The 115,343-nt window shown below is 61.4% G+C and carries 98 protein-coding genes, 3 tRNA genes and 2 pseudogenes; 61 read left to right on the plus strand and 42 right to left on the minus strand.

The window, feature by feature from the left end; all coding sequences use genetic code 11:
* Positions 1-3,715 (minus strand): autotransporter-associated beta strand repeat-containing protein (locus tag FEV16_RS00005; protein ID WP_171015109.1); only part of this gene is annotated, 3,715 nt, incomplete at its 3' end.
* A gap of 327 nt (positions 3,716-4,042) precedes the next feature.
* Between FEV16_RS00005 and FEV16_RS00010 the strand changes: the two genes are divergently transcribed.
* From FEV16_RS00010 to FEV16_RS00110, 21 genes are all read left to right on the plus strand, one after another.
* Positions 4,043-5,107 carry an RluA family pseudouridine synthase gene (locus FEV16_RS00010; protein ID WP_138165569.1) on the plus strand — a complete coding sequence of 355 codons (1,065 nt, stop codon included), beginning with the start codon at positions 4,043-4,045 and terminating at the stop codon, positions 5,105-5,107.
* Positions 5,108-5,190: 83 nt separating this feature from the next.
* On the plus strand, positions 5,191-6,003 hold the full coding sequence (locus FEV16_RS00015) for an ATP12 family protein (RefSeq protein ID WP_138165570.1): 813 nt from the start codon (positions 5,191-5,193) through the stop codon (positions 6,001-6,003).
* Positions 6,004-6,188: 185 nt separating this feature from the next.
* Positions 6,189-6,551, plus strand: coding sequence for an NADH-quinone oxidoreductase subunit A (locus FEV16_RS00020; protein ID WP_138165571.1), 363 nt, complete (start codon positions 6,189-6,191; stop codon positions 6,549-6,551).
* Entirely contained in the window at positions 6,542-7,132 is a 591-nt protein-coding gene (locus FEV16_RS00025) for an NADH-quinone oxidoreductase subunit B (protein ID WP_138165572.1), read from the plus strand. Before FEV16_RS00020 ends, FEV16_RS00025 begins: the two co-directional genes overlap by 10 nt.
* 161 nt (positions 7,133-7,293) lie before the next feature.
* On the plus strand, positions 7,294-7,896 hold the full coding sequence (locus tag FEV16_RS00030) for an NADH-quinone oxidoreductase subunit C (RefSeq protein ID WP_138165573.1): 603 nt from the start codon (positions 7,294-7,296) through the stop codon (positions 7,894-7,896).
* Positions 7,897-7,907: 11 nt separating this feature from the next.
* Positions 7,908-9,128, plus strand: a complete 1,221-nt coding sequence (locus tag FEV16_RS00035) for an NADH-quinone oxidoreductase subunit D (protein WP_138165574.1) — start codon at positions 7,908-7,910, stop codon at positions 9,126-9,128.
* Positions 9,128-9,742 carry an NADH-quinone oxidoreductase subunit NuoE gene (gene nuoE / locus FEV16_RS00040; protein WP_138165575.1) on the plus strand — a complete coding sequence of 205 codons (615 nt, stop codon included), beginning with the start codon at positions 9,128-9,130 and terminating at the stop codon, positions 9,740-9,742. Before FEV16_RS00035 ends, nuoE begins: the two co-directional genes overlap by 1 nt.
* Positions 9,743-9,761: 19 nt before the next feature.
* Complete coding sequence (nuoF, locus tag FEV16_RS00045) at positions 9,762-11,066, plus strand: NADH-quinone oxidoreductase subunit NuoF (RefSeq protein ID WP_138165576.1); 1,305 nt, start codon at positions 9,762-9,764, stop codon at positions 11,064-11,066.
* 34 nt (positions 11,067-11,100) lie between these two features.
* Positions 11,101-13,161, plus strand: coding sequence for an NADH-quinone oxidoreductase subunit NuoG (gene nuoG, locus FEV16_RS00050; protein ID WP_138165577.1), 2,061 nt, complete (start codon positions 11,101-11,103; stop codon positions 13,159-13,161).
* Between the two features lie 35 nt (positions 13,162-13,196).
* Complete coding sequence (gene nuoH / locus FEV16_RS00055) at positions 13,197-14,222, plus strand: NADH-quinone oxidoreductase subunit NuoH (RefSeq protein WP_138166418.1); 1,026 nt, start codon at positions 13,197-13,199, stop codon at positions 14,220-14,222.
* Positions 14,223-14,229: 7 nt separating this feature from the next.
* Positions 14,230-14,718 (plus strand): NADH-quinone oxidoreductase subunit NuoI, encoded by a 489-nt coding sequence (nuoI, locus tag FEV16_RS00060; protein ID WP_138165578.1) that lies wholly within the window; start codon positions 14,230-14,232, stop codon positions 14,716-14,718.
* Between the two features lie 55 nt (positions 14,719-14,773).
* Complete coding sequence (locus FEV16_RS00065) at positions 14,774-15,376, plus strand: NADH-quinone oxidoreductase subunit J (RefSeq protein WP_138165579.1); 603 nt, start codon at positions 14,774-14,776, stop codon at positions 15,374-15,376.
* A gap of 13 nt (positions 15,377-15,389) precedes the next feature.
* Positions 15,390-15,698, plus strand: coding sequence for an NADH-quinone oxidoreductase subunit NuoK (gene nuoK / locus FEV16_RS00070; RefSeq protein WP_171015128.1), 309 nt, complete (start codon positions 15,390-15,392; stop codon positions 15,696-15,698).
* 7 nt (positions 15,699-15,705) lie between these two features.
* On the plus strand, positions 15,706-17,724 hold the full coding sequence (gene nuoL / locus FEV16_RS00075; RefSeq protein ID WP_138165581.1) for an NADH-quinone oxidoreductase subunit L: 2,019 nt from the start codon (positions 15,706-15,708) through the stop codon (positions 17,722-17,724).
* A complete protein-coding gene (locus FEV16_RS00080) occupies positions 17,724-19,232 on the plus strand; it encodes an NADH-quinone oxidoreductase subunit M (protein WP_138165582.1) in 1,509 nt (502 codons plus the stop codon). Before nuoL ends, FEV16_RS00080 begins: the two co-directional genes overlap by 1 nt.
* Before the next feature lie 13 nt (positions 19,233-19,245).
* Positions 19,246-20,679, plus strand: a complete 1,434-nt coding sequence (gene nuoN, locus FEV16_RS00085; protein WP_138165583.1) for an NADH-quinone oxidoreductase subunit NuoN — start codon at positions 19,246-19,248, stop codon at positions 20,677-20,679.
* Between the two features lie 15 nt (positions 20,680-20,694).
* On the plus strand, positions 20,695-21,498 hold the full coding sequence (locus tag FEV16_RS00090; RefSeq protein WP_171015110.1) for a biotin--[acetyl-CoA-carboxylase] ligase: 804 nt from the start codon (positions 20,695-20,697) through the stop codon (positions 21,496-21,498).
* Entirely contained in the window at positions 21,495-23,165 is a 1,671-nt protein-coding gene (locus FEV16_RS00095) for a ribonuclease J (RefSeq protein ID WP_138165585.1), read from the plus strand. The genes FEV16_RS00090 and FEV16_RS00095 overlap by 4 nt, the downstream gene beginning before the upstream one ends.
* A gap of 220 nt (positions 23,166-23,385) precedes the next feature.
* Complete coding sequence (locus FEV16_RS00100) at positions 23,386-24,612, plus strand: DNA cytosine methyltransferase (protein WP_138165586.1); 1,227 nt, start codon at positions 23,386-23,388, stop codon at positions 24,610-24,612.
* Positions 24,609-25,466, plus strand: a complete 858-nt coding sequence (locus FEV16_RS00105) for a hypothetical protein (protein WP_138165587.1) — start codon at positions 24,609-24,611, stop codon at positions 25,464-25,466. Before FEV16_RS00100 ends, FEV16_RS00105 begins: the two co-directional genes overlap by 4 nt.
* 6 nt (positions 25,467-25,472) lie before the next feature.
* The gene (locus FEV16_RS00110) at positions 25,473-25,874 is read left to right on the plus strand and encodes a very short patch repair endonuclease (protein WP_138165588.1); all 402 of its coding nucleotides are present in this window, start codon (positions 25,473-25,475) and stop codon (positions 25,872-25,874) included.
* Positions 25,875-25,990: 116 nt separating this feature from the next.
* On the opposite strand, the gene efp is transcribed toward FEV16_RS00110, so the two are convergent.
* Positions 25,991-26,560 carry an elongation factor P gene (gene efp, locus FEV16_RS00115; RefSeq protein WP_138165589.1) on the minus strand — a complete coding sequence of 190 codons (570 nt, stop codon included), beginning with the start codon at positions 26,558-26,560 and terminating at the stop codon, positions 25,991-25,993.
* A gap of 97 nt (positions 26,561-26,657) precedes the next feature.
* Between efp and epmA the strand changes: the two genes are divergently transcribed.
* The 3 genes from epmA (at position 26,658) to FEV16_RS00130 (ending at position 31,087) form a co-directional block, all read left to right on the plus strand.
* A complete protein-coding gene (epmA, locus tag FEV16_RS00120; protein WP_138165590.1) occupies positions 26,658-27,701 on the plus strand; it encodes an EF-P lysine aminoacylase EpmA in 1,044 nt (347 codons plus the stop codon).
* Positions 27,702-28,093: 392 nt separating this feature from the next.
* Positions 28,094-29,914 carry a translational GTPase TypA gene (gene typA, locus FEV16_RS00125; RefSeq protein ID WP_138165591.1) on the plus strand — a complete coding sequence of 607 codons (1,821 nt, stop codon included), beginning with the start codon at positions 28,094-28,096 and terminating at the stop codon, positions 29,912-29,914.
* A 57-nt stretch (positions 29,915-29,971) separates the two neighbouring features.
* A complete protein-coding gene (locus FEV16_RS00130) occupies positions 29,972-31,087 on the plus strand; it encodes a serine hydrolase domain-containing protein (protein ID WP_138165592.1) in 1,116 nt (371 codons plus the stop codon).
* A gap of 26 nt (positions 31,088-31,113) precedes the next feature.
* Here FEV16_RS00130 and FEV16_RS00135 read toward each other — a convergent pair whose 3' ends face one another.
* Both FEV16_RS00135 and FEV16_RS00140 read right to left on the minus strand, forming a co-directional pair.
* The gene (locus FEV16_RS00135; RefSeq protein ID WP_138165593.1) at positions 31,114-32,133 is read right to left on the minus strand and encodes a ribonuclease T; all 1,020 of its coding nucleotides are present in this window, start codon (positions 32,131-32,133) and stop codon (positions 31,114-31,116) included.
* Positions 32,134-32,434: 301 nt separating this feature from the next.
* On the minus strand, positions 32,435-33,460 hold the full coding sequence (locus FEV16_RS00140; RefSeq protein WP_138165594.1) for an RluA family pseudouridine synthase: 1,026 nt from the start codon (positions 33,458-33,460) through the stop codon (positions 32,435-32,437).
* A 102-nt stretch (positions 33,461-33,562) separates the two neighbouring features.
* Here FEV16_RS00140 and FEV16_RS00145 point away from each other — a divergent pair, with 102 nt between their 5' ends.
* Together FEV16_RS00145 and FEV16_RS00150 are read left to right on the plus strand one after the other, a co-directional pair.
* On the plus strand, positions 33,563-34,906 hold the full coding sequence (locus FEV16_RS00145; protein WP_138165595.1) for a TIGR03862 family flavoprotein: 1,344 nt from the start codon (positions 33,563-33,565) through the stop codon (positions 34,904-34,906).
* A gap of 34 nt (positions 34,907-34,940) precedes the next feature.
* A complete protein-coding gene (locus tag FEV16_RS00150; protein WP_138165596.1) occupies positions 34,941-35,756 on the plus strand; it encodes a creatininase family protein in 816 nt (271 codons plus the stop codon).
* A 3-nt stretch (positions 35,757-35,759) separates the two neighbouring features.
* Here the strand turns inward: FEV16_RS00150 and FEV16_RS00155 are convergent, their stop codons facing one another.
* The gene (locus tag FEV16_RS00155; RefSeq protein WP_138165597.1) at positions 35,760-37,328 is read right to left on the minus strand and encodes a glucan biosynthesis protein; all 1,569 of its coding nucleotides are present in this window, start codon (positions 37,326-37,328) and stop codon (positions 35,760-35,762) included.
* A gap of 661 nt (positions 37,329-37,989) precedes the next feature.
* Between FEV16_RS00155 and FEV16_RS00160 the strand changes: the two genes are divergently transcribed.
* Positions 37,990-39,135: a type III PLP-dependent enzyme gene (locus tag FEV16_RS00160; RefSeq protein WP_138165598.1), complete on the plus strand. Its 1,146-nt coding sequence runs from the start codon at positions 37,990-37,992 to the stop codon at positions 39,133-39,135.
* 125 nt (positions 39,136-39,260) lie between these two features.
* On the plus strand, positions 39,261-39,851 hold the full coding sequence (locus FEV16_RS00165; RefSeq protein ID WP_138165599.1) for an N-acetyltransferase: 591 nt from the start codon (positions 39,261-39,263) through the stop codon (positions 39,849-39,851).
* Between the two features lie 116 nt (positions 39,852-39,967).
* Here FEV16_RS00165 and FEV16_RS00175 read toward each other — a convergent pair whose 3' ends face one another.
* The 4 genes from FEV16_RS00175 to FEV16_RS00190 form a co-directional block, all read right to left on the minus strand.
* A complete protein-coding gene (locus FEV16_RS00175) occupies positions 39,968-40,579 on the minus strand; it encodes a phosphatase PAP2 family protein (protein ID WP_138165600.1) in 612 nt (203 codons plus the stop codon).
* Positions 40,580-40,687: 108 nt separating this feature from the next.
* Positions 40,688-41,191, minus strand: a complete 504-nt coding sequence (locus FEV16_RS00180) for a hypothetical protein (protein ID WP_246657095.1) — start codon at positions 41,189-41,191, stop codon at positions 40,688-40,690.
* A 6-nt stretch (positions 41,192-41,197) separates the two neighbouring features.
* Entirely contained in the window at positions 41,198-43,012 is a 1,815-nt protein-coding gene (locus FEV16_RS00185; RefSeq protein ID WP_138165602.1) for an aminopeptidase P family protein, read from the minus strand.
* 53 nt (positions 43,013-43,065) lie between these two features.
* On the minus strand, positions 43,066-43,965 hold the full coding sequence (locus FEV16_RS00190; protein ID WP_138165603.1) for a 50S ribosomal protein L11 methyltransferase: 900 nt from the start codon (positions 43,963-43,965) through the stop codon (positions 43,066-43,068).
* 100 nt (positions 43,966-44,065) lie between these two features.
* Here FEV16_RS00190 and FEV16_RS00195 point away from each other — a divergent pair, with 100 nt between their 5' ends.
* Positions 44,066-45,046, plus strand: coding sequence for a hypothetical protein (locus FEV16_RS00195; RefSeq protein ID WP_138165604.1), 981 nt, complete (start codon positions 44,066-44,068; stop codon positions 45,044-45,046).
* 75 nt (positions 45,047-45,121) lie between these two features.
* A complete protein-coding gene (locus FEV16_RS00200; protein ID WP_138165605.1) occupies positions 45,122-45,943 on the plus strand; it encodes a hypothetical protein in 822 nt (273 codons plus the stop codon).
* 1 nt (position 45,944) lies between these two features.
* On the opposite strand, the gene FEV16_RS00205 is transcribed toward FEV16_RS00200, so the two are convergent.
* Positions 45,945-48,152: a hypothetical protein gene (locus FEV16_RS00205; RefSeq protein ID WP_138165606.1), complete on the minus strand. Its 2,208-nt coding sequence runs from the start codon at positions 48,150-48,152 to the stop codon at positions 45,945-45,947.
* A gap of 313 nt (positions 48,153-48,465) precedes the next feature.
* Between FEV16_RS00205 and FEV16_RS00210 the strand changes: the two genes are divergently transcribed.
* Positions 48,466-49,092 (plus strand): hypothetical protein, encoded by a 627-nt coding sequence (locus FEV16_RS00210; RefSeq protein WP_138165607.1) that lies wholly within the window; start codon positions 48,466-48,468, stop codon positions 49,090-49,092.
* Between the two features lie 189 nt (positions 49,093-49,281).
* Complete coding sequence (gene hpnH, locus FEV16_RS00215) at positions 49,282-50,433, plus strand: adenosyl-hopene transferase HpnH (protein ID WP_138165608.1); 1,152 nt, start codon at positions 49,282-49,284, stop codon at positions 50,431-50,433.
* Here the strand turns inward: hpnH and FEV16_RS00220 are convergent.
* From FEV16_RS00220 to FEV16_RS00230, 3 genes are read right to left on the minus strand one after another with little or no spacing between them, the layout of a single operon-like run.
* Positions 50,374-51,105, minus strand: coding sequence for a phosphorylase (locus FEV16_RS00220; protein WP_138165609.1), 732 nt, complete (start codon positions 51,103-51,105; stop codon positions 50,374-50,376). The two genes, hpnH and FEV16_RS00220, sit on opposite strands and share 60 nt — an antisense overlap.
* Position 51,106: 1 nt before the next feature.
* Positions 51,107-53,080, minus strand: coding sequence for a squalene--hopene cyclase (gene shc, locus FEV16_RS00225; RefSeq protein ID WP_138165610.1), 1,974 nt, complete (start codon positions 53,078-53,080; stop codon positions 51,107-51,109).
* A gap of 25 nt (positions 53,081-53,105) precedes the next feature.
* Positions 53,106-53,399, minus strand: coding sequence for a helix-turn-helix transcriptional regulator (locus FEV16_RS00230; RefSeq protein ID WP_138165611.1), 294 nt, complete (start codon positions 53,397-53,399; stop codon positions 53,106-53,108).
* Between the two features lie 252 nt (positions 53,400-53,651).
* Between FEV16_RS00230 and FEV16_RS00235 the strand changes: the two genes are divergently transcribed.
* On the plus strand, positions 53,652-54,359 hold the full coding sequence (locus FEV16_RS00235; RefSeq protein WP_138165612.1) for a hypothetical protein: 708 nt from the start codon (positions 53,652-53,654) through the stop codon (positions 54,357-54,359).
* A 47-nt stretch (positions 54,360-54,406) separates the two neighbouring features.
* Here the strand turns inward: FEV16_RS00235 and hpnE are convergent, their stop codons facing one another.
* From hpnE to FEV16_RS00265, 6 genes are all read right to left on the minus strand, one after another.
* Positions 54,407-55,651, minus strand: coding sequence for a hydroxysqualene dehydroxylase HpnE (gene hpnE, locus FEV16_RS00240; protein WP_138165613.1), 1,245 nt, complete (start codon positions 55,649-55,651; stop codon positions 54,407-54,409).
* Positions 55,648-56,523 carry a presqualene diphosphate synthase HpnD gene (gene hpnD / locus FEV16_RS00245; protein ID WP_138165614.1) on the minus strand — a complete coding sequence of 292 codons (876 nt, stop codon included), beginning with the start codon at positions 56,521-56,523 and terminating at the stop codon, positions 55,648-55,650. Before hpnD ends, hpnE begins: the two co-directional genes overlap by 4 nt.
* Complete coding sequence (gene hpnC / locus FEV16_RS00250; RefSeq protein ID WP_138165615.1) at positions 56,520-57,410, minus strand: squalene synthase HpnC; 891 nt, start codon at positions 57,408-57,410, stop codon at positions 56,520-56,522. Before hpnC ends, hpnD begins: the two co-directional genes overlap by 4 nt.
* A gap of 40 nt (positions 57,411-57,450) precedes the next feature.
* Positions 57,451-58,671, minus strand: coding sequence for a glycosyltransferase (locus tag FEV16_RS00255; RefSeq protein WP_138165616.1), 1,221 nt, complete (start codon positions 58,669-58,671; stop codon positions 57,451-57,453).
* 88 nt (positions 58,672-58,759) lie between these two features.
* Positions 58,760-58,966, minus strand: a complete 207-nt coding sequence (locus tag FEV16_RS00260) for a ChaB family protein (protein ID WP_138165617.1) — start codon at positions 58,964-58,966, stop codon at positions 58,760-58,762.
* Between the two features lie 14 nt (positions 58,967-58,980).
* Complete coding sequence (locus FEV16_RS00265; RefSeq protein ID WP_348639960.1) at positions 58,981-59,148, minus strand: orotidine 5'-phosphate decarboxylase / HUMPS family protein; 168 nt, start codon at positions 59,146-59,148, stop codon at positions 58,981-58,983.
* Between the two features lie 138 nt (positions 59,149-59,286).
* Between FEV16_RS00265 and FEV16_RS00270 the strand changes: the two genes are divergently transcribed.
* Both FEV16_RS00270 and FEV16_RS00280 read left to right on the plus strand, forming a co-directional pair.
* Entirely contained in the window at positions 59,287-59,808 is a 522-nt protein-coding gene (locus FEV16_RS00270; protein ID WP_138165618.1) for a hypothetical protein, read from the plus strand.
* 518 nt (positions 59,809-60,326) lie between these two features.
* Positions 60,327-61,280 carry an IS1595 family transposase gene (locus FEV16_RS00280; RefSeq protein ID WP_138165620.1) on the plus strand — a complete coding sequence of 318 codons (954 nt, stop codon included), beginning with the start codon at positions 60,327-60,329 and terminating at the stop codon, positions 61,278-61,280.
* Here FEV16_RS00280 and pyrF (FEV16_RS00285) read toward each other — a convergent pair.
* The 6 genes and pseudogenes from pyrF (FEV16_RS00285) to dnaK form a co-directional block, all read right to left on the minus strand.
* Complete coding sequence (gene pyrF, locus FEV16_RS00285) at positions 61,234-62,046, minus strand: orotidine-5'-phosphate decarboxylase (protein ID WP_138165621.1); 813 nt, start codon at positions 62,044-62,046, stop codon at positions 61,234-61,236. The genes FEV16_RS00280 and pyrF (FEV16_RS00285) overlap by 47 nt on opposite strands.
* 686 nt (positions 62,047-62,732) lie before the next feature.
* Positions 62,733-63,299, minus strand: a pseudogene (pyrF, locus tag FEV16_RS00295) (orotidine-5'-phosphate decarboxylase); the annotation flags it as partial.
* On the minus strand, positions 63,296-63,931 hold the full coding sequence (locus FEV16_RS00300; protein WP_246657096.1) for a phospholipid methyltransferase: 636 nt from the start codon (positions 63,929-63,931) through the stop codon (positions 63,296-63,298). The gene FEV16_RS00300 and the pseudogene pyrF (FEV16_RS00295), both read right to left, overlap by 4 nt.
* Before the next feature lie 175 nt (positions 63,932-64,106).
* Positions 64,107-64,763: a pyridoxamine 5'-phosphate oxidase family protein gene (locus FEV16_RS00305; RefSeq protein WP_138165623.1), complete on the minus strand. Its 657-nt coding sequence runs from the start codon at positions 64,761-64,763 to the stop codon at positions 64,107-64,109.
* A gap of 85 nt (positions 64,764-64,848) precedes the next feature.
* A complete protein-coding gene (dnaJ, locus tag FEV16_RS00310) occupies positions 64,849-65,970 on the minus strand; it encodes a molecular chaperone DnaJ (RefSeq protein ID WP_138165624.1) in 1,122 nt (373 codons plus the stop codon).
* A gap of 125 nt (positions 65,971-66,095) precedes the next feature.
* Complete coding sequence (gene dnaK / locus FEV16_RS00315) at positions 66,096-67,991, minus strand: molecular chaperone DnaK (protein WP_138165625.1); 1,896 nt, start codon at positions 67,989-67,991, stop codon at positions 66,096-66,098.
* 312 nt (positions 67,992-68,303) lie between these two features.
* Here dnaK and FEV16_RS00320 point away from each other — a divergent pair, with 312 nt between their 5' ends.
* From FEV16_RS00320 to FEV16_RS00350, 7 genes are all read left to right on the plus strand, one after another.
* Positions 68,304-69,398 carry an efflux RND transporter periplasmic adaptor subunit gene (locus FEV16_RS00320; RefSeq protein WP_138165626.1) on the plus strand — a complete coding sequence of 365 codons (1,095 nt, stop codon included), beginning with the start codon at positions 68,304-68,306 and terminating at the stop codon, positions 69,396-69,398.
* Between the two features lie 10 nt (positions 69,399-69,408).
* Positions 69,409-72,537, plus strand: a complete 3,129-nt coding sequence (locus FEV16_RS00325) for an efflux RND transporter permease subunit (protein WP_138165627.1) — start codon at positions 69,409-69,411, stop codon at positions 72,535-72,537.
* Positions 72,534-73,172, plus strand: coding sequence for a TetR family transcriptional regulator (locus tag FEV16_RS00330; protein ID WP_138165628.1), 639 nt, complete (start codon positions 72,534-72,536; stop codon positions 73,170-73,172). Before FEV16_RS00325 ends, FEV16_RS00330 begins: the two co-directional genes overlap by 4 nt.
* 104 nt (positions 73,173-73,276) lie before the next feature.
* Positions 73,277-74,101 (plus strand): carbon-nitrogen hydrolase family protein, encoded by an 825-nt coding sequence (locus tag FEV16_RS00335; protein ID WP_138165629.1) that lies wholly within the window; start codon positions 73,277-73,279, stop codon positions 74,099-74,101.
* A 199-nt stretch (positions 74,102-74,300) separates the two neighbouring features.
* Positions 74,301-74,633, plus strand: coding sequence for an integration host factor subunit alpha (locus FEV16_RS00340; RefSeq protein WP_138165630.1), 333 nt, complete (start codon positions 74,301-74,303; stop codon positions 74,631-74,633).
* A gap of 82 nt (positions 74,634-74,715) precedes the next feature.
* Positions 74,716-76,815: an ABC transporter ATP-binding protein/permease gene (locus tag FEV16_RS00345; RefSeq protein WP_138165631.1), complete on the plus strand. Its 2,100-nt coding sequence runs from the start codon at positions 74,716-74,718 to the stop codon at positions 76,813-76,815.
* Positions 76,812-77,510 (plus strand): RlmE family RNA methyltransferase, encoded by a 699-nt coding sequence (locus tag FEV16_RS00350; protein ID WP_138165632.1) that lies wholly within the window; start codon positions 76,812-76,814, stop codon positions 77,508-77,510. Before FEV16_RS00345 ends, FEV16_RS00350 begins: the two co-directional genes overlap by 4 nt.
* Before the next feature lie 24 nt (positions 77,511-77,534).
* Here FEV16_RS00350 and FEV16_RS00355 read toward each other — a convergent pair whose 3' ends face one another.
* The 3 genes from FEV16_RS00355 to map are packed head-to-tail and all read right to left on the minus strand — an operon-like array spanning position 77,535 to position 80,514.
* Positions 77,535-78,965, minus strand: a complete 1,431-nt coding sequence (locus tag FEV16_RS00355; protein ID WP_138165633.1) for a DHA2 family efflux MFS transporter permease subunit — start codon at positions 78,963-78,965, stop codon at positions 77,535-77,537.
* Entirely contained in the window at positions 78,962-79,681 is a 720-nt protein-coding gene (gene radC, locus FEV16_RS00360; RefSeq protein ID WP_138165634.1) for a DNA repair protein RadC, read from the minus strand. The genes FEV16_RS00355 and radC overlap by 4 nt, the downstream gene beginning before the upstream one ends.
* Positions 79,678-80,514 carry a type I methionyl aminopeptidase gene (gene map / locus FEV16_RS00365; protein WP_138165635.1) on the minus strand — a complete coding sequence of 279 codons (837 nt, stop codon included), beginning with the start codon at positions 80,512-80,514 and terminating at the stop codon, positions 79,678-79,680. The genes radC and map overlap by 4 nt, the downstream gene beginning before the upstream one ends.
* Positions 80,515-80,698: 184 nt before the next feature.
* On the opposite strand from map, the gene FEV16_RS00370 reads away from it, so the two are divergent.
* The 5 genes from FEV16_RS00370 (at position 80,699) to FEV16_RS00390 (ending at position 83,692) form a co-directional block, all read left to right on the plus strand.
* Entirely contained in the window at positions 80,699-81,457 is a 759-nt protein-coding gene (locus FEV16_RS00370; protein ID WP_138165636.1) for a molybdopterin-binding protein, read from the plus strand.
* A gap of 27 nt (positions 81,458-81,484) precedes the next feature.
* A complete protein-coding gene (gpt, locus tag FEV16_RS00375; protein ID WP_138165637.1) occupies positions 81,485-81,994 on the plus strand; it encodes a xanthine phosphoribosyltransferase in 510 nt (169 codons plus the stop codon).
* A gap of 45 nt (positions 81,995-82,039) precedes the next feature.
* A tRNA-Leu gene (locus tag FEV16_RS00380) sits at positions 82,040-82,128 on the plus strand.
* 174 nt (positions 82,129-82,302) lie between these two features.
* Entirely contained in the window at positions 82,303-83,250 is a 948-nt protein-coding gene (locus FEV16_RS00385; protein ID WP_138165638.1) for a hypothetical protein, read from the plus strand.
* A 73-nt stretch (positions 83,251-83,323) separates the two neighbouring features.
* Entirely contained in the window at positions 83,324-83,692 is a 369-nt protein-coding gene (locus FEV16_RS00390; RefSeq protein ID WP_138165639.1) for a Rieske 2Fe-2S domain-containing protein, read from the plus strand.
* Here the strand turns inward: FEV16_RS00390 and FEV16_RS00395 are convergent.
* Positions 83,686-85,998: a TonB-dependent receptor gene (locus FEV16_RS00395; protein WP_246657174.1), complete on the minus strand. Its 2,313-nt coding sequence runs from the start codon at positions 85,996-85,998 to the stop codon at positions 83,686-83,688. The two genes, FEV16_RS00390 and FEV16_RS00395, sit on opposite strands and share 7 nt — an antisense overlap.
* Before the next feature lie 867 nt (positions 85,999-86,865).
* Between FEV16_RS00395 and FEV16_RS00400 the strand changes: the two genes are divergently transcribed.
* Positions 86,866-87,534: a hypothetical protein gene (locus FEV16_RS00400; protein WP_138165641.1), complete on the plus strand. Its 669-nt coding sequence runs from the start codon at positions 86,866-86,868 to the stop codon at positions 87,532-87,534.
* Between the two features lie 120 nt (positions 87,535-87,654).
* Here FEV16_RS00400 and FEV16_RS00405 read toward each other — a convergent pair whose 3' ends face one another.
* From FEV16_RS00405 to FEV16_RS00415, 3 genes are all read right to left on the minus strand, one after another.
* Positions 87,655-89,091: an amino acid permease gene (locus tag FEV16_RS00405; protein WP_138165642.1), complete on the minus strand. Its 1,437-nt coding sequence runs from the start codon at positions 89,089-89,091 to the stop codon at positions 87,655-87,657.
* A 144-nt stretch (positions 89,092-89,235) separates the two neighbouring features.
* Entirely contained in the window at positions 89,236-89,574 is a 339-nt protein-coding gene (gene smbP, locus FEV16_RS00410) for a small metal-binding protein SmbP (protein WP_138165643.1), read from the minus strand.
* 123 nt (positions 89,575-89,697) lie between these two features.
* Complete coding sequence (locus FEV16_RS00415; RefSeq protein WP_138165644.1) at positions 89,698-90,099, minus strand: DUF3775 domain-containing protein; 402 nt, start codon at positions 90,097-90,099, stop codon at positions 89,698-89,700.
* Between the two features lie 128 nt (positions 90,100-90,227).
* On the opposite strand from FEV16_RS00415, the gene ald reads away from it, so the two are divergent.
* Together ald and phaC are read left to right on the plus strand one after the other, a co-directional pair.
* The gene (ald, locus tag FEV16_RS00420) at positions 90,228-91,358 is read left to right on the plus strand and encodes an alanine dehydrogenase (RefSeq protein WP_138165645.1); all 1,131 of its coding nucleotides are present in this window, start codon (positions 90,228-90,230) and stop codon (positions 91,356-91,358) included.
* Between the two features lie 232 nt (positions 91,359-91,590).
* Complete coding sequence (gene phaC / locus FEV16_RS00425; RefSeq protein ID WP_138165646.1) at positions 91,591-93,576, plus strand: class I poly(R)-hydroxyalkanoic acid synthase; 1,986 nt, start codon at positions 91,591-91,593, stop codon at positions 93,574-93,576.
* A gap of 25 nt (positions 93,577-93,601) precedes the next feature.
* Here phaC and FEV16_RS00430 read toward each other — a convergent pair whose 3' ends face one another.
* The 5 genes from FEV16_RS00430 to rdgB all read right to left on the minus strand — a co-directional run bounded on the left by FEV16_RS00430 (position 93,602) and on the right by rdgB (position 97,960).
* The gene (locus FEV16_RS00430) at positions 93,602-94,696 is read right to left on the minus strand and encodes a HupE/UreJ family protein (RefSeq protein ID WP_138165647.1); all 1,095 of its coding nucleotides are present in this window, start codon (positions 94,694-94,696) and stop codon (positions 93,602-93,604) included.
* 213 nt (positions 94,697-94,909) lie between these two features.
* Positions 94,910-94,994, minus strand: a tRNA-Tyr gene (locus tag FEV16_RS00435).
* Between the two features lie 167 nt (positions 94,995-95,161).
* Positions 95,162-95,569, minus strand: a complete 408-nt coding sequence (locus FEV16_RS00440; RefSeq protein ID WP_138165648.1) for a DUF779 domain-containing protein — start codon at positions 95,567-95,569, stop codon at positions 95,162-95,164.
* Between the two features lie 113 nt (positions 95,570-95,682).
* Complete coding sequence (adh, locus tag FEV16_RS00445; RefSeq protein WP_138165649.1) at positions 95,683-97,200, minus strand: aldehyde dehydrogenase; 1,518 nt, start codon at positions 97,198-97,200, stop codon at positions 95,683-95,685.
* A 130-nt stretch (positions 97,201-97,330) separates the two neighbouring features.
* Positions 97,331-97,960: an RdgB/HAM1 family non-canonical purine NTP pyrophosphatase gene (rdgB, locus tag FEV16_RS00450; RefSeq protein WP_138165650.1), complete on the minus strand. Its 630-nt coding sequence runs from the start codon at positions 97,958-97,960 to the stop codon at positions 97,331-97,333.
* Positions 97,961-98,239: 279 nt separating this feature from the next.
* Between rdgB and FEV16_RS00455 the strand changes: the two genes are divergently transcribed.
* The 3 genes from FEV16_RS00455 (at position 98,240) to FEV16_RS00465 (ending at position 100,648) form a co-directional block, all read left to right on the plus strand.
* The gene (locus FEV16_RS00455; RefSeq protein WP_138165651.1) at positions 98,240-99,742 is read left to right on the plus strand and encodes a sigma-54 dependent transcriptional regulator; all 1,503 of its coding nucleotides are present in this window, start codon (positions 98,240-98,242) and stop codon (positions 99,740-99,742) included.
* 151 nt (positions 99,743-99,893) lie between these two features.
* Entirely contained in the window at positions 99,894-100,370 is a 477-nt protein-coding gene (locus FEV16_RS00460) for a glutathione peroxidase (protein WP_138165652.1), read from the plus strand.
* Positions 100,367-100,648, plus strand: a complete 282-nt coding sequence (locus FEV16_RS00465) for a hypothetical protein (protein WP_138165653.1) — start codon at positions 100,367-100,369, stop codon at positions 100,646-100,648. The genes FEV16_RS00460 and FEV16_RS00465 overlap by 4 nt, the downstream gene beginning before the upstream one ends.
* A 134-nt stretch (positions 100,649-100,782) precedes the next feature.
* Here the strand turns inward: FEV16_RS00465 and FEV16_RS00470 are convergent, their stop codons facing one another.
* Both FEV16_RS00470 and FEV16_RS00475 read right to left on the minus strand, forming a co-directional pair.
* Complete coding sequence (locus FEV16_RS00470; RefSeq protein WP_138165654.1) at positions 100,783-102,927, minus strand: carbohydrate porin; 2,145 nt, start codon at positions 102,925-102,927, stop codon at positions 100,783-100,785.
* 33 nt (positions 102,928-102,960) lie between these two features.
* Positions 102,961-105,114, minus strand: a complete 2,154-nt coding sequence (locus FEV16_RS00475) for a carbohydrate porin (RefSeq protein ID WP_246657097.1) — start codon at positions 105,112-105,114, stop codon at positions 102,961-102,963.
* A gap of 289 nt (positions 105,115-105,403) precedes the next feature.
* Here FEV16_RS00475 and FEV16_RS00480 point away from each other — a divergent pair, with 289 nt between their 5' ends.
* From FEV16_RS00480 to FEV16_RS00490, 3 genes are all read left to right on the plus strand, one after another.
* Complete coding sequence (locus FEV16_RS00480; RefSeq protein WP_138165656.1) at positions 105,404-106,864, plus strand: circularly permuted type 2 ATP-grasp protein; 1,461 nt, start codon at positions 105,404-105,406, stop codon at positions 106,862-106,864.
* 64 nt (positions 106,865-106,928) lie between these two features.
* Positions 106,929-107,876, plus strand: a complete 948-nt coding sequence (locus FEV16_RS00485) for an alpha-E domain-containing protein (protein WP_138165657.1) — start codon at positions 106,929-106,931, stop codon at positions 107,874-107,876.
* A gap of 10 nt (positions 107,877-107,886) precedes the next feature.
* Complete coding sequence (locus FEV16_RS00490; RefSeq protein WP_138165658.1) at positions 107,887-108,723, plus strand: transglutaminase family protein; 837 nt, start codon at positions 107,887-107,889, stop codon at positions 108,721-108,723.
* Between the two features lie 172 nt (positions 108,724-108,895).
* Here the strand turns inward: FEV16_RS00490 and FEV16_RS17100 are convergent.
* Positions 108,896-109,120, minus strand: a pseudogene (locus FEV16_RS17100) (transposase); the annotation flags it as partial.
* 251 nt (positions 109,121-109,371) lie between these two features.
* Here FEV16_RS17100 and FEV16_RS00500 point away from each other — a divergent pair.
* Positions 109,372-109,446, plus strand: a tRNA-Thr gene (locus tag FEV16_RS00500).
* Positions 109,447-110,111: 665 nt separating this feature from the next.
* Complete coding sequence (locus FEV16_RS00505; RefSeq protein WP_138165660.1) at positions 110,112-110,396, plus strand: PsiF family protein; 285 nt, start codon at positions 110,112-110,114, stop codon at positions 110,394-110,396.
* A gap of 153 nt (positions 110,397-110,549) precedes the next feature.
* Here the strand turns inward: FEV16_RS00505 and FEV16_RS00510 are convergent, their stop codons facing one another.
* Together FEV16_RS00510 and FEV16_RS00515 are read right to left on the minus strand one after the other, a co-directional pair.
* Entirely contained in the window at positions 110,550-110,771 is a 222-nt protein-coding gene (locus tag FEV16_RS00510; protein WP_138165661.1) for a hypothetical protein, read from the minus strand.
* Between the two features lie 437 nt (positions 110,772-111,208).
* Positions 111,209-111,499, minus strand: coding sequence for a hypothetical protein (locus FEV16_RS00515; RefSeq protein WP_138165662.1), 291 nt, complete (start codon positions 111,497-111,499; stop codon positions 111,209-111,211).
* Between the two features lie 333 nt (positions 111,500-111,832).
* Here FEV16_RS00515 and FEV16_RS00520 point away from each other — a divergent pair, with 333 nt between their 5' ends.
* The 3 genes from FEV16_RS00520 to FEV16_RS00530 are packed head-to-tail and all read left to right on the plus strand — an operon-like array spanning position 111,833 to position 114,807.
* Positions 111,833-112,765 carry a polyprenyl synthetase family protein gene (locus FEV16_RS00520; RefSeq protein WP_138165663.1) on the plus strand — a complete coding sequence of 311 codons (933 nt, stop codon included), beginning with the start codon at positions 111,833-111,835 and terminating at the stop codon, positions 112,763-112,765.
* 12 nt (positions 112,766-112,777) lie between these two features.
* The gene (locus FEV16_RS00525; protein ID WP_138165664.1) at positions 112,778-113,494 is read left to right on the plus strand and encodes a DUF1345 domain-containing protein; all 717 of its coding nucleotides are present in this window, start codon (positions 112,778-112,780) and stop codon (positions 113,492-113,494) included.
* A 5-nt stretch (positions 113,495-113,499) separates the two neighbouring features.
* Entirely contained in the window at positions 113,500-114,807 is a 1,308-nt protein-coding gene (locus FEV16_RS00530; protein WP_138165665.1) for an MFS transporter, read from the plus strand.
* The last annotated feature ends 536 nt before the right edge of the window (positions 114,808-115,343 follow it).

Below are 115,343 nucleotides of genomic sequence, written 5' to 3' on the forward strand. Positions count from 1 at the left end.
CGTAACCGCCGAAGGGGCTGGCCCAGATCGACCAGCGAGGTTCGTAAAGTGCGGAAGCATTTGGTTGGGGCGAACGCGATAGGTCCACGTGAGAAAGCGAGATTTTCTTCGACGCGGCTGACTGATCTGTCGTGTAACTCGCAATGAAGCCGCTTGCGTCGCCTATTTGGCCTTGGCCGCGATTTGGTTCCTGGAGATCAAGCATTTGATACAGGAAGTGGTCCAGTGAGCGATATCCGATCTGTTGCGCGCCTGTCGCTGGTTCGCCCGCCGAACTCGCCAAAGCGTTTGTCAGACCAGTTCCAGTAAGGCTGTAGAGGTTGATAAAACTTGGCGCCAAGGGAAGGCCCGCGTTGAACCAAGCGTTGATCACATTTGCAACGCCGCGTTGATTCCGCGGAAGGGCGTTGATCCCGCCTGGACCGTCGCCGCCGAGATTAGCAGTGAGGCTCAAGAAGACGTCGTTTGACGTATAATTGAGACTAGTAATGAAATTCGCGGGAGCGTTGGCAGTGACGAGTCCGGAGAATTTGGACCCGGCGAATCCTCCGTCGGCATGTAGGATAGTATAGTTCTTAACTATGTAAGTGCCTCTTGCAAAAGTCGCGAGCACCGTCCCCGCGAGCGACGCCGCGCCCGTCACATTGGCGCGGTCGGCGGCGACTGGCGAGACCTCTACGAGGTACTGGCTGCCGGCGCCCAGCGTAAGGTCGCCAACCACCGTGATCAAGCCGATCGAATTGCCTGGCGACAATTCACCGTTGATCGTCGCCGAAGGTAGAATTCCGTTGCCGCCGATCACGGCTCCTTGCCCCACCGTCAATCCGCTAGAGGACGCGATCGAACCATTTACGACCAACTTACCGTCGGTCACCGATGTCGCGCCGGTATAAGTGTTGATGTTTGAGAGAACAGTCGTTCCGGCGCCGGTTTTTTCGATGGCGCCGGTCCCTGAAATAACGCCGCTGACAGTGGACGTGCCAGAGTTGTCCAACGCAAATGTGCCGTTGTTGACGATGGTGCTTACGATACTGCCGGTGACGTTCAGCCGACCGGCGTTGATCGTCGTCAGTCCCGTATAGGTATTGTTGCCCGCCAGCGTGAACGTGCCGGCGCCCTCCTTGGTGAGGCCGCCGGTCCCGGAGATCGAGCCGGAGAACGTCGTGCTCGTACCGTCGCCGCCGGTCGTAAGCGTGGCCGAACCGAGCGTGACATTGCCTGCGCCGGCGAGCGAGCCGATCGTCTGATTGAGATTGTTGAGGTCGAAGGTGGCGGCGGACGCCACCGAAAACGTGCTCAATGGTGAAAATGCGTCAATTTGCCCGGCCCGCAGCGTGCCGCCGGTCACCGCGATCGGGCCCGTATTATTCGCGACCAATGTGAGCATGCCCGCGCCGCTCTTGGTTAGGCCGCCCACCCCGGAAATGCTCGTGGCAAAGACGACATTGTTGCCATTGGTATCGAATGTCGCGCCGCCGATGCCCATGGCCGCTAGGCGGGAAGAAATATCAGTTGTGTTTCCGGTCGCCCATTGCAGGCCGCCGCCGTTGAGCGTGATCGTTCCAGATGGGCCGAAATTGTTCGCCGAAGCGAAATTGATCAACCCGCCGGTGACCGTCGTGCCGCCGGTGTAAGCGTTGCTCCCAGTGAGCGTGAACGTGCCGGTTCCCGTCTTGGAAATCTGTCCGTTGCCCGAGGCAACCCCTGAAAAGGTGGTGCTGCTGTTATCGCCGCCCGTTGTGAGGGTCGCTGATCCGAGAAGGACATTGCCTGCGCCGGCCAGCGAACCGATCGTCTGATTGAGACTGTTGAGGTCGAAGGTGGCGGCGGACGCCACCGAAAACGCGCTCAATGGTGAAAATGCGTTAGTTGCTCCGGCCCTCAGCGTGCCTTGGTTGACAGCCGTCGCGCCGCTATAGGAGCTGCTCCCGTTGAGCGTCAGCGTTCCAGCTCCGGTTTTGGTCAAAGCGCCTTGTCCGTTTAGCTGGCCGGAGAGGCTGGCGTCGAAGCCATTAGAGTCGAGGATGCCGCTGCCAGCTAACGCGATATTGCGAGCCGAATTGAACGCGGCGCCGAACTGGAGCGTGCCTCCATCAAAGGTCAATCCACCTGCTGCATCGCCGAGATTGTTATCGGCATTGACCTTCAGCACGCCGCGATTGATGAAAGTTCCGCCCAAATACGTATTGGCGCCGGACAATGTCAAAGCGCCGACGCCGGTCTTGGTCAAGCCGCCGGCGCCACTCAACTGTCCGGAGACGGTCGTATTGAAGCCGTTGGTGTCGATCGTGCCGCCGCCAGCTAGCGTGATATTGCGAGCCGTGTTGAACGCGGCGCCGAACAGGAGCGTGCCGCCGCTGAAGGTCAATCCGCCTGTTGCATCGCCGAGATTGTTATCGGCATTGACCTTGAGAATGCCGTCATTGAGAAAAGTTCCGCCCAAATACGTATTGGCGCCGGATAATGTCAAAGTGCCCGCGCCGGCTTTTGCGAGGCCGCCGCTGCCGGAGAAGACGCCGCTCCACGTGGCGCCGAAGCCGTTAGTGTCAATCGTCGAAACGCCGCTCGTCAGTGTGGCGTTCACATTTGTCGTTAGCGCCGACTCGATAACCTTGATGGAGCCGCCGCCAAGATTGAATTGATAATGCGGGTTGGGATTGCTGTAGGCGGCCTGCAGGCTGCTGCCGCCGATCTCGAGCGTGCCGCCACTGAGATTGTATATACTCGTGCTGGTGCTTTCTCCGGTAAGATAGAGTTTTGAATCGTTGTGGATGCGTAGGGTTCCCCCCGTCTGCTCGATTTTGCCGTTCGATTGAGCGCTGTAACCGATAATGAGTTGGCCATTGAGTATGCCACCGTTGCCGTCGCTTCTCGTGGATATGTCAACGACGCCACCGCTGATGGCGAGCGTGCCGGTGCTGCTCTGGCTGCCACTAGTCTTACGGCCTATATTGACGATGGAGGCGATCAGTTCGCCGCCGCTGATCGCGTAAGTGCCGGTACCCCCCTGGTTGCCGATGTTCAACGCAGCGCAATGCGCTGTCGTCCCGCAAAGAGGGATGACTTTTACCGTGCCGCCGGTCTGATTGACCGTGCCATTACCTTCGAAACTACCCACCTGAAGGGTGGTCCCGATAGTAAGCGTGCCGCCGGAGACATTGAGCGCGCCGACGTTGGGAACCCCGCCGGTTTTGTTCTCGCCCACCGAAAGATAGGCGAATGATGTGTTCCCGCTGGTCTGCGCCATCGCCCCTTGGGCGATGTAAGACTCCCCCAGGGAGAACGTGGCGTTATCGATCGTGAGCGTTCCAGTTCCCGTCTTGAAAAAGCGCCCGTAAGTTGACTCATAACCCTGATGGGTCATTCCAATCGTGCCGGAGAATGACGTGCTGCTGTTATTGCCTCCGACGATGAGACTCGATGTTCCGAGCGTGAGCGCGCCGCCGCCACTCAGAGAGCCGATCATCTGCAGGGCGCTCGAGAGGTCCAGGCTCGCTCCAGGGGCGACGATAAGGTCCGTGGTCGAAGCTATCGTCTGACCTACCGATACAACCAGAGCGCCGGATGTAACGTTGATCGGGTTGGCGCTGGCGGCGATCGCCGCATTGAGTTGGCTTTGCGTGCTAACGTCCGCGCCAAACGCGCCCGAGGCGTTCAGTGACAACACTGCGGCTGTGAGCGCAGTCGTAGGGACGAGCCGCGACCGAAACCGCATTACGCGGGTGCGTTCGGGTGACAAAAACGCTTCTGAGGACTGGAATGTCTGTTGCTGCATCTTGTGGCGGGGTTACAAGCATAATACTTTGAAAGTAAGAAACTCGCCGTTCTTGCTCTAAAGAAATTTATTGTGTTGCATAATTTCAACACATGTGAGCGTCATACGTCGTGAATGCCGCTCAACCATCGATGAATATTGCTTTTTTCGAATATTACATTTTAAGCTGCAATAAACTGCGTCAAACCGCAGTCGTCTCCCGAAATTTACTGAAAGTCTATTGCTTTAGGGGTCGACAGGCTGCTTGCGTTGCGTGATAAGGCGGCCATGCAAGCTTCAAAATCGCCCGTAACCCTGTCGGGCGTTTCCATCGCCGTCGTCACCGAAGACGAGGCGGGGATGCGAGTCGATCGCTGGTTCAAGCGTCGCTATCCGACGCTCGCACTGTCGCACCTAGCAAAAATCTGCCGCAAGGGCGAGGTGCGCGTCGACGGCAAGCGCGTCGAAACGTCGACGCGGCTCGAAGAGGGGCAAAAGATTCGGGTGCCGCCATTGAAGATCGAGGCGCCCGCGGCGCCGTCGGTCCGACGTGTGCGACCGGAAGAGGCGCAGGCGCTGAAGGCGATGGTCCTCTTCGAGGACAAAGACATTCTCGCGCTCAATAAGCCCTATGGCCTTGCGACGCAGGGCGGCTCAGGCCAGACGCGGCATATTGACGGCATGCTGGAATCCCTCGCGCAAGGCGATACGCGGCCAGTCCTCGTGCATCGCCTCGATCGCGACACCTCTGGCGTGCTGCTCGTCGCCAAGAACCGGCGGATGGCCGCTGAACTTGGCGAAATTTTCCGTTCTCGGCAGGCGAAGAAAATCTATTGGGCGCTCGTCGAGGGCGTGCCGAAGCCGGCGCAGGGACGGATTTCGCTCTATCTGGCGAAAGGCGCCGGCATGGAAAAATCCAGAGGCGGCGCCAGGGAACTCGAGAAAATGCGCATCGCCAAGCATGGCGAGTCCGACGCGCAGCATTCGCTGACTTATTACGCCATCGTCGACAAGGTCGCGCCGCGCTGCGCCTGGCTGTCAATGAAGCCGCTCACCGGGCGCACCCATCAGCTGCGCGCTCACGCGGAGGCGATCGGCCATCCGATTTTCGGCGATCCCAAATATGGCCATCGCCCCGAGGATGAGGTACGCCGTCGCGATCCGCTGCGGGCGATGCCCGAGGGGCTCGACCGCAAGCTCCACCTTCTCTCCCGCCGTCTTGTATTGCCGCATCCTAAGGGGGGAACTCTGGATGTGACCGCGCCGCTGCCCGACCATATGAAAAAGAGCTGGGAGCTTTTCGGCTTCGACGTGAAGCGTCACGATCCGATCGAAGACGCTCCGGACGTTTAAGGGCGCCTTTCAGAGCGCGTCATGCCCGCGCTTGTGGCGGCATCGACGCTCACAGATCGGGGTCTCGCGCCAGGGTTTGATTAATGTCAAAAGAGCCGACCGGCCTGGACGCTGATTTTTTCGTCTCTCCCGCGGAGCGCGATCCGATAAAAGCGACGCGCGAACCGGCGCGCGCCCTGCCGAAACGCTTCTACAAAGAGGCGGTCGCGGGGCCGGCCGAAGGCGGCTACGGCGTCTTTCTCGATGGCCGGCCGGTCAACACGCCAGCGCGGCGTCCCCTGGTTGCGCCCGCGCAGCCGCTGGCGGAGGCGATCGCCGCCGAATGGGCGCGCCAAGGCGAAACAATCGATCCCGCAACAATGCCGCTCACGAAGCTGATGAATACAGCGCTTGACGGGATCGCCGCGCAAATGGCTGAGGTCGAAGCCGAGGTCGCCAAATATGTCGCCTCCGACCTTATCTGCTACCGCGCCGGAGAGCCTGAGGGCCTGGCGGCCGCCCAAGCCGCTGCTTGGGATCCGCTCATCGCCTTCGCCCGGGACAAGCTCGGCGCGAAGCTCGCGCTCGCGGAGGGCGTCATGTTCATCGAACAGCCGCAGGAGGCGCTCGACGCTATCGCGCGGGCTTTGCGCGAATATGTGGGGGAGGGCGCCGGCGCGCCGCTCAGGCTCGCGGCGCTAAACGTCATGACCACGCTCACAGGGTCAGCGATCATTGCGCTTGCAACCGCGCTTCACCGGATAGATGCGCGCTCGGCCTGGGATGCCGCCAACGTCGACGAAGACTGGCAGATGCGCGCTTGGGGCGCAGATGATGAAGCCATGGCCCGACGGTTGGCGCGTTTTCGGGAGTTTGAGGCGGCGGCGACTCTGTCGCGCCATTCCACGCCCGACTGACCAACGCGCAATTTAAAGGCGCCGTCGCTCAAGACTGCGGCCAATTTGCCGCTGGCCCGCTTCCTCTCTTGCTTTGCACAATGGCCTTTGTTACGGAACGCGCGGCCTGGAGTCGTTCTAAGGAATACCGCCAAGGAAACGCTCCCGCGACCGGCCCTCGCCCCGCCGAAGTCGGACAAGACTCGATGCCCCTGCTCGAACAATATCTGCCGCTGGTGATCTTCATCGCGCTATCGGCCGTGATCGCTGGCGCACTGCTCGTTGCTCCCTTCTTGCTCGCTTTTAAGGCGCCGGACCCGGAAAAGATGTCCGCCTATGAATGCGGCTTCAATCCGTTCAATGACGCGCGCATGAAATTCGACGTGCGCTTTTATCTCGTCTCTCTTCTGTTCATCGTCTTCGATCTCGAAGTGGCCTTTCTCTTTCCCTGGGCGGTGGCCTTTAAGGAAGCGGGCGCCTTCGGCTTCTGGTCGATGATGGTCTTCCTTGGCGTGCTCACCGTCGGCTTCGTCTACGAGTGGCGCAAGGGAGCTTTGGAATGGGATTGATCGAAAAGGAAAGCGCGCGCCAGACTCTGATCGCGCCGCAGCCTAGGGGACTGATCGACCCCCGCACCGGCAAACCGGTCGGCTCGGACGATCCGTTCTTTCTTCATCTCAACGACGAACTTGCCGACAAGGGTTTTTTCGTCACCGCGACGGACGACGTCATCAACTGGGCGCGCACCGGCTCGCTCATGTGGATGACTTTCGGCCTCGCCTGCTGCGCCGTCGAGATGATTCAGGCGGCGATGCCGCGCTATGATCTGGAGCGCTTCGGTTTCGCGCCGCGCGCGAGCCCGCGCCAGTCCGACTGCATCATCATCGCGGGCACGTTGACGAACAAGATGGCGCCGGCGCTGCGCAAGGTCTACGACCAGATGCCGGAGCCCCGTTACGTGATCTCGATGGGCTCCTGCGCCAATGGCGGCGGCTACTACCACTATTCCTATTCGGTAGTGCGCGGCTGCGATCGCATCATTCCGGTCGACATCTATGTGCCGGGATGCCCGCCTTCGGCGGAGGCGCTCGTTTACGGCATGCTGCTGTTGCAGAAGAAAATCCGGCGCACGGGCACGATCGAGCGCTAGCGACGTAACTGAGGGATTGTCCGCCTTCGTCGTTCGAGACGCCCGCTTGCGCGGGCTCCTCAGGATGAGGGCGGGTTCGGGTCAAGCAATTCCATCATGAGGCGGCGGCGCAGCCGCCGTCTCAAAGGACGAGGGAATTGCGGCACGCCAAGGAATTTAGAATGTCGGCTGAGTTGGAAGCTCTCGGCGCCAAAATCAGTGGCGCGCTTTCGGGCGCGGTGAACAATGTGAAGGTCGCCTATGGCGAGCTTACGCTGACCGTGCACCGAACACGTTGGCTCGAGGTCGCCGAATATCTGCGCGACAATCCCGACTGCCTCTTCGCTTGCTTCATCGACATCACCGCGGCGGATTACCCGGAGCGCGCCGAGCGTTTCGAGGTCGTCGCCCATCTGTTGTCGCCAAAGCATAACCGCCGCATACGCATCAAGACGCCGGCGTCGGAAGAAACGCCTGTCGCGTCGCTCACCCCGCTCTATCCCGGCGCGGACTGGTTTGAGCGCGAGACCTACGATCTCTTCGGCGTGATTTTTTCGGGCCATCCCGATCTGCGCCGCATCATGACCGACTATGGCTTCGACGGCCATCCGCTGCGCAAGGATTTCCCGATGACGGGCTTCGTCGAGGTGCGTTACGACGACGAGCAGAAGCGCGTCGTCTATGAGCCGGTTCGGCTGAGCCAGGAATACCGCAACTTCGATTTCCTCTCGCCCTGGGAAGGCGTGCATTACGATCTTCCCGGCGACGAAAAGGCGAGCATGTGAGCGCGTCGCAGATGAACGATCAAACCACCGCGCCAGCGAAACCCGAATCGCAGGGCCTGCGCAACTTCAACATCAACTTCGGACCGCAGCATCCGGCCGCGCATGGCGTGCTGCGCCTCATCCTGGAGTTGGACGGCGAGGTCGTCGAGCGCGTCGATCCGCATGTGGGCTTCCTGCATCGCGGCACCGAAAAGCTCATGGAGGCGCGGACCTATCTGCAGAACGTGCCCTATTTCGATCGGCTCGATTATTGCGCGCCGATGAATCAGGAGCATGCGTTCTGTCTCGCCATCGAGCGTCTGCTGGGCGTCGAAGTTCCGCGTCGCGGTCAACTCATTCGCGTGCTTTACGCGGAAATAGGTCGTCTCCTTTCGCATCTGCTCAACGTCACCTCGCAGGCGATGGACGTCGGCGCGCTCACCCCGCCGTTATGGGGCTATGAAGAGCGCGAGAAGCTGATGGTGTTCTATGAGCGCGCCTCAGGCGCGCGCATGCACGCCAATTATTTCCGGCCCGGCGGCGTCGCGCGCGACCTGCCGGACCAACTCGTCGAAGACATCGGCGCCTTTTGCGATCCGTTCCTCAAGGTCGTCGACGATCTCGACGAACTCTTCATCGGCAATCGCATCTTCAAGCAACGCAACGTCGACATCGGCGTCATCTCTCTCGAAGACGCCTGGAAATGGGGCTTCTCAGGCGTGATGGTGCGCGGCTCGGGAGCGGCGTGGGATCTGCGCAAGGCGCAGCCTTACGAATGCTATGAGGAGATGGAGTTCGACATTCCGGTCGGCAAGCATGGCGATTGTTACGACCGCGCCGTGATCCGCATGGAGGAGATGCGGCAATCGACCTCGATCATGAAGCAGTGCATCGAGAAGCTGATGCGCGCCGAAAATCGCGGCCCTGTGATGACGCAAAATCACAAGATCACGCCGCCGTCGCGCCGCGAGATGAAGCGCTCGATGGAAGCCTTGATCCATCACTTCAAACTCTTCACCGAAGGTTTTCACGTGCCGGAAGGCGAGGTCTACGCCGCGGTTGAGGCGCCCAAAGGCGAATTCGGCGTCTATCTCGTCTCGGACGGCGGCGACAAGCCCTATCGCTGCAAGATTCGCGCGCCGGGATTCGCGCATTTGTCCGCCATGGATTTTCTCTGCAAGAACCACATGCTCGCCGACGTCTCTGCGATCCTTGGTTCGCTCGACATCGTGTTCGGGGAGGTCGATCGCTAATGTCCACCCGTCGTCTCGCCGAAGATCAACCCGCGAGCTTCGAGTTCACGCCCGAAAACAGGGCGTGGCTCGAAACGCAGATCGCCAAATATCCCGATGGCCGCCAGGCGTCCATGGTCGTGCCGGCGCTGTGGCAGGCGCAAAAGCAGAATGATAATTGGCTGCCGCAGGCGGCGATCGAGAAAGTCGCGGATGCGCTCGGCATGGCGAAGATTCGCGTGCTTGAGATCGCGACCTTCTATTCGATGTTCAATCTGGAGCCGGTCGGCAAATATTTCGTCCAGCTTTGCGGCACGACGCCGTGTCTACTCGCCGGCTCGGATGAGATCATTGAAGTGCTGCAACGCCGTGTCGGTCCTCAGCGGCGCGTGACCGATGACGGTCTGTTCTCCTGGATCGAAGTCGAGTGTCTCGGGGCCTGCTGCAACGCGCCGATGGTGCAGATCAACGATGACTATTACGAGGATCTGACGGCCGAGAACTTCGAGAAGCTCCTCGACAATCTCGCCGCTGGTCGCCCTGTGAAGACCGGCTCGCAGATCGGGCGCATCTCTTCGGAGCCGGTCGGTAAGCTCACGAGCCTGACGTCGTTTTACGGCGACGGCGCGAAGTAGCGAAGGGAAGAGAAGAACCATGCTTTCCGACGCGGATCGAATTTTCACCAACCTTTATGGCCTGGGCGACAGATCGCTTGCCGGCGCGAGAAAGCGCGGGCAGTGGGACAACACCAAGGCGCTCTTGGACAAGGGTCGCGACGCGATCATCAACGAGATCAAGGCCTCGGGCCTGCGCGGGCGCGGCGGCGCGGGATTTTCGACGGGCCTGAAATGGTCCTTCATGCCGAAGGAAGTCGACCCCAAGCGGCCGCATTATCTCGTCATCAATGCCGACGAGTCGGAGCCCGGCACCTGCAAAGATCGCGAGATCATGCGCAACGATCCGCATACGCTGGTCGAGGGCGCGCTTGTCGCGAGCTACGCCATGGGCGCGCATGCCTGTTACATTTATATTCGCGGCGAATTCATCGCCGAGCGCATCGCGCTTCAAAAAGCCGTCGACGAGGCCTATGAGGCTCGGCTGATCGGCAAGGACAATATCCACGGCTATCCTTTCGATCTCTATGTCCACCACGGCGCTGGCGCTTATATCTGCGGCGAGGAGACCGCGCTGCTCGAAAGCCTTGAGGGCAAAAAGGGCATGCCGCGCTTAAAGCCGCCGTTCCCTGCCAATGTCGGACTTTATGGCTGCCCGACGACGGTCAACAATGTCGAGTCGATCGCGGTCGCGCCGACCATTCTGCGCCGCGGCGCCGCCTGGTTCGCAGGCATCGGCAGGCCCAACAACACGGGCACGAAGCTCTTTTCCATTTCCGGCCACGTCAACCGGCCGTGCAATGTCGAAGAGGCGATGTCGATCTCCTTCCGGGAATTGATCGAGACGCATTGCGGCGGCGTGCGCGGCGGCTGGGACAATCTGCTCGCGGTCATTCCGGGCGGCTCATCGGTGCGCTGCGTGCCCTCGCATGAGATCGTCGATTGCCCGATGGATTTCGACAGTCTCGTCGCGCTGAAGTCCGGCCTCGGCACGGCGGCGGTGATCGTTATGGACAAGTCGACAGACATCATCCGGGCCATCGCGCGCCTCGCTTACTTTTACAAGCACGAGAGCTGCGGCCAGTGCACGCCGTGCCGCGAGGGCACCGGCTGGATGTGGCGTGTCGTGCAGCGCATGGTCGAAGGCCGCGCGCACAAAAAAGAAATCGATATGCTGTTCGATGTCTCGAAACAGATCGAAGGCCACACGATCTGCGCGCTCGGCGATGCGGCGGCCTGGCCGATCCAGGGGCTGATCACCCATTTCCGCGACGTGATCGAGAAGCGCATCGATCAATATGCGGCCAATCCGCATCCCGATCCGATCCGCGTGGCGGCTGAATGATGATCGAATTCGTCGAGACTTCGGAGAGAGCGAAGTGACCAAGATTCTCGTCGATGGCGTCGAAGTGGACGTGCCGGGCGATTTCACGCTGTTGCAGGCCTGTGAGCAGGCTGGCGTGGAGGTCCCGCGCTTTTGCTATCACGAGCGCCTGTCGATCGCCGGCAATTGCCGCATGTGCCTTGTCGAGGTGAAGGGCGGGCCGCCGAAGCCACAGGCGTCTTGCGCCATGTCGGTGAAGGATTTGCGGCCCGGTCCGAACGGCGCGCCGCCGGAAGTTCTCACCAAGTCGCCGATGGTGAAAAAGGCGCGCGAAGGGGTGATGGAGTTTCTGCTCATCAACCATCCGCTGGACTGCCCGATCTGCGATCAGGGCGGCGAATGCGATCTGCAGGATCAGGCGTTGGTCTTCGGCGTCGACAGTTCGCGCTATCGCGAAAACAAGCGCGCGGTCGAGGACAAATATATCGGCGTGCTGGTCAAGACCGAAATGACGCGCTGCATCCATTGCACGCGCTGCGTTCGCTTCACCGCGGAAGTCGCCGGCACTGGGGATATGGGCGCCATCGGTCGCGGCGAGGATATGGAGATCACCACCTATCTCGAAAGCGCCATGAGCTCAGAGTTGCAGGGGAATGTCGCGGATCTTTGTCCCGTCGGCGCCCTGCTTCCTAAACCGCAGAATTTCCGCGCCCGCCCGTGGGAATATCAAAAGACCGAGACGATCGACGTCATGGACGCGCTTGGCTCCGCGATCCGCGTCGACTCGCGCGGTCGCGAAGTCATGCGCATTCTGCCGCGCGTCAATGATCTTGTGAATGAGGAGTGGATCTCCGACAAGACTCGCCAGATCGTCGACGGCCTGAAGACGCAGCGTCTTGATCGCCCCTATATTCGCGAGAACGGACGGCTGCGTCCCGCTTCATGGCAGGAGGCGCTCGCCGCCGTCGCCGCAAAAACGAAGGCGACGTCCGCGTCGCGCATCGGCGCGCTCGTCGGGGATCTTGCCGCGGTCGAAGAGACCTTCGCGCTGAAGCTTCTCGCCGAGCAGCTTGGAACGCCGAACGTCGATTGCCGTCAGGACGACGCCAAACTCGACCCGAAGTTCGGGCGCGCGTCTTATCTCTTCAATGCGACTGTCGCAGGGATTGAGCAGGCCGGCGCGGCGCTCATCATCGGCGCCAATCCGCGTAAGGAAGCGCCCGTTCTCAACGCGCGTATCCGCAAGCGGTGGCTCAGAGGCGATTTCAAAATTTCGCTTGTCGGCGAGCGGCCCGATCTCACCTACGGTTACGATTATCTCGGCGCAGGTCCCGAGTCGCTTTTGCAGTTCATCCGGTCCGCGAAGCCAGTGGAGAAGCTGCTCGTCATCGTCGGACAGGGCGCCTTGGCGCGTGACGACGGAGAGGCGGCTCTCACCCTTGCCGCTCAGGCCGCGCAAAGCCTCGGCGGACTCAGCGAGGGCTGGAATGGATTTTCGGTCCTGCATACGGCGGCCGCCCGCGTCGGCGCGCTCGATCTCGGCTTCACGCCAGGCGCCGGCGGGTTGGACGCCCGCGCCATGGCGAAGACAGGCGCGCTTGACCTCATCTTCAATCTTGGCGCCGACGAACTTGCGATCGAGCCCGGCGCCTTTGTGGTTTACATCGGCGCGCATGGCGACCGCGGCGCGCATCGCGCCGACGTGATCCTGCCCGGCGCGGCCTATACGGAAAAGTCCGGCCTTTACGTCAACACCGAAGGCCGCGTGCAGCGCGCCTTCCGCGTTGTGTTCCCGCCCGGAGAAGCGCGCGAGGATTGGGCGGTGTTACGCGCGCTCTCGGGCGCGCTCGGCAATCCGCTGCCCTTCGACTCGCTCGCGGCGTTGCGCCGGCGACTCGTCGAAGCGCATCCGCATTTTGCGCAAGTGGATGAGATTGCGAAAGGCGAGCCCGCGCAGGTCGTTGCTCTCGCCAATCATCCTGCCGTGGCGATGAAGGACCCCTTCGTTCCGGCGATCCAGAATTTTTACTTCACAAATCCGATCGCCCGCGCCTCGGCGGTCATGGCGGAATGTTCGGCTGTGGCGCAAGGCCGGCTGGCTCAAGCGGCGGAATAGGAGCTTTGGACGTGAGCGACGGTTGGACGAGCGCCATTTCGGATTTCTTTATCGCCTATCCGCTTCTTCTCGCGGCCGTGAAGAGCGTTCTGCTCGCGGTCGCGCTGCTCATCTATGTGGCTTACGTCATTCTTGCGGACCGCAAGATTTGGGCGGCAGTGCAATTGCGTCGCGGACCGAATGTCGTCGGACCTTGGGGTCTTCTGCAGAGCTTCGCGGACTTCATCAAATTCGCGCTCAAGGAGCCCGTTATTCCGGATGTCGCCAACAAGGGCATTTTCCTGTTTGCGCCCTTCATCATGGCGACGCTCTCGATCGCCGCTTGGGCCGTCATCCCGGTCGCTGACGGTTGGGCGGTCGGCGACATCAATGTCGGCATACTTTACATTTTCGCGCTGTCTTCGCTCGGCGTTTACGGCGTCATCATGGGCGGTTGGGCGTCGAACTCGAAATATCCTTTCCTTTCGGCGCTGCGCTCCGCGGCGCAGATGGTCTCCTACGAAGTCTCGATCGGCTTCGTCATCATCACCGTGCTGCTCTGCGCCGGTTCTCTCAATCTGACCGACATCGTCAATGCGCAGGATACTTCCTACGGCATGGCAGGCTGGTATTGGCTGCGCCTATTTCCGATGTTCATCATCTTCTTCGTCTCGGCGCTTGCTGAAACCAATCGTCCGCCGTTCGATCTCGTCGAGGCGGAGTCGGAGCTCGTCGCCGGATTCATGATCGAATATTCGGCGACGCCGTATGTGCTCTTCATGCTCGCTGAATATGTGGCGATCGTCACCATGTGCGCGCTGCTGACGATCCTGTTCTTCGGCGGCTGGCTGCCGCCGATCAAAATTGCGCCCTTCACCTATGTGCCGGGCGTGATCTGGTTCATCCTGAAGGTGAGCTTCTTCTTCTTCTTCTTCGCCATGGTGAAGGCATTCGTGCCGCGCTATCGCTACGATCAGCTGATGCGCCTCGGCTGGAAAGTCTTCCTGCCGATCTCCCTCGCCATGGTCATCATCGTCGCCGCCGTGCTGCAATTCTGGCCGGCGGGACCGGCAGGCGTTTGAGGCCGTCATGAAACTCGATCAAGCCGCCAAGTCGCTCTTCCTTTCGGAGTTCGTCGGCGCATTCCTGCTGTCGATGCGCTACTTCTTTAAGCCGAAGGCGACGATCAACTATCCGCATGAGAAGAATCCGCAATCGCCGCGCTACCGTGGCGAGCATGCGCTGCGACGTTATCCCAATGGCGAGGAGCGCTGCATCGCCTGCAAGCTTTGCGAGGCGATCTGCCCCGCGCAGGCGATCACCATCGAAGCCGGTCCGCGCCGCAACGACGACACCCGCCGCACGACGCGCTACGACATCGACATGGTGAAGTGCATCTATTGCGGCTACTGCCAGGAAGCCTGTCCGGTCGACGCCATCGTCGAGGGGCCGAATTCCGAATTCTCGGTCGAAACCCGAGAGGAGCTGTACTACACCAAGGAGCGTCTGCTTGAGAACGGCGATCGCTGGGAGCGCGAGATCGCGCGCAACATCGCGCTCGATTCGCCCTATCGCTGACGTGAGCCAATTGAGCTTGCGATGCGTCGCGCGCTCATGAGAAGAGGATAAGGACGTGGCGGCCGTATTTTTCTACCTATTCGCGACGATTATGATCGCCTCGGCCGGCGTCGTGATCTTCGCGCGCAACCCGGTGCACTCCGTGCTCTTTCTCATCCTCGCCTTCTGCAACGGCGCCGGACTGTTTTTGCTTGCCGGCGCCGAGTTCTTGGCGATGATCCTCATCGTCGTCTATGTCGGCGCGGTCGCCGTGTTGTTCCTGTTCGTCGTCATGATGCTCGACGTCGACTTCGCCGAATTGAAGCAGGGCTTCATCAAATATCTTCCGGTTGGCGTCGGGGTTGGCGTCGTCGTGCTCGCTGAATTGGGCATGGTGGCGATCGGGTGGCGTTCGGCGCCCTCGGCCGCCGACGCCGTTGCAAACCCGCTCATACCGCAAATGAGCAACACTGCGGCGCTCGGCCAGATCCTTTACACGAAATATGTGATCTTCTTTCAGGCCTCGGCGCTCGTGCTGCTTACCGCCATGATCGGCGCCATCGTGCTCACGCTCCATCACAAGCCCAACATCAAGCGGCAGAAGATCGAGGAGCAGAATGCGCGCACGCGCGAGAATGTGATCGAGATCAAAAAAGTTCCGTTCCGGACCGGCGTCTAACGAGGACCCCATGCTGACCATCGGCCTTACGCATTACCTCGTCGTCGCGGCGATCCTGTTCACGCTCGGCGTCGCCGGCATCATCCTGAACCGCAAGAACATCATCGTCATCCTGATGTCGGTTGAGCTGATTCTGCTTTCGGTCAATCTAAACTTCGTCGCCTTCTCGCAGTCGCTTGGCGATCTCACCGGTCAGGTGTTCGCGCTCTTCGTGCTCACCGTGGCGGCGGCGGAGGCGGCGATCGGCCTCGCCATCCTCGTCGCCTTCTATCGCAACCGCGGCACGATCGCGGTTGAAGACATCAATTCCTTGAAGGGCTGACCCCAGGATGATTTACGCCATCGTCTTTCTTCCGCTTGTCGGCTTTCTGATTGCAGGGGCGCTTGGACCCTGGATCGGCGCGCGCGCGTCGGAACTCGTCACGACGGGCCTCTTGATGGTCTGCGCCGTCCTGTCGTGGATCGTCTTCTTCGACGTCGCGCTTGGTCACGATCATGGCTATGCGCCGATCGTCGGCAATTGGATGACCGTTGGCGCGCTCAAGATCGATTGGGCGCTTCGGGTCGACACGCTGACGGCAGTGATGCTCGTCGTCGTCAATACGGTGTCGAGCCTCGTGCATCTTTACTCGATTGGTTACATGCACGAGGATCCGGATCGTCCGCGTTTCTTCGCCTATCTGTCGCTCTTTACCTTCGCCATGTTGATGCTGGTGACGGCCGATAATCTGGTGCAGATGTTCTTCGGCTGGGAGGGCGTCGGCCTCGCCTCTTATCTGCTGATCGGCTTCTGGTATCAAAAGCCCTCGGCGAACGCCGCGGCGATCAAGGCGTTTGTCGTCAACCGCGTCGGCGACTTCGGCTTTGCGCTCGGGATTTTCCTCGTCTTCCAGCTCACCAAGTCGCTTGGTTTTGAGGAGGTCTTCGCCGCCGTCCCCGGCCTCGCCGGCAAGACCATCCATGTCTTCGGCATGGATGTCGACGCGCTGACGATGGCGGCCCTGCTTCTCTTCGTCGGCGCCATGGGCAAGTCGGCGCAGTTCTTCCTGCACACATGGTTGCCGGACGCGATGGAGGGCCCGACGCCGGTCTCCGCGCTCATCCATGCGGCGACGATGGTGACCGCCGGCGTGTTCATGGTCGCGCGGCTTTCGCCGATCTTCGAATATGCGCCTACTGCGCTCGAATTCGTCACCATCATCGGCGCGGTGACCGCCTTTTTCGCCGCGACGGTCGGTCTTGTCCAAAATGACATCAAGCGCGTCATCGCCTATTCGACCTGTTCGCAGCTCGGATACATGTTCGTCGCGGAAGGCGTCGGCGCTTACTCGCTCGGCATCTTCCATCTCTTCACCCATGCCTTCTTTAAGGCGCTGCTGTTTCTTGGCGCGGGCTCGGTCATCCATGCGATGCATCACGAGCAGGACATGCGTAACATGGGCGGTCTGCGCAAAGACATCCCCTTCACCTTCGCGATGATGACCATCGGCACGCTAGCGCTGACCGGTTTCCCGTTCACGGCGGGCTATTTCTCCAAGGACGGCATCATCGAAGCGGCCTTTGCCGCTGGCGAGCATCGCACGACGGCGATGATCGGCTTTGTCGCGACCGTCGTCGCCGCCGGACTGACCTCATACTATTCCTGGCGTCTGGTCTTCATGACCTTCTTCGGCCATCGCCCGGCCCATTCCGTCGCGGTCAATCATTCGCACGACGAACCGTCGACCGATGACCATGCTCACGGGCATGACGATCACGGACACGACGATCACGGCCATCATGCGCCGCATGAATCGCCGCTTGTGATGCTCATTCCGCTGGCGGTGCTCGCCATCGGCGCGTTAGGCGCGGGCTATGTCTTTGAGCCTGATTTCGCCGGTCACGCCTATGACGAATTCTGGAAGGGCGCGCTCTTTACCGGCGAACACAATGAGATCCTGCATGAGATGCACGCCATCCCCGCTTGGGCGGGCTTCGCGCCGACCGCGATGATGGTTTTGGGCTTCCTCGTGTCGCTCTACGTCTATGTGCTGAAGCCCGGCACCGCGCAGGCGCTGGCGAGGATCTTCCCGCGCCTTTACCAGTTCCTGCTCAACAAATGGTATTTTGACGAGCTCTACGACTTCCTGTTCGTTCGTCCGGCTTTCGCCATTGGCCGGCTGTTCTGGAAGGGCGGCGACGGCGCGATCATTGACGGCCTGGGGCCTGATGGAGTCGCCGCGCGAGTGGCCGATGGCGCGCGACTCGCGGTGCGTTTGCAGACCGGCTACGTCTATCACTACGCCTTCGCCATGCTCATCGGCGTCGCCGCCGTCGTCACTTATTTCGTCGCCGGAGGGCTGCGCTGATGTTCGGTTTCGGCATTCTCTCCGGGGTCACTTTTCTGCCGCTCGTCGGCGTCGCCTTCCTGCTCACGCAGAAGGGCGACGATGAAACGAGTCTGAAAAATATCCGCTGGGCGACGCTTGCGACCACGATCGCGACCTTCGTGTTGTCGCTTGTCGTCTGGTCGAGGTTCGATACGGCAAGCGCGGCGTTCCAGTTCGTCGAGGAGAAAAACTGGCTGGGTTCCGGCCTCGTCTACAAGATGGGCGTCGACGGCTTTTCGATGCCCTTCGTTCTGCTGACGACCTTCCTGATGCCCTTCGCCATTCTCGCTTCATGGGAATCGGTCGAGAAGCGCGTCAAGGAATATATGATCGCCTTCCTCGTGCTTGAGACGCTGATGGTCGGCGTCTTCTGCGCGCTCGACCTCGTGCTGTTCTATCTCTTCTTCGAGGGCGGCCTTATTCCGATGTTCCTCATCATCGGCATCTGGGGCGGCAAGCGGCGCGTCTATGCGAGCTTCAAGTTCTTTCTCTATACGCTCGTCGGCTCGCTTCTCATGCTGGTCGCCATCCTCGCCATGTATGGCAAGGCGGGCACGACCGACATCGCCGTGCTGCTGAAGACGGACTTCCCCAAGGAGATGCAGACTTGGCTCTGGCTCGCCTTCTTCGCGTCCTTCGCTGTGAAGATGCCGATGTGGCCGGTGCACACCTGGCTCCCTGACGCGCATGTTGAAGCGCCGACTGCCGGTTCCGTGATCCTTGCGGCGATTCTCCTGAAGATGGGCGGCTATGGCTTTATTCGCTTCTCGCTGCCGATGTTTCCGGACGCTTCGACCTATTTCGCGCCGTTCGTTTACGCGCTTTCGGTGATCGCGATCGTCTATACTTCGCTCGTTGCGCTGGTTCAGGAAGACATCAAGAAGCTCATCGCCTATTCGTCTGTGGCGCATATGGGCTACGTCACGATGGGGCTCTTCACGCTCAATGCCCAGGGCATGCAGGGCGCGATCTTCCAGATGATCTCGCACGGCTTTGTCTCCGGCGCGCTGTTCCTTTGCGTCGGCGTCATCTACGATCGCATGCATACGCGCGAGATCGCGGCCTATGGCGGCCTCGTGAACCGCATGCCGATCTACGCCTTCGTCTTCATGTTGTTCACCATGGCCAATGTCGGCTTGCCTGGAACGACGGGCTTCATCGGCGAATTCCTGTCGCTGACTGGAGCGTTCCAGGCGAATAGCTGGGTCGCGCTGATCGCGACGAGCGGCGTCGTCTTGTCTGCGGCTTACGCGCTTTATCTCTATCGCCGCGTGATCTTCGGCGCCTTGGAGAAGGCGAGCCTTAAGAGCATCACCGATCTGACGCCGCGCGAGATTGCGATCTTCGCGCCGCTCGTGCTGATCACGATCTACTACGGCGTGCAGCCGCAGCCGATTCTGAGCGCGACGCAGGCTTCGGTCGATAATCTCATCCAGACCCATACGGCGCTCATCGACGCGATTAAGCTCGCGGCCGCCGGACATTGATGGATCGCTGACGATGCCCTTCTTCGTTCAACTCGCGCATCATTTTCTACCCGAGACCATTCTCGCGGTCGGCGTGATGGTTCTCATCCTGATCGGCGCTTGGCGCGGCGAACGCGGGTTCGGCCTCGTCGACGAAATGGCGGTCGGCATTTTGGCTCTCGCTCTGGTCGCGATTGCGTTGTCGAGCACGCCCGACACGAGCGTTTTCGATGGCGCCTACATCGACGACGGTTTTTCGCGTTTCATGAAGGCGCTGACCCTCATTGGCGCGATCGCGTCTATTTTGATGTCGGTCGACTGGCTGCAGCGCAGCGGACTCGAGAAATTCGAATATCCGGTGCTGATTATCCTTTCGACTCTCGGCATGCTGCTGCTGATTTCGGCGGATAATCTTATCGCGCTCTATCTCGGCCTCGAGCTGATGTCGCTCGCGCTCTACGTGATGGCCGCCTTTGCGCGCGACGATGGACAATCGTCGGAAGCGGGCCTGAAGTATTTCGTCCTCGGCGCGCTTTCTTCTGGCATGATGCTTTATGGCGCGTCGCTGCTCTATGGCTTCGCGGGTACAGTATCCTTCGCCGGAATCGCCGCAGTCGTTTCGACCTCGGCGCCGATCGGCGTGATCTTTGGGCTTGTCTTTGTTCTGGCGGCGCTCGCCTTCAAAATGTCGGCGGCGCCTTTCCATATGTGGACGCCCGACGTTTATCAGGGCGCGCCGACTCCGGTCACCGCCTTCTTCGCTTCGGCCGCGAAAATGGCGGCGGTGGCGATCACCGCACGCATCGTCGTCACCGCTTTCCCTGGCGTGAAGGATCAATGGCGTCAGATCGTTGTCTTCATTTCCATCGCGTCGATGCTGCTTGGCTCCTTCGCCGCGATCGGGCAGGAGAACATCAAGCGGCTGATGGCCTATTCCTCCATCGGCCACATGGGCTTTGCGCTGATTGGTCTCGCCGCTGGCGATGAGGCCGGCGTGCGCGGCGTCGCGATCTATCTGACGATCTATCTCATCATGACGCTTGGGACGTTCGCCGCCATTCTCGCCATGCGCGTCCAGGGCCGGTATGTCGAGAATGTTTCCGATCTCGCCGGCCTGTCGCGCACCAACGGTTGGATGGCTTTCTTCCTGGCGATGCTGATGTTCTCGCTTGCCGGCATTCCGCCGCTCGCGGGCTTTTTCGCCAAATATTACGTGCTTCTCGCCGCAGTCGACGCCGGGCTCTTCGGCCTTGCGGTGATCGGCGTTTTGGCGAGCGCGGTTGCAGCCTACTACTATTTGCGGGTCGTCAAGGTCATGTATTTTGACGAGCCGGCGCCGGCTTTTGATCGCGCGCCGATGGCGGTGCGCGCCGTGCTCGCCGTCTCGACTCTGGCGCTGCTTGGATTTTGGGTCTATCCCACGCCGGTCATGGATGCGGCGGCAGCGGCGGCCAAATCGCTTTTCTAGGAAGGAAATCTGCGCGTGGAGTTGGGATTATTGGCGCGCGCCCGCGGCGTGCGCCTCCTCGCGCTGGAGAGCGTCGATTCAACGAATGACGAAGCCCGCCGCCTGATCGAGGCGGGCGAACGTGGGCCTCTTTGGGTCGTCGCCGCGCGGCAGACCCGCGGCCACGGCCGACTTGGGCGTGAATGGATTTCGCCCGCTGACAATCTTCATGCAAGCTTTGTTCTGAGCGATTTCGGCGAGACCGCCATCGCGCCGCAGCTTGGCTTCGTCGCGGGCGTCGCGGCGCTGCGCGCTTTGCGCGCAGCGATGGGCGAGGCCGCCCGCTTTGCGCTGAAATGGCCCAATGATCTCCTGCTCGACGGCGCCAAGCTCGGCGGAATATTGCTCGAGAATGTCGGCGCGCCGACTGGCGATGCGCGTGCGCCACGCGCCTCGGTTGCGATCATCGGCATCGGCGTCAATTGCGTTGAAGCGCCGCGCGATCTGCCCTTTGAGGCGCGCGCGCTGACGTCAATCGGGCCAAACGCGCCCAACGCGGCGAAACTTTTCACGCATCTTTCCGACGCGCTTGTCGAAACGCTCGATCTCTGGGCCGGGGGCGAGGGCTTCGCGCGCATTCGCGACGCATGGCTCAAGGATGCCGCCTATCTCGGCGCCAACATCCGCGTCGAGCTTCCGCGCGAGACCGTCGAGGGACGCTTCGAGACGCTCGATGCGACGGGCCGGCTCGTGCTGGCGACGCGTGAGGGCGAGCGGGTCATCGAGGCTGGCGACGTGTCGCTCGGGCCGCGGCAGACCGCGGCGGGAGGCGTCGCATGACGACGCCGGAAACCGACCTCGTGTTCCTGCCGCTCGGCGGCTTGGGCGAAATCGGCATGAATATGGCGCTTTACGGCTGCGGGCCGCCGCAGAAGCGCAAATGGCTGATGGTGGATTGCGGTCTCGGATTTCCTGGGCCGGAGCTTCCCGGCGTCGACCTTGTCTTTCCCGATATTGCCTTCGTCGAAAAGATCGCGCGCGATCTCGTCGGCATCTGCATCACTCACGCGCATGAGGATCATATCGGCGGTCTCGCGACATTGTGGCCCCGGCTCAACTGCAAGGTCTTCGCCACGCCTTTCGCTGCGGGGCTGCTCGAAGTGCGGCGGCTCAACGAACCCGGCGCGCCGAAGATCGACATCGCCTTGACGCACGCCGGCGCGAAGCTCGATCTCGATCCATTTCAAGTTGAATATGTCGCCGTCGCGCATTCGATTCCCGAAGCCAATGCCCTCGCGATCCGTACGCCGCTTGGCCTGCTGATCCACACCGGCGACTGGAAGATCGATCCGGAGCCTGGAGTTGGAACGCGCATTGACGAAGCGCGGCTCCGGGCGCTCGGCGATGAAGGCGTCGCGGCTCTCATTTGCGATTCGACCAACATTCTGCGCGAGGGCGACAGTTTCTCGGAAGCCGATGTCGCGCGCACGCTGCGCACGCTGATCGCCGAAGCGCCGGGCCGCGTGCTGGTGACGACCTTCGCTTCCAATGTCGCGCGGCTGCGCGCCATCGCTGAGGCGGCGCATGCCTGCGGTCGCACCGTCGTCGTTGCGGGGAGGGCGATGGATCGCGCCATTCAGGTTGCGCGGGATTGCGGCTATCTCGATGGGCTCCCCGGATTTCACGCGCCGGAATTGCTGCCGACGCTGCCGCGCGACAAGACAGTGGTCATCGCGACCGGCAGCCAGGGCGAAACGCGCGCCGCGATGGCCCGCGCCGCAGCGAATGATCACCCAGCCCTTAAGCTCGTCGCCGGCGATCGGGTGATCTTTTCTTCGCGCGTCATCCCGGGAAATGCGCGCGACGTTTTTCGCGTCATCAACAATCTTTGCGATATCGGCGTCGAGGTCATCACCGACCACGACCACCTCGTGCATTGCTCAGGCCATCCGCGCCGCGGCGAGGTCGCGCAAATGTACGAATGGGTCCGGCCACAGATCGCGGTGCCGGCGCATGGCGAGGCGCATCATCTGACAGAGCATGTGGCCTTCGCCAAGACGCATGGCGTGTCGCAGGTCGTCTCGGCGCGCAATGGAAACATCGTGCGGCTGGCGCCGGGCGCACCGAGCGTGATCGGCGAGGCGCCGCATGGGCGCCTTTACAAGGATGGCGATGTCGTCATCACCGAAGATGATGGCGCCGTGCGCGACCGCGCGCGCCTTTCTTTCGCCGGCGTTATTTCCATCGCGCTGGCCGTTGACCGCAAGGGCGAACTTGTCGGCGATCCGGATGTCGTTTTCTCCGGGGTGCCAAAGCGCGGCAAATTCGGCGAAGACATGGGCGAAGTCATCGATGAGGCGCTCTTCGCCGCATTCGACGGGTTGTCGCGCCCGCGACGCCGCGACGCGGATGCGGTGTCAACCGCGATCGAACGCGCCGTTCGCGGGGCCGTCTCGTCGGTCTGGGGCAAGAAGCCCACGGTGCATGTGATGGTCGTCGCGACGTAGCGCGTCATACCTCCCCCTTGCGGGGAGGTCGCGCCGCTAGCGGCGCGGGTGGGGGGATGCGCCAGCATCTCACAGTATTCACCCCACCCCGAACTGCTTCGCAGTTCGACCCTCCCCGTCAAGGGGAGGGAGAGCGCCTTTCCAACTTACGTTCGGCTTACCCAGCTTTCGCCGCCGATCGCTTCCGCGTTATGCTCGCCTAACGAGACGAATCGCGGACATGGCCGATAAGCCCAGCTACTATGAATTCTTCGCCGGCGGCGGCATGGCCCGCGCCGGGCTTGGCGGCGGCTGGCGCTGTCTTTTCGCCAATGATTTCGATCGCAAGAAAGCTGAGAGCTACCGCGCCAATTGGGGCGGCGAAGAGCTGCACGTCGGCGACGTGCGCGAGATATCCACAGCACAATTGCCGGGCCAGGCCGATCTTGTCTGGGCGTCCTTCCCCTGTCAGGACCTGTCGCTCGCTGGCGCCGGCGCGGGCCTAAAAGGCGAAAGATCGGGGACGTTCTGGCCGTTCTGGGATTTGATGAAGGCGCTGCGCAAAGAGGGACGCGCGCCGTCGCTCATCGTTCTCGAAAATGTCTGCGGCGCGCTCACCTCTCACGGCGGCAAGGATTTTGTGAAAATCTGCGAGGCGTTGGCGCTCGAGGGCTACAGATTCGGCGCGCTGGTCATCGATGCGTCGCTGTTCGTTCCGCAATCGCGTCCGCGGTTATTCATTATCGCGACGGGGGAGGATGTGATTCTTCCCGAGTCTCTCCTCCGTCATTGCGAGCGAAGCGAAGCAATCCAGAGCCATGAAGGTGGACCTGGATTGCTTCGTCGCTTCGCTCCTCGCAATGACGGCGATGAACTCTTTCACACACGCGCGCTTGTTTCTGCCCACAAGACTTTACCGATAGCGTTACGCAATAGCTGGCTCTGGTGGAATCTGCCGTCGCCGTCGCCGCGCAACACATCGTTGATCGACATAATCGAAGACGCTCCGACTGATGTCGACTGGCACAGCGGCGCCGAGACGAAGGCGCTCATCGCCATGATGAGCGAGGTCAATCTCGCAAAAATCGCCGAAGCGAAACGCGCCGGCCGCAAAATGGTTGGAACGCTCTATCGCCGCACGCGCTATCAAAATGGCAAAAAAATCCAGCGCGCCGAGGCGCGCTTCGACAATATCGCCGGCTGTTTGCGGACGCCGGCCGGCGGCTCCAGTCGGCAATATGTGCTGGTAGTCAATAAGGGCAGGGTGCGCTCGCGATTGATGTCGGCGCGCGAGACGGCGCGGCTGATGGGACTGCCGGATGATTACATTTTGCCGGAGAACTACAACGAGGCCTACCATTTAACGGGTGACGGCGTCGTTGTTTCGGTAGTGCAGTACATATCAGAGCATATCCTTAAGCCTTTATTCCTCGTTCCAAATGTCAAGAAAAGCAGAGATGCAGCATGACAATTACGCCATGCAAGAAGAACCCAGAGCTGAAGCGGCGCATTGAGGAATTTGCAGAAATCCTGAAGACAAAAGCTCATCTTCTCGCCAACTACGGCTTGTCGGAAAACGATTTTTATAACTCTGGTTTGTTTCGAGGCTCCATTGAACGAATCCGTGGACAGTTCTCTGCAACGATGCGCGAGAAACGAGAATTCGTGCGGCGTGTTTTGAGCTATATGGAAGATAACAAATTCATAAAATCCTTTGAGTCATCGGGCGGTCGAAATCGATATGACTACACAGTTGAACTCCCAAGCGGCAAAACTGCTGTCATCGAACTAAAGGGAGGATTGGATGGAAACAATACGAATATATTTGAGCGCCCCGCTCACGCGAATGAATTGATCGTTTGGAGCGTCAGCACCAATCAAGGAGGCGATCCTCGCAGAAACGTTTGGTCTGGTTTGCATACCCGTCTAAGCGCGGAGATGATTTCAAATAACAAACGGGTAGATGGACTCATTGTATGGGACTGGGTTTGTGGAACGCTTGGTCGCAAATGCCCGAAGCTTGAGTGCGATCCTTTGAGAAAAACGGTGATCGCGCAGTTTGAGTTGCCGCCTCCTTGTATCTATCTGTTGCCAGCGACAATTCCCGAGGTTCGGAACAATCCGACACCAACAGCACAGACGTTAAGTAGTGTCGAGATTCTGGAGGCATTTCATCGCTGTTTTAAGGGTGCCTCAGATGAGGTGAATTATGTAGATTTTGAGGTCGCTTATCGTGGGGCAGATACCGTTCGCAGAACGACGGTACGACGAGGCGGAAATATCGTGCAACAATCAGAATTCACGCCGATTCAACGAAGGTAGCGCGCGGTGAAAGAAACGCGCGCCCAGCGCTCCGCCATCATGCGCGCGGTGAAGGGGCGCGACACGTCTCCCGAAATCGCCGTGCGGACGATGTTAAGAAAGTTCGCGCCGGGCTATCGGCTGCATCGCAAGGACGTTCCGGGCAATCCCGACATCGCCTTCATCGGCCGCAAGCAGGCGATCTTCGTTCATGGCTGCTTCTGGCACGGGCACGACTGTCCGCGCGGCGCGCGCATGCCCAAGGCCAACGCCGACTACTGGCGCACGAAGATCGCCAAAAATGTCGCGCGCGACGCCGCGCATCAGACGGCGCTCGCGGCCCAAGGCTGGCGCGCGCTCACGATCTGGGAATGCGAATTGAAGGACCGCGCCGCGGTGGAAAAAAAGCTGCGCGCGTTCTTAGGATAGGTCGCGGTCTTGATTTTTCCGTCATGGCCGGGCCTGGCCCGGCTATCCACGAAAGCAGTTTGTCGTCCCAACGTGGATGCTCGGCTCAAGGCCGGGCATGACGATTCAGGTTGCTTTCAATCCTTGGCGCGCTCGACATAGGCGCCGTCCTCGGTCTGGATGACGACGCGGGTGCCGGGCTGAATATGCGGCGGCACCATGACGCGCGCGCCATTCGCCAGCTTCGCCGGCTTGTAGGAAGAAGAAGCGGTCTGGCCTTTCATCGCCGGCTCGGTCTCGACGATCTCCAGCGTGACGCGCGGCGGCAACTGAATTCCAACAGGCGCGCCGTTGAACATTGAGAGGATGCAGACCATGCCCTCCTGCAGCCATTGCGCCTGATCGCCGATCGTGTCGCCGGACACGGCGACCTGCTCATAGCTCGCCTGATTCATGAAGTGATAGCCGTCATCGTCATTGTAGAGATAGCTGAAATCCTGATCCTCGACGAAGGCGCGCTCCACCTGCTCGGTAGTCTTGTAGCGGTCAGAAACTTTCACGCCGTCGGAGAGGCGGCGCATGTCGATCTGCGTCGTCGGCGTGCCCTTGCCGGGGAAAAAACTTTCGGCCGTCAGGACGACATAAAGCTGCCCGTCATCTCTCTCGATGATATTGCCTTTGCGAATTGAACTGGCGATGACTTTCACGTCGGTATCCCTTATTGCCGGCCTGGTTTATGAACGGCGGTAAGACCATATTTCGGGCGCGCCGGCAATCCGGGGCCCAGCCCCGTGGGGAGGCCTTATGGCGCGCGCGTCACACTGGTGGGCTCGGGATGTCTATGCCGACCGCAAGCCCTTTCTTAAGGCGCGCACGGTGATCACGGCCGCGGCTCGGCGCTTCTTTTTGGCGGAGGGCTTTGCCGAGGTCGAGACGGCGGCGCTTCAGCTGTCGGGTGGCAACGAAACCCATCTTTCGGCCTTCCCCACGGTATTGATTGGCTCGGGCGACGAGCGCAGCCGCCTCTATCTCCATACTTCCCCGGAGTTTTCCTGCAAAAAGCTGCTCGCGGCCGGCGAAGAGCGGATTTTCACGCTCGCGCGGGTCTTTCGAAATCGCGAGCGCTCGGCCCTGCACCACCCGGAATTCACCATGCTGGAGTGGTATCGCGCCGACGCGCCAACCCTGCGGCTTATGGAGGACTGCGCTGGACTGCTGACGAGCGCGGCCAAGGCGGCGGGGGCGACCGATTTCGCTTGGCGGGATCGGGTCTGCGATCCTTTCGCCGAACCAGAGATCATCAGCGTCTGCGAGGCCTTTGCGACCCACGCCAGCATCGATCTCGAAGCGCTGCTCGACGATCGCGACGGGCTGGCGCGCGCCGCCGACCGCGACGGCATACGCGTCGCTCATGATGACAGCTGGTCGGATCTCTTCAGCAAGATCATGTCCGAAAAGATCGAGCATCTGCTCGGACGCGAGCGGCCGACAATCCTGACCGACTATCCGCTAAGCGAGGCGGCGCTGGCCCGCGCCAACGTCGACGACCCGCGCTTCGCCGACCGTTTCGAACTTTATGTCTGCGGCGTCGAGCTCGCCAATGGATTCGCCGAACTGACCGACGCTGCTGAGCAACGCCGGCGATTTGAAACGCGGATGCAGGAAAAGCTTCGCATCTACGGCGAGACCTATCCGATCGACGAGGATTTCTTGGCGGCGCTCGCGGAAATGCCGCCAGCCTGCGGCGTCGCGCTTGGCTTCGACCGACTGGTGATGCTGGCGACTGGGGCCGACCGCATCGAACAGGTGCTGTGGACGCCCGTGGCCGAGCGCGGAACGGCGCTGTAGATCCCCCCGAAGCGCTCCAGGAGAATCGGGTGAAGAATCGTTTTTCCTCACCCTCATCCTGAGGAGCCGCCCGCAAGTCGGGTCTACCAGACTTGCGAATTTAATGTCGATCTCGGGCAAGCCCGAGATCGATGGCGGCGTCTCGAAGGACGAGGTGAGGAAAAATACGCGAAACTGGGTTTCCTCGTCCTTCGAGACGGCCTCTTCGAAGCCTCCTCAGGATGAGGAAACCCTTCACCCGATCGCTCCCCGGAGGGAGCCAGTTTAGCTTCCAAAATCGACCGCTTTGGGGTAGAAGACGCTGCATCGCAACAACAGCCAGCGTCTTTTAGTTCCGGCCGCCCATCGGCGGCCGCAGAGGCGGTTGTTTTACCTGGGCCGGCCCTTTCACCATGCAGCTGCGCAATATCGCCATCATCGCCCACGTCGACCATGGCAAGACCACGCTCGTTGACCGGCTGCTCCAGCAGTCGGGCGCCTTCCGTGAGAACCAGCGCGTCGCCGAGCGCGTCATGGATTCGAACGATCTCGAAAAGGAGCGCGGCATCACCATCATGGCCAAGGCGACGTCGATCGCCTGGAAGGATGTGCGCATCAATATCGTCGATACGCCCGGCCACGCCGATTTCGGCGGCGAGGTGGAGCGCATTCTCTCCATGGTCGATGGCGCGATCGTTCTGGTCGACGCGGCCGAAGGCCCGATGCCGCAGACGAAATTCGTCGTCGGCAAGGCCTTGAAGATCGGCCTGAAGCCGATAGTCTGCGTTAACAAGGTGGATAAGCCCGACGCGCGCGTGACCGAAGTCGTCAACGAGGTCTTCGACCTTTTCGCGGCGCTCGACGCCACCGACGAGCAACTCGACTTTCCGATCATCTACGGCTCCGCCAAGCAGGGCTGGATGGCCGAGGAGCCGACCGGCCCGCAGGACGGCATGGCGCCGCTGTTTGATCTCGTGCTGAAGCATGTGCCGGAGCCCAAAGTCGAAGAGGGCGGCTTCCGTATGCTCGGCACGCTCTTGGAGGCGAACCCCTATCTCGGCCGCATCATCACCGGCCGCGTGTTCTCCGGCTCGGTGAAGCCGAACCAGCCGGTGAAGGTGCTGGACCGCACCGGCAAGATCGTCGAACAGGGCCGCGTGTCGAAAATTCTCGCCTTCCGAGGCATTGAGCGCCAGCCGATCGACGAAGCGGAAGCCGGCGACATCGTCGCCATCGCCGGCCTCGAAAAATTCAACGTCGCTGATACGCTGTGCGCGCTCGACGTGAACGAGCCGCTGCAGGCGCAGCCGATCGATCCGCCGACGCTCTCCATGACCTTCCTCGTCAACGACAGCCCGCTTGCCGGGACGGAGGGCGACAAGGTCACGAGCCGCATGATCCGCGCGCGTCTCTTCAAGGAGGCCGAGGGCAATGTCGCGCTGCGCGTCGAGGATGCGCCGATGGGCGACGCCTATATCGTCTCGGGCCGCGGCGAGTTGCAGCTCGGCATCCTCATCGAGACGATGCGCCGCGAAGGTTTTGAGCTTGGCGTGTCGCGTCCGAAGGTCGTCTACAAGAAGGACGAGAACGGCGACATCCTCGAGCCGATCGAAGAAGTCGTCATCGACGTCGACGAAGAGCATAGCGGCGTCGTCGTGCAGAAGATGAATGAGCGCAAGGCCGAGATGATCGAGATGAAGCCTTCTGGCGGCAATCGCCTGCGGCTCGTCTTCTACGCGCCGACGCGCGGCCTCATCGGCTATCAGGGCGAGCTTTTGACCGATACGCGCGGCACGGCGATCATGAACCGGCTGTTCCATGAATATGCGCCCTATCGGGGCGACATTCAGGGACGCCGCAACGGCGTGCTGATCTCGAACGATCAGGGCGAGGCCGTCGCCTACGCGATGTGGAAGCTGGAAGATCGCGGGCCGATGATGATCGAGCCGGGCTGCAAGGTCTATCGCGGCATGATCGTCGGCGAGCACACGCGCGACAATGATCTCGAGATCAATGTGCTGAAGGGCAAGCAGCTCACCAATATCCGCACGCAGTCGAAGGACGAGGCGGTGCGCTTGACGCCGCCGATCCAGATGACGTTAGAGAAGGCGCTTGCCTATATCGAGGACGACGAGCGCGTCGAAGTGACGCCGAAGTCGATCCGCCTGCGCAAGGTATTTCTCGACCCCAACGACCGCAAGAAGGCGAAGGGCAAGGCCGCACTGGTGGAGTGAGGCGTGCGGACGGCGCGCACCCGACCGATCGCTTTGATTTGGAAGGCGGTCGTCGTAATGCTGATCTTACGCGCCGGCGATGCGCTCGCTCGCGACCTTTCACCGGCGAAGATCGAAAGCGCATTGGAGATTTCGCCGCCGGGCGCAAGCCCGCGCCGACTCAATCTCAAGGAAGCGATGCGCGCCCTGCATGTGCCCGCGCTTAGTGTGGCGCTAATCGACGGCAATCGGATTGCCTGGACGAAGACTTGGGGCGATGCGACGTCCCAGACTATGTTTCAGGCGGCATCGCTGTCAAAGCTCGTGACCGCGGTGGGGGCGCTGCGGCTCGTCGAGCGAGGCGCACTCGCGCTCGACCGCGACGTTAACGATGATCTTACCATCTGGAACGCGCAGCAAAGCGCGCTGACCAAAAATCATCCGGTCACGCTGCGGTGGCTCCTGAGCATGCGTGCGGGCGTGAACGTGCCAGGCTATCCGGGGTATCCGCCTGGGGCGCCGACGCCCGACCTTGCGCAAATCCTCAGCGGCGCACCGCCTGCGACGTCGCCAGCCGTTAGAGTCGTCGATGTGCCGGGCCGCGCCTACGCCTATTCCGGCGGCGGTTATGAAATCGTTCAGGCGCTCGTCGAGGCGAAGAGCGGCAAGTCGTTTGAAGCCGCGATGCGCGAACTTGTTTTCGGTCCGGCGAAGATGACTGAAAGCAGCTTCGCGCAGCCGCCGTCGCCATCGATTGTTTCGCGAGCCGCTCGCGGGCATTTCGCCGACGGCGCCGAACTGCCCGGTGGGTGGCGCGTCGTTCCAGCGCTCGCGGCCGGAGGACTATGGTCGACGCCAAACGATCTTGCAAAGCTGCTTGTCGAACTCTCTCGCGCCCATCGCGGAGAAGGCAATCCTTTGCTCAGTCGAAAGACCGCGTTGGAAATGATGACGCCGCAAAACGGAGGGCCTTACGGGCTCGGCGGCGCCGTCGCAGGTTCGGGGAAACGCTTTGTGTTGATGAAACGCGGACAGAATGTCGGCTATCAATCTTACATGCTGGTCTTCCCCGAAACTGGCCAGGGAATCGTCGTTATGACGAATTCAGACAATGGCACGACCTTGGCGACCGCGGTCATCTACAGGGCGGCCGCTGCCTACCGCTGGCCGGCGCTTGACAAGCTCGAAGATTGAGCGTCGGTCTCGCTCAAAGAAAGGATCTACTGCAAGCCCACCTGATCCACGACGCCGCGCGGGCAGCCGGGATCGGTTGTCGGCGCTGCGGCGATGAGTTCGGCGAGCTTGCTGTCCGGTTTGATGTCGCCGTTCAATCCGATGGTCATTTCGACAATCAGATTTCGGCCGGCGTCTCTCTTGCAGGCGACGCGCACCCGATCGGCGGCGCCGTCGCCGAATGTTTCGTTGAAGGCGGCCTTGAGCTGGTCGCGCGTAATTTCCTCGCCGATATGCGATGAAAAAAGCTCCTGGACCTTGGAGGCGTTGAGCTGCGACATCAGCGCCAGCGCGCGCGCGAAATAGGCGTCCGCCTCGCCTCCCGGAAAACACGTGCCGTGCTTGATCCACTCGTGCCGTTCGAGGAGCGACATCACGCCGGGCATGACTTCCGACAGCGCGTTCCTTGTCGCGTCGGTAAGTTCAGGCTCGGGCAAACCGTTCCACCTGTCGTCCTTATCGGCCGCGATAATGTGGCGATCGACCTTGCAGTATTGTTTTTTCGGCCAGAGTCCGTGCAGCGTGAAATGCGTCGCGTCGAAACGGTCGGGCCGTTGCGTCTCGCATTCCACCTTGTCGGGCTTTGCTTCGCAAAAGGCCGGCTGCCAGCTGACGGCAAGGATGTAGTCGGGCTTTTGCGCCGCCTGCCCGCCCTCTTGCTCTTGCTCGCCGCCGCGTCCTTGCCCGCCGTCAGCCCCTGGCTGGCCGCCGCCTTCAGCCAGCGTCGCCTCGCCGCATCCGACCGCAACCCACCGGCGCGCAGGATGAGCGTCGGGCACGTCGATGAGATAATGCGTCGCGTCCGGCTTGTTCTTGGCGAAAATAGAGTAACGCCCGCTCGGCTCAACGCTGACATTGCCCGGATTGGCGCCGGTTCTGATGGACTGAACCGCTGGACAAGATTGATGAGCGACGAAGGTTCCGGACGCAGGCGTCTCGGCTATTGCGCCTGAGGCGATGAGCAATAGGGACGAACAAAGCAAGGATTGAAGTGCCAATCTGCGCAAGGCGACAACTCCAAAAATAGGAACACGCGGGATGGTAGTCGCGGCGGCTTGTGTGAGCAAGCACAAGCCCTCTCGCAATTGACGGTCCGGGGAAGTTCGGAGGCGCTTTCCAAAGCAACCTCGTCCTGAGGAGCCCTCGAAGAGGGCGTCTCGAAGGACGAGCTTGCATCGCCCTCGTGCTTCGAGACGGCTGCCTCCGATCTCGGGCTTGCCCGAGATCGACATTTGATGCGCAAGTCGGGTAGACCGCGACTTGCGAGAGCCTCCTCAGCATGAGGGCTTAGATTGTCGGCATGAGGGCTTACGCTTCCGCGCCCAACGCCTCCCGCAGCGCCGCCAAGTCCTCGGGCAGCTCGCTCTCAAACAGCATCTCTTCGCCAGTGATCGGATGTTCGAATCCGAGCGTCGCGGCGTGCAGCGCCTGCCGGCCCAGATTTTCGACAATCTCTCGCGCGGGCGGCGCAAGTTTCGCGACCTTGGTCTTAAAACCCGCGCCATAAGTTTTATCGCCGATCAGCGGATGGCCGACATGGGCCATATGCACGCGGATCTGATGCGTGCGGCCGGTCTCGAGTTGGCAGCGCAGCAGCGAAGCGACGCCGTAATCCTCAACCTTCTCCCAATGCGTCACCGCCTCGCGGCCGCGCGACTGCGGAACCACCGCCATTTTTTCGCGCTGCGTGGAATGGCGGCCGAGCGGCGCTTCGACCGTTCCATGCGCGCGGTCGGGAACGCCCCAGACGAAGGCGAGATATTCGCGCGTTAAATGCAACGTGCGGCCGTGATCGGCGAAGAGCCGCGAGAGGCCGTGATGCGCGGCGTCAGTCTTGGCGACGACGAGTAGCCCGCTCGTATCCTTGTCGAGCCGATGCACGATGCCGGGCTTCTTCACCCCGCCGACGCCGGAAAGAGTGTCGCCGCAATGGGCGATCAGCGCATTAACGAGCGTTCCGCTCTCATGCGCGCTCGCCGGATGCACGACGAGTCCGGCCGGCTTGTCGATGACGAGAAGATGCGCGTCCTCATAGACGATGTTGAGCGCGATATCCTCGCCCTGCGGCTCGGCCGGCGCCGGCGGCGGCACGTCGAGCGCGACTTTGTCTCCGGCGCCGAGCTTCTTCGCCGCATCGCGCGTCGTGACGCCGTCGATCGCGGCGCGCCCGTCCTCGATCAGCGCCTTAATGCGGTTGCGGGAGAGGTGCGCGGCGGCGATCTCCGGCTGTTCGGCGAGAAAGCGGTCGAGTCGCGCGCCGGCGTGCTGCGGCGCCACAAGAAACTCGAAGCGTTCGGCGGATGCGTCAATTTGAGGCGGAGCCTTGACCGTCATTCAGCTTTTTTTCCGCGCGTCCACGCGCGCATGATATGGGAGCCACGGAAACGCAGGCGTGGCGCGAGCGGAGGCCCGAACCTCCGCCATTCAGCGCAATGAATAACGCCGCCCAAGGGAGGCTCTTCCATTAGCGACGCCGAGGCTCCGTTCTGCGCTGTCATCGGCGCGGGCCCCGCCGGACTTTTCGCCGCCGACGCTCTCGCGCGCGCCGGCGCGCACGTTGTCATCTATGAGCATAAAGCGAGCCCCGCGCGCAAATTTCTGATGGCCGGGCGGGGCGGCCTCAATATCACCCACAGCGAAGGCCTGGAGCGCTTCATCTCACGCTACGGCGCGGCGGCCGCGCGACTCGCGCCTTTCATCCGCGCCTGGCCGCCGCAGGCGCTGCGCGACTTCTGCGCCGAGCTCGGCGAAGCGACCTTCGTCGGGTCCAGTGGCCGCGTCTTTCCTGCAAGCTTTAAGGCCTCCCCGCTGCTGCGCGCCTGGCTGGCGCGCCTGTCGCGTCTCGGCGTCGCGATCGCGACGCGGCACGCCTTCGCAGGCTTCGCCGAATCGGGAGCGCTTCGCCTGATGGGGCCGGATGGCGAATTTACCCGCAAGGTCGACGCGCTAGTGCTGGCGCTCGGCGGCGCTTCCTGGCCGCGGCTCGGCTCCGACGGCGCCTGGGCGGCGCGGCTCGGCGCCGAAGGCGTGCGCGTCACGCCGCTCGCCGCCGCCAATAGCGGCGCGTTGATCCAGTGGAGCGCGATCTTTCGCAGCGATTTCGAAGGTCAGCCGATCAAGACGGCGCTGCTGCGCCACGGCGCGTCTTCGGCTCGCGGCGACGTCGTCATCACGCGCAGGGGACTCGAAGGCGGGCCGGTTTACGCGCTTTCATCGAAGCTGCGGGAAGCCACGGAGAAGCGCGGCGAGACGACGCTGTCTATTGATCTGCGCCCCGACACGACTCTTGAATGTCTGACGCGAAAGCTGTCGCGGCGCGCGCAGAAGCAGTCGCACGCCAATTTTCTGCGCAAGGCGGGATTCTCGAAAGTCGAGATCGGTCTCTTGCGAGAGGCGCGGCGGGACGGATTGCCGCGCGACGCCGAAACACTCGCCGCTCTGATTAAGAATGCGCCGCTTACCGTCACAGGAGTCGCAGGACTCGAGCGCGCGATCTCGACTGCCGGAGGCGTCTCCTTCGACGAACTCGACGACAATCTGATGCTCAAGAAATTGCCGGGCGTTTTCGTCGCGGGCGAGATGCTCGATTATGATGCGCCGACCGGCGGCTATCTGTTGCAGGCGGCCTTCGCCACCGGACTGGCGGCAGGGCGTGGCGCGGCCCGCTATCTCGGACTTTCGCCCGATCAACCGGTTGGGCCCGAGTATCACGCCGACTTGTCGCCGCGCCAGGAGCCGAATGGGCGCCCGCCGGAAGCATCGAATAAATACAGCGTATAGATTTCAGATTTCCCCCTTCAGGCCAAGGCGCATTATGCTGCCCACCATGCTGCCGTCGCCCTTCTGGTCGGAACTCTCGCTACGCGACATGCGCGCGCATGACATGTCGCGCGTCATCGCCGTGGTGCCGGTCGCGGCGGTGGAGCAGCACGGGCCGCATCTGCCGCTCGGCGTCGACGCCATGATCATGGAAGGATGCATCGATCAAGTCGCAGCGCGATTGCCCGAAGACCTCGAAACCGTGTTTCTGCCGGTCCAGAACGTTGGCGTGTCGACCGAGCACCGCGACTTCCCCGGAACGCTGACGCTGACGAATGAGACGGCGTCGCGTGTCCTCAGCGAGGTCGCCGAGAGCGTCCTGCGCACGGGCGTCAGGAAGCTGGTGCTCCTTAATTCGCATGGCGGCAATTCGGCGCTCGTCTCGCAGACGGCATTCGACCTTCGCGCCCGTTTCGGCGCGCTGGCGGTCATCGCCTCCTGGGCGCGCTTCGGCTATCCCGACGGACTGTTTTCAGAAACGGAACTTCGCCACGGCGTTCATGGCGGCGAGATTGAGACGTCGCTGATGCTCGCCTTCAGGCCCGAACTCGTAGATATGGCGCGCGCCAAAAACTTTCCCCCGGCGACAATCGATTTCGAGCGCGATTTCGCCTGGCTGCGCGCTGACCGGCCCGCCGGCTTCGGCTGGATGGCGCAGGACCTTTCTCCCGCTGGCGCGATGGGCGACGCTTCAAAAGCCAGCGCCGAAAAGGGCGAGGCGGTGGCCGACTATTGGGCGACCGCCTTCATCGAACTGCTGCGCGACGTCGAGGCGTTCGACCTTACGCGTCTGAAAAGCATGGACGATTGAGGATCACGCCGCCGGCGCGGTCCAGGGATAGGTCCATGTCTCTGTGAGCGTGCGTCCATGCGCGCGTAAAAACAGCCGGAGATCGGCGGTATGGCCCGGTTTCACTGACACGTCGAAGAGCGCCCGCAGCCCGCCGATATGCTGGTTGGCGGCGACGCTCGCGCGCAGCACCCGACCGGCGCTCGTCGTCGCCACCGCTTCGACCTGACTGGGATCGGCGACGTAATATTCGAGATCGCTGCCAGCGAAATCTACGATGAACCGATGGGACTCGGGGTCAAGGGGTTCAGCCGAGCCAAGCGCTCTCGCCGGCGCCTCGAAGGTGTTGACGACGATGCCGTTGGGCGCGAGGCGCGGCATGTCGAGCCCGGCGGTGATTCGATAGGCATAGACGAAGGGCGCGCCCGGCTCAGGCGGCTTCGCCGGAGTCCAGCTCGCAACAATATTGTCGTTGGTTTCGTCGTGCGTGGGCAGTTCGATCAGCTCCACGCGGCCTTCACCCCAGTCGCCTATCGGTTCGACGAAATAGCTCGGGCGGTTTTCATAGGCGAGGTCCAAATCCTGGTAAGATTCAAAGGTCCTGTCGCGTTGCAGTAGGCCGAAGCCGCGATTGTTGTTGTCAAGAAAGGATGAGATCCGCGCGTGCGGAGGATTGCTGAGCGGGCGCCAAAGCCATTCGCCGGCGCCATTGTGAATCAGCAGCCCGTCAGAGTCGTGCAGCTCCGTGCGAAAGCCGTCGCGCACGCGCCGGTCATTTTCGCCCGTCAAATACATCGACGTCAGCGGCGCAAGACCGAGCTTCGCCCCCGCCCGGCGTGGAAAGAGCGTCGCCTGGATTTCAAGCGTGCTTTCCTGTCCGGCGAAAAGATCGAACTTGAACGCTCCCGTCGCGGCGTCGCCATCGAGCAGCGCATAGAGCGTCGCGTGATTGCCGCCTTTCTCCGGCGTTTCGACCCAATATTCCCGGAAGAAGGGAAAACTCTCGCGGTCAGCGCCCGCGTCGACGCAAAGGGCCCGCGCCGACAGGCCATATTTCTGGTCGCGGCCGAGAAAGCGAAAATAGCTCGCGCCGAGAAAGGAGATCACCTCGTCGTGAATGTGCGGCTCATTGACCGGAAAATGCAGGCGGAAGCCAGCGAAGCCGGTATTCACGGGGAGCGCCTTCTCGACCTTGAGGCGGCCGTAGTCGAAGAGCGCCGGCGAATAGGGAATGGGCGTCGCGATGCCGTCGCGAATGGTGTTCACCGTCACCGGGCGACGATAGAGAAAGCCGAGATGGAACGTCTCCAGCCGGAAGCCGCCATCGGCGCTCGCAAAGACATCATGGTCGCGCCTGAAGCGAATCTCTCGCCAGGTATCGAAGTCCATAGCGTCGAACGGATCAGGCAGGCGCGAAGGAACGCTGTTGTCGAATGGCGCGAGCGCAAGGTCGCGCGCCCGCTGCGCCACGTTGTCGAAGCCGAACCGCGGCGTGGGAACAACGTTGGCCGCCTGCGCCGGGCTCTTGAGCACAAATTGGGCGCCGATTGCAGAGAGGGCCCCGGCGAATTGGCGCCGTGTTAGTCGTGTCATTCCCGCATCCGAGCCAGGGTCTTCCGTTCTCTAAAGGGACCGCCTGCTTGCTGCTCTAGCTCTATCGTTTCGGTTGCGCAAGAAGCGGGCAGCCTCGAGGCGGACGGCGGCGTCACATGCATCACACGTCGAAAAAATAATCGTTTGACGCAAAAACCGCTTGTCACCGCGGCAAAAGCGCGTATCTAAGGTCTTGCCCAAATCGCACGTGCCTGTGGTCGTGTGTCGGTGGGCGGGGATCCGGACAAGAGGCCGGTTAACCGCCAGCATAGAACCGGCAGCCGGAGGCGAACCGGCGAACTCCGTCTCTGCGGAGGATCGCGACTTAAAGCAACGACGGACCGGGCTTTTTCGTCTCTGTCGACCCTCCAAAGGTCGGCGTACCGAAGAGGCTTGTCTTTCTTGCCGGGCGTGCGGATCGGGATTTTCCCCTTCCAATCGATGGCTGTCCTAGCGGAAGCGAGCGCGCTTAGGCGCGCATAATTGCGCATCGGTCAGTCAACGGCGCATCAACCGGCCGTTTGAGCGCTTCGCGCTTGGGCGGCCTTGGACCGCTGAAACCGACGTTCGTCGCGTCTCCATCGCGCGCGGGCGAACGGAGTGGCGTGTCCGTTGACGCTCAAACGATCTTGGCGCGGTTCGCCGTGCAAGGGGGCCACAAATGACCGACCGCATCCTGGAATTTCTCGCCGATCGCCGCCGCACCGGCCGCGACAACGGGCCTTGCCTCGTCGTCGATCTCGACGTTGTGCGCGACAACTATCTCGGATTCGCCAAGGCGCTGCCCGACACGCGCGTCTTTTATGCGGTGAAGGCCAATCCGGCGCCGGAAGTGCTCTCGCTGCTCGCTTCGCTCGGATCGTGCTTCGACACGGCGTCCGTCGTCGAGATCGAGCAGGTGCTCGCCGCCGGCGCGACGCCTGATCGAATCAGCTTCGGCAACACGATCAAGAAGGAGCGCGACGTTGCGCGCGCCTATGCGCTTGGCGTGCGACTCTTCGCGGTCGACTGCGAGGCGGAAGTCGAGAAGATCGCGCGCGCCGCGCCCGGCTCCAAAGTGTTCTGCCGCATTCTCTGCGACGGCTCCGGCGCTGAGTGGCCATTGTCGCGCAAATTCGGCTGCGTCCCCGAGATGGCGACGGGCGTGCTGGAACATGCGCACCGACTGGGCCTTAACGCTTATGGCGTTTCGTTTCATGTCGGCTCGCAGCAGACGAATCCGCGCATGTGGGACGGCGCGCTGAAATCGGCGGCGGATATCTTCCGCGAGCTCGCGGAGCGCGGAATCAATCTGCAGATGGTCAATCTCGGCGGCGGCTTCCCGACGAAATATCTGAAGAACGTTCCGGCGGTGAAGCAATATGGGAGCGCGATCTTCCGCGCGCTGTCAAAGCATTTCGGCAACCGCATTCCGGAGACGATCATTGAGCCAGGCCGCGGCATGGTCGGCAACGCTGGGCTGATCGAGGCGGAAGTCGTGCTGATCTCAAAGAAGTCCGAGGACGAGAGCGAGATCCGCTGGGTCTATCTCGACATCGGAAAGTTCAATGGCCTCGCCGAGACGACCGACGAGATGATCCGCTATCCGATCCGGACGCCAGCGGACGGCGCACCGACGAGTCCATGCGTCATCGCCGGCCCGAGCTGCGACAGCGTCGACGTGCTCTACGAGAAGCAGCCTTATCAGCTGCCAATCTCGCTCGAGATCGGCGCGAAAGTGCTGATCGAGGGAACCGGGGCCTATACGACGACCTATTCGGCGGTAGGCTTCAACGGTTTCCCGCCGCTCGAGACGCATGTGATCTAGGCTTTGGTCGCACCTTCTCCCGCAAGCGGGAGAAGGACTCGCCTCACATTACTGTCAGTCCCGTTCGGCGGGCGCGTCATGCGCCAGGCGCGAGGGTCGCTTGTCCTTCTGGAAGGGAGGAAAAGATGGCCTTTGAACTTGCATGCCAAAATCCCTCCGCCTCGCGCGTCGCGCCGGGAGCGGTCGCCCTTGCGCCCTTTATGATTCGCGGCGAGGCGGCAAGCGACGCAGCGGCGCGCGAAGACTTGCTGGATGACGCCTTCGGCCCAGCGCGGTTTCTGAAGACATGCCAGCGGCTGCGCGATGGATCGGCGGCCGCGGCCGGTCTCGCGCTTGTCGCGACCGACGGCGCCGGCGCGCTTATTGGGACGTTGAGGCTTTGGCCGATTCTTGCGGGCGGGCGCGAGGCCTTGCTGCTTGGCCCCCTCGCTGTCGCGGCAGAGAAACGCTCGCTGGGCGTCGGCGGCGCGCTCATCCGAGAGTCGCTCGCGCGTGCAGCCGACTGCGGCCATCGCGCCCTGCTTCTCGTCGGCGACGCGCCCTATTACGAGCGCTTCGGTTTCGAGCGGCGTTTCACTGAGCGCCTAACGATGCCGGGACCGGTCGAGCGCGCCCGCTTTCTGGGCTTGGAGCTTGTCGAAGGCGCGCTATCCGGCGCGCGCGGGCGAGTCATTCGCGCCGCTGCGCCCGCGATCGATCTGCCGCGGGCCGCTTAGAGCGCTTCCCGATCGCATGGAATCACGCGATCGATAAGGAATCGCTCAAAATTAAAAGATTGGAGCAGGTTCTCGTCGAAAAAGTCTGTCAACTTTTTCGGAACCTGCTCTAGCGCTCACCAATAAGCGAGAATGCCGCTCGCGAGCGGATAGGACAGGCCGGCGCCAAGCGCGACTCCGGCGGCGACATCGCTCGGATAATGATGCGCCGTCGCGATGCGCGACCAAGCCATCGACAGAATGAGCATTCCCGCCGCGATCGTCATCGCCGGCCAAGCGATGACGATGGGCGCGAGCACGCCGGTCAGAGTCATCGCGTGGCCGCTGGGGAAGGAGTGATCGTCGAGCGTCTTCAAGAGCGACGGCAGCCGCGGATCCGCATGGAATGGCCGCTGGCGACCGAAGCGCCGCTTGATGATCGGATAGAGGATATGTAGCAGCGCGGCGTTCAATAGAGCGAGCGCCGCCACATGCACTCCCTGCCAGCCGAGACCGATCAGGACGGTCGGCGCGATGATCAGATAGATCCAGCCATTGCCGAGCTTGCTGATGGCGATTGCAAGAAATCTGCCGATCGATGGACGCGCGGTTCTCGAGAAAAGATGAACCGCCGCGAGGTCAAGTTGGATGAGACGTTGGCTCCACCCTAAAGCGACGGCGACGTCTGCTTGCGGTTCCGATGACGCGTCTCGCGTCAGCTTCGCCAGCTGGTCCGATGTGAACGCCATGACGCAACGTTACGCGGCGGACGCTGCGGTTTCGCGACGCCGAGGCTGCGTTTTGGTGACGGCGCCATAGAAGTTGCATGACGGTAATGTGATGTTTTGGTGACGCCGCTAGGCGGGCGCATGTTTGGCGAAGGCGCTGCGAAAGGCGTTATCGAAGGCGTCGGCGTCGACATCGACGGTTTCGATCTCCACGCCGTCTTCCGCGACGCCTGAAAAACGATATTGCGGATCTGAAAATTCCAAACCTTCTTCGTCCTCGGCGCTTTCGTAAGGCAGTGCGATCTCGACCATCAACTGTCGTTTCAGCGACAGCGCGCGCCCCACGACTGCATCCATGCGGCCGTCCTCACTGCTCAAATAGCCATCGAGGACGATCATGCAGATGTCGGCGTTTGGCGCTTCGTCCTCCAGCCACTGCAGCGCCGTCTCGATGCTTTCGCCGATGTCGATCCTGCCTTCCTTGCTGACGACGAACTGCTGCGGCTCTTCGACTCCTGTGTCCGATCGCGCCACGCCGAATGGCGCGAGCACGCGTCCGCGCGCCAGAGTGGTGACGGCCTTGGCGAAGGCCTCGCCGGCTAGGGCTGCGATGGGGTCAATGGGCGGCGGCACAATGTTTCACAAGACTCTCGTCGCCTCGCGCAGCCACTTCCGCGTCTTGGCGTCGACAAGCGGCGAGAGCGTCTTGCGCACCTGCGCGTGATAGGCGTTGAGCCAGTCGATTTCTTCGCGCGCCAGCAAATTCTTATCGACACAATTCAAATCGAAAGGCGCGAGCGTGATGGTCTCAAACCCGTACATCTCGCGCTCGGCGCCCTTGATCTCGCGTTTCTCGACGATGACGAGATTTTCGAGCCTGATTCCATATTCGCCGGCGCGGTAATAGCCGGGCTCGTTCGACAGGATCATGCCGGGCTGCAACGGCGTCGCGCCAAGTTTCGAAATGCGCTGCGGCCCCTCATGCACGGAGAGGTAAGAGCCGACGCCGTGTCCCGTGCCGTGATCGAAGTCGAGGCCCGCCTCCCACAGCGCGCGGCGCGCGAAGGCGTCGAGCTGCGCGCCTGAAACACCCTTGGGGAACAAAGCGCGCGCGATGGCGATATGGCCTTTGAGCACGCGCGTGAAATGTTCGCGCAATTGTCTCGACGCCAGACCGACGACGAACGTGCGCGTCACGTCAGTCGTGCCGTCCAGATATTGCGCGCCGGAATCTACGAGATAAACGCCGCGCCCGATCTTGAGATCGCTCTTTTTTGTCACGCGATAATGCGGGATCGCCGCATGTTCGCCGAAGGCGGAGATCGTCGGGAAGGAAATGTCGCGCAGATCGCCGTTTTCGCGGCGGAAGGTTTCGAGCGCTTCCGCTGCGGAGATTTCGGTCAGCCCGCCCTTTGGCGCGGCTTCCGAGAACCAGGCGAGAAAGCGCGTCAGCGCCGCGCCGTCGCGAATATGCGCCGCGCGGGCGCCGGCGAGTTCTTTCTCGTTCTTGATCGCCTTGGGCAGCGCCGCCGGATCGTCATTGACCCGCGGCTTGCCGCCCGCCGCGCGCAAAGTTTCGACGAGCTTCGCCGGCGCCGTCGCCGAATCGAACAGGATTGTCTCGCCACGCTTGCCGGCCTCGGTGAGATCATCGATGAGGCTTTGCGGCGCCTTCAACGTCAAAAATTTTTCGAGCGCGGCGCGCGTTCTCGGCGCGAGCTTGACGTCGTCGATATAAAGCGTCGGCGCGCCCTCTTTCGGCAGCCATGCGAAGCACAGCGCGATCGGCGTATGCGCGACATCGGCGCCGCGAATGTTGAAGGCCCAGCAAATCGCATGCGGATCGGACATCAACGCCGCGTCGGCGTCTTTGAGCGAAGGGCGCAGCTTCTTGATTTTCGAATTCGCGCTCTCGCCGGCGTAGCGCGAAGGGTGGATCGTCACCGCGCCTTTCGGCTCGGCGGGGCGATCTTTCCACAGCGCGTCAATCGGATTGGCGTCGAGCGGAACGAGTTCGATCTTCTTTTCCGCGAGCGCCTTGGCGAAGCGCTCGATCTGGGCGCTGGTGTGCACCCAGGGATCATAGCCGATGCGCGCGCCGGGACGCGCATGATCGCAAAGCCATTTCACGGGCGTTATCTCGGCGATGTCGAGCGGCTTGAAGAGCTTGGCGTCGATCTCGCTGCGCACCTGAATGACATAGCGGCCGTCGACGAAGATCGCCGCCGCCTTCTCCAGCACGACGGCGAAGCCGGCCGATCCGGTGAAGCCCGTGAGCCAGGCGAGGCGCTCGGCGCATTTGGGCACATATTCGTTTTGATGGGCGTCGGCGCGCGGGACGAGGAAGCCGTCCAGCCCCTGGCGCTTTAATTCGGCGCGCAGCGCCTTAAGGCGCGCGGCGCTGTCGCCGCGCGAGGTCTCGTCTACGAATGTCTGGAATTTAGCTTCGAACATAGTTCGAAGCTAATCGCGCGTTGAGCGTTGGGCAACTGACCGGCGCAGGAGGTTCAGACTCCACCCCTTCGGAGCAGCAGCGTCGCCCAGCCGTCGATGTCGCCCCGCTCGGCAAGGAAAAAGCCCTGGGCGCGATAGGCGTCGAGCACGCCGCGCACGTCGCGCGCGAGCAGTCCCGAGAGCACAAGCTCAGCGCTCGGCGCGGCGGCGCGGGCGATGTCGGGCGCGAGCAAGCGCAAAGGCTTCGCCAGAATATTGGCGAAGATCAGATCATATTCGCCTAGCAGCGATGGGTGGCGCAGCCCTGTGGCGACAACCGGACGCACATAGGGGCCGGCGCCATTGGCGCTTGCGTTGGCGCTGGCCGTCGCCACGGCGATGGGATCAATATCGCCGCAGGCGACGCGCTGACGAAAGAGAAGCGCGCTGGCGATCGCCAGAACGCCAGTGCCAGTTCCGACATCGAGAATGCGCTCGGGCCGTCGGCGCTTGGCGATCCTATCGAGCGCCTTGAGGCAGCCGAGCGTCGTGCCGTGATGGCCGGTGCCAAAGGCAAGCGCCGCCTCGATTTCGACGCCAATGTCATTCACGCGCCGCCGGCCTCGATCATGCGCGCCATGCACGAGGACGCGGCCGGCGCGCACCGGCGCCAGTCCCGCAAGAGAATTCTCAACCCAATCCTTCTCATCGACTGTCGAAAAGCGCGCGGCCTGCGCCGCCTCGGCGCCGGCTGCGGATTCGATCAGCGCATGAATCTGCGCTTCGTCGGGCGCGGTCGCAAAATAGACCTCGACCGACCATTGCGGTCCGCCGTCCAGTTCGAAGGCGGCGGCCGCCGTCTCGGTAGGGTCGAAGGTCTCGACGATGAGGTCGGCGACGGCGCGGGCGCGTTTTTCGTCGCAATCGAGGCGCAGCATATGGCTGGCGTTGTTGGGCGGAAGGCCTTCAAGCATGCGCGCGCTTAGCACGGCGGCGGCGCGCGCGTCACCTTTCGCCGCGCGCCTGCGGCCTGTATTGTCGCGCTACAGGCAGGCTCAACAGTTGAAGGCGCGGATGACCGAAAGACTTTCGATTTGTCTGATCGGGCCAAAGAAGGGCGGCAAGTCGTCGCTGCTCGCCACGCTCGTCGATTGCGTCGCGCAAAGCGCCTTCGGCTATTCGCCGCGGCTGCGGCCCGCGTTGCAGCCGATCACCGAGGGGGAATTCTACGCCGAGAGCGCCGAGCCGAAGAAGGCTGATTTGCTGTCGGTCGAGCGGGGCGATTATGAGCGGCTGCGGCGGGACTTCGCTGAAGGCGGCCTCGCGACCGACACGCTTGACACCTATGAATACCGCTTTCGCCTCACCGTGAATGGCGAAGCGCCGCCCGCGACTGTGTTGCGGGGACCCTGGCTCTTGGAGATCATTGACTCGGCGGGCGAGATCGCCGTGCCGCCGGATGGCGCCGAAGTGGCGATTTTGAACGACGTCAAGGCAAAGCTCGCCAAGCAGATGCTTGACTCGGAGGCGATCGTGATCGTGCTGCCGCTGGTGCGGCTTGAAGATTCCGGCTGGTCCGGCAATCTCGCTCGACTGATAGACCGGCTGGCGCTGGCGCCTGAAAAGAAGCTGAAGCGCCTCGTCGTCGTCTTCTCGCAATATGAACGGTTGTTCGCGCGCCTTGGGCCAAGCGCCTTCACCTACGCCTGCGATCCTGCGGTGGCGCTGCACGCCTTGCGCAAATCCTTGCGCGCCGTGCAATGGCTCGATCGGCTGCGCGCTTTAGAAAAGCCCAACGGCGGCGGCGTGTCGGTGCGCTTCACGGTTTGCTCGGCCTACGGCTTCGTCAAGCGCTTCCAGACCCCCAACATCGATCCGCATCAGCCCGGAGAGCGGCGTTTTCGGCGCGCGGGCCTTGAGGGGGCCCGCGCCTATAATGAATACTGGCGGCCGTTTCTGACCGCTGAGCCGTTTCTCTACGCCGCTCTGGGCCTCGATAGCGCTTTCACCTTCTCCTATGCGCAGCTTGACGCGCGCTTAGAGGAGATCGCCTGAAGCGTTTTCGTCAATTCTTGATTAACGCTCTGCGGCTAGGCTGACGCGTGGACTTTCCGCGCGAAAGGACGGGCGATGCTCAGCGTTGCGCCGAAAGGCGACGAGACAGCCGAAATTTCCCTCGAACGGTTGCATTATGGAAAGCTCGCCTCCGGCGCGACTCTCAGCGTTCCGGCGACGGAAGGTTATGGCGTGACCTTGCGCAGCCGCAATTTGCGGCCGGCCGACGATCGCTTGCTCTCGCCGCCCCAGCTGATGGCGCTTCGCCGCCTCGAGCCCGACCTCGTGGATCCTGCCTCGCGCCAGCACGGCGCCTTCCTCGCGCGGGTTTCGCCAGAGCCCAATTCACGCCGGGCAGTTTTTCTTCGCGCTCGGTTTCGTCCTGAAGATGGCGAAGGCGGCCATGGGCGCCTCTATCAGCAAAGCGCTGTTTGGAGTGTAGCGGCTGCCGATTGGCGTCGACATCCCGCGGCCCTCCTCGCCATGGCAGGCTCCGAACTTGAAGCGCTTCCAGACCTGGCGACAGAGAACGAGGATATCCGCTACAGCGCCGCCCCGGCGCGCTACGTCGTACGCTTCCTCGACCCGCAGGACATTTGGCTCGTGCTCGAGGACTCGCTGGAAAAGACCCGCTGGGCGGCGCCCGTTCTCGAATTTCTGGCGCGCGGCGCCGAAACCGGCGAAGACGCGACGCTGACCTTCGGCGCCGACGATTTCGCAAGCGAAGCCGCGTTTCTCAACGCCATCGGTCTGGCGCTGCAATTCTTGCCGGCGAGCTATCCGCGCTGGCGCGAGATCAGCGTCGTCTCCGGCCTGCGTCATGCGCCGCAGGGCCTTTGCTTTCGATATCTTCCCTCGCTGCGCGCGGCGGCTGGGGCGACCTCAATCGCCGCTTGACCTAGGCGGACGAACGCCTGTTGAGCGGCGCCGGTTCGGCGATCAGATAGCGCTCAAGCGCGCCATAGCGCCGCCGCGGCAGATTCGCGGCGCTGGCGTCCGAATAATAGGCGCGGGGGCCGCTGGCGACGACGCCGTCGGGTCCGTAACGCAGCGCGCGAACGGCGCGCGGTTTCAGCGCCGCGAAGAGGCGCGACTCAATCTGCGAGACTGTGACATTGTCGACGAGATAGGCGCCTTTGCGGTCGACATGGGCGATTTCATCGCGCACCAGACGGTTGAGAATGGCGACGACATTTTCGTGCACATTAGGCGGCAGCGATGAAATCGCTTCCGCTTCGGGATCGATTTCGCTCATGTCGCCATGGACCGGACGCCCTGTGCGAAGGATCGCTTTCATGGCGCGGATGTCGACAGGCTCTTCTTCGTCGTCCGAAAGATCGATCGGCGCCGCGAACTGACGCCGCTCGCGCGCCTCATAGCCGCGTTTGAAAATCTCGGACAGGAATTTCATGATGAATAGGAAGGCGTCCTGCGCCATCGCCACGCCGATCGCCATCGTCGAATCTGGGGTGAAGCTCCAGAAGGCTTCTCGCGCCAGCTCGAATTTGTTGCGCTCCGAACTATGGGCGCGCAAATAGGCGTCGCTCTTTTTCAAGAGCTCGCGCACCTCGTCCTCTGAGAGGCCGGCCGCCTTGCCGGAGACGACGCAAGCGTCGACGATGGTTTTCGCCGCGTTGAAGCCGTTGGCTGCGGCGGCCCTATCCGACGCCGGCGCCGCACGGATTTTGGCGACGATCGCCGAAAGCTCGTCGCGTAGGCCGGTTTCGAGCCCGCATTTTTTGTCGAAGCCGACGCGCGCGGCGATCGTTTCGTCGCGCGCCGAGAGCAGATCACGCGCCTCGCCCTGCGGCTCGCAGGTGAAGTCGCGCGGAACGCTCGCGGGCAGCGCGTTCGATTGCCGCGCCGCCGCGAGGATCGGCTCGCACAGGGGTTTCGCTTCACGCACCGCGCGCCACGTCGGCTCCATGCGCAACTGGTCGCGAAGCGCTGCGAGATCTCGCAAAGTCGCGTCGAGGTCGAGCGCGGCTTCGCCCTTTGGCATCGGCCGGGCCGAAGCGGCGTTCGCGGCCTCCGCCTTTTGTTTCAGCGTGATCGTTTGAGCGTTGAGCGCGTCACGACGCTTGATGGCGTTGGCCCGCTCATTCGTCGGCGTAGCGAGGGTCTGCCTGAGCGCCGACATGCGTCGCGTCGCCTCCGCCGCCTTTTCTTGATGTGCGCGGCAATTGGGTCCGCAGGCGGCGCCCATTCCGTCGAGCCCATGTTCGGCGTCGACCGCGAGCTGCTCTTCCTGGCGCGCTGTCGCGGCCGCCGACGCCATCTCATCTTGCTTAGCTTTGATGATGACGTCGAGTTCGGCGGCGCTGCGATCAAGCGCGTCGATCTCGCGCCGCGCATCGTCGATCTGACGCGTCGCCGCCTGCGCGCTTTCCATTTCCGCGGCCGCTTGGCTTGCGGCCTGCGCGATGATCGCCTGCTGCGCCTCCTGCCTCTTTCGAATGGCGTCGCGCAGCGCGGGCCCAGCCTGTCGCGCGGTATCGATAACGACGTTGATCGAGTCGAGATAGGTCTTGTAGCTCGGAGTCGCGGCGATGCGCGCCGATGTCGATTCATAGGCTGCGGCGATTTCCTTTGTCGCCGGCAGAATGACTTCCGTCGCGAGCTCCATTGGCTGCAGTTCGGCGACGATCTTGCGCGAGGAAAGCTTGAAGATGTTGTTGTAGTAGTAAGTGAACGAGAAGAACGCGGAGATCGAAAAGACGAAGGCGAAGACCAACGCCGTTACGCCCGTCTTGATGATCATGCGTTCGCGGGCCATTCGCCGCCGCGCAATGAGCGCCGCGAGATCGACGCCAAGCGACCAGGAGGTCGCCGCGAGCATGGTGAGGACGGCGGTCGTCGCGATCAGAGTGCCCGCGACGCCGATCACGTCGTCGGGCTCCTTCTGCATGATGTCGATCATGCCGGAGGAGGTCGTGTAGAAGACCCAGGCGAGGACGGGCAGGGCGGCCGCCATGCCGACTCGGCCGAGGTTGAGATCGCCGCTCCAGAGACGGACGAGCGGCGAAATCAGCGCATCGAAAAGGCCAAACGCTCGCGGCGAGGTCGCGGGAGCAGTCATGCGTCCCTGATGGGCGGCGGCGGTCATCGTGCAGTCGCTCTCGACGCTGGAACCAGCCGGCTGCGCATATCCGCTCCCTTAGAAAAGCAATGTCGGGTTGGCGACGTTGCCGGCGAATTGAGACGGATTTGCGCCCCAGCGCAAGGGCGAGCCTCCGCTGCGGCGCAGCGCGTCGGCGACGCTCCCGGCGAATGCTTGCCGCTCATCGGACTGGGGGTAGTGCGGCGCGTGGCATATTTCGCCGTCGCGGCTTGCCAAAAAAACTTTGAGGGCGCACGCTCGGAGCACAATTTCCCTTCGAATGCTTATCAGGTTTTTGTCTAAGATATTGGAGAAAACAATGACACGTCTTTTCGTTATAGCGGCAGCTTTGCTTTCCCTAGCGCTGATTTCTTTCGACCAGCGCGTGTCGCGCGCCGCTGAGGCGCAGCGCGCCGACAATGAAGCTTCAAGCGCATTGCCGAGAATCGAACTCCACGTCGCCAAGACAAGTTACGACGCCACGACTAGCACTTTAACCTTGGACGGTGTTGGACAGGTCGACGTGTACGACGCGGCCGGAAAAATCCATCACACGACGTATGAGGAATTCGCGGCCTTAAGCGCACATCCGGCGAGTCATAGAAAACAACAGGATGAAAACGGGTTCACCATCAGGGGCAAAATTAACGGCGAAGGCTATGAGCAAAAGGTCGAATCCTTCAGCCATGATCTGAAATCACAAAGCATGTCGCTCAAATTGTCGAGCGGTGTGCAGTTGAAAACCATACGAAGCCACGCTGACGCGACCACTGTCGTCTTCGGCCCAGTTCCGACGCATATCGTCTGTTGCGACTGCGACTGGAAGTGCTCCGTCGCTTGGATTATCGCCAGTTATTGCGCCGCATGCGCCTCGGGCACGGTTGGCGCAAGCTCCTGCTGCCAAGTTTGCGGTCTGCCGGCAGTGGTTGGAGGGACGTGTCCCTAAAAAAGTGGGGCGCGACGCCGCGCGCCCCGCTTGCCGTCTGTTTTATCGAGGGGTTGGTGCGCCGCGGCGCCGCTTTCCCTCGCTCGAGGATTCGTGCTAGAGCCCGAGTTTGACTGTCTGCGGCTGGGCCGTTCGGCCGCGACTCGCGCTGACGGGCCTTGATCCCGTCAGGTCTCCAAGGGGTCAGCCGTGGCCATTCCGTTCCGCTACATCGCAAAAATCGGCGCCTACCTGGTCAAGCAGCACCTCATGGGCGTGCGGCGCTATCCGCTCGTGCTCATGATGGAGCCGCTGTTTCGTTGCAATCTGGCCTGCGCCGGCTGCGGCAAGATCGATTATCCCGACCATATTCTTAACAAACGGTTATCGGTCGAGGACGCGCTCCGCTCGGTGGATGAGTGCGGCGCGCCGGTCGTGGTGGTCGCTGGCGGCGAGCCGCTCCTGCACAAGGACCTGCCGCAGATCGTCGAAGGCGTCATCGCCCGGCGTAAATTCGCGATCGTCTGCACCAACGCTCTGCTGCTCGCCAAGAAGATCGACCTCTTCAAGCCGAGCCCCTATTTCACCTGGTCCATCCATCTCGATGGCGACAAGGAAATGCATGATCACGCGGTCTGTCAGGACGGCGTCTATGATCGCGCCGTCGAGGCGATCAAGCTCGCCAAATCGAAGGGCTTCCGCGTCACCACCAACAGCACCTTCTTTACCGGCGCCGATCCGGAGCGCATCGCCAAATTCCTCGACGCGACCACGGCGCTCGGCGTCGACGGCATGACGCTTTCGCCGGGCTACGCCTATGAGCGCGCGCCGGATCAGACTCACTTCCTCAACCGCATACGCACGAAGGAATTGTTCCGCGCGATCCTGCGTCGAGGCCGCGGCGGCAAAGCTTGGGATCTCACCCAGTCGGCGCTGTTCGTGAATTTCCTCGCCGGCAATGTCAGCTACCGCTGCACGCCCTGGGGCATGCCGCTGCGCACGGTGTTCGGCTGGCAGCGTCCCTGCTATCTTCTCGGCGAAGGCTATGCGCCGACCTTCAAGAAGCTGATGGCGGAGACCGATTGGGACTCCTACGGCGTCGGCAATTACGAGAAATGCGCCGACTGCATGGTGCATTGCGGCTTCGAGGCCACTGCCGTCGCGGATTCAATCCGCAGGCCGTGGAGGGCGGCCGCCGTCGCGCTCTTTGGCGTGCGCACCGAAGGTCCGATGGCGCCGGACATCTCGCTCGAAAATCAGCGTCCGGCTGAATATGTCTTCGATGAAAATGTCGCCAAGCTCTCAGAAATCCGCGAGCATGAGGCGCAGCAACGGGCCGAGCAACGGTCCACAGCGGCTTAGCGAGACGAAAGCGGCGCGGGAGTCGAGCCCGGCGCGGATCAGTCCCCCAAGTTGATGCGGTCCGCGTATGAGTTCGCGGGCGACGCCCAGGGCGTGAATGTCGCCTTCGGGCGTCAGCGCCCTGGCGACAAGCGGCGGCAGTGCGCGCGCCGCTGGATCGCTGATCGCGCGCAGCGCGACGAACGGCAGGTTGCGCCGCCGCGCGAAGTCTTCGGCAAGATGCGATTCCATGTCGACCGCGACCGCTTGCGCGCCTTCGCGCAGCGCCGCCTTGGCGGCCGGGTGCATCGCCGGCTCGTCGACCCCAATGATGGCGCCGGGCGTGACTTTGCAGCCGGCGGCGGCGGCGCCTTTCATCAGCGCCGAAGAGAGACGGGAATGCGTGTCGCGCCGTGCGTCTCCCGCGACGATGGCGTCAGCGACAACGACATGGCCCGGCCGCAGCGCGTAATCGAGCCCGCCTGCGAGTCCGAAGCTGACGACGGCGGAGAAGTCCGTTCCGCTCAGTTCGTCGAGTTGTTGTCGAAGGCGCGCGGCATTCGCCCCGCTGCATAGAGTCTTGACGCCCTCATTAGCGGCGCAGGCGGCTTCGCGCTTCATGCCGACGACGACAAGAATCGGCGCGACGGCGCTTAGATCGGCGTTCCTTCTGCGGCCTGCGGCGCGCGCCACTTTAAAGTCCGACCTGCACGCGCTTGCTGTTGGCGCGTTTCAAATTGCGATAGCGCGCCAGAGCCCAGAGCGGGAAAAATTTTCCATAGCCATGGTAGCGCAGATAGAAGACGCGCGGAAAACCTGTCGCGGTAAAACGCGCCTCGTTCCATAGACCGCCCTCGTTCTGCGTCGATTGCAGATAAGCGATCCCCCTCGCGACGGCTGGATGGTCGACTTCGCCCGCCGCCATGAACCCGAGCAGCGCCCAGGCCGTTTGTGAGGCTGTCGAGGGAGCCTTTTCATAGCCCTTGTAATCGAGCTTGTAACTTGAAAGGTCCTCGCCCCAGCCGCCGTCCTCATTTTGGATCGCGACGAGCCAAGCGACGGCGCGACGATAGGCGTCATGCTCATGCGGCAGGCCTACGGCGTTCAGCGCGCAGAGGGTGGACCAGGTTCCATAGATGTAATTTGCGCCCCAGCGGCCGAACCAGCTGCCGTCCTTTTCCTGCTCTTTGATGAGATAGTCGACGCCGCGCTTGAGACATTCGCTTGTATCAATCGTGTCGCCGAGCTGCGCGAGCATGGAGACGCAGCGCGCGGATACGTCGGCGGTCGGCGGATCGAGCAACGCGCCGTGATCGGCGAAGGGGATGTGGTTGAGATAGTGATAGGTGTTGTCGGCGTCGAAGGCGCCCCAGCCGCCGTCCCTCGACTGCATGCCGATGATCCATTCCTTCGCGCGGGCGATGCGTTCGTCGTAGGGGCGCGACGCGTCATTCGCGGTTAGCCGATCCATCGCCGTCACGACGACCGCCGTGTCGTCGACGTCGGGATAATAAGCGTTGGCGTATTGGAAGGCCCAGCCGCCCGGCCGAACGTCGGGCCGCGTCGCCGCCCAGTCGCCTTTGACGTCGAGCACCTGTAAAGGCGCAAGCCATTCGCAAGCTGCGCGCGCAATTTCGCGTGCGTCTTCGTCGCCTGTTTCGAGCAAAGCGTGCGCCGTCAGACATGTATCCCACACCGGCGAGACGCAGGGCTGGCAATAGGCTTCCATGTCATTCACGACGAGCAGCCGCTCGATCGATTCGCGCGCCTGCTTCTTGCGCTCGTCGTCCTCTGGCGCGCCGAGCACGTCATACATCAGCAGGCTATTGACCATCGATGGAAAGATGCCGCCCAGTCCGTCGAAGCCATTCAAGCGTTCCGTCGTCCATTCTATGGCGAGCTCGATTGAACGGTCGCGCGGCCCCTTGGGCATGTATGGTTCGATCACACGCAGCAGCTTGTCGATTTCGCCAAAAATATGCGCCCAGGGCCAGGTCTGATGTTCGCCCTTGGGCCACACCTTCACCTCTTCGGGCGGCGTCGTGAAGAGTTCGCGAATGTGGACGTTCTTCGGATTCTTCGCGCGAGGCTTTTTCGTCATCAGCACCAAGAGCGGCACAAGAACGGTGCGGCCCCAGTAGGAAATCTTGTCGAGGTGGAAAGGAAACCATCTCGGCAGCAGCATGATTTCGACGGGCATCACCGGCACGCCGCGCCACGGAATTTCGCCATAGAGCGCCAGCAGCGAGCGCGTGAAGACGTTGGTCTTGGCCGCGCCGCCGTAAGCGAGGATCGCTGCGCGTGCGCGCGCCATATGCGGCGCGTCGATGTCGTCGCCGATCATCTTCAGCGCAAAATACGCCTTCACGCTGGCGCTGATATTGAAGGGCCCGTCCTGAAAAAGCGGCCAGCCGCCGTGATCGCCCTGACAGCGCCGCAGATAAACGCCGATCTTGCGTTCGAGCTCAGCGTCGACGGGCTCGGCGCGGAAATGGCGCATCAGCACATATTCGGCCGGAATGGTGGTGTCGGCTTCGAGCTCGAAGCAGAAATGTCCGTCGCCCTTGCCGAGCGACAACAGTGCGCGCTTGGCGCTCTGGATGCTTGATTCAAGCGTCTCGGTCGAAACGGCGGTGAAATTATCGTCAATGCGCGCGGCGGCGTTCATTGCAATTTCCTTTTGGTGTTTCCGATCAGGCGACGCTGAGCGTCGGGGCTTTGGCCGACTCACGATGCGGCTTCACGACGATCTCGACGTCTTGTCCCAGCGCGACGAGAAATCGCAGCAGCCGCTCCAGCGAAAACTGCCGAAAGTCGCCATGCAGCAGCTTCGATACGTCCGGCTGCTTCACGCCGAAAAGTTCGGCGGCCTGGACCTGTTTCAAACCGCGCTCCTTCAGCAGCGCGTCGATCTTGCGAACGAGCTGCGCCTTGAGGAGATGGTCATCGGCAGGCGCCGTTTTCGCGACGGTCGAGTCTTCGATCATGATTTTGGGTTGAGGAAAGGTGAGAGCGCAATTGCGCCGACGCACATTGCGTATAGTGAATTGACTATATCGTCAAGCCGCTTGGCGTCGATCGCCTGCGAAAGGAGAGGGATGCTTGTTGCGCAGTTTGAGGGTCACGCGCTTGACAGCTCATTGTGCAATTATTGGAAAAGCGGGCGATTTTCGCACGATCGAAACGAAGTCTTAACCATCCGCCGCCGATGGTCCTTCGAGCGACTTGGAGGAGAGAATATGGCTACGAAAACGGAAGGCGAACGCGCGCTGGCCGACCTCGAGGCTGGTAAGTTCTCGTTTGAGATGGTCGACGCCATCAGGGCTCATGTGAGCAATCTCGAGACCGAGATACAGCGCGTCAGCGGGATGCATGAGCGCGCCGTCAATCAGTTCAGGCAGCAGGAATATACGATCTCGCGGCTTGAAGCCGAGCTCCGCAAGCTGAATGCGAACATCTACGCCCTTCTGAAGGCGAATGCGCTGACCGAGATCGCCGTTCGCGAAGCGAAGCGCGGGGCCGTAAAGTTCGTCGAATTTCTCCCCGTCGCGGGCAAGTATGCCGAAGAGGGTTTGACGGAGACGCTGGCCTATCTCCGAACCGTCGATTTCAAGGCGAAGTTCGAGAAGCTGCAGGCGCATCCGATGACTGAGAAGACGCTGCGCGAGATCGAGCGCCTCGCCGCGAAGTTTGTCGAATATCTCCCCGTCGCGCGCAGGCATGCCGAGGAAGGTTTGAAGAAGGCCCAGTCCTATCTCTCGACCGTCGATCTTAAGGCCGAGTTCGAGAAGCTGAAGGCGCAACCGCTGACCGACAAGACGCTCCGCGAGAGCCAGCGGCTGCTTCTCAAGGCTCGCGAGAACCTGCCGGTCGCAAGGAAGCAGGTCGCTGCGGCGGCGGAAAAGGCGTCGGCTTACATCGCGGACCTGCACAAGAAGGTCGCGTAATTCCGACGAGCGGGCAGGCGCAAACTGCGTCCGCTCGCCGGCCGCCCTCAGGCGCCCGCCAGCTTGGCCGCCTTGTAGCCGGACCGTATCGAGCCTTCGATCGTCGCGGGAAGACCCGTATTCGTCCAGTCGCCGGCAAGCCACAGATTGTCCCAGGATGTCTTCGCGCCCGGCCGGCGCTTTTCTTGCGCCGGCGTCGCGGCGAAAGTCGCGCGCTTTTCCTTGACGATCTGCCAGGGCGGCAACGGTTCGAGCGGCAGGCCAGTCGCTGCTGAAACTTCCGCCCAGAGTTTTACCGCAAGCTCTTCGCGCGCGTCGTCGATCAGGCGGTCGGCGCCGCTGATCGTGACCGACAGGCGATCGTCGAAAGCGAACAGCCATTCGGTGAGCGTGCCGATCATGCCGAGGAGCAGCGGCTGGCCCGGCGGCGGCGCGATCTTGAAATGCGCGTTGACGATTGCGCGAAAATCGTCGGGCGCAACGAGACCGGGCAGAAGCTCCTGCGCGATCCACGGCGGCGTCGCGAGGATGACCGCGTCGCCCTCTTGCAGCGTTTCCTCACTATCGCCGAAGCGCAGCGCAGCGACGCGAGAGTCGTCGAAAGCGATTTCGCGCAAACGCGCGCCGAAGCGCGGCTCGACGCCCTTGGCGCGAAGCGTGCGCAGCGCCGGCTCGATGAAGGCGTCGCCGAGTCCGCCTTTCGCCACCATCGGTCGGCAGGCGTCGCCGCCGGCGGCGAGACTCTCGCGCAGCACGGCGCCCGCGAGCTTAGCGGAGGCCTCTTCAGGCTCGGTATTCAGTGCGGAGAGCAGAACCGGGCGCCAAAGCTTCTCCCACAACACACCGTTACAACGCATGGTTTCGCCGATGGTCGCGCCGTCCTTCGCAAAGAGAAGTTTTGCGGCGTCAAGATAATCGAGCGGCCCCGTGCCAGGCACGCGGCGGTCGGCGACGAATATCCACCAGGGAATGCGTGAGGCGTTGGGACGCAGCGTCCATCGCTCGCCCGTGCGCGCATCGAGAAAATCAAACGCGCATTCGTTCGGGCTAACGAGCGCGTCGCTCGCGCCGACGCGCTTGGCGTAATCGCGCGCCGCCGCATTGCCGGAAAGCAGCAAATGATTGCCGTTGTCGATCGTCAGGCCGAGCGAGGAGTCGAAATAGGAGCGGCAGCGTCCGCCGGCCATGCGCGCGGCTTCGTAAAGCGCGACGCGGCGTCCGGCGTCCGCGAGACGCAGCGCGCAAGCAAGCCCGGCGAGGCCCGCCCCGACGACATGGATCGTTTCGCTCACGTGAAGGCGTGTCGCAAAAAGGCGCTGATGACCTTGAGACGCGACGCCCTTACCGGCGCGCGGGGCGGCGAGAACCCACGAGCTGAAAGATTGTCGAGGATCGAGCGATAGCCGGCGGCCATGATATAGGGCGCTTTCACCGCACGCTTCGGCAGCCCCGCCATCACCAGATCCGCCTGATCATAATGTTCGCGCGCGCGCGCGACGACCGGCGCGCAAACGTCTTCGAGCGAGGGATGCGACAGCACGGCATGCGGCGCAAAGGTCGTCACGCCGGCGGATTCGAGCGCCTCGCGGGGCAGATACAGCCGGCCGCGCGCGGCGTCCTCGTCGAGATCGCGCAAGATGTTGGTAAGCTGCAACGCCCGGCCGAGATGATAGGCGAGAAGCTTTGGGCCGGTCGGCAATTCGTAATCGACGCTCGGCTCCGTCTCCGCAAGGCCGAAAGCGCGCACCGACAGCCGTCCGACGGCGCTCGCGACCCGGTCGCAATAAAGTTCGAGCTTATCCCATTCCGGCGCGCAAATATCCTCCTCGACATCCATGGCCATGCCATCGATCACCGATTCGAAGTCGTTGCGGTCGAGCCGGAAGCGGCGCACGGGTTCGGCGAGAAAACTGACGCGCGCGCGGATGCGGCCGGCGTAAAGCTCGTCAAGATCGGCGCGCCACTGGTCGAGCGCCGCCCGCCGAACGGCGCGGTCGCCTTCGTCGTCGGCAATGTCGTCGACGGCGCGGCAGAAGGCGTAAATCGCGAACATGGCGTCGCGGCGCGCAGGTTCGAGGATGCGCATTGCGAGATAGAAGGAGCTCTTGGTCGCGATGGCGCGCGTGCGCAGCGTCGCGGCGTCGGCGAGCGCATCCATCGTCATTGGCCAGTCCTCGTGACCGTCTCGGAAACTGGGCGGCGCGGGCGTGAAATGCGGCGAAGAAGCGCGCCGAGCGCGCCCATCGCGCCCTTCAGCGCGAAGCCGAACTTGCCGTCGTGGACGTTGTCGCGGAGCGGATCGGCGACCGCGAGCCGCGCGACGAGATGTTCGGCGAGAGTCTGGATGGCGCCGACTTCCATTGCGAGCCGCGTGTCGTCGATCAGATCGGCGAAGGGACGCGACTGATCCAGAAGGCGCGCGGTTTTCTCGTTCAGGTCGCGGATCGTCGCGAGGAGCGGCGGCGGCGATGATTCCTGCGCCAGCATCTCTACGGAGGCGCCATGCGCAGCAAACGAGTCCTGCGTCAGATAGACGCGGTCGAGATTGCGGTAGTCTTTGCCGCAGTCCTGCAGGTGATTGATGACTTGTAGGGCGGCGCAGAGCGCGTCGTTGGCCGCCCAGACTCGGCCGGCGTCCTCGCCATGTACGTCGCAGACAAAGCGTCCGACCGGCATGGCCGAATAGCGGCAATAGTCGATGAGATCATTCCAGTCGCGGTAGCGCAGTTGCGTCACGTCGCGCTTGAAGGCGGCGATGAGGTCACGCGCATGCTGCGGATCGAGGCCGCGCTCCTGGCATGTCTCGCGCAGTCGGCGCGCGACCTCGGCGTCCTCTTCCGCTTTTCCCATCAGCGCATCATCGAGCGCGTCGAGCCGATCAAGCTTCTCTTGCGCGCCGAGTGTGGCGTGATCGGCGATATCGTCGGCGGCGCGAACGAATTCATAGAAGGCGAGGATCGGCGCGCGGTGGCGCGGCGCGATGAGAAAGGACGCGACGGGAAAATTCTCGTCGTGATGGGTCTTTCCCGAACTCGTCTGCGCAAGGTCCATATGACGCCGTTTTGCCGCTCCACGGCGCTTACGCGCCCTTTCAAACCTCGATTTCGCGGCTTGTCTCGATCTCGCCGGACGTTTCGAATCGTTGCGCCGCCTTTTGCGCTTGCGGCGCCTGATAGCGGCCTTTCCATTCGCCGCCGCGGCCGCAAAGGTGCCGCCAGGCCGATTCAACCGTGAACCAGGTATAGCATGCCGCGACGCCTGGCAAAGCAAAGGCGCGCAAAGGCGACAGGCCATAAAAGCGCAGCGTCGGCATGTAGGCCTGCGCCATTAACAGCCAAGAGACGAGCGCCGTCTCGCGCGCTGGCGACTCGCCGAAAAGCGTCAGATAGGGCGGCGCCAGATAGGCCCCCGCCATGCCGAACAGCGCGCCAGCGAGACGCCAAGGGGAATAGCTCAACTGGGCGTAAGCCGAGCGCACCACCATACGGGAAATGTCGGCGAGGCGCGGATAAGCGCGAAGGCTGTGAACGTCTTCGGTCAGGCCCAGCCAGATCGGCCCTTGCGCCTTCATCAACGCGCCCAGCGCGCAATCGTCGATAAGCGCGCCGCGGATGGCGCGAAAACCGCCCGCAGCCGCGAGCGCCTTAGGGCGCACCAGCATCACCCCGCCCGCGGCGCCCGCCATCGGATGCTCGGGATCGTTGACGTGGCGGAACGGGTAGAGCTTCTGAAAATAGAAAATGAAGGCCGGGACGAGCCAGCGCTCCGCGACGCTTTCGCAGCGGAGTTTGACCATGAGCGACGTCAGAACGGCGCGGCGTTCCTTTGCTCCTGAAACGAGACGCGCGAGCACATGCGGCGAAAATTCGATGTCCGCATCGCAAAACAACACGAAGTCGGGGTCGATCGGCAGCTTCCGCACGTGATCGAACCCGTGCTGCATGGCCGCGAGCTTCCCCGTCCAGCCCGCATCTGGCCCGCGCGTGGAGAGAACTGTCAGGCGGCTTGAAGCGTCATGCGCCTCCGCGCAGCGTCTGGCCGCTTCGCCTGTGCCGTCTTCGCTCTCGTCGTCCACGAGAATGATATCGAAGCGGCCGCGGAACTCTTGAGCGAACAGCGACGCCAGACTCTGTTCAATGACGTCGATCTCGTTTCGCGCCGGAACGACCGCGACGACGTAGGTCGCCGGAATGGCGGCATTTTGTCCGCCAAGGTTCCGATCATGCTCGGTGAGCCGCCAGAAGCCGCCGCGCAGCGTAATGAGGTAGAGCCAGAGGAACAGCCCAAAGACGGAGATGAAAGTCGCGAGCATGGGCGAATCGGGGTGGAGGATTCGGCGCAGGCCGGCGTTCTATCACTCGCGCTCAAGCTAGACTAGCGCGCTCCCCGAATGTTCTCGGCTATCGCCTCATCCATCCCGCCTCCGTCTTGACGTAGCTTCGCTTGACTGCGGCCCAGGCGATGCGGTGCGCCGCTTCCTCCTGCCGAGGGTCGTTGCGATGGGCGTCGAAGGCGTGGTTGAAGGCTTCGCGATAAATATCCTGCGCGTGCTCAGGAAGGATTTGCTGAAGATTTTCGGGCAGGTCGGCGTTGCTGGCGTAGGGCATGCGACGGACCTCGATCAGGCGTTGGTCATCTCGCTGACGATGGCCTCGGCGGCCGCTGCGGGATGGGCCGCTCGCGTAATCGGCCGGCCCACGACGATATAATCCGCGGAGGCCGCGATCGCCTCTCTCGGCGTCATCACCCGCTTTTGCGGTATTATGTAGCTGATGCAAGTCTCAATCATTTTAGATAGTTGCCTGAATATCTGGTTTAATATCAGCGCGCCGAATGGAACCAGAACATTCATAGCGACATTCATGCTGGACTCTATCTGATTGTGGGTCTATAAGCTCTGTCGACGCCGTTAGGGGCCGACACACGCATGTCAGATCAGCTAGACGATATCATCGATGGAGCCTTTCCTTCATTTAAGGAGGCGCTAACGGCGGCATTCGAGGCCGGCCGCGCGGCGGGGCGGCAAGAGGCGTCCGTTGAGCTTAAGGCGAAATTGGCGGACGCTCTTGGAATCCAGCAAGCGCCAGATCGCAGCTTCGCGAAAAAACTCGTGGGACAATTGGTTGAGACCACGCGTGCGGCACAAGGCACCGTCAAGCCAAAGATATTGGAAGCCATTCGCTCGCGAGGTGGAGCCACGTTGGGCGATATTCAAGAAGCGACAGGAGTTAAATATAATACCGTCAGAGGGACGCTGTGGCAGCTATCACAAGACGAAGTGATCGAGAGGCGCGGCGAAAAATGGTTTATGCGCCCGCAAAAGAATGAACCCGCAGGCACGCCGTCCGAAAGTGCGCCTACGGGTTCTAAGCCGGAGCCTTCGTTTCACGAGGCTCTTTTCGGGTCCGGAGCGAAAGGCCGTGAAGCCGGTCCGGGGGGTGAGACATGAGAAGATAGCTTCTAATGCTCAGAACGGTCGCCATTGCGTTGGCGTGGCGACCGTTCACTGGGGATAGCAGGTTCGCCGGACGGGACCCTCATCAAGTTCAGCCGACGGGTTCGACTCCCGTTATCTCCACCCTTTTCCCTAGCAGAATCAGAGAATCCTGTCTACATCGCTCCGTCCTTTTCTGGCGGCGCGAACATGACGCCACATGTCCCATTTTCAGCGACAAAGCGCACCCCGCGCTGCTCCAGAACAGATTGAATTGCCGATAGATTATTCCCTATCGGAACGCTTCGTCCCTTCTCAAAATTCCGGACCGTCGAAAGCCCGACCTTCGCGGCTATCGCCAAGTCGTCTTGAGAAATATCGAGAAATCCGCGAGCTGCGCGGCACTGCCCCGGCGTCATGCGATACAGATAGCGCCAGCATCAAAAACCGTCAAGACAAACGAAAATCGTTATTGACACCCAAAATGCTAACACTTATCGTCATGTCTAACGAAAATCATTTGACTGACGCAGATGGCCCAGCACTTCCTCCTTTCCGCCGGCGCCCGAAGCCTCTCACTGGCCAAGGTCGCGCGCATGACGGACGAAGACGCTCGACACGCTTTCCGGCTGATTCGCTGGGCGTCGACGGAAGGCCAGCCGGTTTGCCCGCGTTGCGGCAGCCTTGGCGTCTACGCACTCAAGTGCCGCCCGGCCTTTATGTGCAAGGGCTGCGATCACCAGTTTAGCGTCACGTCCGGCACTATCTTTGCCGACCGTAAGCTCCCCGTCCGCGACTACCTCTTGGCCATCGCAATTTTCGTCAACGAAGTGAAAGGCAAGAACGCGCTGGCGCTCTCGCGCGACTTGGACGTGCAATACAAAACCGCTTTCGTCCTCGCGCACAAAATCCGCGAATCCCTCGCCGCTGAGGTCGAAACCCTGCAATTGGCCGGAGAGGTCGAAATCGACGGCTGCTATATCGGCGGCCACGTCCGCCCCGCCAATTACAAGGAAAACCGCAAGGACCGCCGCAAGCTCGTCAATCAGACGGGCAAGCGACGAGTCGTGGTTGCCATGCGCGAACGCAATGGCCGCACGCTTCCTTTCGTGTTCAAGTCGGAAGGCGAGTCAGTCGAAACTATCGCCGAGCGCGTCGACGCCGCTGCTACAGTTCATGCCGACGAAGCTGCGCATTGGGACAAGCTGCACACGATCTTCCTGACGAAGCGTATCAATCATCAGCACGCTTGCAGCGACGGCGAGGCGTGCACAAATCAAGCTGAGAGCTTCTTCTCACGCATCCGTCGCGCGGAAGCGGGACACTTCCATCATCTTAGCGGCCCGTATCTCGCGGCTTACAGCCGCGAAATGGCGTGGCGCGAAGATCATCGCCGCGTCTCAAATGGCGAGCAATACCTGATGGCCGCGAACGCCGCCCTCACGCATCCGGTGTCATGCCAGTGGAAGGGGTACTGGCAGCGTTAATCCCTTCGGCCAACGCTTCTGCCATTTCTCTAACAATAGCGCGCGCAGCTTCCTTAGGAGATTCAGCATTTAATATCGGGCGTCCTATGACAAGATAATCGGCACCGCTCTCAATCGCTTCTCTTGGTGTCATTACTCGCTTTTGATCATCCACGGGGCTTCCATCCGGTCTAATGCCCGGAGAAATGACCATGAGACGCCCTCCGGCAACGGCCTTGATCGCAGCCGCTTCGACACCAGAAGCGATAACACCGTCTATTCCTGCCTCAAGTGCCTTCTTTGCCCTGTGAACTACTATGTCTTTGACCTTAGTGTTTAGCGGGTAGCCCATTTCCTCAAGGTCTTTTGCGTCCATGTTAGTCAATACAGTCACAAAGAATAGTTTTAGCTTAGACTCGCCCTTTCCTCGTACCGCGCACTCAAGTATACTACTAGTGCCGTGAACTGTGAGGAAATCAATTTCTAATTCTGCGGCTCTCCGCACTGCATTTTCAATGGTATTCCCAATGTCATGATACTTATAGTCGAGAAATACCTTCTTGCCCAAGCCTTTAAGCTGTCTTGCAAAAGCCCCCCCATCTGCAAGTTGCAGCCCTAGCCCAATCTTATAAAATTCAACCTCATCCCCTAGCGTTTTTACTAGGGCGCGAGCCTCATCTATCGTGTCGAAATCAAGCGCAACGATTAGACGGCTACGAGCTTCATTGATTTGTTGATCACTGACAACATTCATATCGGGTCGAATCAATTCGGCCACGGCTGCCATCTCTTACGCTCCAGATGACCTGCCCCAGGATGAACGCGGGATACGCTGTATCGACGCGATTTTGGGCTGGACGCGCGCGCGACGAGGCAGATTCGAAGCCGAGTTCTGCATTAGCCCGAATCATAAAGCAAGCCTTTACTGCGTTGAAATTACGGCTCAGACTCGCATCTCTGCAGTATCGTCCAAAAAAGACGCCCATCTTCGTCTGGGGTCCCGACGAGTAAGCCACGGTCTCTTAACCGTCTTAGGGTTCTCGAAATCCGCTCCGTTGCGTCTGACAGAGCCTTCCTGTCTGCCGGGTCTTGTCCACAATTTTCGAGCGTTTTTCTGGCGATCTCCCTAGATGACAGCGGTTGAGTTTCCTTCAATGCGTCAAGTATGAGTTTTACGGCAGCGCCATAATTTATGATTGGCGGACGTTTTTGTTTGGGCATTAGCAGGTCGAGATTGGCCTTACACCCAAGACTCACGAGTATGCGGTCGAGAGCCGCCACGTCGTTATTTATCTCAGCTAAACGGTCACGTATCCGCTCGGCCTCGCCAAATAGCTCTGCCCGCCTCTTGAGCAAGCCGGAAATCGTGTGCTCATATGTTGTGGTGCGAGCGAATTTGTTTGCCATGCACCTATTGTCGCAAATAGGCGGACTAATCGCCATTTCGGCGACTTGCATCAGCTACATAATACCGCGCTTTTGGTCTCCGACATCGGCGCCCGCCGGTCGCACCCCCGGCGTCACGAGCAGCATGTCAGAGCCGACGATGGGACGAACGGTCGCGAGTTCCATCGGCGACAGAACAAGACCATCGACCCGCTCCTCCTTCGCCTGCTTTGCCCGGCGCGCAACCAGTTCGGCGACGCCGCAGGCATAACCTGCTTCCTTGAGATCGGCGTCGTCATAGGAGGTCATCACGGTCACGGCGAGGAGCTTGAGCGCGCCGTCCGACGCGCCCTGACGGGCCGCCGCCATCGTCTGAGGGAAAGCGTGGATAGTGAGAAAATCGACGCCGAACCGGGCGATTTGGCGCGTTGCACGCTCCACGGTGACGCCGATGTCATGGAGCTTCAAATCGAGAAAGACGCGCTTGCCGGCCGCTTTCAGTTCACGCGCGAAATCTAAGCCGCCCCCCGTATAGGCGAGCTCCATGCCGATCTTGAAGAAGGAGGCTGTTTCGCCGAGCGCCGTAACCAGCGCGCGCGCCTCGTCGACGCTTTCAACGTCAAGCGCGACGATCAGGCGCTCACGCGCTTTCACGCCCTCGGCTTTCCAGCATGGCCGGCTTTGCGGTAGCGCCACACGCGCGCCGGCGGGATGTTGAGCACGATCGGCGGCGATCCCTTGCCGACATATGCGCCTTTCACGCCATGCGCATGCATGGGCATTGGCGATTTGGTCAGGCCGTATGTGAATTGAATGAAGAGCCCGTCATCGCCCATCAGCTCGAAAGCCTGGTTCAATAGCTCGACGCGATCGCGCTCGGGCCGATTGAGAAGCGGCAGGCTCGAAACGACCGTCGCGACTTTCCCTGGGACTTTGCCGTCGAGCGTCGCCTTGAGGCCGTACGCGTCGCCCTGAACAATGTTGACGCCGGGGAAGCGTTCAGAGAGCAGGTGGCAAAACCGGGTCTCATATTCGACGAGCACGAGTCGCTCGGGCGCAATCCCTCGCGCAAGCAGCGCCTGAGTCACCGGGCCGGTGCCGGGACCGAGTTCGATGATGTGTCCGTCTCTGCCCAGTTCGACGAAGCCCGCCATCGTTTTGGCCAGCGCGCGTCCGGACGGCGAGACGGCACCGATGAGGCGCGGATTTTCGATCCATTGGCGGATGAAGCGCGCATTGTCCACGAGCTTCGCGCGCCCATTGGATTTTAGAATTCTGTGCGGCAAAAGCCCCCTCCCGGCGCGAGAGTAACGCGCAAACGGCCCCGCGATTGGGGGCCGTCCGGCGGATGATAGGAGAGCCGCGCGCCGAAAACAACGCGGCGGGCGTCAAGAGCGATCGAAGCTCGCAATTCGAAGAGCGGGGCTGCGCCCGGGCTGGTCAAAGGACTCCCACGCGAAGTCACCCTTCGCCCTTCGCGACGAGGTCGCCATAGGCGTCCAAATCGATGACGCCGCCGGCCGCGTCGACGGCGGCGCGATCCTTGGGCGTCAACGCCTCCTGGGCTAGATCGAGCCGCTTCCAGCCCGGCAGCGGCGCATCGCCCGCTGAATTCGGCAAATATTTTGAGTCCGCCATCTTCTGATAGCTGTGGATATATCGCGGGCAATTAACCCAGAGGCTCTCGACCGCCACGCTGACAAGGAATTGCGCGCCAGGATAAGTCGCAAGAAGCGCCGGGTCGCGCGAGATCGCCGCGGCGCCCTGCACGCGTAAGCGGTTTGGCCTCAGAAAGTCGATAAACAGCAGTCCGACATTGGCCGTCTCAACGAGATTGCCGGCCGAATAAAACATGCCATTGCCGTCGTACCAGGGGAAAATCAGCGCGCTCGGTCCGACGACGCGCACAAACCCTGTCGCGCCGCCTTTGTAGGAGACCGTTGGCCGCCCCGACGGATCCATGGTGGCGAGAAAAAACATGTCGCGCGACTGAATGAAATCGACTTCATGCGGAGCGAATTCAGCGTGCATCACGCCGCCTTCCATCAAATCGGCGAGGCGGCGCGTGTCGAATTCATCCTGGAGCGCGCGATGCGCCGAGCCGTACCAGTTGGCCATGGATTCCTCCTGAGGCTGCCCAGCGCATTTGATTGAGATGTTCTATCCAATAAGGCGCTTCACCCTTCTTGGATAAGAATATGTCCTACCCGCCGAACAAATCCTTCATCCGCGCGAAAAAGCCCGCCTCTTCAGGATGCGTGTCGTGCGAGGATTCCTCATCGAATTCGGCGAGGAGCTCTTTCTGGCGCTTCGTGAGCTTTTGCGGCGTCTCGACGCTGATCTGCACATGCAGATCGCCGTGATCGCGCCCGCGCAACACCGGCATCCCCTTGCCCTTGGCCTTGATCTGCCGTCCGGACTGCGTTCCTTCCGGGATTTTGAGCTTCACCTCGGAGCCGTCGAGCGCATGAACCTGGATCTCGCCGCCCAGCGCCGCACGCACCATTGAAATCGGCACGCGGCAATAGAGGTCCGCCCCATCTCGCTGGAAGAAGGGATGCGGCTTCACCGAGAGGAAGATGTAGAGATCGCCAGGCGGTCCGCCGCGCAGGCCCGCTTCGCCTTCTCCGCCGAGCCTGATACGCGTGCCGTCTTCGACGCCCGGCGGCACATTGACCGAGAGCGAACGTTCGATCGTCTTGCGTCCAGCGCCAGAACAAGAGGGGCAGGGGTTCTCGATCATCTCGCCGCGTCCCTGGCAGGACGGGCATGTGCGCTCGATCGCGAAAAAGCCCTGCTGCGCGCGCACGCGTCCCATGCCGCCGCAAGTCGTGCAGGTCTTTGGCTTGGAGCCTTTTTTCGCGCCCGTTCCCGAACAGGCTTCGCAGGTCGCCGAGGTCGGGATGTTCAACGAGGCGGTCTTGCCGTGATAGGCCTCATCGAGAGTAATTTCCATATTGTAGCGCAGATCCGAGCCGCGCTCGCGTCCGCCCGAGCGGCCGCGCCGTCCCATCACGTCGCCGAACAAATCTTCGAAAATGTCGGCCATCGAGGCGCCAAAACCCTCGCCGGCGCCGAAGCCGCCGAATCCGCCGCCCTGTTCGAACGCGGAATGGCCGAAACGGTCGTAGGCCGCGCGCTTCTGCGGATCGCAGAGGCACTGATAGGCTTCGTTCAATTCCTTGAAACGCGCCTCCGCCTGCTTATCGCCCGGGTGCCGATCGGGATGGCACTGCATGGCCGACTTACGGAAGGCGATCTTCAATTCGACTTCCGTCACGGTGCGGCTGACGCCCAGAACTTCATAGTAGTCGCGTTTGGACATGCTCAATTTCTGATGAGTGCGGCGGCGGGCGTAGCCGTGATCACATGAACGCAATGAAACCCGGCGTTATTCGCGCCGGGTTCCCGTTTCGCTACCGCATCGGAGCGGCTATGGCCAGTCCCGGCTTACTTCTTGTCGTCGCCGACGTCCTTGAACTCCGCGTCGATCACGTCGTCCTTGGGCGGCTCAGACGCTCCCGCGCCTGACGCTTCGGCCTGCTGCGCCTTATACATCGCCTCGCCGAGCTTCATCGAGGCCTGAGCCAACTCGTTGCTCTTCGCCTTGATTGTCTCCGCATTGTCGCCTTCGATCGCGGTCTTGAGAGAGGCGATGGCGGCTTCGATCGCGCTCTTATCGGCGCCCGAGACCTTGTCGCCGAATTCGGCCACAGACTTCTCAGCGGCGTGGATCGCGGCCTCGCCATGGTTCTTGGCGTCGACGAGTTCGCGGCGGACCTTATCCTCCGCGGCATGCGCCTCGGCGTCCTTCACCATTTTGTCGATGTCGGATTCGCTCAAGCCGCCAGACGCCTGGATGCGGATCTGCTGCTCCTTATTGGTCGCCTTGTCCTTCGCCGTGACATTGACGATGCCGTTGGCGTCAATGTCGAAGGTCACCTCGATCTGCGGCATACCGCGCGGCGCCGGCGGAATGCCAACGAGGTCGAATTGACCGAGCAGCTTGTTGTCCGCCGCCATTTCGCGCTCGCCCTGGAAGACCCGGATGGTGACCGCCGTCTGGTTGTCTTCGGCCGTCGAGAACACCTGGCTCTTCTTGGTCGGGATCGTCGTGTTGCGATCGATGAGGCGCGTGAAGACGCCGCCAAGCGTCTCGATGCCGAGCGACAGCGGGGTCACGTCGAGCAGCAGCACGTCCTTCACGTCGCCCTGCAGCACGCCAGCCTGCACCGCCGCGCCGATGGCGACGACTTCGTCGGGGTTGACGCCCTTATGCGGCTCCTTGCCGAAGAACTGCTTCACGACCTCCTGCACCTTGGGCATGCGGGTCATGCCGCCGACGAGCACCACTTCGCCAATATCGGCCGCCGACAATCCGGCGTCTTTCAGGGCTTTGCGGCAGGGCTCGACCGTGCGCTGGATGAGATCGTCGACGAGCGCCTCGAATTTCGCGCGCGTCAGCTTCAGAGTCAGATGCTTGGGCCCGGTGGCGTCGGCGGTGATGTAGGGCAGATTGATTTCAGTCTGCGTTGCCGACGAGAGTTCGATCTTGGCCTTTTCCGCCGCTTCCTTCAGGCGCTGCAAAGCGAGCTTGTCCTTCGTGAGGTCAATGCCCTGCTCTTTCTTGAATTCGCCCGCGAGATATTCGACGAGGCGCATGTCGAAGTCCTCGCCGCCGAGGAAGGTGTCGCCGTTCGTCGACTTCACCTCGAAGACGCCGTCGCCAATCTCAAGAACCGAGATGTCGAAGGTGCCGCCGCCAAGGTCGTAGACCGCGATCGTGCCCGACTGCTTCTTGTCGAGGCCATAAGCGAGCGCCGCCGCCGTGGGCTCATTGATGATGCGCAGCACCTCGAGGCCGGCGATCTTGCCGGCGTCCTTCGTGGCCTGGCGCTGAGCGTCGTTGAAATACGCGGGGACGGTAATCACCGCCTGCGTCACGGTTTGGCCGAGATAGGCCTCGGCCGTCTCCTTCATCTTCTGCAGGATGAAGGCCGAAATCTGCGAAGGCGAATATTGCTTGCCGGCAGCCTCCACCCAGGCGTCGCCGTTATTCGCTCTGACGATTTTGTAAGGGACGAGACCCATGTCCTTCTTGGTCATCGGGTCGTCGAAGGTGCGGCCGATCAGCCGCTTGATGGCGAAGAAGGTCTTGTCTGGGTTTGTCACCGCCTGCCGTTTCGCCGGTTGGCCAACGAGGCGCTCGCCGTCATCGGTGAATGCGACGATCGAAGGCGTGGTCCTGGCGCCCTCGGCGTTTTCAATGACCTTGGGGCTCGACCCTTCCATGACGGCCACGCAGGAATTGGTCGTGCCGAGGTCGATGCCGATAATTTTGCCCATATTGATTTCCTTTCGCTAGTGAACGCCGGACCCCGAAGCGGTCCGGTTCAAGAGGCGAAGGACGGCGGCTCGCCATGAGCCCGCCGCGCGATCCTTAGCTCTCCCAAGATTGTGTTGCGCTAACCCGCCCGCAAGAGCAGGCCGCATATAGAAGAACCATTTCCCTGCGACAAGGCGTCGGGCCAGCGTGGAGGCGCGAGCCCGGCGGGCGCTCGACCCACAAAGTCCGCCTTTGCAGTTGACGAACGCCTGATGACTGACGATTATTGAAAGTCGTCAGCAGGAACCACGCGGCTCGCGCCGGGGAATTCGATGCTCCGCTATCGCCTAAGTCTTTGCGCGCTCATTGCGCTCGCCGCAGCGCTCGCCGCCTGCAACGGGAAGGATCGGCGTTCCTCGGAGGAGAGCGAGCGGTCCGAGCGATCGGTGCTTGTCGCCCCTGCACGCTACGCTACGCAGTCGCAGACGCGCGAATTCGTGGCCACCATCCGTCCGAGGGTCGAGTCCGATCAGGGATTTCGCGTCGCCGGCAAAGTGGTCAAGCGCTTCGTCGAGGTGGGGCAGCGGGTGAAGGCGGGCGACCCGATCGCAGCGCTCGACGAGCAGGATCTGCGGCTCCAGAAGGAGCAGGCGGATGCGGAATTCGCTGCAGCGCGCATGGCGCAGACGCAGGCTCTGGCCGACGAAAAGCGCGCCGCTGACCTGCGCAGCAAGGGCTGGGTCGCTCAGGCGGCGCTCGATCGGGCGCGCGCCGGCGGGGAAGAGGCGCGGGGACGCTTCCGGCGGGCGGAACGCGCCGTCGAACTCGCCGGCAATGCGCTGGAATACGCGACGCTCCGCTCGGGAGCGGACGGCGTCGTCACGCAAACGCTCGTCGATCCCGGACAGGTGGTGTCGTCGGGGCAGCCTGCCGTGCGCATCGCGCATGCCGGCGAACTGGAGGCCGCCGTCGCCTTGCCGGAAGCCTTCGCCGCGGCGGCCGGAAAGGGCGAGGCGACGTTAACGCTCTGGTCAAAGCCTGGCGCAGTCTATCGCGCCAAACTGCGCGAATTGAGCCCCGCCGCCGATCCTGTTACGCGCACCTTCGCTGCGCGCTTCTCCATTCTCAATCCTGATTCGGCCATCGCGCTTGGAATGAGCGCGATGCTGCGCATTTCCGGGTCGGACGCGCAGCCCGTTATGAGCGTGCCGCTCTCGGCGATCTATAATCAGGGCTCAGGACCCTCGTTGTGGAAGGTCGATGGCGAAGGGAATCTGCAGCTCGTTCCCGTAACCCTGGTTCGCCTGGAGGCCGACTCGGCGCTTGTCGCCGGCGGCGTCAAAGATGGCGACAACATCGTCGTTCTGGGCGTTCACAAGCTCGATCCCAACATGAAAGTCCGCGCAATTTCGCGGCAGTCATTGTGAGAGGTTGCCCATGGCTGGCGTAAACCTCTCGCGCTGGGCCGTGCAACGGCCGATGCTGATGCTGTTTCTTATGATCGGGATCAGCGTGACCGGCGTCTATTCCTATCTGCGGCTCGGCCGCGCGGAGGATCCTTCCTTCACCATCAAGGTCGCCGTCGTCACCGCCTCTTGGCCCGGCGCGACGGCGACGGAGATACGCGATCAAGTCTCCGACCCTTTGGAGAAGAAGCTTCAGGAACTGCCTTTCCTCGACAAGATCGAGACCTACACAAAACCGGGCTTTCTGGCGATGCAAGTGACCTTCAAGGACACGACGCCGCCAAAGGACGTGCCGCAGCTTTTCTATCAGTTGCGCAAGAAGCTCGATGACATTGCGCCGGCGCTTCCAGCGGGCGTGCGCGGTCCGCAAGTCAATGACGAATATGGCGACGTCGATACGGTGATGTATGCGGTCACCGGCGACGGCGCGGACTATGACGTTCTCGACAAGGTGGTCCAGTCGCTGCGTCAGCGGCTGCTCGGCGTGCAGGACGTCGTCAAGGTCGACGTCTACGGCGACCAAGGCCGCCGCATCTTCGTCGAATTCAGCGAGGCGAAGCTCGCGAGCCTGGCGATCCAGCCTCAGGCGGTCTTCGACTCGCTCGCCAAGCAGAACGCCATCAACGACGCCGGCGTTTTCGAGACCTCATCGAATCGCGTGCGGGTTCAGGTCACGAGCGATCTCAAGGGTCCCGACGCCATCGCCGCGATTCCGGTCGAAGCGAACGGCAAGGTGATCCGTCTCGGCGACATCGCCAATGTCTATGCCGGTTTTGAGGACCCGCCAAGTTTTCTCGTGCGCTTCAAGGGCCAGTCGGCGATTGTCGTCGGCGTCGTTATGGCGAAGGGCGCCAACGTCCTCAAATTCGGGGAGAACGTCGGCGCTGCGGTCCAAGAGATGCGCGACAAGACGCCCGTCGGCGTCGATATTGATCAGATCGCCGATCAGCCGAAGGTCGTCGAAGAAGCGGTCGGCGAATTCACGCGCTCGTTTCTCGAGGCCTTAGTGATCGTGCTCGGCGTGAGCTTTATCTCGCTCGGCTTTCGAACAGGAATCATCGTCGCGCTCTCAGTGCCGTTGGTGCTCGCGATCGTTTTCATCTTCATGGGCCCGCTGGGCATCGATCTCCAGCGCATCTCCCTTGGCGCGCTGATCATTGCGCTCGGGCTACTCGTTGATGACGCGATCATCGCCGTCGAAATGATGATGGTGAAGATGGAGCAGGGCTTCAGCCGCATCAAAGCTGCGACTTTCGCCTGGGATTCGACGGCATTTCCGATGCTCACCGGCACGCTGATTACGGCCGCGGGTTTCCTGCCGGTGGGCTTCGCCAATTCCGGCGTCGGCGAATATACGGGTTCGATGTTCTGGGTGCTGCTCGTCGCGCTGATCGCCTCATGGTTCGTCGCGGTGATGTTCACGCCCTATCTCGGGGTGAAGCTACTTCCAGACTTCGCCAAACTGCATCCGCATCATGATCCAGACGAAATCTACCAGACGCCCTTTTATCGCTGGCTGCGCGCCGTCGTCACTTGGGCGGTGGATTATCGCGGCGTTGTGATCGCGAGCGTCATCGGCGTTTTCACGCTCGCCGTCTTCGGCTTCTTCGTGGTGCAGAAGCAATTCTTCCCTTACGCCGAGCGGCTGGAGCTCTTCTTCCAGTTGCGTCTTCCCGAAGGCTCGTCGATCGGCGCTTCGCTTGAGGCGGCGAAACAGGCCGAAGCGCTCCTGAAGGACGATCCCGATGCGGCGCTTTACACAAGCTATGTGGGGCAGGGGCCGCCGCGATTCTGGCTCGGCCTCAATCCGCAGCTGCCGAATGAAGCCTATTCCGAGATCGTCATCGTCGCCAAGGACATCGAGGCGCGCGAACGCTTGAAGAAGAAGCTTGAGGCCGCCATCGCTAATGGCGCTGTGCCGCAGGCGCGCGCCCGCGTCGATCGCTTCTATTACGGTCCGCCCGTCGGCTTCCCCGTGCAGTTTCGGGTCGTCGGCTCCGATCCCGCGACCGTGCGCGCCATCGCCTATCAGGTCCGCGACGTCATGCGTGGCGACGATGGCGTCGACGATCCGCATCTGAACTGGAATGAGCAAACGCCGCGCGTGCGCCTCGTGATCGATCAGGATCGCGCGCGGCTCCTCGGGCTGACGCCGCAGGACGTGTCGAACAGGCTGCGCCTGGCGATCTCCGGCGTGACGATCGCGACCCTGCGCGACGGGATCGATCAGGTCGAAGTGGTTGCGCGCGCCGTTCCCCAGGAACGCGGCGATCTCTCGAGAATCGGCGACATGGTCGTCTACGCCCGCGACGGCAAAGCGGTGACGGTCTCGCAGGTCGCGAAGATCGTCTACGATCATGAAGAGCCGATTTTCTGGAGGCGCAATCGCGATATGAGCATTACGGTGCGCTCAGGCGTGAAAGATGGGGTGCAGGCGCCTGACGCGACGATGAGGATCTGGCCGCAGCTCGCGCAGATACGTGAGCATCTTCCGCCCGGCTACCGGATCGAAATGGGCGGCGCCATTGAAGAATCGAAAAAGGGCAACGCATCGATCTTCGCGGTTTTTCCGCTCGTCGGTCTCGTCATGCTGACGATCGTGATGTTCCAATTGCAGAATTTCACCCGCGTCGCGCTTGTGATGATGAGCGCGCCGCTCGGCGTCATCGGCGCATCGCTCGCGCTCAATGTCGCCCATGCGCCTTTCGGCTTTGTCGCGCTGCTTGGCCTCATCGCGCTTTCTGGCATGGACATGCGCAATTCGATCATTCTCGTTGATCAGGTGCGTCAGGATCTCGAACGCGGCGAGAAATATCGGGAAGCGATCATCGGCGCGACGATTCGGCGGGTGCGGCCCGTCGCATTGACCGCGCTCGCGGCGATTCTCGCCATGATTCCGTTGTCGCATTCCGCCTTTTGGGGGCCGATGGCCTTAACGATCATGGGCGGGCTTTTCGTCGCCACTTTTCTCACAGTTCTCTTCCTGCCTGCGCTTTACGCGACATGGTTCCGCCGTCATCTTGGCGAGGGACTGGTCGAAGCCGAAGGCGCGCGGATCGGGACTTTGGCCAACGGGCTTGCGAGGGGAGCGGCCGAATGAGCGTAATGGGCGCGAGCGCGCAGAGCGCGCGCGAAACCGAGCAGCGCGAGAGAATCATCGCCACGGCCGAACGCCTTTTCCGGGAGATTGGTTTCCAAAAGACCACGGTCGCCGATATCGCGCGAGAACTGCGAATGTCGCCGGCGAACGTCTATCGCTTCTTTAGCGCAAAATCGGAGATCAACGCCGCCGTCGCGCGGCAGCTGATGAGCGAGGTGGAAGAGGCGGCGCAGAGCATCGCGCGCGGACCCGGGACGGCGTCTGAGCGGCTGCGCGCTCTCATTCTGTCGAATGAATCGATGAACGCGGAGCGCTACGTCGCCGATCGCAAGCTTCACGACATGGTTGAAGCGGCGCTCGACGAGAATTGGCCGATCATCTCGGATCACATCGATCGTATCGACGCTGCGATCGAAGAGGTCATTCGATCGGGCATGGAGAGCGGCGAATTCGCCAAAGACGATGCGCAGCTTGCTGCACGGCTCGTGCACACTTCCTGCATTCGCTTCTGCCATCCGAGGTTGATGGTGGAATGCGCCGATCGACCGACTCCGACGAGCGCGCAAATGATCGAATTTTGCATTGCAGCGCTGCGCGGAGGCTTCCGCGATCTTGGTCCTGCTTTGCCGCGCTAGCGCAATCCGACCTATACCTGCGGCCTAGGCCACGTATAATAAGCGCTCCCCTATGAGATCGCGCGCAACCCCTCATGTCGCGCGCCGTAGCAATTGGACGATCGATGAAGGTTACTCTGGTTCAAATGAATTCCGTTGGCGACAAGGCCTTGAACCTCGTCAATGCGCGCGCTCTGATCGAGCGTGCAGTCATGCAGGAGCGCCCGGACTGGATTTGCTTGCCGGAAGTCTTCGATTTCATTGGCGGCTCGCGCGCCGAGAAGATGGCGGCGGCCGAAGAGCTGCCTGGCGGCCCTGCTTATGAAATGTGTCAGGCGCTTGCGCGCGAGCACAAGGTTTTCATCCACGCCGGCTCCATTCTCGAAAAGGCGCCCGGCGAAGCGCGGCTGCATAACACCAGCGTCGCCTTCAATCGCGAAGGCGAAGAGGTCGCGCGCTACCGCAAGATCCATATGTTCGACATCACGGCGCCGGACGGCGCCAAATATCACGAGAGCGCCGCCTTCAAGCCCGGCGATTCCGTCGTCACCTATGATTGCGAAGGACTCACCGTCGGCTGCGCGATTTGTTACGATTTGCGATTCTCATATCTTTTCCAGGCGCTCGCGGATAAGGGAGTCGATATCGTCGCCTTGCCGGCGGCCTTTACGCTCGTGACCGGCAAGGATCATTGGGAAGTCCTTTGCCGCGCGCGCGCAATCGAGATGCAGGCCTATCTCTGCGCCCCGGCGCAGACTGGAGCGCACAAAGCCGGGCACGAGACGCGCTTTACCTACGGCAATTCGCTGATCGCCGATCCCTGGGGTCAAGTCGTCGCAAAGGCTTCGGATGGACCCGGGCTTGTATCTTCTTACGTCGACGTCGAACGCATTCGTAAGGTGCGCGCGATGATTCCTGTGGCGCAACACAAGGTGAAATTGGCGGTTTGACGTAGGTGACCGCCGCCTAGGCGCAGAGGTCAGAGAGCGGAAATCCCCCTTGCATATCGGTAATTTATTCTTACTATACCGCGGCATCGGGCGCTCAGCGGCGCCCGCTCTATTTGCCACGTTACGATTGCCAGAAGCTTGAGGGGGGATTTGTGTTTAGCCCAGTCCCGACAAAACAATCATTGAGCGTTTCATTCACATGGTAAGAAGAACTGCCCCAGGCAGCACCTTGACCCGGGCGGCGCTGCGAGAAGCCGTTTATGGTTGCTGCCCTTCGCTTTCCCGCGCCGAAGCACGTAAGATTTTAGACGCGACCTTCGATGAGATCAGCGAAGCTTTGCTGCGAGGCGAGTCCGTAAAATTGCGGTCTTTCGGGACCTTTAATGTGCGCGCCAAGCGTGAGCGCATCGGCCGCAATCCGAAAACTGGCGTTGAAGCCGCTATAACGCCTCGTCGAGTGCTGACCTTCAAGGCTTCGCCCGTACTCGTCGCCCACGTCAACGGGGACGCGGTCATTCCTGAAGAGGACTGATTCCTCTATCATGGGGCGAGACGGCCATCGCCAGCGATACGTTCGCGGCGAGCCGAGCGGCTTCTCATATCCAAGGTGAAAGATGCAGAAATTGAGCGTGGCGGTCGCCGTCTTCGCGGCCCTTACCGCGTTGGTCAGCGCCCACAAAGGCGCCTCCAGCCTGTTTGTCCTGGCCGCGGCCTCGGCGCTCTGCGCCTACACGACCTGGCGCGCCCGAGACATGTCGAGCTTCTTGAAGATCTTCGCTTTCATGTTCTCGACTGAGACCATTCTCTTCGGTCTTGTCGGTCTCGCGCAGGCGGAAGGCCTGTGGCCGGAATCGCTGAAGGATTACGCGCCGCCTGAAACCATGCCGCTCACCGTCGCGGTGTTCTCGATCATCGTTTATGCGATCTCGCATATTGGCGTGGTTCGGGAGATGACGCGCATTGCCGATCTCTATTTCGATTCCCGCGAGCGTGGTGAAGGGCGCGTCTGGCCGTTTCAGCCTTTCGCGGCGCGCGAGAGCGCCATCGCCATCGCCATGGTGGTGGTGCTGGTGCTCCTGAACCAAGGTCAGGTCGGCATCACCGTGCGCCTGTCCTTCTTCAATCGCGACTGGTTCAACGCCATTCAGGAGAAGAACGCAGCGGAGTTCTGGCGACAGCTTCTCTTCGTGTTCACGCCATGGGCCTTCGTATACGTGGCCTCCGTGATCGTTGAATTCGTTTTGCAGTCGATGCTGATCATCCGCTGGCGTCGTTGGCTGACGGAGCACTACATCGAGCGCTGGCTCGGCGCGCATACGCATTACGGCATGGCGCTTGCGGGCGGCGGGGCTGACAATCCAGACCAGCGCATCGCTGAAGACGTCAATCGCTTCATCAGCGGCGGAGAAGAAGGTTACGGCGTTTACTCCTATTCGATCCTGCTGATCGCGACCTTAAGTTCGCTCGTCTCTTTCGCCTATGTGCTGTGGGATCTTTCGGGCAACTACCCGCTTCCTGGCACTGACATTTATATTCCTGGCTTCCTGTTCTGGGTGGTGTTGCTCTATGCGGCGGTGGGAACAATAGTGACGCATCTTATCGGCCGTTCCCTGGTTGGACTTTATTTTGATCGGCAGAGGCGCGAGGCGGACTTTCGCTTTTCGCTGGCGCGCTTGCGCGAATACACCGAGCAGATCGCGCTGCTCGGCGGCGAACCCGCCGAGCGCGGCTCGCTGCTTCGGCGCTTCGCCGGCATCATCGTCAACTATCTGGCGATTGTGCAGAAGCGTAAGCAGTTGATGGCGTTTACCTCGACCTACGGTCAGCTCTCGCCGATCATCCCTTATGTGATCACGGCGCCCTTCTATTTCGCCGGCCGCATCCAACTCGGCGTCATGACTCAGACGGCCAGCGCCTTCGGGCGGGTAGAGAGCGCGCTGACCTTCTTCATCAACTATTACACCTCTCTTGCCAATTTTAAATCCGTGCTCGACCGGTTGACGTCGTTCGACCATGCGATCGAGACGGCGCGTTCGGAGATGTCCGCGACGCAGATTGTCTCGCCAGCCGATGGCGCGGACATCCGCCTGCGCGAGCTGATCCTCGGATTACCCGATGGACGCAAAATCGTGAGGGCGGATGATCTGACGATCGCCGCCGGCCATTCGACGCTGCTTACGGGCCCGTCCGGCTCGGGCAAGTCGACGTTGTTTCGCGCGATCGCCGGCATCTGGCCTTACGCCTCGGGCGACGTGCTGACGCCGCGCGGCGCAAAGGTAATGCTCGCGCCGCAACGCCCCTATATTCCAATGGGCGCGCTCGCTGAAGCAGTCGTCTATCCCGGCCGGGTCAGTGACTACTCACGCGCCGAAATTCAGGAGGCGTTGCGCGCCGCGCGGCTCGCGCCTTTCGTCGAGCGCTTGGACGAGGAAAACAACTGGGGGCAGCGGCTGTCTGGCGGCGAGCAGCAGCGCGTCGCAATTGCCCGCGCGCTTCTCGCGAAACCCGACTGGCTCTTCCTTGACGAAGCCACTTCGGCGCTCGACGAAAAGCTCGAAGAAGACATCTACGCGATGCTGCGCGAACGGTTGCTACGCACGACTATCGTCTCGATCGGCCATCGATCGACTCTGCACGCCTTCCATGATCGACACATTGTCATGGAGCCGGCGCCCGGGGGAGTTTTTAGCCCGCGCGACAAGGTGCACGCGTGACGAAGGACTCGGGGCGCGAAGGCGGCAGGTCGCTCAAGACGCGCGTCAAGACTGCGCGCAAGCGCTCGCTCTCTTCAACGCTGTGGCTGGAGCGCCAGCTCAATGATCCTTATGTCGCGCGGGCAAAGCGCGAGGGCTATCGCTCGCGCGCGGCCTATAAGCTCATCGAGATGGACGACCGCTATCATCTTATTAAGCCAGGCGGCCGTATCGTCGATCTTGGCGCCGCCCCTGGAGGCTGGTCGCAGATCGCCGCCGCGCGGGTAAAGGCGAAGGAGGGGAAAGGCAGAGTCGTCGCCGTCGATCTTCTGGACATGGAGCCCATCGCTGGCGTCGAATTCGCCGTAAAGGATTTCAACGATCCTGACGCGCCGCAATTCATCAAGAACATGCTCGGCGGCGAGGCTGACGGCGTGATGTCGGACATGGCGGCGAACGCCACCGGCCATAAGGCGACTGATCATCTGCGCATCGTCGCGCTCGCCGAACTTGCAGCCGACTTCGCCTGCGACGTGCTGGCGGAAGGCGGCTTCTTCGTCGCGAAGGTTCTGCAAGGCGGCACTGAAGGCCAACTGCTCGCGAGGCTTAAGCGCGATTTCGCGACGGTGCGCCACGTAAAACCAGCGGCGAGCCGCGCAGATTCGGCGGAGCTTTACGTGCTGGCGACAGGCTTTCGCGCGCGACGCGCCGAATAGGCGCCCGCCGATCGCCGGCGAAATTTACGCATGTTGATCGCGCCCGGTCAGGTTGTCGCCTGCATTGGATGCGAGCGGCAGGAAGCTTGCGATCGAAAACAACGAGATTACGGCCACGACACAAAAAGCCGGCGTGAAATCCGCCGCCTGAAGCGCGCCGCCGCCACGCAGCGCGCGCGCCGCCTCCAGCGCCGCGGCGCCGACCGCGACGCCCGTCGAAAGCGATAGTTGCTGCGCGACGGAGGCGAAGCTCGTCGCGCGGCTCATCGCGTCTTTTTTAACGTCCGCGTAGGCGAGCGCGTTGAGCGCAGTGAACTCCAGCGAACGGAAGAAGCCGCCAACGAGCAACGCGCCCATGATGACGAAATGCGGCGTCGCCGCCGAGAACGCAGCGTTGAAGGCGAGAAAAGCGGCGGAGATAAGCGCATTGACGATCAGCACGCGCCGAAAGCCGAACATCTTGAGGATCGGCTGGGCGGTCGTCTTCATCAGCATCGCGCCCGCCGCGGAAACGAAGGTCAGGAGACCAGCTTCATAAGCGGAGAGTCCAAAACCCACTTGAAGCAAGAGCGGCAATAGGAAGGGCGTTGCGCCAAGCCCGATGCGAAAGAGAAAGCCGCCGACGACTGCCGCGCGAAAGGTCGGGATGCGCAGGAGATTGAGGTCGACAATCGGATAGGGCGCTCGTTTCGCGTGGCGGACATAAGTGAAGAGCGCCGCTGCGCCCAGCGCAATGATCGTGGCGACAATAGGCGCCGGCGCGAATCCGCGCCCGGCGATGGTGAAGCCGAAGACGAGGCAGGAGAGGCCGACGCCTGAAAGGATCGCGCCGGCGACGTCGAGCGGGGGCGTCCATTCCTCGCGCAGATCAGGAATGAACCGCGTGACAAGCATGACGCCAATCGCCCCGATCGGCACGTTGATCCAGAAAATATAACGCCAATGAAAATAGGTGGCGATGAAGCCCCCGACCGGCGGACCGATCAAGGGACCGATCAACGCTGGGATGGTGAGATAGGCCATGGCGCGCACGAGTTCGTGACGCGGCGCGGTGCGCAGCAGCACGAGTCTTCCAACTGGCGTCATCATCGCGCCGCCGAGACCCTGCACGATACGAAAAGCGACGATCGCCCCGAGCGAATTGGAGAGGCCACAGAGGATCGAGCCGAAGGTGAAGACAACAATTGCGGCGCGAAACACGCGCCGCGCGCCGAAACGATCCGCCGCCCATCCGGAAAGCGGGATGAAGACCGCAAGCGAAAGAAGATACGAAGTCAGCGCGAGTTTCAGCGCCACTGGATCTTCGTGAAGATCGGCCGCCATCGCCGGCAGCGCCGTGGCGAGCACGGCGCCGTCGAGCTGCTCCATGAAGAGCGCGGTGGCGATGATGAGCGGCGTGACGAAGTAGGAGCGCGTTGCGCTAACCTCGACGCCTGTAGCGGAGCTTCGCGTCAAATGAGCTTCAGCCCCCTGAAGCTTGAATGGCCATGGCGGCCGACGATGAGATGGTCATGCACCGTAATGCCGAAAGGCTGCGCGATTGCGGCAATGTCCTTGGTCATGCGTATGTCCGCGGCTGAAGGCGTCGGATCGCCCGAAGGGTGATTATGCGCGAGGATGAGCGCGCTCGAACCGAGCTCCAGCGCACGACGTATGATTTCGCGCGGATAGACCGGCGTATGGTCGATGGTGCCGACGCCCTGAATTTCGTCGGCGATCAGCGCGTTGCGCTTGTCGAGGAACAGGATGCGGAATTCTTCGCGTTCAGAGAACGCCATCGCCGTTCGGCAATAGTCGAGCACCTCCATGAATGAAGAGAGCACGGGGCGCTTTTGCAAGGCGCCGCGCGCCAGACGTTTCGCCGCGGCTTCAACAAGCTTGATTTCGACGATCGCCGATTCGCTAAGACCCTCGACTTCGCGAAGCCGCTCGGGACGCGCCGCGACGGTTTCGGCGTAGGAGCCGAAACGTGCGATCAGAGCCTTGGCGAACGGTTTCACGTCGCGCCGGGCGATCGCGCGAAACAACAAAAGCTCCAGCATCTCGTAATCAGCGAGCGCCGCTTCGCCTGCGTCCATGAAGCGATCGCGCAGACGCTGCCGATGACCGTGAAAGTGTGGCGCAGAATCGCGAAGGCCGTCGCCTGTTGCGGCGTCAGCCGCCTTCTTCATGCGTCGGCGCGCGCGGCTGAGGGATTGTCGAGCCCCGCCGGCGATTTCGTGAAGAGTTCCACGCCCGTCTCGGTGATGCCGACCGAATGTTCGAACTGCGCGGAAAGCGAGCGGTCGCGCGTGACGGCCGTCCAGCCATCCGATAAGATTTTCACCTGCGAACGGCCGAGATTGATCATCGGCTCAATGGTGAAGAACATGCCCGGGCGCAGCTCGACGCCCTCGCCCTTCACGCCATAGTGCAGAATATTCGGCTCATCGTGGAAAACGCGCCCGAGGCCGTGACCGCAAAAATCGCGCACGACCGAACAACGCTCGCTTTCGGCATATTGTTGAATCGCTGCGCCGATGTCGCCCGTCGTGGCACCCGGCTTCACGGCCGCGACGCCGCGCAGCAACGCCTCATAGGTCACGTCGATCAGGCGTTGCGCTCGGCGCGGAATCTCGCCCACGGCAAACATGCGGCTGGCGTCGCCATGCCATCCGTCGACGATAAACGTCACGTCGATATTGACAATGTCGCCTTCGCGCAGCGGCTTGTTGTCCGGCACGCCGTGACAGACGACATGGTTGATCGAGGTGCAGATGGATTTCCGATAGCCGCGGTAGTCGAGCGGGGCTGGATAGGCGCCATGCGCCATCGCGAAGTCGAAAACGAGATCGTCGAGCGCCTGCGTCGTCACGCCCGGCTTGACGTGTCCGACCAGCATGTCGAGCGCCTCCGCGGTCAGCCTGCCGGCGGCGCGCATGCCCTCGAAGTCCTTGGGGCCATGCAGCTTGATCTGCCCGCTTTTGCGCGCAGCGGGCGCGAGATGGGATTCGACAAAGGTCATGTATCGCGGCGGCTCGGGGTTCTTGGACGAAGGATTTACTCGCAAAGTAATGGTTTGGAGCGGCAAAGCAAGGCTCGTGGGTGGGCTGCGCCCTTCAGGTCGCATGGGCGAAGCCGCGCCAAGAGCCAAGCGGGGCTGGCGTTCGCGGCCGCCATAGTCATAATTAATGAGTGGGAGACCGGTGATGGCGCAAGAAACGGCAGACAGGCCGGCAAGCGCGGCGGTTCTCGTGATCGGCGACGAGATATTGTCTGGCCGCACGCAGGACGTGAACACGCGCTACATCGCGAATTATCTTGCGCAGATCGGCGTCGATCTTTGCGAGGCGCGAATTGTGCCTGACGACATGGCGGCGATCGTCGAGGCGCTGAACGCGCTGCGCTCCCGCTACACCTACGTCTTCACAACGGGCGGCATCGGACCGACGCATGACGATATCACCGCCGACGCGGTCGCCCGCGCCTTTGGCGTCGACATCGGCGAGGACCCGCGCGCCATCGCTCTGCTTAGGGAGCGCTTCTCGGAAGGCGAGCTCAATCCCGCGCGCCGGCGAATGGCGCGCATTCCAAAAGGGGCGGAGCTCGTTTTCAACGCCATCTCCAAAGCGCCGGGTTTTTGGATCGGCAATGTCATCGTCATGGCTGGCGTGCCGATGATCATGCAGAACATGATGGACGTCATCGGGCCGCAGCTCGCGGCCGGACCGCCGGTGCTTGTCGAAACCATCGAGGCCAACGGCGTTCCCGAAGGCGCGTACGCCGAAGGGCTGGAAGAGATCGCGCGCGCCCATGAGGGCGTGAGCGTCGGCTCCTATCCTGCTTTCACCAGCGCGGGGTTCAGAAATCAGATCGTGTTGCGCAGCCGCGACGCGGCGCTCCTGGGGCGCGCGGCGGAGGCGGCGCGGGCGATGATTAAGGCGCTATCTAAGGAACTCGCGCGCTAAAGGCCGCGACGGCGGAGGCTTGAGAAGATGTACGGGTCCGACAAGATTTTTCCGGTCTCCTGGGACATTTTCCATCGCGACGCGCGCGCGCTTGCCTGGCGTCTCGCCTCTATCGGCGGATTTTCGGCGATTGTGGCGGTGACGCGCGGCGGCCTTGTTCCAGCGGCGATCGTGGCGCGCGAACTCGGCATAAGGGTCGTCGAGACCGTCTGCGTCGCCAGCTATCATGAAGAGACGGAGCGCGGCGAGGTGCAGGTGCTCAAACCTCTAACTGACACGATTCTTGCCCGGCCGAGCGCTGAAGTGCTCATTATCGACGATCTCGTCGACACGGGCGCGACGGCGAAGGCGGTGCGCGACATGCTGGCCGACGCGCATTTCGCCACCGTCTACGCCAAGCCGCAGGGCCTGCCGATGGTCGACACCTTCGTCACCGAGGTCTCGCAAGACACCTGGATCTTCTTTCCGTGGGACACGGGACTGTCGTTTCAGGCGCCGATCGGCAAGCCGGACGCGAAGCCGCGCCGCCGCCTATAAAGCGCTTGGCGTTCTGTTGCGGCGCCGCCTATATACGAACGGCTTGCGGGCGTGGCGAAACTGGTAGACGCAACGGACTTAAAATCCGTAGGGCCGTAAGGCCTGTGCCGGTTCGATTCCGGCCGCCCGCACCAGCCAGCATCTTTCCTGTTTAGCCCTCCATCGCCGGAATCTCCGCCTTCTGTTTGCGCCCCGGCCATAGACAAACCCTGCCGATAGCTATTAGCTTAAGCTAGACAGAACTGTTGTTTATCGTCGGGCGCCAATTTCGGCGCTTTCGAACTTTCAATTTTCAAGGGAAGTGTGTGATGAAGAACGATACATCCTCAATTTTACGATCGCTGTATCGGCTCGCAGTGATCATGGGGGCGATGATCTGCTTTACGCCGTTCGGTTATGCGCAGAATGTCAGCGCCCCAGTGAAGTTCGTCAACACGATCGGCCAGCTCATATATGTCGGAGTCTATGGCCCGACCGGCGCGAGTCTCCTCTCTGGAGTCACGTTCTCGGGCGGGTGTACGGTTGGCGGAAATGGGAATTACTTAGGCGTTCCGAAAGGCGCTATTTGCACGGGCTCGGTAAGCTGGCCTTCCGCGCAGAATAAAATTTGTGCTGACACCACGCCGATGACAGGCTGTACGCCCGCCTCTCTGCAACCGATGACGCTTATTGAAGTATCCGGAACCCCTACGGGCCTCGGATACGACATTAGCGTGATCCCAAGGCATGTGGACTCGAATGGGGTCGCCTGCAACGACCCACAATGGCTTCCAAACTGCCCTTACTACGACAACTCAAACACACAGTCCGTCAGCGGCGTCACCTATAATGTGGCCCAGCTAAATCCCAACCAAGTGAACCCTGCGAACCAACAGAATTTGCTTTCGTCGCCTCCCGGCTACTGCGCCAGCCAGGGTCCTGCGAATTACAATTTTGGAGTTAAAGTTTCCTGCAGTAAGGGCCATGCCGCTTTCGCCTGCGCAGGAACGCCCACATTGGGAAATGCAAAATATCCAAGCAGATGCGGTTACAGCGCACTTGCGCCGACTCTTCCAAATAACTGCAAAGGGAATTTGGGGACGGGCTGCTATCAAGCCTTCTTCAGCCCGATGAGCAACGGCGGCAGCAATCCTACGGGAACAGAAACCGGCGGGAGTCTGTACTACTGCGGCTATCCATCAGGCACAGTGCAGCCATATGACCAATGCGCAAGCCTTAGCGATACGCTCACAATAATCTTCGCTTCGCCAAGGTAAGTCTGGCGCAGGGCTTCGCTGGTCCGCAACTTGCTATCGCTTGTCAGAGGCTGGTTTTCTGAAAGCGACTCTGATGGCGTTCACGACAATTTGTAACACCGGCGCCGTGAGCGAAGGCGGCATGGGCCTCTTTCATGCCGGCAAAAAGAGCGTGCTCCTGGTCTGGCCGACTGGGGGCGAACTCAAAGCCTATCGCGGGCGCTGTCCGCATGCCGACATGCCGTTGAGCGAAGCCACATTCAACGGGAAAACCGTCACCTGTCCGCACCATCAATGGGGATTTGACAGCACAAGCGGCAAATGCGTGACGCATCTCGTCCCCAATGCGCTCCACCCCTATGCGCTTCGTGTGGAGGGTGACGAGATTCAGGTGGATGTCGGAATGATCAAGCCGGCGCGCGCCGGCGCGATTCCGACGAACCACAAGAGTTCAGTTCAATAGGGACGCGGCGCCAGATACCCATCGAATATCGTTAAGGGTCCCATAAGCGTCACTCGCACTGCTGGCGGGTCCACGGGCTTGAAGTGGCGGTCCATGATGCCAATCGACTCGCCGGGATGTGGAAACAACAGAAGGTCTTGCCGCACGAAGGAGCCGTAGCCAAAGGCGATCGCATCGCCGCGGTTATCGGTGATGTTGAAAGCGTCAAGCTGCGCTTTCCACCCATTTTCGAAGCGATAGCCGAGGCGAGCGTTGAGCGTGCCCGCCGGAACGGATTGAATTTGTCCATCCTCGGTCAGCGGCCTCGCGCCAAAATATCGGTAACGCAGCGCGCCGAACCAACCAGTCCTTTCGCCAATCTCAAGGCCGCCGGTGGCGACGACGGTTGGCGCATTGGTCAGATAATTGCCGGGACTATTGCCGCGCACATTCCAGGGGAAGATCGCGTCGTTCTCCGTTCCGCCAGTGACGATGCTGGTGTAGATCGCCTGCTGAACGGCGTCGTGGCCACGAAACCGCGCATGAGTGGCGGAGACTTCGCCGTCGAGGCTGAGCCAAGTCGTCGGCGTGTAGCGGCCGGTCCATTCGAATCCATACCTTCGGCTCGGTCGCCCGAACACGGTGGTGCCTTCGTCGCCTTGAAATAAATTTTCAGAGTCGAAGTCTTGCCACCAGAGGGACAGTGAAGTGTCCAGCCCCTCAAGAAGCGCTTTCGTGCGGACGCCCGCTTCGGCCCCGCGAGTCTTTACGAGTAATGGCGCGGATAGAACCGAACCCTGGTCTGCGAATGGCGTTCCGTTGTGGGGGTCGAGATGCTCAACCGTGCCGCGCGCGTCGGTGCTCTGTAGTCCCTCCCCGAAGTTGAGAAAGAACTCGCTGTTGTTGAAAGGCCCAAGCACTAGGCCCGCCTTCGGACTGCCCATAGTTTGCGAGTTGCTTCCAGAGTTGAAAGGTCTGGTCCAGGCGAAGCAATTCTCGGTATCTATCCCGCTGAAACAGAAGCCGCCGCTGCCGTCCCCGCGGAATGGCGCGCCAAACGGCGTCTGGATGGAATTGACCGATGCTGCGAGATAATCAAAGCGGCCGCCAATCGTCGTGCGCAGCCAGGGCGACCAAAAGACTGTCGTGTCAGTCCATAGGCTGAGATTGCCTTCCTTGATGTAATCGTCGCGAGGCGTATCAAAAGGATTGCGCGCGAAGCTGTCTTGCAGACCGTTGCGGATGTCGTCATAACGCCCCTGTAGACCTACGCGAGTGATGATGGGCGTTTCGCCAACATTCCAATTCATGCCGTGCACAAAATTCGTGCCCAAGATCGTGCGCCGGTCAAAGTTCTGGAACTGATCGCCAAGATCCGGATGTTCCAAAATGCCCGTCGTCATATCCCAAAGGTTGAGCGTCGTGCGGATCACGTAACCTTCGAGGCGTGAAAACGTGTTCTCGTTTGTCTCGCTCCAGCGCGCGGACAGGCTGCAGCGGTTCGAATTGCCATGCGTCGTCGGATCGAGCGTTCCCCAGCGGGAAAGCAGGCCTTCGTCGACCGTACGCTGTGGAATTTGGTCGGTCGCGTTCCAGTGATTGCTGTAGGCCATCGCCGTCAATGAAACGCCATTCGCCTGGGTGCCTTGGCTCCAGCGAATGAAGGCGTTCAGCTTCTTAGTGTTCTCGGCGATTTCCCATGGGCCGTTATAGTGATTGGCCTCGGCCACGGCGAGCAGGTCGCCGCCTTGGACCGCCCAGGATTTTGCAACAACCGAGCGCGCCCAGCCAAAGCTGCCGCCCGTGACGGACAGTATCCCTTCGGGCAGCCGATCGAGATATTGCATGTTTATTTGGCCCGCCGAGGCAAAAATGCCGCCGTCGGCGAAATAGGGGCCCTTTCGCACTTCGACTGTGCTGAAAAGCTCGGGGATGATGAAATTGGCGTCGGCGTAACCCTGGCCATGCGCGTGTGACGGCATATTGATCGGCATGCCGTCGATCCACAGGGCAAGGTCGTTGCCATGGTCGAGCGCGAAGCCGCGGATGAAATATTGCATCGCCTTGCCCGAACCCGAGTGCTGCGCAACAAGCAACCCCGGCACGATTTCGAGAGCTTCGGTCGGTTGGGCAAAGGGTATCGCGTTAACCTGCGCGCCTGTGAAAGTTCTCGCGCTAGAAGATGTGTCGGGCGCTTTGGGCTGGGATAGAGGCGCCCTCGCATCAGCCAAGGACCAGGGTACCGCTGCAGTGGGGCCGAGGTCAGCGCTCGGCGCGCTTGGGGCGCTGACTGATGTTGCCCCTGTGGGGCGTGGTCCGGGTATCATGACCTTCGTAACACGCGCTTTCTTGCCGCCGACGTCGATCGTTGGGAGGCGCTGCTGGGCGGAAGCGGTCGTGCAGGCGAGAGTCAAGGCGAAGGCGCTGACGCCCAATGAGATTTGATGACGGAACATAGAAATTCCTTTGATCGAAGCTCTCGGCGGGCGCGTGTTGTGGGCGCCGGCGAGTATGAACCTCGAAGATGATTGGAAGGGATGCTTCCCGATTGCTTGGAAGCACGCTTGTCAAGGCCGCTGAGAAAACGGACCAGTACTGCAATCAGGATCGAATTGGAGGAGCGCGTGCACGGTTTCCTTTGGAGGATGCTTGTAGCTCTCCAGTGACCAAGACCGCTGAGTTGCGCCGATAGACGACCTGATAGGCGACGCCGACCGACGTCGCTGAAGCCTCAAGAAAAACTCCGCCATCGCAACAGATCTGGCACTGTGAACACGCGTGGTCCCCTTCCTGATTGGAAGAAGGTGAGTCTCGGTCGGCGCCTAAGACGAGGGCCACGCATTTGTGGAGATGCGCGCTAGATGCCTTTGCAGATGCGGCGAGACAAATTTTCTCGTTGCTCGCCGTGATCAGAGCGAGCGCAAGGACGATTAAATAAAGACGACGTGTGAAGCTGCGCATCTGATACCGTGCTCAAGGCCGGTCAAAAGAAGCCTGTAGCGAATTGCAGGCGAGCGTCAATTATCGAATAAATTCCAAATTTGATTTCGCCCGTGTGTGGCCTTTTGGTCACTGATTTTGACAAACTGTTTCTGGGCAGAAACAGTTTGGACACATGCTGCTACACAAAAGCTCCTTTTCTTGTGCTTATCGGCTGTGGCCATTGCCCAAAAAGCTTGCAAGAGGAGAGCATCGTGTTGGTTTGCGACAAGTATGAGTCGCCGAATTTGAGCGTTGTCGGTCTAGCGGAATTGCACCAATTTGGATTGAACGTTCGCGATATTCTCTCTCGTATTAGAGAACTCGATCGCCAGCTCTATTCGCAGACATGCCAGGGCGTAGGCAGCTTGCGCCAATGGCTTCCTATATTCTCGCAAAACCCCGAGACATGGCGAGCAATCCTGGCCGGGAACCGCGATCTTGCAGCCTATTGGCAAACGGCCGTGGTGGAAGACGACCTGTACTTCGGCTTAAAATCGGGCGTGTCTGGCGAAGCGAAATTGCTCGCCTCCCCATATAAAAATTTGAACCAACAAGGAATCTACAACCTCTATTTCGTTTCAATTTGCGTCAGTCCGCGCTTTCGCGGAGTCGAGACAAATTTGGCTTTGATCGAGTCGTTTTTCTCGATGCTCGACCGGCTTTCCAGCAACGGAGTTTTCTTCAAAGAAGTCACCGGGTCCGTATGTTCACCTGACGGCGAGCAAATATGTAAGACGTTCCGGCTCAATTACCTGCGAGACAACACAATCGGAAAAATTTATTCCGGATCGGTTGGAAGCATGATTGACCGATTCAAAGGCCCGCTAAGCGCCCGATTTCCCCGATTGTTGGAGAATTATCAGAGCGCAAGACTTTCCTAGAAGAGCGGCGGGGGAGATAGCATCCGTGATGCAAGGCTAGGAAAAGGTGGCGAACGAACGAATTGATGGTTCAAGACCAAGCTCGCCGCGCTTCTGTCTCTGAAGGCAAAGGGGACCGATTCACGCAGCTTGCCCAGAGCCATGAGATTTTGCGCCTTCGTCGCCCGCCAGCCGACTGCGCCTGCGCCCATAAAGAAAATAGACGGCGAGGCCGATCGCCATCCAGATCGCAAAGCGCTCCCAGGCGACTGCCGGAAGACGCGACAAGAGCCAAAGCGAGAAGCCGATGCCGACGAGCGGCGTGAAAGGAACGAAAGGCGCGCGAAAGCTGCGGCGCGCATCCGGCCTCGTGCGCCGCAGCACGATGATCGCTGAACAGATGACGACGAAGGCGGAGAGCGTGCCGATATTCACAAGCTCCGCTACTTCCTTGATCGGATAAAGCGCGGCGACGAGCGCGGTCAGCGCACCGGCGATCAGCGTTGGCCGATAAGGCGTGTGGAAGCGCGGATGTAGCTTCGAAAACCATGCCGGCAGCAAACCGTCGCGGCTCATGGCGAACCAGATGCGCGCGCAGGCGAGAAGAAAAGCGAGCATAACGCTGATGATGCCGGCGACCGCGGCAAGCGACACGATGAAAGCGACCCAGGGCAGGCCGAGCGACGCGAAAGCGGTCGCAACCGGCGCCGGATTATCGAGCGTGTCGTAGCGCACGACGCCGGTGAGCACGAGCGCCATCGCAATATAGAGGGTGAGCGCCACGACGAGCGACAGAAGAACGGCGCGCGGCACGTCGCGCTGCGGCGCGCGGGCTTCTTCGGCGGCGGTCGTCAGCGTGTCGTAGCCGAACACGGCGAAGAACACGACGGCCGCGCCTTGCGCGACGCCGGAAAAGCCGAAAGGCATGAAGGGCGACCAGTTCTCTATGCGCACATGGGGGATGCCCGCTGCAATCACCAACAGCGCCGCGGCGATCTTTATGACGACCATCGCCGTGTTGAAGCGCGCGCCAAGCTCGACGCGCAGTGTCAGCAAGCCTGCGACGCCAAGCGCGCCAAGGGCAGCGAAGAGATCGACGATGCGGCCCACGCCCGTTCCCGACGCGCCGCTCGCCCATTCAGGAAGCGCGATGCCAAATTGTGAGATGAGCGCCTGCAAATAGGCGGACCAACCGATCGCCACCACGGCGACGACGAGCGAATATTCGAGGAGAAGGTCCCAGCCGATAATCCAGGCGGCAAGTTCGCCGAGCACCGCATAGGCGTATGTGTAGGCGCTGCCGGCGACGGGAATCATGCCGGCGAATTCGGCATAGGAGAGCGCCGCCGCGGCGCTGGCGACGCCGGCGATCAGGAAGGAGAGCGAGACGCCTGGTCCCGCCTGAGTCGCCGCGACGACGCCGGTCAGCACGAAAATGCCGACGCCGATCAATCCGCCAAGGCCAATTCCAGTGAGCTGCCAGACGCCCAGCACGCGACGAAAACCGCCTGATCGGTCGGCTTCGGCTTGCAGCGATTCGATGGATTTGGCGCGCAGCAGCGGAGAGGAAAGCTTCATCAAAGGGCCCGTCGGCAGGCGTATCCGCCACGACGTCCTTAAGCGATCCGGCCGGCGCTGTCATGGACGTAGAGCTTCATGCAGGCCACAAAAAAGAGCGGCCCTACTCGGACCGCTCTCTTGTTCTGTCAAAGGCGATTCAGCCTATTTCTTCGCGGCCTCGAGATGGGTCAGCGCTTCTTCGGCGTGTTTGGTCGCGACATCGGCGTGTTTCTGCTTGCCGTGGTCGATGGCCATTTCGAGATGCGAGATGCCCTGTTTCGTATGCTCGTTCGGCTTTTCGGCTTCGGCGGCCTTGGCATGCTTGAGGCCTTCTTCCGCATGCATCGTCAGAGCGTCGGCCTTTCCAGCCTTGCCTTCCTGGATTGCCTGTTTGGTGTGGGTGATGGCTTCGCCCAAATGATCCTCCGCGTAGGCCAATCGTGGCGCGAAGAAAGCTGCAATGGATAGAGCCAGAGCGGTTGCAAAAATCCTGCGATTCATAGACGTCTCCTCGTTGTTTCGCCGCATGACCGTAAATATGGTCGCTTCGGCTCCCGTATCGAGGGCCTGACCGTAATTCTCAATCGCGGCGAAACGTCCGAGGCATTCAGCTTCGTAGCGCTCTCACTGCCGGTCGGCCGCGTAAAGCTCGCAGCTTTCGCCAAACTCCGCGAGGCCGCCTTCAAGGAATGAGGCGAGAAGCGGAACGCCGAGCAGATAGGCCGATGTGGACCCTTCATGCCGCGCCCGCGCTTGAGCGACAGCCTCGTTCCATTCGCTGGCGGCAAAATCGCCGCGTCCCACCCACATTAGCGCGACCAGTTCGATCTGCTCGTCGATGTCCATGGATTCGATAAAGGACGAAATCTCGTCGCGCGTGGTGGCGAACGCGTCCTCAGTCAAAACGCTGACGAAATGATCATCCGTGGGATTGGAGGCGTCCGCGTCCATGCCCTCGTCTTCGCTTTCAAGCTCGCGCGCTTTGACGGCGACGAAGCAGACCTTGTCCGTATTGATCGTGGGCATCGCTCTTCTCGCCTCTTCGCTAAAACTTGCTTGACCTTCGCCCTTGTGGCGAAGGGACGCCCTTTGCATATATCTCTCCGAGGCGAGATTTTTATAGAGAATCGACGCCACTTTTTTTGGAGCCGGAAATGCGTGTCGGCGCGCCGAAGGAAACCAAAGACAACGAATATCGCGTCGGGCTGACGCCCTCTTCGGTCGCCGAACTTGCCCATGCGGGACATGAGGTCTTCATCGAGCGCGGCGCGGGCGCGAGCGCCGGGCTCTCCGACTTCGATTACGCCGCCGCAGGCGCAAACCTTGTCGACGGCCCCGAAGCTCTCTTCGGCGTGGCGCAGTTGATTGTGAAGGTGAAGGAGCCGCAACGGCGTGAAATCGCCCTTCTGCAGCCGGACCACGTGCTCTTCACCTATTTCCATCTTGCCGCGGACGCTGAGCTCACGCGCGAGCTGATGGCGAGCGGCGCGCATTGCATCGCCTATGAGACCGTCACTGCGCCTGGCGGCGGACTGCCGCTGCTCGCGCCAATGTCGGAGATCGCCGGGCGTCTCGCGACGCAAGTCGGCGCGCATTTTCTCGAAAAGCAGGCGGGCGGCCGCGGCGTTCTGCTCGCGGGCGCGCCGGGCGTGCCGCCTGCTGACGTCCTCGTCCTCGGCGCGGGCAGCGTCGGCGTTCAGGCGACGGCGATTGCGCTCGGCATGGGCGCGAGCGTGCTGGTCGCCGACCGCAACCCCGACGCGTTCCGCCGGCTCGAAACACGTTTCGGTTTCGCTGCTCGCACGATTTATTCGACCCGCGCGGCGATCGCCGAATCGGTGAAGCGGGCCGATCTCGTCATCTGCGCGGCGCTCGCGCCAGGCGCCAGGGCGCCCATCCTGATCACGCGCGACATGCTCGCGACGATGAAGCGCGGCGCTGTGATCGTCGATGTCGCGATCGATCAGGGCGGCTGTTGCGAGACGTCACGGCCGACGAGCCATTCCGACCCGACCTATGTCGTTGACGGCGTCGTGCATTATTGCGTCACCAACATGCCGGGGATCACGCCGCGCACTTCCACTTTCGCGCTCAACAATGCCACATTGCCTTTCGTTCTGGCGCTCGCCAACAAGGGCTGGCGCCGCGCGGTTGAGGACGATCCGCATCTTCGGGCAGGATTGGAGATTTCCGCCGGAAGGATACTTTCCGCGCCGGTCGCCGCCGCGCATGGTCTGCCGCTGTCGTCGAACCTTAACGTCTTGGACAGCGCCGGGGCCGCATAGCGCTTTCCTGTGCTCCTGTGGCCGACGGCCTGCGACCTTTTCGCCTATTTGCTTCGGGAGGGCGTTGCGACGGGGAGAGGTCAATATTGCATTGTAATAATTCGAGCTTACGTCGTGAGGCGCAGCTTCTGCCGGCGGGGCGGTAGAGCTTTTCTCATCGGCGGGCAATTGTTAGACGAGTAGACGCGGCGGCGCCGCGCGGCCCTCATTTGAAGACAGGCGGGATAACGGCATGAGCGCGAGTGAGGACCAGGACCCTGCGGCCAGCAAAAGGCGACGGGCTCCGGCAAAAAAGGGTTCTGCGCGCAAGGCTGAGACGCCGGAAAAAGCTAAGAAAAAAACGCCGACAAAAAAATCTGAAACGTCGAGCCGCTCGGCTAAGGAGGCGGTTCAGACGCGGCCTGCCGGCGCCGGCGCAGTTACGCCGCTTGGCGGTCTTGAGACATTCGCCAAGCTTGACATCGAATCGATCGCCGACAACATGGCGCAGCTTGTGGACCAGGGCCGTAAGGCGCTGGCCGCGGCGATCGGCGGCGCCAATCCCGAGGAGGCGCGCAGCGAACTCGCCGCGAGCGTCGCCGATGCAACCAAAACACTTGGCGCCGTTGCGGAATATTGGCTGTCGAAACCAGAGCGCGCCGCGGCCGCCCAGGCTGATCTTTACAGTGGGCTGAGCGAGATCTGGCGCCAGACGTTGCGCCGCTACAGCGGCGAGGACGCCGCCCCGATCGTCCCTTCCGATCGCTCCGACAAGCGCTTCGCCGGGCCGGAATGGAATGAAAACCCGTTCTTCGACTGGCTGCGGCAATCCTATCTATTGGCGTCGCGCTGGGCCGGGGACATGGTCGAGAAGGCCGAAGGCCTTGACCCGCAGACAAAGGCTCGAGCCGTTTTTTATACGCGACTCATCGCCAGCGCGATTTCGCCATCGAATTTCGTGCCGACCAATCCCGAACTGCTGCGCGCCACGATCGACGCCAAGGGCGAGAATCTCGTCCGCGGCTTGAAGATGCTCGCGGAAGATATTTCGGCGGGCGGCGGCGTCTTAAAGATTCGTCAAAGCGCGGCGCGCAAATTCGAACTCGGCGTTGACCTGGCGAATACGCCCGGCAAGGTGATCTGGCGCAATGACGTGATGGAGCTCATTCAATATGAGCCGACGACGGCGGAGGTCTACGCGCGTCCGCTGCTTATTACGCCGCCCTGGATCAACAAATTCTATGTGCTCGATCTCAACGCCGAGAAGAGCTTCGTGCGCTGGGCCGTCGAGCAGGGCTTCACTGTCTTCATCATCTCTTGGGTCAATCCAGACGAGACCAAGGCGGAGAAGGGGTTTGAAGCCTATATGCATGAAGGCGTGCTGACCGCGCTCGACGTGATCGAGAAGGCGACCGGCGAACGCAAGGTCGCGGCTGCGGGCTATTGCGTCGGCGGCACTCTGCTCGCGCTGACGCTCGCCTATATGGCCGCGACTGGCGACGATCGCATCGACAGCGTCACCTTCTTCGCGACGCAAGTCGATTTCTCGGATGCGGGCGATCTGCAGATTTTCGTTGACGAGGCGCGGCTCGCGGCGCTTGACGAAAGCATGGCGCGCACCGGCTATCTCGAAGGCGTCAAGATGGCCAACGCCTTCAACATGCTGCGGCCGAACGAACTCATCTGGAATTACGTGGTCAACAATTACATGAAGGGCGTCGAGCCCGCCGCTTTCGATCTCTTATATTGGAATTCGGACTCGACGCGCATACCGCGGGCCAATCACTCCTTTTATCTGCGCAGCTGCTATCTCGAAAATCGCCTCGCACGCGGCGAAATGGTCATTGACGGCGTGCGATTGAATCTGCGCCAGGTCAAAATCCCCGTCTTTGAGATCGCGACCAAGGAGGATCATATCGCGCCGGCGCAATCCGTGTTTCGCGGCGCGAAGTTCTTCGGCGGCGACGTGACCTTTGTGCTTGGCGGATCAGGCCATATCGCGGGAATCATCAACCCGCCGTCGAAGGGCAAATATCAATATTGGATTGGAGGATCCGCGAAGGGTCGCTTCGAGGATTGGCTGAAAAAGGCAAAGGAAACGCAGGGCTCGTGGTGGCCGCACTGGCTCGTCTGGGCATCGGCGCAGGCGCCGAAGAAAGTTCCCGCGCGCCCGCCCGGGGGCGGCAAGCTCAAGATCATCTGCGACGCCCCCGGCGAATATGTGCGGGTGGGGGGATAGGTCCCGAATACTCAGGTCTTGATCTTTACCCTGGAAGAACCCCGATCCGCTCCAAGAACCAATAGACGCCGGCAACCGCAATCAGCGCCGAGACGACATAGACAAGTTTTTCGCTGCGTTTGCCGCCCGTCTGCTTGTCGATCAAGAACAGGATCGGCATCACCGCGAAGACGATGGCGATCTGGCCAAGCTCGACGCCGATGTTGAAAGCGGCAAGCGCCGTCACGACGCCGCCTTGCGGCACGCCCATTTCGGTCAGCGCCGACGCGAAACCGAACCCGTGGATGAAGCCGAAGAAGAATGTGTTGCGCCAGCGGTTGTCGACGTCGCGTGAGAAGTAATTTTCCACTGCAACGAAGACGATCGACGCGGCGATCAGCGACTCGACCAGGGTTGAAGGCAAGGTGACGATGTTGAGCGCTGCGAGCGACAGCGTGATCGAATGCGAGATGGTGAAGGCGGTGACGATCTTGACGACCGGCCAGATGCGGGTCGCCCACAGAATGAGGGCGAACAGGAAGCACAAATGGTCGTAGCCCGTGACAATGTGTTCGACGCCGGCCTTAAGGAACTTCCACATCAGCTCGCCGGTCGTTTCCAACGGCTTCGAAAGATCGAGCGGGGGATCGTCCGGATAGAGCATGGTCTGGCCGGCGTTGTCGGTCCCCTCGAGCGTGACGAGGTGTTTGCCTTTCGCGCCTTGTGCGGCGAGGAGCTTCGTCGCGTCATAGAAGAGCGTGCCGGTCGTCGCGCCGCAATCAAAGCGCAGCACGATGAGCGCGCTATCTTGATTGGTCGGGTCTTCGCCGGATTTGACGACATTGGCGATACAGGCGCGGCCGGTCCCGTCGCGCATCGCGACCCGCTTCTCGACAAATTTGCCGATCTCGGCTTCGAGGGCGCCCGGCGCAGAGAGATCGACGCCGATGCGCTCGCCCATCGTGTCCTGGAACATGCGCTCGAGATCGGTGGCGAGAAAGCCGACGTCGACGATATAGACGCGGTTTTCCTTGGGGACGATCTTGCCGGTCGAAATATCGGGCGTGTGCGCTAAGGCCGGGGCCCCGAAGCCGATGCAATACAGAATTGCGGCGGCCATTATCCTGAAAACCCCAGTCATATGCGCTCCCTTTATTCGTGGCCGCGCAACATGCCAAAGGAGCCGGCCGCGGACAAGACAGCGCAAGCGAAAGCATTAATAGGCGCAAGCCTTCGCGCGGCCGGCGCAGGCGAAAAGATTGAAACGCGAATGTTATCGGTCGCGCCCCGAAAACTTGGACGCGCCATGAGGAATTGCGATTAATTTCGCCTGCATAAAGGAGATTTATATCGATGGTGGGGGAAGTAGGACTCGAACCTACGAAGGCTTAGCCAGCGGATTTACAGTCCGCCCCCTTTGCCGCTCGGGACATTCCCCCATCGTCTCGCGCAACGAGACGGCGGCCGCGTTGAGCGCGGCCGGTGAAGCGGCATATGCGGCCCTGGCCGCCCAGTGTCAACCTTAAACTCCCGCTCGGAACCCCATGGCCGCCCGGATGCTGCCCTTGCGCGATCACAGTTAGCAGAGCGACCGCCACTCAGCGGGTTAATGGCGGGGATCCGCGCCGACCGAAGCTGGAGAGGACAGTTGCGCCAGCTCCGAGTCGGAAAAAATCCGCGAGCGCGTCAGGAATCGCAGTCCGCTGCCGTTTTCGAGAGAAAACATGCCGCCTTGGCCGGGCACAACATCGATGACGAGTTGCGTATGCTTCCAGTAATCGAATTGCGCCGCGCCAATGTAGAAGGGCGCGCCGCCGATCTCGCCGAGCAGAACGTCGGCGTCGCCGATAAGGAAGTCTCCTTGCGGATAGCACATCGGCGCCGAGCCGTCGCAACAACCGCCCGACTGGTGAAAGAGGAGGTCGCCATGTTCGCGCCGCAGCCGATCGATCAGATCGAGGGCGGCGGGGGTGGCGACGACTCTTGCCGGACAATCTTCCTTCAAGGCGAACATCTCCGTCGCTTGTCATTCCCGACGCGCGCAAAGCGCGCGATCGGGAATCCAGAGCAAACGCCGGCCTGCCGCGAACGACAGTCCGCGACGTCCCGATGGGAACAATAGCGGCGTCAAAAGAACCCCAGTTTCTTCTCGCTGTAGCTCACCAGCATGTTCTTCGTCTGCTGATAGTGGTCGAGCATCATCTTGTGATTTTCGCGCCCAATTCCCGACTGCTTATAACCGCCAAAGGCCGCATGCGCGGGGTAGGCGTGATAGCAGTTCACCCAGACGCGTCCCGCCTGAATGGCGCGGCCGAAGCGATAGCAACGATTGGCCTCGCGGCTCCACACGCCCGCGCCGAGGCCGTAGAGCGTGTCATTGGCGATGGCGAGCGCCTCCTCGTCATCCTTGAAGGTCGTGACCGACACGACGGGACCGAAGATCTCTTCCTGGAACACCCGCATCCGGTTATGGCCTTCGAGCACGGTCGGCTTCACGTAGAAGCCGCCGGCGAGATCGCCGGCAAGCGTGTTGCGTTCGCCTCCGGCAAGCACCTTCGCGCCTTCCTGTTTGCCGATATCGATGTAGCTCATGATTTTTTCGAGCTGCTCCGATGACGCCTGGGCGCCGACCATCGTCTCGGGATCGAGTGGATTGCCCTGCTTGATTGCGCCGACGCGCTTCAAGGCGCGCTCCATGAAGCGATCGTAGATCTTCTCATGCACCAGCGCTCGGCTCGGGCATGTGCAGACTTCGCCCTGGTTGAGCGCGAACATCACGAAGCCCTCGACCGCCTTGTCGAGATAGTCGTCGTCCTCGCGCGCGACGTCTTCGAAAAAGATGTTGGGCGACTTGCCGCCGAGCTCCAGCGTCACTGGAATCAGATTCTGACTGGCGTATTGCATGATGAGCCGGCCAGTCGTCGTCTCGCCGGTGAAGGCGATCTTGGCGATGCGGTTCGATGACGCGAGCGGCTTGCCGGCCTCAAGTCCAAAGCCGTTGACGATGTTGAGAACGCCTTTCGGAAGAAGGTGGCCGACAAGCTCCGCCCAAACGAGAATGCTCGCGGGCGTCTGTTCGGCGGGCTTGATGACGACGCAATTGCCGGCCGCGAGCGCCGGCGCGAGCTTCCACGTCGCCATCAGGAGCGGAAAGTTCCACGGAATGATCTGCCCCACGACTCCAAGCGGCTCATGGAAATGATAGGCGATGGTGTCGTGGTCGATTTCGGAGATTCCGCCTTCCTGCGTGCGAACGGCTCCGGCGAAATAGCGAAAGTGATCGATCGCGAGCGGAACGTCGGCGGCCATCGTCTCGCGGATCGGCTTGCCATTGTCCCAGGTATCGGCCGTGGCGAGCAGGCCGAGATTGGCCTCCATAACGTCGGCCATGCGGTTAAGGATCACGGCGCGCTCCGCCGGGCTCATTTTGCCCCAGGCGTCTTTCGCGGCATGCGCCGCATCGAGCGCCGCCTCGATGTCGTCCTTGTCTGAGCGCGCGATCTCACACACCTTCTGGCCAGTGATCGGCGAGATATTGTCGAAGACGCGGCCGGATTTCGCGTCCACCCATTCGCCATTGACGAAATTGCCGTAGCGCGGTTTGAACGGCGGTTTGAGCGCGGCGAAAGTTTCGTGCTTGGTCATGGGGCGTTTCCTCTAATTTCGCGTCGGCGGCGCTTTTTATAGGAAGGTAGTCGGAGCGCGGCGTTACGCCAAGTGCGGAGGGCCATGCCACGAGCGCAGGTTTCTTGCGCTTGCCCGCAAATGACCGCGATCAGTCTAGACACGCCTTCGCCAGCGCTTGAAAGGCGCGGGCGCGATGCGATAACGCCTGCGAACCGTCGCCCGGCAGCGCGTGTTTTTCCGCCGACATCATCTCGCCGAAAGTCTTGTCGAGACCGTCGGGTTTGAAGATCGGATCATAGCCGAAGCCCTTCTCGCCTTTGGGCGGGAAGACGAGGTCGCCATCGACGCGGCCTTCGAACTGCTCGATATGGCCGTCTGGCCACACGACGGCGAGCGCGCAGGCAAAATGCGCGCGATAAGGCGGCTTGGCGCCGCGTGCCTCAAGCTCGCGCTCGACCCGCGCGCAGGCGGCCTTGAAATCGCGATCCTCGCCAGCCCAGCGCGCAGAATAGACGCCAGGGGCGCCGTCGAGCGCGTCGACGCAGAGACCTGAATCATCGGCGAAAGCGGGAAAGCCGGAGGCAATGGCGGCGGCGCGGGCCTTGAGCAGCGCATTGCCGGCAAACGTCTTCTCCGTCTCCTCCGGCTCCTCAAGCCCAAGTTCTCCAGCCGAGATCGCCTCGACGCCATGCGGCCCCAGCAATTGTTTGAGTTCCCAGAGCTTTCCAGGGTTATGCGTCGCGATGACGAGCTTGCCGACGATCTTGCGCGAATTCATCAAGTTTCCTCCGCCGCGGCTTTTAGCGCGGCGGCGGGCGCGGCCCTAGCTCAGTTTGCGCCACGAAGCGGGGCGCGAATCGCCAGCCAAAGCGCTGGCGCCTTCTTTTCGCCTTGGACGACGGGCCGGAAAGCGCTAAAAAGTCTTCCTCTTGGCGTGGTTAACCCCGCCTTTACTATGCTTGGCAACGATTGAGGAGCCGAGAAGACGGTTCCGGGAGGCGCCAAGCCAGACGCGGCGAGTTTCGCCGCTCGATTTTTCCCGGACGCAAGGGATGAAATGACCTCAACCATTCTTATTGCCGACGACGATCCTGTTCAGCGTCGTCTCCTGGAAGCTATGACGCGGCGATTTGGTTACGAGGCCGAAACCGTCGAAAGCGGCGAGCAGGCCATTGCGCGACTGACACAGATCGGCGCCAAACCCATCGCCCTACTGATTTTGGACCTGGTCATGCCCGACCTCGACGGCATGGGCGTGCTCACCCGCATGCGGGACATGAAGCTCGCGACGCCGGTGATCGTGCAGACGGCGCATGGTTCGATCGAAACTGTCATTTCCGCGATGCGCGCCGGGGCGCATGACTTCGTGGTCAAGCCGGTCGGCGCCGAACGTCTGCAGATTTCGATCAAGAACGCGCTCTCAGCCGACGCGCTCGCCGACGAAGTGCGCCGCATCAGCCGCCGGGCGCAAGGCGCGCTGACTTTCAAAGACCTCGTCTCGCGCAGCGACGACATGGCGCGCGTCATTCGGCTCGGCCAGCGCGCCGCGCATTCCTCAATTCCGGTGCTCCTCGAAGGCGAGTCGGGCGTCGGCAAGGAGATCGTCGCGCGCGCCATACAGGGGGCGTCGGATCGCAAGGGCAAGCCCTTCGTCACCGTCAATTGCGGCGCGCTTCCCGCCAATCTCGTTGAATCAATTCTCTTCGGCCACGAGAAGGGCGCCTTTACAGGCGCAACCGAGAAGCACACCGGTAAATTCCTTGAAGCGAATGGCGGCACGCTGTTTCTCGACGAGATCGGCGAATTGCCTCTCGACGTTCAAGTGAAGCTATTGCGCGCGCTGCAGGAGGGGGAAATCGATCCCGTCGGCGCCAAACGTCCGATCCGGGTCGATATTCGATTGATCTCAGCGACCAATCAAAATCTCATCGATCGCGTCAAGCGCGGTCTGTTTCGCGAGGATCTTTTCTATCGCCTCAATGTCTTCCCGATCAGCATTCCGCCGCTGCGCGCGCGGCGTGAGGACGTCGCCGATCTCGCCCGGCGCTTTGCCGCGCGTTTTGCCGCCGAAGAAGGGCGCAACATTCGCGGGCTGACGTCAGAAGCGCTGTCGCTGCTGACAAGTTACGATTGGCCTGGCAACGTCCGCCAATTGGAGAACGCCGTGTTTCGCGCGGTCGTGCTGGCGGATGGCGACGAGCTGACCGTCGCCGAATTTCCGCAGATCGCCGCTCATGTCGAAGGCTATGAAGTGCGCGTTCCGCCTGCGCCTGCGCCCGGCGCCGCCGGAACGGCGCAGCGCGAACGCGAGATCGTGCGAGTCGAAATACGAGATCCAAATGCGATGCCGCTGATCGCGGCGAATGGCGAAATGCGCACGCTCGAAGATATCGAGGCGGCGACGATCCGCTTCGCCTTAGCGCATTACCGCGGCCAAATGTCGGAAATCGCGCGGCGGCTTGGGATCGGGCGCTCGACGCTCTATCGCAAGATGAAGGAATACGGGCTGGAGGAAGAATCCGAAAGCGAATCGGAGCCTTCCTCTACGCTCGTCGCCTAGAGCGCTTCGCGATCACATGGACTCATGTGATCGATAAGGAATCGCTCAAAATCAAACGTTGGAGCAGGTTCTCATCGAAAAGGTCTGTCAACTTTTTCGGAACCTTCTCTAGTCGCGGATCTGACGCGACTCCTTCCTGCGCAAGGGCGCTATGACTCTGCTTGACATCGAAGCGACGACAATCGACGGCGCGACAAAGAAGATTGGCGATTACGCTGGTAAGGCGCTGCTGATCGTCAACGTTGCAAGCCGGTGCGGCTTCACGCCGCAATATGCCGGGCTCGAAGCGCTCTACCGCAAATTCGCCGATCGGGGACTCGTCGTCCTAGGATTTCCGTGCAACCAATTTGGCGCGCAGGAGCCGGGGTCCGAGAAGGAGATCGCATCCTTCTGTTCAGCCAATTACGATGTCACCTTTCCCCTGTTCGCGAAGATCGACGTCAATGGCGACAACGCGCATCCGCTCTATCGCCTGCTCAAGCGCGAGGCGCCGGGAATTCTCGGATCTGAAGCGATCAAATGGAATTTCGCGAAATTTCTCGTCGACCGTGACGGACATGTCGTGAAGCGCTACGCGCCGACCGACACGCCAGAGCAGATCGCAAAGGATTTGGAGGCGCTGCTGTGACCGCCATCGACGTGCGGATGATTGAAGACAATGATCCGCTCGTCTTTGAGGCGACTGTTTGCGACGCGGGAAGCGAAACGCGACACCGCGTTACGCTCTCGCGAAATGATTTTGAGCGGCTGAGCGACGAGGCCGATGCGGAAAGACTCATAAACGCGGCCTTCTGCTTTCTCCTCGATCGTGAACCGAAGGAAAGCATTCTCGCGCGCTTCGACGTCAGCGTGATCGCGCGCTATTTCCCCGACTTCGAGCAAAAGCTGCCGCGATATCTCAAGTGAAGGAGTCAATGTCATTCCCCATGCTCGCGAAGCGAGCGATAGGGAAACCAGAACAGCTCCGCGATGTTTGTTGCGGCTCTGGATTCCTGATCAGGGCTTCGGCCTGTCGGGAATGACAAGGTGGAAAGCCTTATTCAGAAGGCGGCGCGCAAACGCAGGCCAAAAACGTTGACTGGGCCGCGCGCGCTGTTGTGCGCGAGATTGACAAAGAGCTGATAATCGAAGGTTGTGTCTATATTCCTGCCGAAGCCGAGCTTGTAATAGGCCTCCAAGTTCTTTTCCCCGCCATAGGTGAGCGCGCCGTCGTAGATAAAGACGCCGCGGCCGCCGAGTCCCAAGTAGGCGACATGATCTCCCGTAATCCCGCTAAGAGCCCCCGCGACTCCGATCTCATCATCTTCGCGACCCCAAGCGGCGCCATCGGCCACCAAACCCATCGAGAGCTGCCTATCCAAGTCCGTGTAATCGACGATCTCATAACGTCCGTCGGACATGCTTGCGCGAAGGAAGAAGCCCAAATTCTCCACGATCTGCTGCTTGATGTTGACGCCGCCGCCCGGCTTGAAATGCCGCCGCCGCGCCGGCTCGAGATCAGGCGGTAGAGTTCCGTTCACAAGCGCAAGGTTGATCGCGTCCTGATATTTCGCGAAGCGGCCGTTGTCGCCGAAGAGCAGAAATTTGATCGCGCCAGGCTGTCCGAGCATTTCGTAACGCGCCTCGAGCTCCGTGACGCCCATATACTGGCGGAACAATTCCTGTTCGATGAACGGGCCGTTGGGAATCGACGAAAGCTGGAACACGCCGCCCCGTAACGTCCACCAATTTTGCTTCCACTCGACAGCGAGTCCGTGGGTATAGCCCCAGGCGTCGGCGGCGTAGTCGAACGCGCCCAGCGAGTTGAAGGCGAAGTTCAGAAAGCCTGTCGTGGGGTCATGGGCGTAAATATTGTCGTCGAAAACGTCGCCGACGGCGAATTTACCGAGCGTGATGATAATACGGTCCTTGTCGACCCTGCCCGAGACTTGGTTCTGCACCGATTCGAGCACTTCGCTCCGCGAACCTTCGTCGGGGTCATGCGTACGGTCGCCATCCGTATCGAGGCCGATAATCTCCCGCAGGAAGTAACGCTGGAAGCGCATATAGGGCGCGGCGCGCCCCAGTTTCTGCGCGATGCCGTTTGGGTAGGCCGCTGCGCCGAGCGCATTGTGAGGTCCAAAGCCTTCATCCACTTCGGGGTTGAGATAGACCGCTCCTCCTTCCCAAAGGCGCAGACCGAGAAATAAATTGTTCTGGGTGAGGGCATTGCAAATGCCCCGCGAAGGAAAGCTGCCCGGTCCATCATATTTGGCGGGAAATCTCGGCAGGCCTTGCACAACGCTCACCGTCTGGGCGTGAACGCTATAGCGTTCGGTCTTGACGTCGTCCTCCTTATCCCCGCCGTCGCCAACGTTCCTGTGCGGGCCATATTCCAGGGCCCCCGGGATTCTGTCGCTTTCGCCGAAATGGTAATTCAGGCCAAAGCGCAGGATGTGGTTTTCGTTGCGAATCCTCGAGTGGTAAAGGAAGAACGAGCCATTATCGAAGGTTTGCGTGTTCAGCGACTGGCTGAGGAACAGATATTCCGCGCGCGCCGACCAGTCGGCGGCAAAAGCGTATTCGAGGCCGCCGCCAATAATGTATTTCATTCGCGAGGACTGCGACCAATTCGCCGCGAAGTCGTTGCCTCCGCCGAAAGAAAGCGTCGCGGCTCCGCGTTCGCCGCCCGCCGCGACGCCGCCGGTCAAGTAAAGCAGCGCGCGGTCATAGGAGATGCCCAAGCGTCCACGAACGCTCGCAAAAAATTTAGCTGCGGGGCTCGGATTCAGCGTGAAGATCGGCGCCCCCGGATAGGCTGGCGACGTGGCGAAGAGACCGTTAGGAGGTTGGCGGCCATCGAGCAAAGCCAGTTCGGTCTCGAAGCCCCAGACCCAAGGGCCATGTTGCCAATTATATCCGGCCTGCGCGCCGACCGTGACGCCGGTTCGCGTCTCGCTCGCCGGGTAAAGGTCGAAAACCGGCGAGCCGAAGCCGCTGCCCGCCTGCAGGCGCTCTCCGCGATGCAAAGGAAAGCCGGCGCCGAAGCTCGCGCCGAGATAAAGGCCCGCCCAATTGAAAACCGGCGGCGGCGCGTCTTCCGCCCATGCCGCGAAGGGGAAGAGAAAAGCCAGTAAAACCGCTAGCAGGCGCCGCTTCCGTGATGAGCGACCAATCGTCACGGAAGGGCGCTGAGAATAACGCATCTCAAAGCTTCTCTTTTTTTGAGACGCCTCTCATCAAAACGCCGCCCGAAGCCTCAAGCCGAAGACGTTGATCGGTCCGCGCGCACTGTTATGCGCGGGATTGACAAGGAGTTGGTAATCCAAGGTCGCGTCCATGTCCTTGCCGAAGCCGATTTTGTAATAGGCCTCCATATTCTTCTCGCCGGCGTATGACAGCGCGCCGTCGCCGATATAGACGCTCGTTCCGCCAAGTTCGAAGTAGCGCACGCGATCGCCATGCAGTCCGCCCAAGGCGCCGGCGACGCCAATCTCATCGTCGTCGCGTCCCCATAGAGCCCCGCCAGCGACGACGCCCATCGAGAGCTGCCGATCGACATCCGTATAGGCGACCGTTTCATAGCGGCCGTCGGTCATGCTGGCGCGCAGGAAGAAGCCGAGATGCGGCGCGATCTGCTGCTTGATGTTTATCCCGCCGCCGGTTTTCACCGCGCGCCCGCGCGCAGTGTCGACGCGCGGCGGGAAATCGTTGGCGAGATAGGCGTAACGTATGACATTGTCGATCTTGCTTATGTAACCGTTGTCGCCATAAGCGAGGAATTTGATTGCGCCGGGCTGGTTGAAAACCTCATAGCGCGCCTCAAATTCGACGACGCCCATGAATTGTCGAAATATTTGCGGCTCGATGTCCAAACCGTTCGGGATGGTCGGGAGCTGAAACACGCCGCCGCGCGCGGTCCACCAGTCCTGCTTCCATTCAACCGCAAGTCCATAGGTATAGCCCCAGGCGTCGGCCGCGTAGTCGAAGGCGCCCATCGTATTGAACGCGAAGTTGAGGAAGCCAGTGGTCGGATCATGCGCATAGATGTTGTCGTCAAACACGTCGCCGACGGCGAATTTTCCAAGCGTGATGATGATCCGATCCTTGTCCACCTTGCCCGAAATCTGGTTTTGCGTCGATTCGAGCACCTCGCTCCGCGAGCCTGTATCCGAATCTCTCTCTTTCGCGCCGTCTTCATTCAATCCGATGATCTGACGTAGAAAGTAGCGTTGGAATCGCATGTAGGGCGCGGCGCGTCCAACCTTTGCGACTGCGCTGTTCACATAGGCCGCGGCGCCCACTGAATTCGCCAAGCCATAGCCCTGATCAACCTCTGGATTGAGATAGGCGGCGCCGCCCTCCCAGAGGCGGAGGCCAAGGAAGAGATTGGTCGTCGAGCCCTCATTCGCCTTACCGCCTGACGGAAAGCTGTTGGGGCCGTCATAGAGCGCGCGAAAACGCGGATAGGCTTGGACGACATGGGTTGTCTGCGCGTGGACGCTATAGAGTTCCGGCGCGTCATGCGCGTCGGCGCTCTCGTCCTTGCCGGAGTTCTGGCCGTTGCCGCCATGATGGCCGTTGCGTCCGGTTTGCGGCCGTCCATATTCGATCTCGCCCGGAATTCGATTGTCTTCGCCGAAATGAAAATTCAGTCCGAAGCGCAACAGATGGTTCTCGTTGCGTACACGCGACACATAGGTAAAGTCCGCGCCATTATCGAAGAGCTGTGTGTTCAGAGATTGATTGAGGAAGAGATATTCGGCGCGCGCCGACCAATTGTCGGCGAAGGCGTATTCGAACCCGGCGCCGATCGCATATTTCATCCGCGAGGATTGCGACCAGGGCGCATAGAAAATCGCATCGGGCCCGCCGGCGCCGAGCGTCAGTGTCGCCGGACCTCTCGCGCCGCCCGCCGCGACGCCGCCCGTAAAATAAATAAGCGAGCGGTCCCACGCATAGCCGACTCGTCCGCGAATGCTTGCGAAGAAATTGGCGCTTGAATTCGACGCAAGCGAGAAGAATGGCGGCGGCGGATAGGCGGGCGAAGCCAAGTATATGCCGGTCGGCCCCCGCCTTCCGTCGAGAAGGCTCAAGTCCGTTTCGAAACCCCAGACCCAGTGCCCTTTCTGCCAATTATATCCAGCCTGCGCGCCGACTGTGACGCCGGGGCGCGTCGCGCTCGGAGGATAAAGATCGAAAATGGGCGAACCGAAGCCGCTTGCCGCCTGAAGCCGTTCGCCCGGATGCAGCGGAAAGCCGCCCCCCAGACTCGCGCCCATGTAAAGGCCGGCCCAGTTGAAGAGCGGCGGCGACGCATCCTCGGCGCGCGCGCTCGAACTTAGCGCGCAAAAGGCGAAGTCAAGAAAGAAGATAAAAAAAGCGTGCGCCACGGCGATCGCCGTCGCCCTATGTAGCATGGCGTGAGCGCTCGAATATGGGCGGGATCGCGGCCTATGCATGCGCGTTTCTTAGAGCCGTGCCGGCTGCGTCTCCGTTAATAAGCGATAAGGCTGCGCGAGAACATTTCATGCGTCCGAGCGCGAATCATCTTTCGGCCAATAGTAAAACTCTGTGACAGATTTTCGCAGCGCCATTGGCGCAGTCCTTGCTATGAATTGCAGAAAAGGGCCGGCAGCCGCTGAAAACAAGGCTTAACGCCGCCAAAAGGGAGTTCTCGCAATGGACTCACGCCTGACGCAGTTCGATGAACTGGCTGGGGCGGACGGCCGTATCCGCGCCCCTTATCGAAAGCTGTCGCGATGGCTCGCCGAAACGCCGCCTGAACTCTTGGCCTCGCGGCGCGAGCAGGCGGAGCTCCTGTTTCGGCGCATCGGCATTACTTTCGCGGTCTATGGCGCGCAGGAAGCGACCGAACGGCTCATTCCCTTCGACATCCTGCCGCGCATACTCGCGCGCAGCGAATGGGCGACGCTGGAAAAGGGCCTCATTCAGCGCGTCGCCGCGCTCAACGCCTTTCTTGCCGACATCTATGGCGCCGGCGAGATTTTAAAGGCCGGAGTCGTTCCAGCCGATCTCGTCTATCGCAACCCCGCCTATTGTCCCGAAATGGCGGGCCGTCGCGTGCCCTATGACATCTTCGTGCATATCGCCGGCGTTGACATCGTGCGCACCGACGATCAGGGTTTCTTTGTTCTAGAAGACAATGCGCGTACGCCCTCGGGCGTCTCCTACATGCTCGAGAACCGCGAAGTGATGATGCGGCTTTTTCCCGAGCTTTTCGCGCTGCATCGCGTCGCGCCGATCGAAAACTATCCCGACGAGCTGCTCGCGACCCTGCGCTCGGTCGCGCCGCCGCACGCCAATGGCGATCCGACGATCGTGTTGATGACTCCGGGCCAATATAATTCGGCCTTCTACGAACACTCGTTTCTCGCCGACAAGCTTGGCGTCGAGCTTGTCGAGGGCCGAGATCTCTTCGTTCGCGATGATGTGGTTTATATGCGCACGACCGAAGGTCCGCGCCGCGTCGACGTGATCTATCGGCGCATCGACGACGACTTCCTCGATCCGCTATGTTTCCGCCCGGATTCGGCGCTGGGCGTCGCGGGCCTGATGGGCGCCTATCACGCAGGCAATGTGACGCTGGCGAATGCAGTTGGCGCCGGCGCCGCCGACGACAAGGCGATGTATACCTACATGCCTGACATTATTAAGTTTTACCTCGGAGAAGCGCCGCTGTTGCAGAATGTTCCGACCTTCCGCTGCCGCGAAGACGAAGCGCTGGCTTACGTCCTCGACCACCTCGAAGAGCTCGTCGTCAAGGAAGTCAACGGCTCTGGCGGCTACGGCATGCTCGTTGGGCCCCATGCGTCGAAGGCGCAGATCGAGGAGTTTCAAGCAAAGCTTAAGGCGCATCCGCAGAATTTCATTGCGCAACCGACGCTGGCGCTCTCCACATGCCCCATCGCTTTGGCGAGCGGCGTCGCGCCGCGTCATGTCGATCTGCGGCCCTTCGTCCTGCAAGGCGCAAATGGCGCGCGGGTCGTGCCGGGCGGCTTGACCCGGGTCGCCATGACGGAGAAATCGCTCGTCGTGAATTCAAGCCAGGGCGGCGGGACCAAAGACACTTGGGTGATTGACGACGCCTGGGTCGACGAGGAGGCGATGGGCCAAGCGTGACGAGACGCTCGTTCTCCGTAATGATTATCCACGATCGCCAGAGCGCTCATAACCGGACGAGCTGATGCTTTCCCGCACCGCCGACAATTTGTATTGGCTCGCCCGCTACATGGAGCGCGCCGATTTTCTGGCGCGCGCCATCCAGGCGTCACGCCGACTCGCGGCGCTGCCGAAGGCGTATGGCGGCGACGAAACTGAATGGGAAAGCGTATTGCTGTCGTCGGGGGCGGCGCTGGCGTTCGAAAGCTGCGGACGTCCTGTTAATGAAGCGAACGTCATCGCGTTTCTCACCTTCGCTCCCGAGAATCCGGGATCGATCCGAAATTGCCTTGAGCACGCCCGCTCCAATGCGCGCGCCGTGCGCACGGCGCTGACGATTGAAATGTGGGAGTCGATTAACGACGCCTATCTCGAAATGCGCGCGCTTGAGTCGCGCGACGGCGTTCCTTGCGCCGAGGAGCTTGCGCGCTTTCTCGAAGTCATCAAGCTGACCTCGCTGACCTATGACGGCGGCGCTTATCGCACTATGCTGCGCAACGACGCTTATTGGTTCTCGCGCGTCGGGCTTTTCATTGAGCGCGCCGACAACACGGCGCGTCTGCTGGACGTGAAATACCATGTGCTGCTGCCCCAGAAGGAAGTTGTTGGCGGTTCGCTCGATTATTTCCAATGGTCGGCCATTCTGCGCGCCGTGTCGGCGCACACCGCCTATCACTGGGTCTATCGCACCAGCATGAAGCCGTGGCTCGTCGCCGATCTCCTCATCTTAAGGCCTGAAATGCCGCGCTCCCTCATTTCCTGCTATGAATCGATCGTGCGCAATCTTGATAGTCTCGCCCGCGCCCATGGCCGCCAGGGCGCATCGCAGCGCCACGCCCGTGGCGTTTACGGCAAGCTTGAGAAACTCACCATGGAGAGCGTCTTTCAAGGCGGCCTGCATGAATTTGTGCAAGGTTTCATCGCCGAGAACAACCGGCTGGGCGCACTGATTTCCGAGCAATACCTCTTCTAAGCGAAGACCGATGCGCATTCGCATACGCCACGAGACGACCTATCGTTATGCAGAGCCGCCGCGGATGGCGGTGCAGCACCTACGCCTGACGCCACGTAACTACGACGGGCAGCATGTCGTCGACTGGCGCATCGACGTTGATCGCGATTGCAGACTGGTGCAGTCGGAGGACGCCTTCGGCAATATGCTCCACCGCTTTTCCGTGGATGGACCGCTCGAGTCGATCTCCACCGTCGTCGAGGGCGAGGTGACGACCTTCGACACGGCCGGAGTCGCATCGGGCGCGGTCGAACGTTTTCCGCCGATCGTTTACATGCGGGAGACGCCGCTGACGTCGCCAAGCGCCGGGATCTCCGAATTCGCGCGCAAAACTGCATCGAAGGAAAGCGGAACGCTCGGCAAGCTCCATGCGCTGCTTGGCGCGCTCCATGAATCATTCACATTCGACGCTGACGCCACCCATGCGGCGACGACCGCTGCGGAATGTTTCGAGCATCGCATGGGCGTCTGCCAAGACTTCGCGCATCTTTTCATCGCCTGCGCGCGTGAGATCGGCGCGCCGGCGCGTTATGTGAGCGGCTATTTCCTTCGCACCGATGCGGAGGATCAGGTCGCCGGCCACGCATGGGCCGAGGCCTATGTCGAGGATCTTGGCTGGGTGGGCTTCGACCCCGCGCATGGCGTTTCGCCGCACGAAAATCATGTGCGCGTCGCGGTGGCGCTCGACTATCTCGGCGCCGCGCCAATCCGCGGCGCGCGATCCGGCGGCGCCGAGGAGACGATGGACGTCAAGGTGCGTGTGGCGCAGATGCCCGTCTTCAGCCAGTCCCAATCACAGTCGCAGTAGCGGGATCTAAGAGACAGATCGCCGGGCCAAGCACCGCGCTTTCCGGCGGCTCGATGTCTTGTCGCGAAGGCGCACACAAGCCAGTTTCAACGCCCGATACGAAGCGCAGGCCATATTCATTGTATTGAAGATCGCAGGCGCCGCTCTCGTTCAGCGCCACGACGATGCACGGCCAGACGCCCTTCCTCTGCCAGCGGTGGTAGCGCGTGTAGGCTGTGTACCATTTGCCGAAATGCGGCGGCAGGGTGCGCCATGCCGAGCCGGTGCGAAGGATCCAGAACACCGCTTCAAGAAAAAGCCGGTTGTCGCGTCCCCTGCAGCCGGGATCGCCTGCTTTTCCAGGAAGGACGGGGGCGACGGCATGCCAAAGCTCTTCAGAAAGGTAATTTTCAATCAATTGATCCTCCGCCGCGGCGTGAGCGACGTCGACCCGGTTGGAGCCAAAGGTCCGCCGGAGGCCATAATGGTTAACTCTACCTTAAGTTGTATAAATATGTAACACAACCTTAGCTTAATCAGTGACGTCAAGGGTTGTGGTCTTCAGATCCGCCGCCGGGGGATAGTGCACGCGCTTGCGACTTATGCGCCCCTGTGGCACACAGTCGCCGAAATCCTCGACGCCGTTTCAGTCGTTTCGAGCGATCAAACGCTGCAGTAGCTCAGTGGTAGAGCACTCCCTTGGTAAGGGAGAGGTCGAGAGTTCAATCCTCTCTTGCAGCACCAGCTTTCTCTAAGGAAATCCACGACCTTGCGAGAGACGCGCGCGACGTTTCACCACGTTCGGGACGGAACGGAACGCCAAAACGCGCGCAAAGTTAGGTGAAAACTGGGTAGCGCATTCGCCTTCTGGACCGGCGGCTCAAAAAGAAATCGCCGCGCATGGGTTGGAGCCCAGCGCGGCGACAAAACTTAAGGTGAAGGCATCGAACTTACGTCAACCACAATACGTCGGCGGCTGCTTTTTCGCAACTGCGAAATTGCCGAGCCGCGCGAAGCTTGTGCGCAAGTGGCCGCCAATGGAGAGTCGCCAATGCTTGTCGCCTCACTAGGCCTCTCTACGTAAGCTTGCGCCCGTCTCTCTCCGAATAGGTTCGGGGCTTATTTGAGGGCGGAGGAGCTCGCGGATTTACGACAGTGAACCAGGGCGGCCGCCTATCTCATCTTGGCAATCTTCAAGATTGGAGAGGATGTCATGGCTAAGCGCCCGAGCCGCTCCGGAATAGGGGCGTCGTTTGCATCTCTCGTCGCAGGAGTCGGCTTGCTCACGCTGGGAACGTGGATCGGCCCGACGTGGGAAGGCGTCGTGTTCGACGCTCTCGGGATGGCTTCTTTGGTCGCGCTTCTTTGGTTGTACTAGCGGTGAAGCGCGCATTCTTGAGGAGGACAGCATGCTGAGAAGGATATTGACCGCTTCCATCTGCGCTGGCGGCGTTTTGCTTTCCGGCGCCGTTTTCGCTCAAACGCCGACGGTCGCTCCGGACTGCGCCGCACAGGCGAGCGAAAAGAAGCTCCATGGCGCGGCGCTGAACAGCTTCATGAAAAAGTGCGAAAAAGACGCGGCCATCGCTTCGTGCGATGCCGCCGCGGCTGACAAGAAGCTGGCGGGCGCCGCCAAGACGAGCTTCACGAAGAAGTGCGTCAAGGACGCGGTAGGGAAGCCGAGCGCGCAGTAAAACATCATGGGCATCGTGCGGCGTCTGTGGCGCCCGCCGAATCTGTTGCTGCCCTGAAGAAAACGCTTTCAGCTGAGCGGATCTAGTGCGGGACTCTTTGCCTGCTGGCTGGTTTCTGAATGGGCGCCGCGCGGACTGGTCCGTGCGCGATGCTCACTCAGAAAGGAGCGCGCTCAAACGCGAGAAGGCCTTCGAGCTGTAATTGCCAAAGGGAAGGCTTTCGAAAAAGGCCTCCGTGCCCTGCGGGTTTTGGCCCCAGGCGATCAGGAAGCCCGCCACAACCAAAAGCAGCAGGGAAAGCAGCCCCGACAAGAGGCCGGCGAGAACGCCAATCGCCAAAGCGGCTCCGAGCTTGGTCCTGATGTTGATCGCCATGGTTGATTCTCCTGTCGCGCGTCAAACTGCACTCGCTTAGATTAACATGGTTAATCTGACGTTACAGCCCACATGAATATCGGCGTCGGCGTCGGCTTGTGTGGAGGATAGTCGAGAGTTCAGGACTGCCCGGCGCAAACCCCGCGCCTACGCGCGGCGCTGAGGGACCCCCGTAATCGGAGCTTCCGTGGCCGGAGCCTTCAGCCGCCGTAGTAACCCACAATCGCCGCGCCAAGGAAAAATCCAATTGCGCCCAAAATCATCAGTCTTGTGAAGCCGTCCGGCATGATTCTCTCCGCTCAGCGCCGCTCGCTTCAAATTAGCGGTCTCAGCTCCAAGATCAAGAAGCGCGCTACGGGCCGACCCTCGTGATGAGCAAAGGGGAAAAAAATAAACCGCAGGCGAAAGGCCTGCGGTTTCACAAAATAAATTTGCGCTTACTGATTGTAGAAAGCGACGCAGACGCGGTTGCCGTCATAGTCCCAGCCCCACTTCGCGCAGCGCTGCGGCGGAGCGGTCGCCGCTCCGACGATGGCGCCGCTCGCCGCGCCGAGGGCGGCTCCGGCCAGCGTGCCGCCTGCGCGCCCGCCCGAAGCCAGCGCGCCGATGCCCGCGCCGCCTAACCCGCCGATCACGGCCCCGCCCGCGGCGCGTTCGCCGGGCGTATTGCATGCCGTAAGGGGCGCGGCCGCCGCTAAGACGGTCGTCAGCAGCAGAACCTTCTTCATGCGTGTCTCCTCAAGGATGTTTCTCGATATTCGCATCCAGGCGACGCGACGTCTGACAAGCTCGGTTGAGAGCGCCGCGAATTCTGTATGACGCCGCGGCCGACAGCTGCTTGGGGAAAACCGCAAGCCGCATTGGCGTCGGGCGCAGATTAAAGACCTGCGCCCTTCATGGCTGTCGCAAAAATACAACATCGCGGCGAGCTTGGAGCGCCCGCCTTTGCGGAAAAGACCAAAACTCGCCGATTTTTAGCCATGAATTTTGTGTGTCGCGCTTGGGGCCGGAGCGTAAATTTGGTAGCAGCCACTGTCATTTGTCCAAAGGATATCGCACTCATGGATGCACCCGCCCGCGCCGAGGAGTTTCGCCGTCGTCTCGACGCCGCCGCCGAGGCGACCGAGGCGGCGCTCGACGCGCTGCTCTCGGCTGCGCCGCTCCCGGGCGAGATCGCGCGTCCCACGCGCCTTCTCGAGGCGATGCGCTATTCGTCGCTTGGCGGCGGCAAACGGTTGCGGCCCTTTCTCGTCATTGAATCCGCGCGGCTCTTCGGCGTCATCGGCGAAGCGGCGTTGCGCACCGCCTGCGCGCTCGAAATGATTCATTGCTATTCGCTCGCCCATGACGATTTGCCAGCGATGGACGATGATGATCTCCGCCGCGGTCGGCCGACGACTCATAAGGCGTTCGATGAGGCGACGGCGATCCTCGCTGGCGACGGGCTCTTGACCTACGCCTTCGACGTCATCGCCGATCCCAAAACGCATTTGGATGCGGGCGTGCGCGCCGCTTTGGTGCTCGCCTTGGCGCGCGCAGCGGGTCTTGGCGGCATGGTTGGCGGACAGGCGCTCGATCTTGCCGCAGAAACTGCGGCGACCCCTCTGTCGCTCGAAGAAACTTTGCAGATGCAGGCGATGAAGACCGGCGCTCTATTACGCTTCGCGGTCGACGCCGGCGCGATTCTTGGCGGCGCTACCGCACAACAAGCACGTGCGCTGACGCGTTATGGCGAAGCGCTCGGCGCCGCCTTTCAAATCGCCGACGACATTCTCGACGCCGAGGGCGACAGCGCCGCGCTCGGAAAACGAGCGGGCAAGGACGCAGAACGCGGAAAGGCGACGCTTGTCGGTCTCCTTGGTCTCGACGCCGCCCGCGAAAGACGAGACTCGCTTGTCGAAGAAGCCACCGCGGCGTTGCGCGAAACCGGATTAGGAGAGGGGACCGACATTCTGGCTGAGGCAGCCTATTTCGTCGCCGCGCGGCGTAACTGAGGGATTGCGCCCATGCGCAGGGAAGGGCTGTCAAAGAACCCACGGCGCGCTTTGGCGATTCTTGCGCCCTTTCGAATTATCCGAGCGCGGCCGCAGCTCTTTTTGAGCAGCGTGATCGGCCTCGCCGTCGGAGTTCTACTGCCGCAGGCGATGCAGCCTGTTTCTCGCGCGCTGATCGGCTGGAATGCGTTTACGCTTTGCTATTTCGCGTTGGTGGCGATGTCCGTCGCCGGCGCGACGCATGAGACCATCCGCGAACGGGCGCAACGTCTGGATGAGGGCCGCTTTGTCATGCTGTTGCTGACGACGGCGATCGCAACCGCGTCTTTCGGCGCGGTCGTCATTCAGCTCGGTTCAGTGAAGGGCATGGAAGGCTGGGAGAAAGGCGCATCGGTCGCGCTGACCATCATCACCGTGCTGAATTCCTGGCTGTTCCTGCATCTGACATTCGCATTTCATTATGCGCATGAATATTACTTTGAGGAGGAGAGCGATCCCGGCGAGCCGCCGGAAGCGAGAGGCGGCCTGCATTTTCCCAACACCAAGACGCCGCAATACATCGACTTCCTGTATTTTTCCTACGTCATCGGCGTCGCCTTTCAGACGGCCGACATAGAAACCTGCTCGTCGCCGATGAGACTGCTGGTGGCGACGCATGGCATCGTCGCCTTTTTTTACAACACGACCATCCTCGCGCTTATGGTGAATATCGCCAGTCAGTTGGTTTGATGGCCATGCGCGACGACGTGGCGACATCCGACATTAAGACCGAAGCGGCGCGACTGCGCGCCATACTGGTCGGCTCCGTCGGCAATCTCGTCGAATGGTATGACTTCTATGTCTATTCCGCTTTTTCGCTTTATTTCGCCGATTCATTCTTTCCCGGCCATGATCCCGTCGCGCAAATGATGGCCGCCTCCGGCGTCTTCGCGCTCGGTTTCTTCATGCGGCCGATCGGCGCCTATATTTTCGGCCGCATCGGCGATGGTCGCGGCCGCCGTCTCGCGCTGATGCTCTCGGTCATGTTGATGTGTCTCGGCTCGCTCCTCGTCGCGCTCGCGCCGACCTATGCGATGATCGGCGTCGGGGCGCCGGCGACGTTGCTCTTCGCGCGCTTAATCCAGGGCGTCAGTCTTGGCGGCGAATATGGTTCGAGCGCGACCTATCTCGCCGAAATGGCGCATCCGGAGCGGCGCGGCTTCTATTCGAGCTTCCAATATGTGACGATGATCGCCGGACAATTGCTTGCGCTTTGCGTGCTGCTGATCCTGCAAGATGTCGCGCTCGACGCTCAGGCGTTGCGCGACTGGGGATGGCGCATCCCCTTCGCCTTTGGCGCGCTGCTCGCGATCGTCGCGCTTTTCATGCGTCGCGATCTTGCCGAGACGCCCGCCTTCAAGTCGTCTCGCGCCGAACGCAAGCGCGGCTCGCTCACCGCGCTCCTTGCGCATAAGCGAGAGACCGCGATAGTCGTTGGACTGACGCTCGGCGGCACCATCGCCTTCTATGTCTATACGACCTATATGCAGAAGTTTCTCAAACTGTCCGCAGGACTGAGCGATCGGCAGACGACGTGGATTGCGGCCGGCTCGCTTCTCTTCGCGCTCTGCCTTCAGCCGCTTTATGGCGCTATATCGGATCGCGTCGGCCGCCGGCCGATGCTCATCGCCTTCGGCGCGCTGGGTACGATCTTTACCGCGCCGCTGCTGACCGCCATACAGAACGCACGCGACGCATGGACCGCCTTCGCGCTGATCTGCTGCGCCTGGCTGATCGTCGCGCTTTATACGTCGATCAACGCCGTCGTGAAGGCGGAGCTTTTTCCTGCAGCGATCCGAGTCACGGGCGTCGCTTTGCCTTATGCGGCGACGGTGTCTCTCTTCGGCGGCTCGGCGGAATATGTGGCGCTCTGGTTCAAGGCGCACGGCCATGAGAACTGGTTCTTCTACTATGCGAGCGCCGCGATTTTCATCTCGCTCATCGTCTATGCGACGATGCCGGATACGAAGAAGAATTCGCGGATTGAGCAAACACCACCGTAGTATGATATTTTTGAAGGGGGATTATCCCCTAAAAGCAAGTAGAAGATATAAACATATATTCGGGATCGACGCGCCCAACGCGCCGATTTCCGTTCCGAGGCGTTTGTTAAAGCCACGTTAACCCATCCCGGAGCGACCAAATCGCTCCGGGATTTTTGTACCATAACCCGCGAATCGATGTCCACCCTAATATAAGGGTTTGATAAAAATGGCTAAAAAGCAGTCAACGCCGCCGGTATCTAGCTTGGCCGGCAAAGTCCTCTCCGGCGCTAAGAAACCAACCGCTTCTGACGCGAAGAAGCTCGCCGCTTCCGTTCTGTCACAGGACGAGAAGAAGGGGCAGAAGAAGTAAGCGACGGCTCAGGTAGCCTCGTAAGCCTCACAACGCATCGTGCAGGTATCCGTATCACACCGGATACCTGCATGTTGCTTTCATCGTCGATCGATCCCATGTTTGGCGCGATAACCTTTACACTTTCCGTGTCTTGTATAAGCCATCCCACGGAAGCGCATCTAATGGCTTGATATGGGTTGAA

It is taken from the genome of Methylocystis sp. B8 (assembly GCF_005771425.1).
Lineage (GTDB): Bacteria > Pseudomonadota > Alphaproteobacteria > Rhizobiales > Beijerinckiaceae > Methylocystis.

Excerpts from the sequence above, each read along its gene's own strand:
- FEV16_RS00010 (WP_138165569.1), top strand. The coding sequence starts at position 4,043 with ATGCAAGCTTCAAAATCGCCCGTAACCCTGTCGGGCGTTTCCATCGCC.
- FEV16_RS00015 (WP_138165570.1), top strand. The coding sequence starts at position 5,191 with ATGTCAAAAGAGCCGACCGGCCTGGACGCTGATTTTTTCGTCTCTCCC.
- FEV16_RS00020 (WP_138165571.1), top strand. The coding sequence starts at position 6,189 with ATGCCCCTGCTCGAACAATATCTGCCGCTGGTGATCTTCATCGCGCTA.
- FEV16_RS00025 (WP_138165572.1), top strand. The coding sequence starts at position 6,542 with ATGGGATTGATCGAAAAGGAAAGCGCGCGCCAGACTCTGATCGCGCCG.
- FEV16_RS00030 (WP_138165573.1), top strand. The coding sequence starts at position 7,294 with ATGTCGGCTGAGTTGGAAGCTCTCGGCGCCAAAATCAGTGGCGCGCTT.
- FEV16_RS00035 (WP_138165574.1), top strand. The coding sequence starts at position 7,908 with ATGAACGATCAAACCACCGCGCCAGCGAAACCCGAATCGCAGGGCCTG.
- nuoE (WP_138165575.1), top strand. The coding sequence starts at position 9,128 with ATGTCCACCCGTCGTCTCGCCGAAGATCAACCCGCGAGCTTCGAGTTC.
- nuoF (WP_138165576.1), top strand. The coding sequence starts at position 9,762 with ATGCTTTCCGACGCGGATCGAATTTTCACCAACCTTTATGGCCTGGGC.
- nuoI (WP_138165578.1), top strand. The coding sequence starts at position 14,230 with ATGAAACTCGATCAAGCCGCCAAGTCGCTCTTCCTTTCGGAGTTCGTC.
- nuoL (WP_138165581.1), top strand. The coding sequence starts at position 15,706 with ATGATTTACGCCATCGTCTTTCTTCCGCTTGTCGGCTTTCTGATTGCA.
- FEV16_RS00080 (WP_138165582.1), top strand. The coding sequence starts at position 17,724 with ATGTTCGGTTTCGGCATTCTCTCCGGGGTCACTTTTCTGCCGCTCGTC.
- nuoN (WP_138165583.1), top strand. The coding sequence starts at position 19,246 with ATGCCCTTCTTCGTTCAACTCGCGCATCATTTTCTACCCGAGACCATT.
- FEV16_RS00095 (WP_138165585.1), top strand. The coding sequence starts at position 21,495 with ATGACGACGCCGGAAACCGACCTCGTGTTCCTGCCGCTCGGCGGCTTG.
- FEV16_RS00100 (WP_138165586.1), top strand. The coding sequence starts at position 23,386 with ATGGCCGATAAGCCCAGCTACTATGAATTCTTCGCCGGCGGCGGCATG.
- FEV16_RS00105 (WP_138165587.1), top strand. The coding sequence starts at position 24,609 with ATGACAATTACGCCATGCAAGAAGAACCCAGAGCTGAAGCGGCGCATT.
- epmA (WP_138165590.1), top strand. The coding sequence starts at position 26,658 with ATGGCGCGCGCGTCACACTGGTGGGCTCGGGATGTCTATGCCGACCGC.
- typA (WP_138165591.1), top strand. The coding sequence starts at position 28,094 with ATGCAGCTGCGCAATATCGCCATCATCGCCCACGTCGACCATGGCAAG.
- FEV16_RS00130 (WP_138165592.1), top strand. The coding sequence starts at position 29,972 with ATGCTGATCTTACGCGCCGGCGATGCGCTCGCTCGCGACCTTTCACCG.
- FEV16_RS00140 (WP_138165594.1), bottom strand. The coding sequence starts at position 33,460 with ATGACGGTCAAGGCTCCGCCTCAAATTGACGCATCCGCCGAACGCTTC.
- FEV16_RS00150 (WP_138165596.1), top strand. The coding sequence starts at position 34,941 with ATGCTGCCCACCATGCTGCCGTCGCCCTTCTGGTCGGAACTCTCGCTA.
- FEV16_RS00155 (WP_138165597.1), bottom strand. The coding sequence starts at position 37,328 with ATGACACGACTAACACGGCGCCAATTCGCCGGGGCCCTCTCTGCAATC.
- FEV16_RS00160 (WP_138165598.1), top strand. The coding sequence starts at position 37,990 with ATGACCGACCGCATCCTGGAATTTCTCGCCGATCGCCGCCGCACCGGC.
- FEV16_RS00165 (WP_138165599.1), top strand. The coding sequence starts at position 39,261 with ATGGCCTTTGAACTTGCATGCCAAAATCCCTCCGCCTCGCGCGTCGCG.
- FEV16_RS00175 (WP_138165600.1), bottom strand. The coding sequence starts at position 40,579 with ATGGCGTTCACATCGGACCAGCTGGCGAAGCTGACGCGAGACGCGTCA.
- FEV16_RS00185 (WP_138165602.1), bottom strand. The coding sequence starts at position 43,012 with ATGTTCGAAGCTAAATTCCAGACATTCGTAGACGAGACCTCGCGCGGC.
- FEV16_RS00190 (WP_138165603.1), bottom strand. The coding sequence starts at position 43,965 with ATGCTTGAAGGCCTTCCGCCCAACAACGCCAGCCATATGCTGCGCCTC.
- FEV16_RS00195 (WP_138165604.1), top strand. The coding sequence starts at position 44,066 with ATGACCGAAAGACTTTCGATTTGTCTGATCGGGCCAAAGAAGGGCGGC.
- FEV16_RS00200 (WP_138165605.1), top strand. The coding sequence starts at position 45,122 with ATGCTCAGCGTTGCGCCGAAAGGCGACGAGACAGCCGAAATTTCCCTC.
- FEV16_RS00205 (WP_138165606.1), bottom strand. The coding sequence starts at position 48,152 with ATGACCGCCGCCGCCCATCAGGGACGCATGACTGCTCCCGCGACCTCG.
- FEV16_RS00210 (WP_138165607.1), top strand. The coding sequence starts at position 48,466 with ATGACACGTCTTTTCGTTATAGCGGCAGCTTTGCTTTCCCTAGCGCTG.
- shc (WP_138165610.1), bottom strand. The coding sequence starts at position 53,080 with ATGAACGCCGCCGCGCGCATTGACGATAATTTCACCGCCGTTTCGACC.
- FEV16_RS00230 (WP_138165611.1), bottom strand. The coding sequence starts at position 53,399 with ATGATCGAAGACTCGACCGTCGCGAAAACGGCGCCTGCCGATGACCAT.
- FEV16_RS00235 (WP_138165612.1), top strand. The coding sequence starts at position 53,652 with ATGGCTACGAAAACGGAAGGCGAACGCGCGCTGGCCGACCTCGAGGCT.
- hpnD (WP_138165614.1), bottom strand. The coding sequence starts at position 56,523 with ATGACGATGGATGCGCTCGCCGACGCCGCGACGCTGCGCACGCGCGCC.
- hpnC (WP_138165615.1), bottom strand. The coding sequence starts at position 57,410 with ATGGACCTTGCGCAGACGAGTTCGGGAAAGACCCATCACGACGAGAAT.
- FEV16_RS00255 (WP_138165616.1), bottom strand. The coding sequence starts at position 58,671 with ATGCTCGCGACTTTCATCTCCGTCTTTGGGCTGTTCCTCTGGCTCTAC.
- FEV16_RS00260 (WP_138165617.1), bottom strand. The coding sequence starts at position 58,966 with ATGCCCTACGCCAGCAACGCCGACCTGCCCGAAAATCTTCAGCAAATC.
- FEV16_RS00265 (WP_348639960.1), bottom strand. The coding sequence starts at position 59,148 with ATGATTGAGACTTGCATCAGCTACATAATACCGCAAAAGCGGGTGATG.
- FEV16_RS00270 (WP_138165618.1), top strand. The coding sequence starts at position 59,287 with ATGTCAGATCAGCTAGACGATATCATCGATGGAGCCTTTCCTTCATTT.
- FEV16_RS00280 (WP_138165620.1), top strand. The coding sequence starts at position 60,327 with ATGGCCCAGCACTTCCTCCTTTCCGCCGGCGCCCGAAGCCTCTCACTG.
- pyrF (WP_138165621.1), bottom strand. The coding sequence starts at position 62,046 with ATGGCAGCCGTGGCCGAATTGATTCGACCCGATATGAATGTTGTCAGT.
- FEV16_RS00305 (WP_138165623.1), bottom strand. The coding sequence starts at position 64,763 with ATGGCCAACTGGTACGGCTCGGCGCATCGCGCGCTCCAGGATGAATTC.
- dnaJ (WP_138165624.1), bottom strand. The coding sequence starts at position 65,970 with ATGTCCAAACGCGACTACTATGAAGTTCTGGGCGTCAGCCGCACCGTG.
- dnaK (WP_138165625.1), bottom strand. The coding sequence starts at position 67,991 with ATGGGCAAAATTATCGGCATCGACCTCGGCACGACCAATTCCTGCGTG.
- FEV16_RS00320 (WP_138165626.1), top strand. The coding sequence starts at position 68,304 with ATGCTCCGCTATCGCCTAAGTCTTTGCGCGCTCATTGCGCTCGCCGCA.
- FEV16_RS00325 (WP_138165627.1), top strand. The coding sequence starts at position 69,409 with ATGGCTGGCGTAAACCTCTCGCGCTGGGCCGTGCAACGGCCGATGCTG.
- FEV16_RS00330 (WP_138165628.1), top strand. The coding sequence starts at position 72,534 with ATGAGCGTAATGGGCGCGAGCGCGCAGAGCGCGCGCGAAACCGAGCAG.
- FEV16_RS00335 (WP_138165629.1), top strand. The coding sequence starts at position 73,277 with ATGAAGGTTACTCTGGTTCAAATGAATTCCGTTGGCGACAAGGCCTTG.
- FEV16_RS00340 (WP_138165630.1), top strand. The coding sequence starts at position 74,301 with ATGGTAAGAAGAACTGCCCCAGGCAGCACCTTGACCCGGGCGGCGCTG.
- FEV16_RS00345 (WP_138165631.1), top strand. The coding sequence starts at position 74,716 with ATGCAGAAATTGAGCGTGGCGGTCGCCGTCTTCGCGGCCCTTACCGCG.
- radC (WP_138165634.1), bottom strand. The coding sequence starts at position 79,681 with ATGAAGAAGGCGGCTGACGCCGCAACAGGCGACGGCCTTCGCGATTCT.
- map (WP_138165635.1), bottom strand. The coding sequence starts at position 80,514 with ATGACCTTTGTCGAATCCCATCTCGCGCCCGCTGCGCGCAAAAGCGGG.
- FEV16_RS00370 (WP_138165636.1), top strand. The coding sequence starts at position 80,699 with ATGGCGCAAGAAACGGCAGACAGGCCGGCAAGCGCGGCGGTTCTCGTG.
- gpt (WP_138165637.1), top strand. The coding sequence starts at position 81,485 with ATGTACGGGTCCGACAAGATTTTTCCGGTCTCCTGGGACATTTTCCAT.
- FEV16_RS00385 (WP_138165638.1), top strand. The coding sequence starts at position 82,303 with ATGAAGAACGATACATCCTCAATTTTACGATCGCTGTATCGGCTCGCA.
- FEV16_RS00390 (WP_138165639.1), top strand. The coding sequence starts at position 83,324 with ATGGCGTTCACGACAATTTGTAACACCGGCGCCGTGAGCGAAGGCGGC.
- FEV16_RS00395 (WP_246657174.1), bottom strand. The coding sequence starts at position 85,998 with ATGATACCCGGACCACGCCCCACAGGGGCAACATCAGTCAGCGCCCCA.
- FEV16_RS00405 (WP_138165642.1), bottom strand. The coding sequence starts at position 89,091 with ATGAAGCTTTCCTCTCCGCTGCTGCGCGCCAAATCCATCGAATCGCTG.
- smbP (WP_138165643.1), bottom strand. The coding sequence starts at position 89,574 with ATGAATCGCAGGATTTTTGCAACCGCTCTGGCTCTATCCATTGCAGCT.
- FEV16_RS00415 (WP_138165644.1), bottom strand. The coding sequence starts at position 90,099 with ATGCCCACGATCAATACGGACAAGGTCTGCTTCGTCGCCGTCAAAGCG.
- ald (WP_138165645.1), top strand. The coding sequence starts at position 90,228 with ATGCGTGTCGGCGCGCCGAAGGAAACCAAAGACAACGAATATCGCGTC.
- phaC (WP_138165646.1), top strand. The coding sequence starts at position 91,591 with ATGAGCGCGAGTGAGGACCAGGACCCTGCGGCCAGCAAAAGGCGACGG.
- FEV16_RS00430 (WP_138165647.1), bottom strand. The coding sequence starts at position 94,696 with ATGACTGGGGTTTTCAGGATAATGGCCGCCGCAATTCTGTATTGCATC.
- FEV16_RS00440 (WP_138165648.1), bottom strand. The coding sequence starts at position 95,569 with ATGTTCGCCTTGAAGGAAGATTGTCCGGCAAGAGTCGTCGCCACCCCC.
- adh (WP_138165649.1), bottom strand. The coding sequence starts at position 97,200 with ATGACCAAGCACGAAACTTTCGCCGCGCTCAAACCGCCGTTCAAACCG.
- rdgB (WP_138165650.1), bottom strand. The coding sequence starts at position 97,960 with ATGAATTCGCGCAAGATCGTCGGCAAGCTCGTCATCGCGACGCATAAC.
- FEV16_RS00455 (WP_138165651.1), top strand. The coding sequence starts at position 98,240 with ATGACCTCAACCATTCTTATTGCCGACGACGATCCTGTTCAGCGTCGT.
- FEV16_RS00460 (WP_138165652.1), top strand. The coding sequence starts at position 99,894 with ATGACTCTGCTTGACATCGAAGCGACGACAATCGACGGCGCGACAAAG.
- FEV16_RS00470 (WP_138165654.1), bottom strand. The coding sequence starts at position 102,927 with ATGCGTTATTCTCAGCGCCCTTCCGTGACGATTGGTCGCTCATCACGG.
- FEV16_RS00480 (WP_138165656.1), top strand. The coding sequence starts at position 105,404 with ATGGACTCACGCCTGACGCAGTTCGATGAACTGGCTGGGGCGGACGGC.
- FEV16_RS00485 (WP_138165657.1), top strand. The coding sequence starts at position 106,929 with ATGCTTTCCCGCACCGCCGACAATTTGTATTGGCTCGCCCGCTACATG.
- FEV16_RS00490 (WP_138165658.1), top strand. The coding sequence starts at position 107,887 with ATGCGCATTCGCATACGCCACGAGACGACCTATCGTTATGCAGAGCCG.
- FEV16_RS00505 (WP_138165660.1), top strand. The coding sequence starts at position 110,112 with ATGCTGAGAAGGATATTGACCGCTTCCATCTGCGCTGGCGGCGTTTTG.
- FEV16_RS00510 (WP_138165661.1), bottom strand. The coding sequence starts at position 110,771 with ATGGCGATCAACATCAGGACCAAGCTCGGAGCCGCTTTGGCGATTGGC.
- FEV16_RS00515 (WP_138165662.1), bottom strand. The coding sequence starts at position 111,499 with ATGAAGAAGGTTCTGCTGCTGACGACCGTCTTAGCGGCGGCCGCGCCC.
- FEV16_RS00520 (WP_138165663.1), top strand. The coding sequence starts at position 111,833 with ATGGATGCACCCGCCCGCGCCGAGGAGTTTCGCCGTCGTCTCGACGCC.
- FEV16_RS00525 (WP_138165664.1), top strand. The coding sequence starts at position 112,778 with ATGCGCAGGGAAGGGCTGTCAAAGAACCCACGGCGCGCTTTGGCGATT.
- FEV16_RS00530 (WP_138165665.1), top strand. The coding sequence starts at position 113,500 with ATGCGCGACGACGTGGCGACATCCGACATTAAGACCGAAGCGGCGCGA.